The 112699-nt window shown below is 71.3% G+C and carries 110 protein-coding genes (2 of these 110 only partly in view); 73 read left to right on the top strand and 37 right to left on the bottom strand.

Annotation, left to right across the window (positions count from 1 at the left end; all coding sequences use genetic code 11):
* Both ACGH48_RS18220 and ACGH48_RS18215 read left to right on the top strand, forming a co-directional pair.
* Positions 1-1429: the 3' portion of a phytoene desaturase family protein gene (locus ACGH48_RS18220; RefSeq protein WP_396289629.1), read on the top strand. 17 nt of this gene lie to the left of the window's left edge; 1429 of the gene's 1446 nt are visible here — the last part of the coding sequence; its start codon lies off the left edge, out of view; the stop codon is at positions 1427-1429.
* 5 nt (positions 1430-1434) lie between these two features.
* A complete protein-coding gene (locus tag ACGH48_RS18215; RefSeq protein ID WP_123311539.1) occupies positions 1435-1878 on the top strand; it encodes an SRPBCC family protein in 444 nt (147 codons plus the stop codon).
* 136 nt (positions 1879-2014) lie between these two features.
* On the opposite strand, the gene ACGH48_RS18210 is transcribed toward ACGH48_RS18215, so the two are convergent.
* A complete protein-coding gene (locus ACGH48_RS18210) occupies positions 2015-2833 on the bottom strand; it encodes a shikimate 5-dehydrogenase (protein WP_396289628.1) in 819 nt (272 codons plus the stop codon).
* Positions 2834-2912: 79 nt separating this feature from the next.
* Here ACGH48_RS18210 and ACGH48_RS18205 point away from each other — a divergent pair, with 79 nt between their 5' ends.
* From ACGH48_RS18205 to ACGH48_RS18195, 3 genes are all read left to right on the top strand, one after another.
* Positions 2913-3851, top strand: coding sequence for an NADP-dependent oxidoreductase (locus ACGH48_RS18205; protein WP_396289627.1), 939 nt, complete (start codon positions 2913-2915; stop codon positions 3849-3851).
* Positions 3852-3962: 111 nt separating this feature from the next.
* On the top strand, positions 3963-4157 hold the full coding sequence (locus ACGH48_RS18200; RefSeq protein WP_123311541.1) for a PspC domain-containing protein: 195 nt from the start codon (positions 3963-3965) through the stop codon (positions 4155-4157).
* A 55-nt stretch (positions 4158-4212) separates the two neighbouring features.
* Positions 4213-5601 carry an L-serine ammonia-lyase gene (locus ACGH48_RS18195; RefSeq protein WP_396289626.1) on the top strand — a complete coding sequence of 463 codons (1389 nt, stop codon included), beginning with the start codon at positions 4213-4215 and terminating at the stop codon, positions 5599-5601.
* 61 nt (positions 5602-5662) lie between these two features.
* Here ACGH48_RS18195 and ACGH48_RS18190 read toward each other — a convergent pair whose 3' ends face one another.
* The 5 genes from ACGH48_RS18190 to ACGH48_RS18170 are packed head-to-tail and all read right to left on the bottom strand — an operon-like array spanning position 5663 to position 10353.
* A complete protein-coding gene (locus ACGH48_RS18190; protein ID WP_396289625.1) occupies positions 5663-6499 on the bottom strand; it encodes a class II fructose-bisphosphate aldolase in 837 nt (278 codons plus the stop codon).
* Positions 6496-7455 (bottom strand): 1-phosphofructokinase family hexose kinase, encoded by a 960-nt coding sequence (locus tag ACGH48_RS18185; RefSeq protein ID WP_396289624.1) that lies wholly within the window; start codon positions 7453-7455, stop codon positions 6496-6498. Before ACGH48_RS18185 ends, ACGH48_RS18190 begins: the two co-directional genes overlap by 4 nt.
* Positions 7452-8573, bottom strand: a complete 1122-nt coding sequence (gene nagA, locus ACGH48_RS18180) for an N-acetylglucosamine-6-phosphate deacetylase (RefSeq protein WP_396289623.1) — start codon at positions 8571-8573, stop codon at positions 7452-7454. The genes ACGH48_RS18185 and nagA overlap by 4 nt, the downstream gene beginning before the upstream one ends.
* Complete coding sequence (locus tag ACGH48_RS18175; protein ID WP_396289622.1) at positions 8570-9475, bottom strand: ROK family protein; 906 nt, start codon at positions 9473-9475, stop codon at positions 8570-8572. Before ACGH48_RS18175 ends, nagA begins: the two co-directional genes overlap by 4 nt.
* The gene (locus tag ACGH48_RS18170; protein ID WP_222658878.1) at positions 9475-10353 is read right to left on the bottom strand and encodes an SIS domain-containing protein; all 879 of its coding nucleotides are present in this window, start codon (positions 10351-10353) and stop codon (positions 9475-9477) included. The genes ACGH48_RS18175 and ACGH48_RS18170 overlap by 1 nt, the downstream gene beginning before the upstream one ends.
* Positions 10354-10485: 132 nt before the next feature.
* Here ACGH48_RS18170 and ACGH48_RS18165 point away from each other — a divergent pair, with 132 nt between their 5' ends.
* The 8 genes from ACGH48_RS18165 to ACGH48_RS18130 all read left to right on the top strand — a co-directional run bounded on the left by ACGH48_RS18165 (position 10486) and on the right by ACGH48_RS18130 (position 18610).
* Positions 10486-11274, top strand: coding sequence for a DeoR/GlpR family DNA-binding transcription regulator (locus tag ACGH48_RS18165; protein ID WP_165901013.1), 789 nt, complete (start codon positions 10486-10488; stop codon positions 11272-11274).
* Between the two features lie 148 nt (positions 11275-11422).
* The gene (locus ACGH48_RS18160) at positions 11423-12673 is read left to right on the top strand and encodes a Gfo/Idh/MocA family protein (protein WP_396289620.1); all 1251 of its coding nucleotides are present in this window, start codon (positions 11423-11425) and stop codon (positions 12671-12673) included.
* Between the two features lie 23 nt (positions 12674-12696).
* Complete coding sequence (locus tag ACGH48_RS18155) at positions 12697-14022, top strand: ABC transporter substrate-binding protein (protein ID WP_396289618.1); 1326 nt, start codon at positions 12697-12699, stop codon at positions 14020-14022.
* Positions 14023-14033: 11 nt separating this feature from the next.
* A complete protein-coding gene (locus tag ACGH48_RS18150; protein ID WP_396289616.1) occupies positions 14034-15011 on the top strand; it encodes a carbohydrate ABC transporter permease in 978 nt (325 codons plus the stop codon).
* Complete coding sequence (locus ACGH48_RS18145; RefSeq protein WP_396289615.1) at positions 15008-15868, top strand: carbohydrate ABC transporter permease; 861 nt, start codon at positions 15008-15010, stop codon at positions 15866-15868. The genes ACGH48_RS18150 and ACGH48_RS18145 overlap by 4 nt, the downstream gene beginning before the upstream one ends.
* Entirely contained in the window at positions 15865-16635 is a 771-nt protein-coding gene (locus ACGH48_RS18140; RefSeq protein WP_396289614.1) for a hypothetical protein, read from the top strand. The genes ACGH48_RS18145 and ACGH48_RS18140 overlap by 4 nt, the downstream gene beginning before the upstream one ends.
* A 34-nt stretch (positions 16636-16669) precedes the next feature.
* Positions 16670-16876, top strand: a complete 207-nt coding sequence (locus ACGH48_RS18135; protein WP_111083557.1) for a hypothetical protein — start codon at positions 16670-16672, stop codon at positions 16874-16876.
* Positions 16877-16924: 48 nt separating this feature from the next.
* The gene (locus ACGH48_RS18130; protein ID WP_396289613.1) at positions 16925-18610 is read left to right on the top strand and encodes a bifunctional 3'-5' exonuclease/DNA polymerase; all 1686 of its coding nucleotides are present in this window, start codon (positions 16925-16927) and stop codon (positions 18608-18610) included.
* A gap of 73 nt (positions 18611-18683) precedes the next feature.
* On the opposite strand, the gene ACGH48_RS18125 is transcribed toward ACGH48_RS18130, so the two are convergent.
* Positions 18684-19229 carry a hypothetical protein gene (locus ACGH48_RS18125; protein WP_396289612.1) on the bottom strand — a complete coding sequence of 182 codons (546 nt, stop codon included), beginning with the start codon at positions 19227-19229 and terminating at the stop codon, positions 18684-18686.
* A 103-nt stretch (positions 19230-19332) separates the two neighbouring features.
* Here ACGH48_RS18125 and ACGH48_RS18120 point away from each other — a divergent pair, with 103 nt between their 5' ends.
* The 5 genes from ACGH48_RS18120 (at position 19333) to ACGH48_RS18100 (ending at position 25666) form a co-directional block, all read left to right on the top strand.
* Entirely contained in the window at positions 19333-20151 is an 819-nt protein-coding gene (locus ACGH48_RS18120; RefSeq protein ID WP_396289611.1) for a phosphatase PAP2 family protein, read from the top strand.
* Positions 20152-20271: 120 nt separating this feature from the next.
* Complete coding sequence (locus ACGH48_RS18115; protein ID WP_396289610.1) at positions 20272-21921, top strand: serine/threonine-protein kinase; 1650 nt, start codon at positions 20272-20274, stop codon at positions 21919-21921.
* Between the two features lie 47 nt (positions 21922-21968).
* Positions 21969-25124, top strand: a complete 3156-nt coding sequence (locus ACGH48_RS18110) for a GH92 family glycosyl hydrolase (RefSeq protein ID WP_396289609.1) — start codon at positions 21969-21971, stop codon at positions 25122-25124.
* A gap of 34 nt (positions 25125-25158) precedes the next feature.
* Positions 25159-25389, top strand: coding sequence for a hypothetical protein (locus ACGH48_RS18105; protein WP_123311573.1), 231 nt, complete (start codon positions 25159-25161; stop codon positions 25387-25389).
* A gap of 64 nt (positions 25390-25453) precedes the next feature.
* Positions 25454-25666 (top strand): hypothetical protein, encoded by a 213-nt coding sequence (locus tag ACGH48_RS18100; RefSeq protein WP_148061724.1) that lies wholly within the window; start codon positions 25454-25456, stop codon positions 25664-25666.
* Positions 25667-25759: 93 nt separating this feature from the next.
* On the opposite strand, the gene ACGH48_RS18095 is transcribed toward ACGH48_RS18100, so the two are convergent.
* The 3 genes from ACGH48_RS18095 to ACGH48_RS18085 form a co-directional block, all read right to left on the bottom strand.
* On the bottom strand, positions 25760-26287 hold the full coding sequence (locus tag ACGH48_RS18095) for a GNAT family N-acetyltransferase (RefSeq protein WP_396289608.1): 528 nt from the start codon (positions 26285-26287) through the stop codon (positions 25760-25762).
* Between the two features lie 22 nt (positions 26288-26309).
* On the bottom strand, positions 26310-27248 hold the full coding sequence (locus ACGH48_RS18090) for an aldo/keto reductase family oxidoreductase (RefSeq protein ID WP_396289607.1): 939 nt from the start codon (positions 27246-27248) through the stop codon (positions 26310-26312).
* A gap of 67 nt (positions 27249-27315) precedes the next feature.
* Positions 27316-28071, bottom strand: a complete 756-nt coding sequence (locus ACGH48_RS18085) for an SDR family NAD(P)-dependent oxidoreductase (protein ID WP_396289606.1) — start codon at positions 28069-28071, stop codon at positions 27316-27318.
* A gap of 35 nt (positions 28072-28106) precedes the next feature.
* Between ACGH48_RS18085 and ACGH48_RS18080 the strand changes: the two genes are divergently transcribed.
* Positions 28107-28919: a putative RNA methyltransferase gene (locus ACGH48_RS18080; protein ID WP_396289605.1), complete on the top strand. Its 813-nt coding sequence runs from the start codon at positions 28107-28109 to the stop codon at positions 28917-28919.
* Between the two features lie 13 nt (positions 28920-28932).
* Here ACGH48_RS18080 and ACGH48_RS18075 read toward each other — a convergent pair whose 3' ends face one another.
* Positions 28933-29466: a hypothetical protein gene (locus ACGH48_RS18075; protein WP_396289604.1), complete on the bottom strand. Its 534-nt coding sequence runs from the start codon at positions 29464-29466 to the stop codon at positions 28933-28935.
* A 97-nt stretch (positions 29467-29563) separates the two neighbouring features.
* Positions 29564-29983, bottom strand: coding sequence for a VOC family protein (locus tag ACGH48_RS18070; protein ID WP_123311587.1), 420 nt, complete (start codon positions 29981-29983; stop codon positions 29564-29566).
* A 62-nt stretch (positions 29984-30045) separates the two neighbouring features.
* On the opposite strand from ACGH48_RS18070, the gene ACGH48_RS18065 reads away from it, so the two are divergent.
* From ACGH48_RS18065 to kdpC, 6 genes are all read left to right on the top strand, one after another.
* Positions 30046-31002 carry a helix-turn-helix transcriptional regulator gene (locus ACGH48_RS18065; protein WP_396289603.1) on the top strand — a complete coding sequence of 319 codons (957 nt, stop codon included), beginning with the start codon at positions 30046-30048 and terminating at the stop codon, positions 31000-31002.
* A 61-nt stretch (positions 31003-31063) separates the two neighbouring features.
* Positions 31064-31234 carry a hypothetical protein gene (locus ACGH48_RS18060; protein ID WP_181437361.1) on the top strand — a complete coding sequence of 57 codons (171 nt, stop codon included), beginning with the start codon at positions 31064-31066 and terminating at the stop codon, positions 31232-31234.
* Positions 31231-31320: a potassium-transporting ATPase subunit F gene (locus ACGH48_RS18055; RefSeq protein WP_017887940.1), complete on the top strand. Its 90-nt coding sequence runs from the start codon at positions 31231-31233 to the stop codon at positions 31318-31320. Before ACGH48_RS18060 ends, ACGH48_RS18055 begins: the two co-directional genes overlap by 4 nt.
* A 14-nt stretch (positions 31321-31334) precedes the next feature.
* The gene (gene kdpA, locus ACGH48_RS18050; RefSeq protein ID WP_396289602.1) at positions 31335-33017 is read left to right on the top strand and encodes a potassium-transporting ATPase subunit KdpA; all 1683 of its coding nucleotides are present in this window, start codon (positions 31335-31337) and stop codon (positions 33015-33017) included.
* Entirely contained in the window at positions 33014-35107 is a 2094-nt protein-coding gene (gene kdpB / locus ACGH48_RS18045; RefSeq protein ID WP_396289601.1) for a potassium-transporting ATPase subunit KdpB, read from the top strand. Before kdpA ends, kdpB begins: the two co-directional genes overlap by 4 nt.
* Positions 35108-35109: 2 nt before the next feature.
* Positions 35110-35712, top strand: coding sequence for a K(+)-transporting ATPase subunit C (gene kdpC / locus ACGH48_RS18040; RefSeq protein WP_396289600.1), 603 nt, complete (start codon positions 35110-35112; stop codon positions 35710-35712).
* Positions 35713-35720: 8 nt separating this feature from the next.
* Here the strand turns inward: kdpC and ACGH48_RS18035 are convergent, their stop codons facing one another.
* Positions 35721-36485 (bottom strand): Abi family protein, encoded by a 765-nt coding sequence (locus ACGH48_RS18035; protein ID WP_396289599.1) that lies wholly within the window; start codon positions 36483-36485, stop codon positions 35721-35723.
* Between the two features lie 233 nt (positions 36486-36718).
* Between ACGH48_RS18035 and ACGH48_RS18030 the strand changes: the two genes are divergently transcribed.
* From ACGH48_RS18030 to ACGH48_RS18020, 3 genes are all read left to right on the top strand, one after another.
* The gene (locus tag ACGH48_RS18030) at positions 36719-39211 is read left to right on the top strand and encodes an ATP-binding protein (protein WP_396289598.1); all 2493 of its coding nucleotides are present in this window, start codon (positions 36719-36721) and stop codon (positions 39209-39211) included.
* Positions 39208-39897, top strand: a complete 690-nt coding sequence (locus ACGH48_RS18025) for a response regulator transcription factor (protein WP_340197836.1) — start codon at positions 39208-39210, stop codon at positions 39895-39897. Before ACGH48_RS18030 ends, ACGH48_RS18025 begins: the two co-directional genes overlap by 4 nt.
* Positions 39898-40000: 103 nt before the next feature.
* A complete protein-coding gene (locus ACGH48_RS18020; RefSeq protein ID WP_396289597.1) occupies positions 40001-40495 on the top strand; it encodes a helix-turn-helix domain-containing protein in 495 nt (164 codons plus the stop codon).
* Here the strand turns inward: ACGH48_RS18020 and ACGH48_RS18015 are convergent.
* Positions 40479-41324, bottom strand: a complete 846-nt coding sequence (locus ACGH48_RS18015) for a LuxR C-terminal-related transcriptional regulator (protein WP_123311607.1) — start codon at positions 41322-41324, stop codon at positions 40479-40481. The genes ACGH48_RS18020 and ACGH48_RS18015 overlap by 17 nt on opposite strands.
* A gap of 111 nt (positions 41325-41435) precedes the next feature.
* Here ACGH48_RS18015 and hxlB point away from each other — a divergent pair, with 111 nt between their 5' ends.
* From hxlB to ACGH48_RS18000, 3 genes are all read left to right on the top strand, one after another.
* Positions 41436-41999, top strand: a complete 564-nt coding sequence (gene hxlB, locus ACGH48_RS18010) for a 6-phospho-3-hexuloisomerase (RefSeq protein ID WP_340197833.1) — start codon at positions 41436-41438, stop codon at positions 41997-41999.
* An 11-nt stretch (positions 42000-42010) separates the two neighbouring features.
* Complete coding sequence (gene hxlA / locus ACGH48_RS18005; RefSeq protein ID WP_111083537.1) at positions 42011-42637, top strand: 3-hexulose-6-phosphate synthase; 627 nt, start codon at positions 42011-42013, stop codon at positions 42635-42637.
* A 118-nt stretch (positions 42638-42755) separates the two neighbouring features.
* Positions 42756-43496 (top strand): alpha/beta hydrolase, encoded by a 741-nt coding sequence (locus tag ACGH48_RS18000; RefSeq protein WP_123311609.1) that lies wholly within the window; start codon positions 42756-42758, stop codon positions 43494-43496.
* A gap of 24 nt (positions 43497-43520) precedes the next feature.
* Here ACGH48_RS18000 and ACGH48_RS17995 read toward each other — a convergent pair whose 3' ends face one another.
* Entirely contained in the window at positions 43521-44876 is a 1356-nt protein-coding gene (locus ACGH48_RS17995; RefSeq protein WP_396289596.1) for an APC family permease, read from the bottom strand.
* Between the two features lie 147 nt (positions 44877-45023).
* Here ACGH48_RS17995 and ACGH48_RS17990 point away from each other — a divergent pair, with 147 nt between their 5' ends.
* Positions 45024-45791, top strand: coding sequence for an HAD family hydrolase (locus ACGH48_RS17990; protein ID WP_396289595.1), 768 nt, complete (start codon positions 45024-45026; stop codon positions 45789-45791).
* Positions 45792-45868: 77 nt separating this feature from the next.
* Positions 45869-48379, top strand: coding sequence for a glycoside hydrolase family 65 protein (locus tag ACGH48_RS17985; protein WP_123311615.1), 2511 nt, complete (start codon positions 45869-45871; stop codon positions 48377-48379).
* Positions 48380-48403: 24 nt separating this feature from the next.
* Here the strand turns inward: ACGH48_RS17985 and ACGH48_RS17980 are convergent, their stop codons facing one another.
* Positions 48404-48919: a DUF1697 domain-containing protein gene (locus tag ACGH48_RS17980; protein ID WP_396289593.1), complete on the bottom strand. Its 516-nt coding sequence runs from the start codon at positions 48917-48919 to the stop codon at positions 48404-48406.
* 90 nt (positions 48920-49009) lie between these two features.
* On the opposite strand from ACGH48_RS17980, the gene ACGH48_RS17975 reads away from it, so the two are divergent.
* The gene (locus tag ACGH48_RS17975) at positions 49010-49582 is read left to right on the top strand and encodes an ArsR/SmtB family transcription factor (RefSeq protein ID WP_396289592.1); all 573 of its coding nucleotides are present in this window, start codon (positions 49010-49012) and stop codon (positions 49580-49582) included.
* The gene (locus ACGH48_RS17970; protein ID WP_396289591.1) at positions 49579-50838 is read left to right on the top strand and encodes an MFS transporter; all 1260 of its coding nucleotides are present in this window, start codon (positions 49579-49581) and stop codon (positions 50836-50838) included. The genes ACGH48_RS17975 and ACGH48_RS17970 overlap by 4 nt, the downstream gene beginning before the upstream one ends.
* Positions 50839-50857: 19 nt before the next feature.
* Here the strand turns inward: ACGH48_RS17970 and ACGH48_RS17965 are convergent, their stop codons facing one another.
* Positions 50858-51121, bottom strand: a complete 264-nt coding sequence (locus ACGH48_RS17965; protein WP_396289590.1) for a hypothetical protein — start codon at positions 51119-51121, stop codon at positions 50858-50860.
* Positions 51122-51253: 132 nt separating this feature from the next.
* On the opposite strand from ACGH48_RS17965, the gene ACGH48_RS17960 reads away from it, so the two are divergent.
* On the top strand, positions 51254-51706 hold the full coding sequence (locus ACGH48_RS17960; protein WP_396289589.1) for a hypothetical protein: 453 nt from the start codon (positions 51254-51256) through the stop codon (positions 51704-51706).
* Positions 51707-51758: 52 nt separating this feature from the next.
* On the opposite strand, the gene ACGH48_RS17955 is transcribed toward ACGH48_RS17960, so the two are convergent.
* Positions 51759-53234, bottom strand: coding sequence for an NCS2 family permease (locus ACGH48_RS17955; protein WP_123311628.1), 1476 nt, complete (start codon positions 53232-53234; stop codon positions 51759-51761).
* 157 nt (positions 53235-53391) lie between these two features.
* Between ACGH48_RS17955 and folE the strand changes: the two genes are divergently transcribed.
* From folE to ACGH48_RS17930, 5 genes are all read left to right on the top strand, one after another.
* Positions 53392-54003, top strand: a complete 612-nt coding sequence (folE, locus tag ACGH48_RS17950; RefSeq protein WP_222661508.1) for a GTP cyclohydrolase I — start codon at positions 53392-53394, stop codon at positions 54001-54003.
* Complete coding sequence (gene folP / locus ACGH48_RS17945; RefSeq protein WP_396289587.1) at positions 54000-54935, top strand: dihydropteroate synthase; 936 nt, start codon at positions 54000-54002, stop codon at positions 54933-54935. Before folE ends, folP begins: the two co-directional genes overlap by 4 nt.
* Complete coding sequence (locus tag ACGH48_RS17940) at positions 54932-55690, top strand: pyrimidine reductase family protein (protein WP_396289585.1); 759 nt, start codon at positions 54932-54934, stop codon at positions 55688-55690. The genes folP and ACGH48_RS17940 overlap by 4 nt, the downstream gene beginning before the upstream one ends.
* Positions 55691-55730: 40 nt before the next feature.
* Positions 55731-56384, top strand: a complete 654-nt coding sequence (locus tag ACGH48_RS17935) for an HAD-IA family hydrolase (RefSeq protein WP_396289583.1) — start codon at positions 55731-55733, stop codon at positions 56382-56384.
* Positions 56385-56499: 115 nt separating this feature from the next.
* Positions 56500-57042: a type 1 glutamine amidotransferase domain-containing protein gene (locus tag ACGH48_RS17930; RefSeq protein WP_396289582.1), complete on the top strand. Its 543-nt coding sequence runs from the start codon at positions 56500-56502 to the stop codon at positions 57040-57042.
* Between the two features lie 91 nt (positions 57043-57133).
* Here the strand turns inward: ACGH48_RS17930 and ACGH48_RS17925 are convergent, their stop codons facing one another.
* Positions 57134-57670, bottom strand: a complete 537-nt coding sequence (locus ACGH48_RS17925; protein WP_396291141.1) for a molybdenum cofactor biosysynthesis protein — start codon at positions 57668-57670, stop codon at positions 57134-57136.
* Between the two features lie 377 nt (positions 57671-58047).
* Between ACGH48_RS17925 and ACGH48_RS17920 the strand changes: the two genes are divergently transcribed.
* The 7 genes from ACGH48_RS17920 (at position 58048) to ACGH48_RS17890 (ending at position 64216) form a co-directional block, all read left to right on the top strand.
* A complete protein-coding gene (locus ACGH48_RS17920) occupies positions 58048-59640 on the top strand; it encodes a DNA-3-methyladenine glycosylase 2 family protein (RefSeq protein WP_396291140.1) in 1593 nt (530 codons plus the stop codon).
* Positions 59637-60149 (top strand): methylated-DNA--[protein]-cysteine S-methyltransferase, encoded by a 513-nt coding sequence (locus ACGH48_RS17915; protein ID WP_111083519.1) that lies wholly within the window; start codon positions 59637-59639, stop codon positions 60147-60149. Before ACGH48_RS17920 ends, ACGH48_RS17915 begins: the two co-directional genes overlap by 4 nt.
* 28 nt (positions 60150-60177) lie before the next feature.
* Positions 60178-60438 (top strand): type II toxin-antitoxin system Phd/YefM family antitoxin, encoded by a 261-nt coding sequence (locus ACGH48_RS17910; protein WP_261783983.1) that lies wholly within the window; start codon positions 60178-60180, stop codon positions 60436-60438.
* Positions 60435-60695 (top strand): type II toxin-antitoxin system RelE/ParE family toxin, encoded by a 261-nt coding sequence (locus tag ACGH48_RS17905; RefSeq protein ID WP_396289581.1) that lies wholly within the window; start codon positions 60435-60437, stop codon positions 60693-60695. Before ACGH48_RS17910 ends, ACGH48_RS17905 begins: the two co-directional genes overlap by 4 nt.
* A 150-nt stretch (positions 60696-60845) precedes the next feature.
* On the top strand, positions 60846-61664 hold the full coding sequence (locus tag ACGH48_RS17900) for an alpha/beta fold hydrolase (RefSeq protein ID WP_340197823.1): 819 nt from the start codon (positions 60846-60848) through the stop codon (positions 61662-61664).
* Between the two features lie 12 nt (positions 61665-61676).
* The gene (locus ACGH48_RS17895) at positions 61677-62549 is read left to right on the top strand and encodes a hypothetical protein (RefSeq protein WP_340197822.1); all 873 of its coding nucleotides are present in this window, start codon (positions 61677-61679) and stop codon (positions 62547-62549) included.
* Positions 62550-62740: 191 nt separating this feature from the next.
* A complete protein-coding gene (locus tag ACGH48_RS17890) occupies positions 62741-64216 on the top strand; it encodes an APC family permease (RefSeq protein ID WP_396289580.1) in 1476 nt (491 codons plus the stop codon).
* A gap of 99 nt (positions 64217-64315) precedes the next feature.
* Here the strand turns inward: ACGH48_RS17890 and ACGH48_RS17885 are convergent, their stop codons facing one another.
* On the bottom strand, positions 64316-65035 hold the full coding sequence (locus tag ACGH48_RS17885) for a LysE/ArgO family amino acid transporter (protein ID WP_396289579.1): 720 nt from the start codon (positions 65033-65035) through the stop codon (positions 64316-64318).
* A 70-nt stretch (positions 65036-65105) separates the two neighbouring features.
* Here ACGH48_RS17885 and ACGH48_RS17880 point away from each other — a divergent pair, with 70 nt between their 5' ends.
* The gene (locus ACGH48_RS17880; protein WP_340197819.1) at positions 65106-66032 is read left to right on the top strand and encodes a LysR family transcriptional regulator ArgP; all 927 of its coding nucleotides are present in this window, start codon (positions 65106-65108) and stop codon (positions 66030-66032) included.
* A 45-nt stretch (positions 66033-66077) separates the two neighbouring features.
* Here ACGH48_RS17880 and ACGH48_RS17875 read toward each other — a convergent pair whose 3' ends face one another.
* Positions 66078-66857, bottom strand: coding sequence for an Fpg/Nei family DNA glycosylase (locus ACGH48_RS17875; RefSeq protein ID WP_123311656.1), 780 nt, complete (start codon positions 66855-66857; stop codon positions 66078-66080).
* The gene (locus ACGH48_RS17870; RefSeq protein ID WP_396289577.1) at positions 66850-71628 is read right to left on the bottom strand and encodes a DEAD/DEAH box helicase; all 4779 of its coding nucleotides are present in this window, start codon (positions 71626-71628) and stop codon (positions 66850-66852) included. The genes ACGH48_RS17875 and ACGH48_RS17870 overlap by 8 nt, the downstream gene beginning before the upstream one ends.
* A gap of 161 nt (positions 71629-71789) precedes the next feature.
* On the opposite strand from ACGH48_RS17870, the gene ACGH48_RS17865 reads away from it, so the two are divergent.
* Entirely contained in the window at positions 71790-72446 is a 657-nt protein-coding gene (locus ACGH48_RS17865) for a PadR family transcriptional regulator (protein WP_396289576.1), read from the top strand.
* A 148-nt stretch (positions 72447-72594) separates the two neighbouring features.
* Here ACGH48_RS17865 and ACGH48_RS17860 read toward each other — a convergent pair whose 3' ends face one another.
* Entirely contained in the window at positions 72595-73212 is a 618-nt protein-coding gene (locus tag ACGH48_RS17860) for an alpha/beta hydrolase (RefSeq protein WP_396289574.1), read from the bottom strand.
* 73 nt (positions 73213-73285) lie between these two features.
* Here ACGH48_RS17860 and ACGH48_RS17855 point away from each other — a divergent pair, with 73 nt between their 5' ends.
* Positions 73286-73828: an NUDIX hydrolase family protein gene (locus tag ACGH48_RS17855; RefSeq protein WP_111083509.1), complete on the top strand. Its 543-nt coding sequence runs from the start codon at positions 73286-73288 to the stop codon at positions 73826-73828.
* A 99-nt stretch (positions 73829-73927) separates the two neighbouring features.
* Here the strand turns inward: ACGH48_RS17855 and ACGH48_RS17850 are convergent, their stop codons facing one another.
* Both ACGH48_RS17850 and ACGH48_RS17845 read right to left on the bottom strand, forming a co-directional pair.
* Complete coding sequence (locus ACGH48_RS17850) at positions 73928-74137, bottom strand: CsbD family protein (RefSeq protein WP_123311664.1); 210 nt, start codon at positions 74135-74137, stop codon at positions 73928-73930.
* Positions 74138-74281: 144 nt separating this feature from the next.
* Complete coding sequence (locus ACGH48_RS17845; RefSeq protein ID WP_396289573.1) at positions 74282-75886, bottom strand: DEAD/DEAH box helicase; 1605 nt, start codon at positions 75884-75886, stop codon at positions 74282-74284.
* Positions 75887-76174: 288 nt separating this feature from the next.
* Here ACGH48_RS17845 and ACGH48_RS17840 point away from each other — a divergent pair, with 288 nt between their 5' ends.
* A complete protein-coding gene (locus ACGH48_RS17840; RefSeq protein ID WP_396289572.1) occupies positions 76175-77008 on the top strand; it encodes an endo alpha-1,4 polygalactosaminidase in 834 nt (277 codons plus the stop codon).
* Positions 77009-77046: 38 nt separating this feature from the next.
* Here ACGH48_RS17840 and ACGH48_RS17835 read toward each other — a convergent pair whose 3' ends face one another.
* The 3 genes from ACGH48_RS17835 to ACGH48_RS17825 form a co-directional block, all read right to left on the bottom strand.
* A complete protein-coding gene (locus ACGH48_RS17835; protein WP_340197810.1) occupies positions 77047-77406 on the bottom strand; it encodes a GntR family transcriptional regulator in 360 nt (119 codons plus the stop codon).
* Between the two features lie 10 nt (positions 77407-77416).
* On the bottom strand, positions 77417-77989 hold the full coding sequence (locus ACGH48_RS17830; protein WP_396291139.1) for a DUF1684 domain-containing protein: 573 nt from the start codon (positions 77987-77989) through the stop codon (positions 77417-77419).
* Positions 77990-78121: 132 nt separating this feature from the next.
* A complete protein-coding gene (locus tag ACGH48_RS17825; protein WP_340197808.1) occupies positions 78122-78604 on the bottom strand; it encodes a hypothetical protein in 483 nt (160 codons plus the stop codon).
* Between the two features lie 74 nt (positions 78605-78678).
* On the opposite strand from ACGH48_RS17825, the gene ACGH48_RS17820 reads away from it, so the two are divergent.
* Positions 78679-79446, top strand: a complete 768-nt coding sequence (locus ACGH48_RS17820) for a carbonic anhydrase (protein WP_396289571.1) — start codon at positions 78679-78681, stop codon at positions 79444-79446.
* 3 nt (positions 79447-79449) lie between these two features.
* Here the strand turns inward: ACGH48_RS17820 and ACGH48_RS17815 are convergent, their stop codons facing one another.
* Positions 79450-80082, bottom strand: a complete 633-nt coding sequence (locus ACGH48_RS17815; RefSeq protein WP_123311676.1) for a GNAT family N-acetyltransferase — start codon at positions 80080-80082, stop codon at positions 79450-79452.
* A gap of 97 nt (positions 80083-80179) precedes the next feature.
* On the opposite strand from ACGH48_RS17815, the gene ACGH48_RS17810 reads away from it, so the two are divergent.
* Together ACGH48_RS17810 and ACGH48_RS17805 are read left to right on the top strand one after the other, a co-directional pair.
* Positions 80180-80785: a hypothetical protein gene (locus ACGH48_RS17810; RefSeq protein ID WP_396289570.1), complete on the top strand. Its 606-nt coding sequence runs from the start codon at positions 80180-80182 to the stop codon at positions 80783-80785.
* A gap of 66 nt (positions 80786-80851) precedes the next feature.
* Positions 80852-81154: a DUF427 domain-containing protein gene (locus ACGH48_RS17805; protein ID WP_111083501.1), complete on the top strand. Its 303-nt coding sequence runs from the start codon at positions 80852-80854 to the stop codon at positions 81152-81154.
* A gap of 46 nt (positions 81155-81200) precedes the next feature.
* Here ACGH48_RS17805 and ACGH48_RS17800 read toward each other — a convergent pair whose 3' ends face one another.
* From ACGH48_RS17800 to ACGH48_RS17775, 6 genes are all read right to left on the bottom strand, one after another.
* A complete protein-coding gene (locus ACGH48_RS17800) occupies positions 81201-82460 on the bottom strand; it encodes an Nramp family divalent metal transporter (protein ID WP_396289569.1) in 1260 nt (419 codons plus the stop codon).
* A 75-nt stretch (positions 82461-82535) separates the two neighbouring features.
* Positions 82536-83231: a CGNR zinc finger domain-containing protein gene (locus ACGH48_RS17795; protein ID WP_123311680.1), complete on the bottom strand. Its 696-nt coding sequence runs from the start codon at positions 83229-83231 to the stop codon at positions 82536-82538.
* A gap of 47 nt (positions 83232-83278) precedes the next feature.
* On the bottom strand, positions 83279-83770 hold the full coding sequence (locus ACGH48_RS17790) for a SprT-like domain-containing protein (protein ID WP_123311682.1): 492 nt from the start codon (positions 83768-83770) through the stop codon (positions 83279-83281).
* The gene (locus tag ACGH48_RS17785) at positions 83767-84597 is read right to left on the bottom strand and encodes a hypothetical protein (protein WP_111083497.1); all 831 of its coding nucleotides are present in this window, start codon (positions 84595-84597) and stop codon (positions 83767-83769) included. The genes ACGH48_RS17790 and ACGH48_RS17785 overlap by 4 nt, the downstream gene beginning before the upstream one ends.
* 125 nt (positions 84598-84722) lie before the next feature.
* The gene (locus tag ACGH48_RS17780) at positions 84723-85415 is read right to left on the bottom strand and encodes a hypothetical protein (RefSeq protein WP_396289568.1); all 693 of its coding nucleotides are present in this window, start codon (positions 85413-85415) and stop codon (positions 84723-84725) included.
* Positions 85416-85531: 116 nt separating this feature from the next.
* Positions 85532-86374 carry a spermidine synthase gene (locus ACGH48_RS17775; RefSeq protein ID WP_123311686.1) on the bottom strand — a complete coding sequence of 281 codons (843 nt, stop codon included), beginning with the start codon at positions 86372-86374 and terminating at the stop codon, positions 85532-85534.
* Between the two features lie 143 nt (positions 86375-86517).
* Between ACGH48_RS17775 and ACGH48_RS17770 the strand changes: the two genes are divergently transcribed.
* The 6 genes from ACGH48_RS17770 to rpoC all read left to right on the top strand — a co-directional run bounded on the left by ACGH48_RS17770 (position 86518) and on the right by rpoC (position 97712).
* On the top strand, positions 86518-87078 hold the full coding sequence (locus ACGH48_RS17770; RefSeq protein ID WP_396289566.1) for a hypothetical protein: 561 nt from the start codon (positions 86518-86520) through the stop codon (positions 87076-87078).
* On the top strand, positions 87075-88316 hold the full coding sequence (locus ACGH48_RS17765; RefSeq protein ID WP_396289565.1) for a sensor histidine kinase: 1242 nt from the start codon (positions 87075-87077) through the stop codon (positions 88314-88316). Before ACGH48_RS17770 ends, ACGH48_RS17765 begins: the two co-directional genes overlap by 4 nt.
* Positions 88313-88963, top strand: a complete 651-nt coding sequence (locus tag ACGH48_RS17760) for a response regulator transcription factor (protein WP_123311693.1) — start codon at positions 88313-88315, stop codon at positions 88961-88963. The genes ACGH48_RS17765 and ACGH48_RS17760 overlap by 4 nt, the downstream gene beginning before the upstream one ends.
* A 315-nt stretch (positions 88964-89278) precedes the next feature.
* Positions 89279-89890, top strand: a complete 612-nt coding sequence (locus tag ACGH48_RS17755; protein WP_396289564.1) for a hypothetical protein — start codon at positions 89279-89281, stop codon at positions 89888-89890.
* A gap of 407 nt (positions 89891-90297) precedes the next feature.
* Entirely contained in the window at positions 90298-93786 is a 3489-nt protein-coding gene (gene rpoB, locus ACGH48_RS17750; protein ID WP_111083490.1) for a DNA-directed RNA polymerase subunit beta, read from the top strand.
* Positions 93787-93830: 44 nt separating this feature from the next.
* On the top strand, positions 93831-97712 hold the full coding sequence (gene rpoC, locus ACGH48_RS17745; RefSeq protein WP_123311697.1) for a DNA-directed RNA polymerase subunit beta': 3882 nt from the start codon (positions 93831-93833) through the stop codon (positions 97710-97712).
* 98 nt (positions 97713-97810) lie between these two features.
* Here rpoC and ACGH48_RS17740 read toward each other — a convergent pair whose 3' ends face one another.
* Together ACGH48_RS17740 and ACGH48_RS17735 are read right to left on the bottom strand one after the other, a co-directional pair.
* Entirely contained in the window at positions 97811-98968 is a 1158-nt protein-coding gene (locus ACGH48_RS17740; protein WP_396289563.1) for a hypothetical protein, read from the bottom strand.
* Between the two features lie 177 nt (positions 98969-99145).
* Positions 99146-99541, bottom strand: coding sequence for a VOC family protein (locus ACGH48_RS17735; RefSeq protein WP_111083488.1), 396 nt, complete (start codon positions 99539-99541; stop codon positions 99146-99148).
* 85 nt (positions 99542-99626) lie between these two features.
* On the opposite strand from ACGH48_RS17735, the gene ACGH48_RS17730 reads away from it, so the two are divergent.
* From ACGH48_RS17730 to ACGH48_RS17675, 12 genes are all read left to right on the top strand, one after another.
* On the top strand, positions 99627-100655 hold the full coding sequence (locus ACGH48_RS17730) for a GNAT family N-acetyltransferase (protein WP_396289561.1): 1029 nt from the start codon (positions 99627-99629) through the stop codon (positions 100653-100655).
* Between the two features lie 178 nt (positions 100656-100833).
* Positions 100834-102501 carry a GspE/PulE family protein gene (locus ACGH48_RS17725; RefSeq protein ID WP_123311706.1) on the top strand — a complete coding sequence of 556 codons (1668 nt, stop codon included), beginning with the start codon at positions 100834-100836 and terminating at the stop codon, positions 102499-102501.
* Between the two features lie 19 nt (positions 102502-102520).
* Positions 102521-104047, top strand: a complete 1527-nt coding sequence (locus ACGH48_RS17720; protein ID WP_396289558.1) for a type IV pilus twitching motility protein PilT — start codon at positions 102521-102523, stop codon at positions 104045-104047.
* On the top strand, positions 104047-105270 hold the full coding sequence (locus ACGH48_RS17715) for a type II secretion system F family protein (protein WP_396289556.1): 1224 nt from the start codon (positions 104047-104049) through the stop codon (positions 105268-105270). Before ACGH48_RS17720 ends, ACGH48_RS17715 begins: the two co-directional genes overlap by 1 nt.
* Before the next feature lie 193 nt (positions 105271-105463).
* Positions 105464-105892 carry a prepilin-type N-terminal cleavage/methylation domain-containing protein gene (locus tag ACGH48_RS17710; RefSeq protein ID WP_308222005.1) on the top strand — a complete coding sequence of 143 codons (429 nt, stop codon included), beginning with the start codon at positions 105464-105466 and terminating at the stop codon, positions 105890-105892.
* Positions 105893-105973: 81 nt separating this feature from the next.
* Positions 105974-107356 carry a prepilin-type N-terminal cleavage/methylation domain-containing protein gene (locus tag ACGH48_RS17705; RefSeq protein WP_340197793.1) on the top strand — a complete coding sequence of 461 codons (1383 nt, stop codon included), beginning with the start codon at positions 105974-105976 and terminating at the stop codon, positions 107354-107356.
* Positions 107356-108060, top strand: a complete 705-nt coding sequence (locus ACGH48_RS17700; protein ID WP_123311716.1) for a hypothetical protein — start codon at positions 107356-107358, stop codon at positions 108058-108060. Before ACGH48_RS17705 ends, ACGH48_RS17700 begins: the two co-directional genes overlap by 1 nt.
* Before the next feature lie 11 nt (positions 108061-108071).
* The gene (locus tag ACGH48_RS17695; RefSeq protein ID WP_396289552.1) at positions 108072-109874 is read left to right on the top strand and encodes a hypothetical protein; all 1803 of its coding nucleotides are present in this window, start codon (positions 108072-108074) and stop codon (positions 109872-109874) included.
* On the top strand, positions 109871-110704 hold the full coding sequence (locus tag ACGH48_RS17690) for a prepilin peptidase (protein WP_396289551.1): 834 nt from the start codon (positions 109871-109873) through the stop codon (positions 110702-110704). The genes ACGH48_RS17695 and ACGH48_RS17690 overlap by 4 nt, the downstream gene beginning before the upstream one ends.
* A 13-nt stretch (positions 110705-110717) precedes the next feature.
* The gene (gene pilM / locus ACGH48_RS17685) at positions 110718-111770 is read left to right on the top strand and encodes a type IV pilus assembly protein PilM (RefSeq protein ID WP_123311720.1); all 1053 of its coding nucleotides are present in this window, start codon (positions 110718-110720) and stop codon (positions 111768-111770) included.
* Entirely contained in the window at positions 111767-112531 is a 765-nt protein-coding gene (locus tag ACGH48_RS17680) for a hypothetical protein (RefSeq protein ID WP_123311722.1), read from the top strand. The genes pilM and ACGH48_RS17680 overlap by 4 nt, the downstream gene beginning before the upstream one ends.
* Positions 112528-112699, top strand: the beginning of a protein-coding gene (locus ACGH48_RS17675; RefSeq protein WP_148061730.1) for a hypothetical protein. Its footprint extends 560 nt past the window's final position; the window shows 172 of its 732 coding nt (coding positions 1-172); the start codon lies at positions 112528-112530; its stop codon lies off the right edge, out of view. Before ACGH48_RS17680 ends, ACGH48_RS17675 begins: the two co-directional genes overlap by 4 nt.

The following is a 112699-nucleotide window of genomic DNA, read 5'->3' as shown; positions in this document are numbered from 1 at the left end:
CGTCGGGGCCGGACCGAACGGACTCGCGGCGGCGGTGACGCTCGCCCGTGCGGGCCTGTCCGTCGAGGTCGTCGAGCGGAACGACACGATCGGCGGTGGTGCCCGCACCGCGGAGCTCACGCTGCCGGGGTTCCTGCACGACGTCTGCTCGGCCGTGCACCCGATGGCGCTGCAGTCCGAGTTCTTCCGGCTGTTCCGGATGGAGGAGCGCATCGAGCTCCGCCTGCCCGAGGTGCAGTACGGGCACCCGCTCGACGGCGGTCGCGCGGGCATCGCGTACCAGGACCTCGAGCGGACGGCCGCCGAGCTCGGTGTGGACGGCCCCGCCTTCCGGAACCTGATGGGTCCGCTCGCCCGTTCCGCCGACCAGGTCGCCGACTTCGCGACCGACGCCCTGCTGCACGTGCCACGGCACCCGCTCACGGTGCTGCGGTTCGGCCTGCGCGCCCTCGAGCAGGGCAGCAGCGCCTGGAACGCCCGCTTCCGGCAGGACGCCGCGCCGGCGATGGTGTCCGGTGTCGCCGCACACTCCATCCAGCACATGCCATCGCTGTCGACGGCCGCCGCGGCACTGTCCCTCGGCGCCTACGCACACGCCCGCGGCTGGCCCGTGCCGATCGGCGGCAGCCAGTCGATCGTCGACGCGCTGGCCGACGACCTCGTCGCGCACGGCGGTCGCATCGTCACCGGGCACGAGGTCCGGTCCCTCGGTGACCTCACTCCGGCGAAGGCGGTGCTGTTCGACACGAGCGTGCCCGGCATGCTGCGGATCGCCGGTTCGCAGATCCCGACGCCGAAGCGCGGTGCGCTCCGCCGGTTCCGGTTCGGCAACGCGGCTGCGAAGGTCGACTTCGCACTGTCCGACCCGGTGCCGTGGACGAACGAGGCGCTGCGCATGGCCGGCACCGTGCACATCGGTGGGACGCGAGCCGAGATCGCCGCAGCGGAGGGCTCGGTCGCGCACGGCCGGCACGCCGAACGGCCGTACGTGCTCGGTTCGGAGCCGACCGTCGTCGATCCGACTCGTGCGCCGAAGGGCAAGCACGTGTTCTGGGCCTACGCGCACGTGCCGGCGGGGTCCGACGTCGACCAGACCGAGGCGATCACGCGGCAGGTCGAGCGGTTCGCACCGGGGTTCCGCGACACGATCCTGCAGTCGTCGAGCCGCACGGCGGCGCACATGTCGGACCACAACCCGAACTACGTCGGCGGCGACATCGCCGCCGGTGCTGCGAGCTTCTGGCAGCTCGTGAAGCGCCCGGTGCTGTCCAGCGACCCGTGGCGGATGGGCGGCGGCATGTACCTGTGCTCGGAGTCGTCCGCGCCCGGCCCCGGTGTGCACGGCATGGCTGGATGGCGTGCCGCGAAGAGCGCGCTCCGGCACACCTTCGGGCTGCCCGACGACGTCGACCTCACCCCGGAAGGCTGAACACCATGGCCAAGAACGTCCGCATCCTGCACTGCTCGCCCGAGGACGTCTTCGACGTGCTCGCCGACGGCTGGCTCTACACGACCTGGGTGGTCGGCGCCTCACGCATGCGCGCGCAGGAGCCCGGGTGGCCGCAGGTCGGCACGCACCTGCACCACTCGTTCGGCGCGTGGCCGGTCGTCATCGACGACGTCACGACCTCGTTGGTGTGGGACCCGCCGCACCGCATGGTGATCCAGCCGAAGGGGTGGCCGATCGGCGAGGCACGCGTGGAACTGACCGTGGAGCCGCACCGCAAGGGCTGCAAGGTGACGATCGTCGAGAACGCGGTCGCCGGTCCGGGCTCGTACGTCCCCGACTTCCTCATGCAGCCGCTCATCTGGGTCCGCAACCACGAGACGTTGCGCCGGCTCGGGTGGGTGGCCGTCGGACGCGCGGCGAACGCCTGAGACGTCCCCACGGACGGACGGGAGGCACGGTGCCAGCTGGCACCGTCCCTCCCGTCACGGCCGTCGTGCCGCTGGCGCGTCACGCCGGAACCGGCGTGTGGGGCCCACCTCCCGTCCGTCCTCGTGGTCGCGTCGACTACTCGGCGCGCGAGAACTCGCTGGCGCGCGCCACCTGGTCGTCGGTCAGGGCGACGCCCGTGTAGCGCTCGAACTGGCGTGCTGCCTGCAGCGCGATGACCTCGGCTCCGGTGACGACGTGCTTGCCGGCCTGGTGGCCGGCGCGGACCAGCGGGGTCTCCGACGGGAACGCGACCACGTCGAAGACCGTGTGGGCCGCCTCGATCCGGTCCTGGGCGAAGGCGAGCGCGTCCTGCTGGTCACCGCGCATGCCGAGGGGCGTGACGTTGACGACCAGGTCGGTCTCCCCCGCCTCGCGCTCCTCGGCGACCCACTCGTAGCCGTACTGCGACGCGAGTGCCGGGCCGGTCTGCTCGTTGCGGGCGACGACCGTCAGGTGGTCGAAGCCGGCGCCACGGAACGCCGCGGTGACGGCCTTCGCCATGCCGCCGGAACCGCGGAGCAGCACGCGTGACGTGGTGTCGACGTCGTGCGAGGCGAGCAGTGCGGCGATCGCCTCGTAGTCGGTGTTCGACGCGGTGAGCACGCCGTCGTCGTTCACGACCGTGTTCACCGACTGGATGGCGGCGGCGGACTCCTCGATGTGGTCGACGAGCGGGATGATCGCCTCCTTGAAGGGCATCGACACCGAGCAGCCACGGATGCCGAGGGCACGGATGCCGGCCACGGCGCCGGGCAGGTCGGTCGTGGTGAACGCCTTGTACAGGAAGTTGAGCCCGAGCTCGTCGTACAGGAAGTTGTGGAACCGAGTGCCGATGTTGCTCGGCCGGGCCGCGAGCGACATGCAGACCTGCATGTCCTTGTTGAGGATGGGCATGTCGCCCAGTCTCCCACCGTCGCGCCGATGGAGCGGTCCACGCGGACCGTTCGTCGTGCTCGGGGTACCGTCGGACGCGATGACTGTGATCCCGGAGACCATGCGCGCTGTCCGCTTCGACGAGTGGGGAGACCGGTCCGTGCTGCACGTCGCCGAGGTCCCCGTCCCCGAGGCCTCCGCCGGCCGGGTGCTCGTGCGCGTCCGCGCCGCCGGCATCAACCCCGGCGAGTCGGCGATCCGCCAGGGGCTGTTCGACGGCGGGTCCGCAGACGCGCTGCCGTCCGGACAGGGCACCGACTTCGCCGGGATCGTCGTGGCGGTCGGCGAGGGCGTCGACGGCGTCGACGAGGGTGAAGAGGTCCTCGGGTGGTCGTGGGACCGCGCGAGCCAGGCGGAGTACGTGTCGGTGCCGGCCGAACAGGTCGTGCAGAAGCCGCGACTGCTCGACTGGACCGTCGCCGGCGGGCTCGACATCGTCGCGACGACCGCGGCCGCCGCCGTCCGTGCCGTCGATCCCCGACCCGGCGAGACCGTCGTCGTGTCCGGGGCTGCCGGTGGTGTCGGCGGGTTCGTCACCCAACTGCTGACGAACGAGGGCATCGACGTCATCGCGATCGCGTCCGAGGCGAACCACGAGTGGCTCCGGTCGAAGCGAGCACGACCCGTCGCGTACGGCGAGGGCCTGCAGGAGCGGATCACCGAACTCGCGACCAACGGCATCGACGCCGTCATCGACACCTACGGACCCGAGTACGTGCACCTGGGGATCGCCCTGGGCGTGCCGGTCGACCGCATCGAGACGATCATCGCGTTCGAGGCCGCCGCCGAGGTCGGTGCGAAGGCATCCGGCAGTGCGGACACGGCCGACCCCGAGATCCTCGGCGCCCTCGCGATGCAGGTGGCGAACGGCGAGGTCGAGGTGCCGATCGCGGCGACCTACCCGCTCGACCGGGTGCAGGACGCCTACGAGCAGCTCGAGCAGCGGCACACGCGCGGGAAGATCGTGCTGATCCCCTGACGGGTGCCGCGGGTCGTTCGGCGGCTCGGGGTGCGGCCGGGGGTTTCCCCCACTGCGCTCCGGGTGTGGCCCGGATGTTCGGGCGCCCCGAGACTGCGTAACGTCGTCCCCATGAGCACACTCTCCCGTCCCCGCAACGGCCGCATCCTCGCCGGTGTCTGCGCCGGCCTCGCCGACCGCTTCGGCCTGTCCCGGACCCTCGTCCGCATCGGCTGGGTGATCCTGAGCCTCTTCCCCGGCCCCTTGTGGATCGCCTACGTCGTCCTGTGGTTCGTGGTGCCGGCCGAGGGCAACGCCCGCCGCTGAGACTCGGCGCGGCCAGTCCGAGAGCTGGTCCGTCCGGACGGGTTAGTGTGACGGCGTGCCGGTCTCCGTCTTCGATCTGTTCAGCGTGGGTGTCGGTCCCTCGAGCTCGCACACCGTCGGGCCGATGCGGGCCGGTGCCGAGTTCGCCACCCTGGTGGCCGGGCTCCCGGTCGCGTCCGTCGCCGTCGACCTGTACGGCTCGCTCGCGTCGACCGGGCAGGGCCACGGCACCCTCGGCGCCGTGGTCGCCGGCCTGATGGGGTCCCACCCCGAGACCGTCGACCCGGACGCGATGTCAGCGGCGCTCGATGCCCTCGAACGGGACGGCGTGCTCCGACTCGACGGCGGAGCGACCGTACCGTTCCGGCTCGCCGACATCGTGCTGCACCCCCTGACCATGCTGCCCCGGCACCCGAACGCCATGCGGCTGCGCGCCCGTGACGCATCCGGTGCCGACCTGGCCGACGAGACCTACTACTCGATCGGCGGCGGCTTCATCGCGCGCGACAGCGAGGGCGAGGGCGACGGGGCCGTCGTCGCGGGCGCGGCGATCCCCGTCGACGACCGTGTCCCCTTCCCGTTCTCGAGCGGCGCCGAACTGCTGGCCGCCTGTGCCGCGTCCGGTCTGCCGATCAGCGGGGTGGCGCTCGCCAACGAGTCGGTCACCCGGACCGACGCCGACGTCCGCACCGGACTGCTCGGCATCCACGCCGTCATGGACTCGTGCGTCGAGCGCTCCGTCCGACGGGACGGCTGCCTGCCCGGCGGCCTCGACGTCCGCCGCCGCGCCAGCACCTGGCACGAGCAGCTCACCCGCGAGGACCCCGACCACGACCCGCTGTTCGCCATGGAGTGGGTGAACCTCGTCGCCATGGCGGTGAACGAGGAGAACGCCACCGGTGGCCGGGTCGTCACCGCACCCACAAACGGCGCCGCCGGCATCATCCCCGCGGTCCTGTACTACGCGCTGACGTACGTCCCCGCGATCACCGCCGCGCACCGCGACGACGCCGTGGTGCGGTTCCTGCTCACCGCGGGCGCCATCGGCTCGATCTACAAGGAGCGTGCGTCGATCTCCGGGGCCGAGGTCGGGTGCCAGGGCGAGGTCGGATCCGCCGCCTCGATGGCGGCCGCCGGGCTCGCCGAGGTCCTCGGGGGCACACCGGAACAGGTCGAGAACGCTGCCGAGATCGCCATGGAGCACAACCTCGGCCTGACGTGCGACCCCATCGGCGGCCTGGTGCAGATCCCGTGCATCGAGCGGAACGCGATCGCGGCGAACAAGGCGATCAACGCCGCACGGATGGCCCTGCGCGGGGACGGCGTGCACCACGTGTCACTCGACCAGGTCGTCGAGACGATGCGGCAGACCGGGGCGGACATGTCGTCGAAGTACAAGGAGACCGCCATGGGCGGGCTCGCGGTGAACGTCCCGCTCTGCTGAACGGGCTCCCTGTCGCTGCAGGCGCAGGCGCAGGCGCTGCTCGCGCTGTCGCTGCTTCCGCTCAGCCGTGCAGGAGCGTCAGCAGTCGTGCGGTCTCGGTGGAGATCGCCTCGCGCCCCGCCGACACGTACTTCCGCGGGTCGACCAGGTCGGGGCGCTCGTCGAGCACGGTGCGCAGGGCACGGGTGAACAGGCCGTTCAAGTGCGTCGAGATGTTGATCTTCGTCATGCCGGCCTGCACCGCGCCGCGCAGTTCGTCGTCGGACAGCCCCGATGAGCCGTGCAGGACCAACGGGACCGGCACCGCGGCATGCAGGCGTTCCACCAGGTCGCGGTCGACCGAGGCCTCGCGGGTCTGCATCGCGTGCGACGTCCCGACGGCGACGGCCAGGGCGTCCACCCCGGTGTCGGCCACGAACGCGGCGGCGTCGGTCGGGTCGGTGCGGACGCCGGGAGCGTGCACACCGTCCTTGCCGCCCACCTCGCCGAGCTCGGCCTCGATGGCGACGCCGGCGGCGTGACACCGCACCGCGAGGTCGTGGGTGGCGGCGACGTTCGCCGCGAAGTCCAGGTGGGAGCCGTCGTACATGACGGAGTCCACGCCGAGGTCGATCCCGGCGGCGACGAGGTCCGGGTCCTCGATGTGGTCGAGGTGGACCAGGACGTCGACGTCGGCGGCCCGGGCGATCGCCTGGGTCGCGGTCGTGATCGGCGCGAGCCCGCCGTGGTACCGGACGCAGTTCTCGCTGATCTGCAGGATGACGGGCAGCCCGGCCCGCTCGGCCCCGGTGACGATGGCCTCGGCGTGCTCGAGCAGGACGACGTTGAACGCGCCGACCCCACGGTGTGCCGTGCGGGCGGTGTCGAGCAGGCCGGTCAGGGCCAGGTCGGTGATCATGCTGGGGTCCTCGTTCGGTCGGGGTGGGTCAGGAAACGGTGGACGTCGGCGGGGTCGACCTCGCCGGCCACCGGGCGCAGGACGGCGGCGGCCCCGTGGGCGGCGGCGGACCGGAGGGCCCGGAGCAGGGTGTCGTCGGCGAACGGTGCACCGGGGCCCTGCCGGGTACCCGCGCCGACCAGAGCGCCGACCAGACCGGCGGTCGCCGCGTCGCCCGCGCCTGTCGGGTTGCCGGACACACCGGGTACCGCCGGGACCTCGAGCACGTGGTCCGCGGTGTGGGCGGCGATGCCGTGCGCCCCGCGGGAGACCACCACGACACCGGCACCGAGTTCCAGCAGCCGGAGCGCGCCGGCGCGCTCGTCCGTGGCACCGGTGGCCTCGAGCAGTTCCTCGCGGTTCGGCTTGCAGACCGTGGCGCCGGCGCTCGCCGCCGCCAGCAGTGCGGCACCGGAGCAGTCCACGACGCTCAGGACGCCGTGCCCGTGAGCCGTGGCGACCCAGCTCGCGACGACGTCGGGCGCGGTTCCGCTGGGCAGCGAACCGGACACGACCAGGGCGGTGGTGTCGGCGTCGGCGAGCAGTCCACCGACCGCCGTGGCGACGGCGTCCCACTCGACGGCCGTGAGCACCGGGCCGGGCTCGCCGAACATCGTCGGGTGGGCGATGTCGTCGACCACGGTGACCGTCGTGCGGGTCGTACCGGACACCACGACGTCGGTGTGGTCGAGGCCCAGGCGGTCCAGCGCGTCCGAGATCCAGCGGCCGGGCGTCTCCCCGAGGGGCAGGACCGCGTGCGTCGCGACACCGGTCGCCGCCAGGACCCGGCCGACGTTCAGGCCCTTGCCGCCCGGGTGCCGTGCGACGTCGAGCACCCGCTGGGTCTCGCCGATGCGCTGTTCGGCGACCCGGTACGTGACGTCGACGGCGGGGTTCGGTGTGACGACGACGATCACGCGACCACCGCCGGTGTCAGGAGCGGCTGTACCGAACCGGTGTCGGGATCGAGGACCAGGAGGTCGGCGGGTGCGCCGACCGTGAGCGGCGCCGGTCGACCGAGCAGCCCAGCCGCGCGGGTGGCAGAGGCGGCGACGACCTCGGGCACCGCGACCCCGCTCGTCGACAGTCGGCGGACCGCGTCGGCGACGGTGATCGTGCTGCCCGCCAACGAGGACCCGTCGGCGAGCATCGCGACACCGCCGCGGACGGAGACCGCGGACCCGGCGATGGTGTGGTCGCCGTCGGGGCAGCCCGTCGCCGACATCGCGTCGGACACGAGGACCAGGCGGTCCGGTGCGCTCCGCTGGACGAGCCCGATCGTGGTCGGGTCGAGGTGGTGCCCGTCGACGATGCACTCGAGCAGGACCCGGTCGTCGGTCAGGGCGACCCCGACCGGCCCCGGCAAGCGATGGTGCAGCGGCGGCATGCCGTTGAACAGGTGCGTGACGAGCGTGGCGCCGGCGTCGATCGCACGGCGGGTCTGCTCGGCGGAGGCGTCGGTGTGTCCGATCGCCACGACGATCCCGGCGGCGACGAACCGCGCCACGGTCTCCAGGGCGCCGGGGAGCTCGGGGGCGAGCGTGACGATCCGCAGCGCGCCGTCGGCGGCCGCCAGGTACGCGTCGACCTCGAGGGGGTCCGGGGCGTGGAGCAGGTCCATCCGGTGGGCTCCGCGGCGGGCCGGGGACAGCCACGGCCCTTCGAGGTGCAAGCCCGCCAGCGTTCCGTCCGAGGTGAGTGGTCGAAGGCGCGTGAGCGCTGCGACGGTGTCGTCGGGGCGTCCGGTGGCGATCGAGGCGACGAGGGTCGTGGTCCCCCGCGACCGGTGGTGCGCCGCCGCTGCCCGGCCGTCCTCCGTGGAACAGGTCGCGAAGTCGTGGCCGAGGGCGCCGTGGGCGTGCAGGTCGACGAAGCCCGGTACGACGGTGCCCTCGACGGTGACCGCAGTGCCTGCGGGCGGCGGTGTGCCGGTACCGACCGCGAGCACGGTGGCGTCGTCGCCGAGGAGGATCCAGCCGTGGTGCAGGTCGTGGGCAGCGGTCACGATGCGCGGCGCGCGGACGAGCGTGGTCACAGCAGGACCCCGCTCTCGAGCAGCCGCCGAGCGAGCATGCCCGCGCCGATGGCTCCGGCGGCGTCGCCGTGGGCGGCCGGCAGGACCTCCGGAGCGCGGACCCCGACGAGCCGTTCGGCCACCGCCGTGCGCAGCGGCCCGAACAGCAGCGGGCCGGACTCGGCGAGTCCCCCGCCGACGATGACGGTGTGGCACCCGGCGACCGCGGTCGTCCACGCGAGCGCGTCAGCGAGGACGGCGACGCAGTCGTCCCAGACGGCGGTCGCCACGCGGTCGCCGTCGCGCACCCGGAGCATGGCTGCGTGCGCCGATGCGGAGCCGGAGCGGCGTGCGACTCCCCCGGCCGACGCGATCTCCTCGACCCGGAGCCCCGCGTGCGGTCCGGACGGGATCAGCACCTGGCCGATCTCCCCCGCCCATCCGCCCCCGGACACCACCTGCCCGTCGACGACCAGCGCGCTGGCCAGCCCGGTGCCGACGGGCACGAAGGCGACCGATCCGCGGGACAGCGCCGTGTCGCCGGTGTGGGTCTCGGCGAGGGCGCCGGCGCGGACGTCGTGGCCGAAGGCGATCGGGACGTCGATGCCGCGGCGGACGAGCTCGGCCTGCACGAGGCCACGGACCGGCACGTCCTGCCATCCGAGGTTCACCGCGAGGACGACGGTGCCGGCGGCCTCGTCGACGACACCCGGCGTGACGAGCCCGACGGCGTCGAGACGACCGCGGTCGAGCGCCCGGGCTGCCAGGTCGGCGACGGCGACGGCGAGTCGGTCCCCCGACGGGTCGTCGCGCGGCGTCGGGACCCGGGTCTCGTCCAGGACGAGTCCGTCGGTGTCGGTCAGCCGAGCCTTGGTGCCCGTGCCGCCGACGTCGACCCCGAGCACCGCGCCTGCGCCCGCCATCAGGTGAGGATGACCGACCGCGTCAGCGAACGGGGGTTGTCCGGGTCCAGCCCGCGACCCTCGGCCAGGGCGACGGCGAACCGGTGCACGACGACGAGCCCGGCGATCGGGTCGAGGTCGTGCTGCACGAAGCGCGCACCGGTGGCGGCGACCTCGTCGGAGAGCCCCTGCGGCGCGGCACCGAGCGACCAGACGAGCCGGCCGGGCTGCGCGATGGCGATCGGCCCGTGCCGGTAGTCCATCGCCGGGTAGGACTCGGCCCAGAACTGTGCGGCCTCCCGCGTCTTGAGCGCGGCCTCGAACGTCAGACCGACCGCGGCACCACGGCCCACGAAGGAGACCTGCTCGGCGTCGAGCAGGTCGTCGATCGGCACCGTCAGGGCGGTCTCGGCCTGGGTGGCGAGGGCGTCGACGTCGTCGCCGATCGACGCGCGCAGCAGGGCGAGCGCCGTGGTGGCGAACCGGGTCTGCACGACGGAGCGCTCGTCGGCGAAGGGCAGTGCGACCACGTCGTCGGCGACGGCTGCGGCGGGGCTGTCCGCGACGGCCGTGATCAGGACGGTGCGCTGCGACGGCAGGGCCTGCAGCAGGTCGACGATCTCGGTCGTGGTGCCCGAGCGGCTGATGGTGAGCACGCGGTCGTACTCGCGCGATGCGGGGTACTCGGAGCCGGCGAAGGCGTCGGTGACCCCGAGGCCGGCCTGTTCACGGGCGACGGCGTAGCTCATCGCGATGAACCAGCTCGTGCCGCAGCCGATCACGGCGACGCGTTCGCCGGGCTGGGGGAGCGCGTCCGAGAAGGTCGGCAGGAGTGCTGCGGCGGCGCGCCAGGTCTCCGGCTGGGAGGCCAGTTCGGCGCTCACGAAGGTGTCGGTCATGGGAGCCTTCCGGTCCGGTTCGATCCGGGTGATCGATGATCAGGAAGCGTAGCGAGCGATCGTGCGCGATGGAAGACCAAAGCGTCAATTCCGATCACCGAGCGGTCGCGATGGCACCGTAGGATGGCCGTCATGACCCCCCAACAGCGGCTGAACGCCCTGCTCGAACTGGTGAGCGAACGCGGCAACGTGTCGATCGCCGAGATCGGGGAGCTGCTGGGGATCTCGGCGGCGACGGCCCGACGGGACCTCACGACGCTCGCCGACCAGCGGCTCGTGACGCGCACGCACGGGGGAGCAGCGGCGCTCGGGGCCGGCTACGAACTGCCCCTGCAGTACAAGATCGCGCGCCAGGCCGAGGCGAAGACCGCCATCGCCCGCGCCGCCGCACGACTGGTGCAGCCCGGCGAGACCGTCGGGCTCAACGGTGGCACCACCACGACCGAGGTCGCTCGTGAACTCGGCAAGAGCGAGCGGTTCATCCGGGCCGACGGCGAGTTCGGGATCACCATCGTGACGAACGCGCTCAACGTCGGCTACGAGCTGTCCGTCCGCGCCAACGTCAAGATCGTGGTCACGGGCGGGGTGGCGCGGCGGCAGTCGTACGAGCTCGTCGGACCGCTCGTCCGGGACACCCTCGACGAGTTCGCACTCGACCTCGTGGTCCTCGGGGTGGACGGCCTGACCGGGCAGTACGGCGCCACGACCATGCACGAGGGCGAGGCCGAGGTCAGCCGGCACTTCGCGTCGGTCGGGCGACGGGTCATCGTGGTCGCCGACTCGACCAAGATCGAGCGGTCGACCTTCGCCAGGATCTGCCCGCTGGACCGCATCGACGTCCTGGTCACCGACCAGCCCGTACCGCCGGCCTTCGCAGCCGACCTCGCCAGCGCCGGCGTGGAGCTCGTCGTCGCCGACTGAGCAGGCGGACGAGCGCCCGGATCCCGGGCGCGACGTTTCGATCGTGTAAAACCCTCCCGCCGTGGACCCATGAGCGATCCGTGAGCGCCTATTGTGCATTCATGATCGATTCGGCATCATGGGCGTCACAATCACGCAAGGGAGCGAGATGAGCATGGGCGTTGACAACGGGATCCTCCGCGTCGCGGTGATCGGCATGGGCCAGCGGTCCGCCATCGCACGGCACGTCGCCGAGGCGGTCGCCGCGGAACCGGCACTGCGGGCGCAGGTCGTCGCCGTGGCGGACGTCACCGCAGCGGGCCGCGAGCGCGGGCGGGCCGAGTACCCCGACGCGCTGGTGGTCGAGCACCACCGGGACCTCACCGGCCAGGTCGACGCCGCGATCGTGACCACCCCGGACCGGACGCACGCCGAGATCGCGATCGACCTGCTCCGCGCGGGCATCGCCGTCTACCTCGAGAAGCCCCTCGCCATCACGGTCGAGGATGCCGATGCGGTCCTCAACACCGCCGCCGAGACGGGCACCCCGCTCTACGTCGGCCACAACTTCCGTCACGCGGCCGTCGTCCGCCTGATGCGCGAGATCGTCGACCGCGGCGAGATCGGCGAGGTCAAGGCCGTCTGGTGCCGGCACTTCGTCGGCAACGGCGGGGACTACTACTTCAAGGACTGGCACGCCGACCGCGCCAACGTCAACTCCCTGCTCCTGCAGAAGGCCAGCCACGACCTGGACGTCATCCACGCGCTGGGCGGCGGCGACACCAGCCGCGTCGTCGGCATGGGCTCGCTGTCCGTCTACGGTGACGTCACCGACCGGAGGGACCGCAGCGGCGAGCTGATGGGGGACTGGTTCTCCCACGACAACTGGCCGCCGCTCGCCCAGACCGGGCTGAACCCCGTCGTCGACGTCGAGGACGTCTCGATGGTCATGATGACGCTCGACAACGGTGTGCAGGCCAGCTACGAGCAGTGCCACTTCACCCCGGACTACTGGCGGAACTACACGGTCATCGGCACCGAGGGCCGCCTCGAGAACATCGGCGACACCGGCGGTGGCGTCGTGAAGGTCTGGACGCACCGTCGTGGCTGGGACACCGCGGGGGACCGCGAGTACCCGATCGACGGCGTCGAGGACGGCCACGCCGACGCCGACCTGATCACCATGACCGAGTTCCTGCGGTCCGTCGCCCTCGGCGAACCGACGGAGCTGTCCCCGATCGCTGCGCGCGCCGCGGTCGCCGCCGGTGCCCTGGCGACCCGCTCGCTGCGCACCGGCTCCGTCCCGATCGACGTCCCGCCGCTGCCGGCCGAGACGATCGCGCACTTCAGCCGGCCCGCCGCACCCTCCACACGACCCGCTCCGCACCCCACCCACCCCGCCCAGACCGTCGGTTCCTGACGGCCGTGCGAAAGGACCTCCCGATGACCGCACACTTCCCCGCCCGAGGGACCGGCGTCCGCCGGATCCTCGTCGGCGCCGTCGCCGCGCTCGGCGCGGCCGCACTCCTCGCCGGGTGCTCCACGTCCTCCGGGGCGTCGAGCTCCGGCGGTGACTACACCGCTGCCGCGAAGGACACCAAGGCGAACCTGACGTACGCCGTCTGGGACGAGAACCAGGTCAAGGCGATCAAGGCCAACCTCGAGGGCTTCAACGAGGAGTACCCGGACATCAAGGTCAGCGTCGACGTCACGCCGTTCGCCAACTACTGGACGAAGCTGCAGACCCAGGGCTCGAGCAACACGCTGCCCGATCTGTTCTGGATGAACGGCCCGAACTTCCAGCTGTACGCGGCCAACGGCAAGCTCGCGCCGATCACCGGTGCGGTCAAGGCCGGTGACATCGACCCCGCGAAGTACTCGAGCGCGCTGAACGACCTGTACACGTACGACGACACCCAGTACGGCGTGCCGAAGGACTTCGACACCATCGGCGTCTGGGTGAACAAGGCCCTGTTCGAGAAGGCCGGCATGGACCTGCCGTCGAAGGACTGGACCTGGGACGACTTCCAGGAGACCGGCGCCGAGCTCAGCAAGAAGCTCGAGGCCGTCGGCGCGTACGGCGCGGCCGGCGGCATGGACGGCCAGACGACCTACTACGACACGATCTTCCAGGCCGGGGGATCGGTCGTGAACGCCGACGGCACGAAGTCCGAGTACGCCTCGAAGGCCTCGGAAGCGGGCCTGCAGTTCTGGACGGACCTGATCGACTCGGGCGCTTCGCCGTCGATCAAGCAGCTCACCGACACCACCGCCGATCAGTGGTTCACGTCGGGCAAGCTCGCGATGTACCAGGGCGGCAGCTGGTTCCGCTCGGCCCTGACCGGCACCGCGATGGAGAAGGACGTCGTCGTGTACCCCCTGCCGAAGGGCAAGGAGCAGGCGACCGTCATCCACGGTGTCTCGAACGTCGTGTCCGAGGCGAGCAAGAACAAGGCCGCGGCGCAGGCGCTCCAGGCCTACCTCGCCGGCGAGACCGCCCAGCAGCAGCAGGGCGACATGGGCGCCGTCATCCCCGCCTACGAGGGCACGCAGTCCGCCTTCACGAAGACGATGCCGGACGCCGACCTCCAGGTGTTCCTCGACGCCGTCGACTACGCCAAGCCGCTGCCGGTGTCGAAGAACACCGCCGCCTGGAACACCCTCGAGACCAACCTCCTGCCGAACGCCTTCGACGGTTCGACCCCGGTCGACGACGTCGCGAAGCAGCTCGCGCAGAAGATGGACGCCGCCCTCGCCAAGGAACAGTGAGTCCCGAGCCGATGACGATCAACACCGAGCGGCCACAGGCCGCCTCCGCTCCCGCCCGGACGACGCGGTCGTCCGGGCGGGGCGCCCCCGGCCCGGCGGCCGGCGGCACGCGCGCACCTCGACGGACCGACGGCTGGTGGCCGTGGCTGTTCGTCCTCCCGCTGCTCGTCGGCGTCGGCACGTTCTACATCTGGCCGATCATCCAGACGTTCTGGTACTCGTTCACGAGCTGGGGCGTGTTCGGCGGTGCGACGTTCAGCGGCGTCGCCAACTACGTCCGCCTCGCCGGTGACCCGCAGCTGTACCAGTCGCTGCTCAACACGATCGTCTACACGGTCATCGTCCTGGCCGGCATCCCGATCGCGGTCTGGCTCGCCAGTCTGCTGAACACCCCGGGCCTGCGGTTCGCGCAGTTCTACCGGGTCCTCTTCTTCCTGCCCTACGTCGCCATGCCGGCCGCGATCGCGCTCGTCTGGCGCATCATGTTCAACGGCGACTACGGCATCGTGAACTGGTTCATCGGACTGTTCGGCATCGACGGTCCGTACTGGATCTCGACGCCCGGGTTCGCGCTCGTCGCGGTGAGCTTCGTCGGCCTGTGGTCGTCCCTCGGGTTCTCGATGATCATCCTCGGCGCAGGCCTCAAGGACATCCCACCAGAGCTGTACGAGGCCGCCGAACTCGACGGCGCGAGCCGCTGGCGGCAGTTCCGTTCCGTCACGGTCCCGCTGCTCAGCCCGAGCATCTTCTTCGTGGTCATCGTGACGACCATCTCGAGCTTCCAGCTCTTCGACCTGCTCTACGCCATCCTCGGCAGCACCAACCCGGTGATCCCGAAGACGATGTCGCTCGTCTTCTACTTCTACAGCGCCGGGTTCATCGACAACGACAAGGGCTTCGCGGCCGCGATCGCCATGGTGATCTTCCTGCTCATCGGCATCGTCACGCTCGTGCAGTTCCGCGTCCAACGGAAGTGGGTGCAGGCATGACCGCAACCGTCACACCGCCACGGGCCGCACGTCGGCCCAGCCGCCGCGGCGGCAGCCACTGGTGGATCCACGTCGTCCTCGGCGTCGGCGGCTTCGCGATGGCGTTCCCGTTCGTGTGGCAGATCATCATGTCGCTGTCCACGAACGCCCAGGTGCAGTCCGTCACCCCGACGTTCTGGCCGGGAGAGCTGCAGTGGCAGAACTACGCGCAGGTGTTCGAGCGCCTGCCGTTCCTCAGCCAGCTCGGCACGTCCGTGTACGTCACGATCATCCGCACGCTGGCGCAGATCGTGCTCTGCACGCTCGCCGGCTACGCCTTCGCCCGCATGCGGTTCCGGGGCCGGGCGGTCCTGCTCGCGATCGTGCTGTCGATCCTGCTGGTGCCGTCGCAGGTGTACCTGATCTCGCAGTACCAGATCGTGCAGGGGCTCGGGTGGCTCGACACCCTGATGGGGATCGTCGCGCCGGGGCTGTTCAGCGCGTTCGGCACCTTCCTGATGCGGACGGCGTTCCTGAACATGCCGCCCGAGCTGGAAGAGGCTGCGCGCATGGACGGCGCCAACCCGTTCCAGACGTTCTGGCGGATCATGCTGCCACTCGCCCGTCCCTCGATCAGCGTGCTCGCGATCACGACCGTGCTGTGGTCGTGGAACGAGCTCCTCTGGCCGCTCGTGGTCTCGACGCGTGCCGAGGACATGCCCCTCGCGGCCGGCCTCGCGACGCTGTCGAGCGACCGGACCATCGACTACCCGGTGCTCATGGCCGCGAGCCTGATGGCCATGGCCCCGGTGCTCATCATGTTCGTCGTCCTGCAGCGGCGGGTGATGGACGGGCTCGCCTCGTCCGGTCTGAAGTGACTGTCGACACCCCCGGCCAGGAGGCCCGTCCCGCGTCCGTCGCGGTCCTCGCCGCCGCCGTGGGGTCACCGGACGACTCCGCCACGGTGGCGGCCGCACTGGCCGCCACCGTCGCCGACGCGGATCCCGCGCAGCGGGACGCCCTGCTGGTCGCCGCGTTCCGCGCGGCCGTACCCGGCAACGCCGTGGCGCTCGAGGCGCGGGGGCTCCCGCGCAGCCTGGCCGAGGCGGCCGTCGCCGACGTCGACCGGAAACTCGACCGGTACGGCCTGCGTGGCACGGGGGTGGACTGGCTCGTCTCGGTGGCGACCGGTCGGGTGGTGGCCGTGGGGCGCCTCCAGTACGAACTCGGCGACCGCCTGCCGGACGGCCAGCCGGCCTGGGGCGTCCACGTTCCGGAGACCGGGCCGCTCGACCCGGACGCCTGCGACCGGTCGTTCGCCCGCGCGCCGGAGGTCCTGCGAGCCCTCGCGCCGGCGCTCGCCGCCGAGCGGTGGCAGTGCCGCTCGTGGATCCTCGACCCCGGCCTGGCCGCGGTGCTCGGTCCCGAGGCGAACCTGGTGCGCTTCGCCCGACGGTTCCGGCTCGCACCACCCGGCCCGCACGACGCCGCCGAGGGCGACGAGAGCGTGGCGAAGTTCGTGTTCGGCGTGCCGCTGGCCACAGCCCGGGCCTCGAACGCGTCCGGTCGCCTGCCCCGGGCGGTCCTCGACCGGTGGGCGGCCGGAGCGCACTGGACCGAACGGACCGGGACCGCATCCGTCTGATCGCGCGGAGCCGTCAGCGCGTACCGTGCAGCGCATGACGAAGCCCGACCACGACCACCTCGACGACGGCGTGGACATGACGTTCGAGGAACGACGCCAGGACACCTTCCGACGCATGTCCGGGTCCGACGCGCACGACGCCGACCCCCGGGTCGAGGTGTCCCGCGCCGAGGACGGCGACGTCCGCATCGACGTCGCCGACACCGCAGCCGTGCGCCCCGGCGGTCCGAAGCGCGCCTGAACCGCCAGCCCGTCAGCCAGTGACGGTGGGGCACGGCATGATCGTCCCGTGCACCTCGTCCTCCGCCGCGTCGACGGCGGCGTCCTCGCGACGCCCCTGACCGACGCGGGGACCGCTGACGGCGAGCCGATCCGCCTGGACGAGCCGGGCCTCCCGGCCTTCGTCGCGGCGCACGACGCACCGGGCGTGCGCTGGGTCTGGGACGACACCGCACGCTGGTACCCGGCCGTCCTCGCCGCCGGTGGGCGCGTGGGCCGCTGCGTCGACCTGCGGTTGTGCCGACGGATCCTGCGCGCCGCGCTGGCTGCGCGTGGTTCCGTACTCGCGGCGGCACCGGCGGACGCGCTCGACGCTCCGGTGGCCGAGGTCCGGGTCGTCCGGCCGACGCAGGCCCAGCTCTTCGACGATGCCCTGTTCACCGCGTCGGTGCCGGACGACGACGTCGACCCGGTCGCCGAGTTCCGGGCGCAGCTCGCGGCGGTCGCGGGGTCGACGGCACCCGGCGCGCTCCGGCTGCTGACGACCGCCGAGTCCGCCGGAGCCCTCGTCGCGGCGGAGATGCTGCACGCCGGCCTGCCGTGGCGCGCCGACGTCCACGAGCGACTGCTCGAGGAGACCCTCGGGCCGCGTGTGCCCTACGGCGTGCGACCGCGGCGGCTCGAGGAGATCGCCGCCGTCGTGCGCGAGCGCCTCGACGACCCGACGCTCAACCCGGACTCGCCGGCCGACGTCCTGCGGTCGCTGCGCCGTGCCGGGCTCATGGTGACGAGCACCCGCAAGTGGGAACTGCAGGAGATCGAGCACCCCGTCATCGAGCCGCTGCTCGAGTACAAGCGACTCGCACGGCTCCTGACGGCGAACGGGTGGACGTGGCTCGACGACTGGGTGCGCGACGGCCGGTTCCACCCGAAGTACGTGGTCGGCGGCGTCGTCACCGGGCGCTGGGCGGCCGACGGCGGGGGAGCGATGCAGTTGCCGAAGGGCATCCGCGGGGCCGTCGTCGCGGACCCCGGCTGGAAGCTCGTCGTGGCCGACGCTGCACAGCTGGAGCCGCGCGTGCTCGCGGCGATGGCCGGTGACCGGGCCATGGCCGCCGCCGGCGACGGGCGCGACCTGTACGACGGCGTCGTGGCCTCGGGCGCGGTCGAGACCCGGCAGCAGGCGAAGGTGGCCATGCTCGGCGCGATGTACGGCGCCACCCAGGGCGAGGGCGGACGGCTCGTCCCGCGCCTGGTGCGGGCGTTCCCGCGCGCGTTGGACCTGGTCGAACGCGCCGCTCGGGCGGGGGAGCGCGGCGAACCCGTGACGACGTTGCTCGGTCGGACGTCGCCCGTGCCGGAGGCGTCCTGGTTCGAGGCGCGGAACCAGGCCTACACGGTCGAGGGGACCCCGGCGATGCAGCGTGCCGTTGAGTCGCGGGCCCGGAGCTGGGGGCGGTTCACCCGGAACTTCGTGGTGCAGGGGACCGCGGCCGAGTGGGCACTCGCGTGGATGGGGTCACTGCGTTCCCGGCTCACCGCGCGGTTCCCCGGCGCGGTGACGGACGGTCCGCACCTGGTCTTCTTCGTGCACGACGAGATCGTGGTGCACGCGCCGGAGGAGCACGCCGAGTGGGTGGCGACGCAGATCCGCGAGGCCGCGGTCGATGCCGGACGCCTGCTGTTCCAGGAGTTCCCGGTGACGTTCCCGCTGTCGGTCGCGGTGGTGGGCGCGTACTCCGAGGCGAAGGACTAGTCGGGCTGTCGCCGCAGCGCCTGGTCGGGTGCCGCGTGCTGGAGGACGGCACGGGGCACCCGAGCGGGCACGGTCAGTAGAGCTGGCCGCGGTTGATCTGTGTCACGGTGTCGAGCGTCGCGACCGATCCGGGCCCCTGCTTCGGAGTGTGGTTCTGCTTGCCGCCGTACTTCCAGCCCCCGCGCGCCGTGTGACTCCCCATGTAGAACTTCCTCGAGAACGTGCCTCCGCTCGGGAACGTGTAGGTCCCGGCGGAGCCGTAGAAGCAGTTGTTCGTGTACGGCGTCGCAGCGGCTGCCCAGTACGCATCTCCGGACTTGCAGGTGTTCCGTACGGACACCTTCGCCTGTCGCTCAGCAGGAGGAACAGGTGCGACCGAGATGATCCTGCCGGTCTCCGCGTCGAGCCGAGTACTGACCGAGTTCGTCGCGACGTAGTCGAGGAGCGCTGCATGGTTCGTGAACTTCGGGAGCCCTTGCACGGTGATGCCGTCGAGCTCGTAGGTCTCGACGGCACTCGCGGTCGCCGCGTTCGCTGGTGCCGTGATGCCAACACTGGCGACGGTTGCAAGGAGTGCCCCGCACGCGATGGTGATCCCTCGCCATTTCGTTGCTCGCATGTTCAACCTCTCTCTCGTGACGTCTGCAACGTAGCATGTCAAATACTTACCGGCGAAGCGTTCGGCCGGGACGGCTCCCGGCGCCTTCGGGCAGGGTGGATGGATGCACACCGAACGCGGGGACGCCGCCGACCGTACCGTCGGCGAAGTCGACCTGACCCGTTGGCGCTCCCGTGCCGGCCGCAGCGTCGCCGGTGCGTGGACCGCGCTCGGCAAGCGCTTCGGCGCCATGCCCGTCCTGCTGCTGACCCTCGCCGTGGGTCTCGGTGTCGCCGTCCTCGCCACGTGGATCGCCTCCGAGGTCTACGACGCCGTGCGGGAAGCCGACGACGTCGCGGTGCTCGACCGACCCGTCCTCGACTGGGCGCTCACACTCCGATCACCCACGGCGGACACGCTCGTCACCTGGTGGACCGACATCGCCGGCACGATCGGGATGCCGATCGTCGCGCTCGGGTTCCTGGTCGGCTTCACGATCCAGCGCCGTGCGTGGACGCCACTGGTGCTCCTGGTCGCCGCGAGTGGCGGTTCGCTGCTCATGACGATCGCGGGCAAGGACCTCATCGGCCGTGCACGTCCGCCGCTGTCCGACGCGGTGCCGCCGTACGAGACGTCGCCGTCGTTCCCGTCGGGGCACACGCTCAACTCCACGGTGATCGTGGGCACCATCGTGTACCTCCTGCTCCTGCGGCAGTCGCGCGTCGTCACCCGGGTGTGGACGATCGTCGTGGGCACCCTGTTCGTGCTGTCGGTCGGGGCGTCGCGGGTGTTCCTCGGGCACCACTGGCTGACCGACGTGCTGGCGGCGTGGGCGCTCGGACTCGCCTGGCTCGCCCTCGTGATCACGGCGCACCGGTTGTACCTGACGGCGCTCCACTACGGTGCCGAGCCCGCGCCGGACGTCGACCGAATCACTTCGTGAGCAGAAGACGTCGGGTTGCTCGCCCGCACCCGACATCTTCTGCTCACGAAGTCGCCAGGCCCCGCCCCGCCGCGCCCGAACGGCAGAGCGCCGTCAGCCGCTACCGGTAGGTTGCCCGTCATGGAAGAACGGGTCTTCGGCGGCAGGTACCGCGTCACGGGCACGCTCGGACACGGTGGCATGGCGTCCGTGTACCGGGCGGTCGACGAGCAGCTCGGACGTGAGGTCGCCGTCAAGGTGTTCCGCATCGGACCGGTCGACCACGGTGAACGCGCCCGTGCCGAGTCGGAGATCCAGACCCTCGCGACGCTGCGCAGCCCGGCCCTCGTCACCCTGTACGACGCAGCCCTCGACGACGCCGACGGCGACTCGTACCTCGTCATGGAACTCGTGCCCGGCAGTGACCTGGCCACCCGGCTGCGCGAGGGACCGCTCGACCCCACGACCGCCGCCCGCGTCGGCGCACAGGTGGCCGACGGGCTGAGCGCCGTGCACGCGCAGGGCATCGTCCACCGCGACGTGAAGCCCGCCAACGTGCTCCTCGAGCGCGACGGCAGCCACGTCAAGCTCGCGGACTTCGGCATCGCCCTGCTGCGTGACGCCTCGCGTGTGACGGGGACGGGCACGGTGATGGGGACCGCCGCGTACCTCGCGCCGGAGCAGGTCCTGGCGCAGGAGATCACCGGCAAGGCCGACGTCTACGCGCTCGGACTGGTGCTGCTCGAGTGCCTGACGGGCAAGACACCGTTCCCGGGCAGCGCCATCGAGTCCGCGACCGCACGACTCACCCGCAGTCCGGAGATCGACCAGCACCTGCCGACGGCCTGGCGCACGCTCCTGCACGTGATGACGGCGCAGGACCCGTCCGAGCGGCCGAGTGCGGGCGAGGCGGCCGAACGACTCCGCGCTCTGGGCCGCGACGATCCCGGAGCCGCCACGCAACTCCTGCCCGGCGGCCCCGGGACGCTGACGGCAGCGGGCGCCGGCGCGGCAGCGGGAGCAGCCGCAGCCGGCGCCGCGGCCGCAGCCACGGCTCCGATGGCCGCGCACGCGGACGACGCGACCCGCGTGATGCCGGCGAGTGGTGCCTCCCGTCAGGGTGGACAACCGGGCGCGGACGACGCGACCCGCGTGATGGACGCCCAGCAGCCGAACGCGGCGGACGACGTGTCGACCACCGTCCTCGGTGCCCAGCGCGGCGCCGTCGGCCCGACCGGCGGAGGTGGCGGGGTGCCCCCAGCGGCCCCGCCCGTCCGACCGGGCTCAGGTGACGACCCGGCGAAGCGCGAGAAGCGACGCAAGGGACCGATCATCACGGCGATCGTCGTGGTCGTCCTGGTGCTGGTCGGCATCGGGGTCGCGGTGTTCGCGCTGAACGGCGACGACGACGGCACACCGGCCCCGACGGACACGACCTCGACCGCACCGACCGAGCAGCAGCCCAGCGAGGAAGAACAGCAGCCGAGCGAGGAGCAGCAGCCGAGCCAGGAGCAGCAGCAGCCGAGTCAGCCGGCCGAGCAGCAGCCCTCCGAGCCGGCGGAGCAGCCGTCCGAGCCGGCCGAGCAGCCGAGTGAGCCCGCCGAGCCCAGCCAGGAGCCGTCCGTCGGTCCGGAGCCGAGCGCGCCGGTCTCGAACCCGGTGCAGGAGCCGCAGGACGGCGCCGACCCAGCCGACGGCGCGGCCGACACGACGACCGACACCACGACCGACACGTCGGCGGACGCAGGTCCCGGCAACTCGGAGAACGCCCCCGGGCAGAACAAGGGCTGACACGCCGAGCGTTTTCGTCCAGACGCTGGACCAAATACGCTGGACCCGTGCGAGAACTGCAACGGAGCGGTGGGCCGACGACGGCCGTCGCGGCGCGGAACGGTGTCGGCTTCGGATCGTCGGAGGGGTGGCTGGTCGAACGACCCGCGGGTGACGGTGCCGTGGTGGCGCTCGTCCCCGGCTCCGGCGGCCGGGTGGTCGCACCCGGCGACGAACTGTCGTGGGTCTGGTTCCCGGAGCGCACGCTGCCGCAGGGCGCAGTCGAGCCCACCGAGGCGGACCTGCCGCACTTCTGGGACGCCACGGCCTTCGCCGTCGACGTCGTCTTCACCGACGGCACGCGACTGAGCGAGCAGGAGACCGCGCGCGGCGGACACGCACGCGACCAGTACGGCGACGCGCTCACGCCCGACGCGCAGGACACGGCCCGCAAGCAGTGGGTCGACCAGTGGAACCGTCGCGCGGTGGACCTCACGCCGTTCGCGGGGCGGGTCGTCGACCGACTGGAGGCCCGGCTCGGCTCCGACACACAGCCGCCGGACGCCGACGGCGAGCGTCCAGCCCTCCGCGGCTGGCTCGACGACGTCCGCATCGGCCCGGCTCGGCCGACGCCGACCACGCCGCTCGACCACGTCCGCACCACTCGCGGCACGCAGGCTTCGTCACGGTTCTCCCGCGGCAACAACGCCCCGCTCGTCGGCGTCCCGCACGGCGGTGTGTTCGGCCTGCCGATGACCGACGCGTCGAGCAACCGCTGGCCGTACGCGTACCAGGAGCACGCCCGCACCGAGGCCGACGGGCGGGTCCGGCCGGCGATCCAGGCCTTCGCGACGAGCCACATCCCGTCGCCGTGGATGGGGGACCGCGGCGTGTTCCAGGTGATGCCGTCACCCCTCGACACCCCCGACATCGACCGGGCCGCACGTGCCCTCGGGCTCGACCACGACGACGAACGCGACGGTCCGCACCGGTACCGCGTCGCCCTCGACCAGGGTGTCACGGCCGAGATGACCGCGGGGGAGTTCGCCCTCGGGTTCCGCTTCACCGGGACCCGCAGCGTCGTGCTCGACCACCACGGCCGGGTGTCCGACGTCTCGGTGACGATCACCGACGGCACCGCCGTGGTCGATGCCGTCCTCGACGACCGCCCCGGCACCCCGCCGCACCACGTGCACGTCCGGATCCCGCACGTGACCGCGGACCACACCAGCATCAGCGAGCACGCGCTGCGCGGCTGGCTGACCGTGGACGGCGACCGTCCCGTCGACGTCCTGCTCGGCATCTCGACGGTCTCGATCGAGGACGCCCGCGCGAACCTCGACGAAGCCGGCACCTTCGACACCATGTGCACCCGCGCCGAGGCGCTCTGGACGGCGAAGCTCGCGACGCTCTCCTTCGACGGAGCCACCCCGGACCAGCTGACGAGCCTGTACTCCGGCCTGTACCGGCTGTTCCTCTACCCGAACCGTGCCGGCGAGACCGCCCTGACCGGATCGCCGCACCACCGCTCGCCGTACGGAGCCGTCCTCGCCGACCCGATCCGTGACGAGCCCGGACCCGAGGTCGTCGATGGGCCGTTCACCACGACGAACGGGTTCTGGGACACCTACCGCACCGCCTGGCCGCTCCTCGGGCTCCTCACCCCGGAGACCGCCGGTGAGCTCGCGCAGGGCTTCGTCGAGCACCACCACGACGGCGGGTGGACCCCGCGCTGGAGCGCCCCCGGCGCCGAGGACTGCATGACGGGCACCACGAGCGACACCGTCTTCGCCGACCTCGCGGCGAAGGGCATCACCGGGTTCGACCTCGCCGAGGCGTACCGGAGCGCGGTCCGGAACGCGACCGTCCCGCCGCGTGACGAGCGGGTCGGACGGAAGGGGAGCCTCCCGGGCGCCTTCCGCGGCCACGTCGACACGGCGACGTCCGAGGGGATGTCCTGGACCCTGGACGCCGCGATCAACGACTGGGGACTCGCCGTCATGGCGGGCCTGCTCGCGTCACGGGCGAACACGCCCGCCGACCTGTCCCGGTACGAGGCCGAAGCCGAGTGGTTCGCCCGGCGGTCCCTGCAGTACCGACACGTGTTCGACTCCGAGCGGGGCTTCTTCATCGGCCGCGACCCCGACGGCTCGTGGCGGGTCGGCACCGAGTTCGACCCGCGCGACTGGGGCGACGACTACACCGAGACGAACGCCTGGGGCACGGCCTTCACCGCACCCCACGACGGCGCCGGCATCGTGGACCTGCACGGCGGGCCGGCGCGGTTCGACGCCGCGATCGACGCGTTCTTCGCGACACCCGAGACCGGCGCGACCGTCCGTTCCGGCGCGTACGGCTTCCCGATCCACGAGATGACCGAGGCCCGCGACGTCCGGATGGGCATGCTCGGCCTGTCCAACCAGCCGGCGCACCACATCCCGTTCTTCCCGATGTTCACCGGGCGGCACGACGACGCGCACCGCATCGTGCGGGAATCGCTGGAGCGGCTGTTCGTCGGCTCCGACCTCGGCCAGGGCTACCCCGGCGACGAGGACAACGGCGAGATGAGCGCCTGGTACGTCTTCGCGACGATCGGCCTGTACCCGCTGGCGCCGTCCACGGGCACCTACGTGCTCGTGCCGCCGTCGGTCCGCAGGACGGTGCTGCAGCAGCCGGGAGGAACGCCCACCGTCATCGAGATCGCCGACGGTTCCGCAGGTGCGTACGTCGCGTCGGTGACGGTCGACGGGTCGCCCTGGACGTCGGTCAGCATCCCGCACCACGTGGTGGTGTCGGCGTCGCACATCGTCTTCACGCTGTCACCCGAACCGCAGGGCTGGGCGTCGGACACCCGCCCGGTGTCGGCGTCCGAGGTGCACGGCTACCGGGACGCCCCCGTCGACCTGCTGCCCGTCGGGGCGTCGCCGCTGGTCGACGACACCGGGCGCACGGTGTCGGCGCTCGCCGCGGGGGAGTCGGTCTCGTTCGACGTGGACTGCCCCGCCGCCTCGCTGTACACGGTGACGGTGGCGACTCCGGGGTCGTACTCGTGGCAGGTGTCCCTCGGCGAGACGGTCACGGCGGTCGACGGCGCCGAGTTCACCTGGGCCGGGCAGACCCGCGTCTTCCGGATCATCGGCGGCGGCTCGTCGTTCGTCTTCACCGCGGGCACCGACGTGGCGCTGACCCAGCTCGAGCTGATCGCGGCGGACGGACAGCGTTGACGCGTTGTTCACCGGGCCGGAGCATGCTCGGCCCATGTCGATGAGCACACCGTTCGATCCGGAACAGCAGGGCGCCGCCATCCCCGTGGACGGCTCCGACGAGGCGGAACTCGAGATCGAGGAGGACCGTGGCGCCGACGTCGGCGACGACTCCGCCGACCCGAGCGTCTCGCCCGTCAGCCACCACGACGAGGACGAGGCCGGCGGTGGCCCGGTGTTCCGGCGCCCGCAGGCCGGCGAGCGGCTGCACCCGGACGACCTCTGACCGTTCCGGGGGTCCACCGGGGTTTCTTGGGCGATTGCCAAGCGGCTCGGGCATGCTCGTGCGCATGTCGATCGCGAACTCGTGGGACCCGTCTGGTGGCCGTGCAATCCCGGAGGACCAGGCGAAGGAGGACGGGCTCGAACTCGACGAGGACCCGGCGATGCTCGGGATCTCGTTCGACGTCGTGGGTGGCGCCTCCGCGGACCCCGCCGGGGTGTCACCGGTCGACGTGCACGTGCCGTCGCCGCGGTCTGCCGGCTCCGCCTCCGACGACTAGCGCGCGCCTGGTCGAATCGGGCGTACCTGGTCCGAAGTTTCGACCAGGTACGCCCGAAAGCGCCTTGCATCGCGCGCATTCTGGGAAGGAACGTCAGCGCGCGCCGACGCCGGGGACGCGGTACTTGAAGCCAACATGGGACGCGGTGAAGCCGAGGCGCTCGTAGAACCGGTGTGCATCGGTCCGTGCAGCGTCCGAGGTGAGCTGCACGAGCGGCGTCCCGAGCTCCGGGGCCGCGACGTCGGTGACCCAGCGCATCAGGGCACTCCCGATGCCGCCCGAGCGGAGTGCACTGCTGACCCGTACGGCCTCGACCAGCAACCGCGTCGAACCCCGGCGAGCCATGCCCGGGATCCGGGTGAGCTGCAGCGTGCCGACGAGCCGTCCGGTCTCGACCTCGGCGACGAGCAGTGCGTTCGACGGGTCGTCCGTGATCGATCGAAGGGCCGCGGCGTACTGCGGGCGGTCCTCCGGCGCGGCGACGTCACCACGCGCAGCGCTGATGGGGTCGTCGGAGAGCAACGCCATCAGGGCGTCGAGGTCGCTGTCGACCGCGTTCCGCACCACCACTGAACCGGAGCGGGCGGAGAGGCGGACGGGCAGGGTGAGGTCGTGGAGCACGACCCCACCCTGCCCGATCGACTCACGGAACGGTGTGCCCCGCGGCGGTGAAGATGCGGTACCACTCCTCGCGCGACAGCTCGACGTCCGAGCCGGCTGCCGAGTCCCGCACGCGCTGCGGGTTCGTCGTGCCGAGGACGACCTGGAAGTGCGCGGGGTGGCGGGTGATCCACGCGACCGCGATGCCGGTCGGGGTGACACCGTGTGCGGCGGCGACCTCCTCGAGCACGTCGTTCAGCTCGGCGTACTGCTCGCGGTCGCCGAGGAAGACGCCGTCGAAGAAGCCCTTCTGGAACGGCGACCAGGCCTGCAACGTGATGTCGTTGATCCGCGAGTAGTTGAGGATGTCGTTGTCGCGGGAGATCGACTGGTCGAGACCGCCCATGTTCGCCGTGAGGCCCTGCGAGATGACGTTGGCGTGGGTGATGCTCAGCTGCACCTGGTTGAACGCGAGCGGCTGGCGGACGTGCTGCTTGAGCAGGTCGACCTGGCCGGGGGTGTGGTTCGAGACGCCGAAGTGGTGCACCTTGCCGGCGGCGTGCAGCTCGTCGAAGGCCTTCGCGACCTCTTCCGGCTCGACCAGGGCGTCGGGGCGGTGCAGCAGCAGGACGTCGACGTAGTCGGTCTGCAGTGCCTCGAGCGACTCGTGCACGGACTCGAGGATGTGCTCGTACGAGAAGTCGAAGTACGCACCGTTCGGCGTCGGCCGGATGCCGACCTTGGTCTGCAGCACGATCTCGGCGCGCTCCGCGGGCGACAGCGTCACGGCGGCACCGAACCGCTCCTCGCAGCCGTGCCACTCGCCGTACACCGCGGCGTGGTCGAACATGTTCACGCCCGCGTCACGCGAGGCGCTGTAGAGCGCGCGGATGTCCTCGTCGCTCATGTCGTTGATCCGCATCAGTCCGACGACGACGTCGGATGCGGTGAGGTCCGTCTGTGGCAACTCCAGTGTCTTCACGCCGTCGATCCTGCCAGCCGGTCCCCGGTGCAGGCAGGCCCTGCCAGTACCTCAGGCGCCGAAGGACCTAGTGGACCGAGAACCCGCCGTCGACCGCGATCGACTGCCCCGTGACGTAGGCCGACCCGGGGCCGGCGAGGAACACCGCCGCCGCCGCGAAGTCCGACGCCAGGCCGTTCCGCCCGACCAGCGTCCGTGCCGCGAGTGCCGACACCGCCGCGGGGTCGGCGCTGAGCCGCTCGTTGAGCGGGGTGCGCACGAAACCGGGGACGAGGACGTTGGAGGTGACCCCCTGCGCGGACCAGGCTTCTGCCTGGGACCGGGCCAGTGCCTCCAGACCGGCCTTGGAGACCCCGTACGCGCCGCTGGCGGCGAAGGGGCGGTGGGCCTGCTGCGAACTGATCGACACGATGCGGCCGTACCCGCGTGCCGCCATGCCGGGCGCGAGCCGCTGCCCGAGCACGAACGGCGCGTCGAGGTTGACGGCCATCGTGGCGTCCCAGGTGGCCTCGTCGAGATCGGCCATCGGAGGCCGCAGGTTGATCCCGGCCGAGTTCACGAGGACGTCGACGTCGCCAGCCGCATCGGCGAGTGCGTGTGCTCCGGCGCGTGTGGACAGGTCCGCGACGATGCTGTCGGCCGAGCCGCCAGCGGCACGGATGGCATCGACCGTCGCATCGATGGTGGACCGTGTCCGAGCTGCGACGAGCACGTGCGCGCCCGCGTCCGCCAGGGCGACCGCGATGGCCTGTCCGATGCCGGAACTGCCTCCCGTCACCAGGGCGGTGCGTCCGTCGAGACCGAAGAGCTGCTGCAGCGACATCCGGCCAGGCTAGCGAGGCCCCGTACGCTGGGCCGGTGCGTGACGACCTGCTGCCGATGCTCGCCTGCCCCGTGTGCGCCGAGCCGCTCGGCCGGGTCGACGGTGGCCAGGTCGGCTGCGCGACCGGGCACCGGTTCGACGAGGCGAAGCAGGGCCACCTGACGCTCCTGCCGGCGAAGCGTCGGGCGCTCACCGCGGACACCCCGGAGATGGTCGACGCCCGGCTGCGGTTCCTGGGGCGGGGCCACTACGCGCCCGTCGAGCGGGCGCTCGCCGCGGTCGTCGCCGAGGCGACGGCGCCCGGCATCGTGCTCGACGTCGGCTCCGGTCCGGGGACGTACCTGGCGCATGCGCTGCGCGCGGCGGACGGGAGGCTCGGGGTCGCGTTGGACTTGTCGGCGATCGCGATCCGACGGGCGGCCCGCGTCCACGATCGTGCCGGAGCCGTCGTCGGGGACGTGACCGAGCGCCTCCCGGTCGTCGACGGTGCCGCCGCGGTCGTGCTGGACGTCTTCGCGCCGCGCAACCAGACGGAGTACGCGCGGGTGCTGCACCCCGAGGGTCTCCTCGTGGTGGTGACCCCGCGCACCGGACACCTGGCGGAGCTGGCCGAGGCGACCATCACGGTGGATCCCGAGAAGGAGCGGCGGCTGCACGACTCGCTCACGCCGTCGTTCGTGCTGCGGTCCTCCGAGGACCTGACGTGGACGATGGACCTGTCCGCCGAGGACGTCCACGACGTGGTGCACATGGGGCCGAGCCACCACCACGTCGACCCGGAGCAGGTGTTCGCACCGACGAGCGTGACCGCGGCCGTGACGGTGAGTACGTGGAGCCGCGCGGGCTGATCCCCCGACCGGGTCAGCGCTCGGCCACGTCCCGCGGACTGCCCTGTTCGGCCCGCCGGAGCGCGGTGTGGGCCCGCCCGCGCGCACGGTCGACCGCGATCCCGATCCGGGCGAGCAGCAGCACGGCGCCGACGCCCCCGGCTCCGATCGGCGTCACGAACAGGCCGAGGTCGATCCCGGGCATCCGCCACCAGTCGATCGACCAGGCGGCGACGAGAGCGAACGCCAGCAGCAGTCCGGCTCGCCACCACCAGCGCCCCGGCAGCCGTCCGACGCCGAGCGCAGCCAGTGCCAGGAGCGCCCAGCACCCCTCCGGCGCGAAGGACCGCGGGTCGTTCGTCCCGCAGGTGGACACGGCGCACTCCCACTCGACCTGGTCGGCCACGCCGGCGTACCAGTGGAACAGCAGCGCGGCAGCGACGACGGCGACGAGTGCGACCGGTGGCCCGATCCAGCGCCACACGCGGCCGAGCCGGGAGCGGCGTCGGCGTGCGGCCACCCATCCGTCCCCGAGCTCGTAGCCGGGCATCGGACGGAACTCGGGCATGCCAGCACGCTACCGGCGGCCGGTTTCCGTGTGGAAGCGGTTCACAAACGTCCGAGCGTCGGTGCGGCCCGGGACCGTCCCGGCCCGCACCGCCGCGTCACTCGGTCGGCGCCGCGACGTCGAGCTGCCAGACCACGCCGAACCGGTCGCGGAGCTGCCCCGCGAGTGGCGCCCAGGCCGAAGGGGCGAGCGGCTGCCGGATCTCGGCGCCCTCGGACAGCACGGCCCAGTACCGCTCGATCTCGGCGGCGTCGTCCCCGTGCACGAAAACGTAGAAGGCGTTCGATCCCTGGTCGTAGGGCTGACCGGGCCAGACGTCGAAGGCCATGACCCGGAACCCGGCGTCGGTGGCGACCTGGCCGAAGACGACCCGGTCGGCCCAGGCGGGATCGTCGAGGGCGCCCATCTGCCCGTAGGTGGCGGCGGTGACCTCGCCGCCGAAGACCGATGCGTAGAAGTCGAGGGCCTCGCGGGCGTTGCCGTCGAAGTTGAGGTGGGTTGTCGTTTCGATGCTCATGGAACGAGGATGACCGGCAATGCGGTCAGATCATGTCCGCTTCTCGGACGAAGATGATCGACATGGCCGGACCCTCCTCGCGCATGCTCGCGCTGCTGTCGTTGTTGCAGGTGCACCGCGACTGGCCGGGCGACGAGCTCGCCGGACGCCTCGAGGTCAGCCCCCGCACGGTCCGCCGCGACGTCGACCGCCTCCGCGAGCTCGGGTACCGGGTCGAAGCGCTGCGCGGTCCCGCCGGCGGGTACCGGCTCGCAGCGGGCTCCGACCTGCCGCCGCTGCTCTTCGACGACGACCAGGCCGTGGCGATCGCCCTGGCGCTCGCCGTCGCACCCGCCTCCGGAGCGGACATCGCGGAGTCAGCCGCCCGCGCGCTCGCGACGGTCCGGCAGGTCATGCCCGCGCGGCTCCGGTCGCGGGTCGACGCGGTGCAGGCCGTGACGACGTCCGGCCGGACCCGCACCGACCCGGACGTGCTCGTCGCCGTGAGCGAGGCGGTGCACCTGCACGAGGTCCTCCGCTTCACGTACGCGGGCGACGACGACCTGCACCCTCCCCGCCGCGTCGAACCGCACGCCGTCGTCGCGCGGAACGGCCGCTGGTACCTGCTCGGCTGGGACCTCGACCGCGGCGACTGGCGCACGCACCGCATCGACCGGATCACCCCGCGGATGCGCACCCGGGTCCCGTTCACGCCGCGACCCGTCCCCGGCGGCGACCCCGTGGCCTTCGTGTCGGCGCGGTTCAAGGGATCGGCGCAGGCAGACGTGTGGCCGTGCACCGGCTCGGTGACGATGACGGCCGCCGACGCCCGGACCGTCACGCCGTACCTGCCCGAGGACGCCGTCGTCGAGTCCCTGCCCGACGAGCGGAGTCGGGTCACGCTCGGTTCGTGGTCCTGGCCGGGGCTCGCCGGAGCGTTCGCGGGGTTCGCGGTCGACTTCGTCGTCGAGGGTCCGGACGACCTCCGTGACGCCACCGTCGCGTCGGCAGCTCGACTCCGGGCGGCGAGCGCGCGTTAGCGGGGCGCATGCGTCCGCCAGGGCGGCGTGAGGAAACCGTTAGGAGCGACCGGGAGGCCCGGTGCAGGACCCAGCATCGGTCTCGGCACCACACGTGGTGCCGTCCGCGTCGCCCGGCGCGGACACCGCAGACCTTCTGGAGTCCCTCGTGTTCGACGTGTTCGTCGTCGCCGGTGTCCTCGCCGTGTTCGGCGTGGTGGCACTGATCGCCAAGGGGGTGGAACGGCTGTGATCGGCATCACCATCGCGGCCGCCGTCCTCGGCATCGCCGCAGTCGTGTACCTCGTCTGGGCGCTCGTGCGTCCGGAGCGGTTCTAGTGGGCGCCGTGGGCGTGGGCGCCGCTGACGTCTGGGCGGGGATCGTCCAGGTCGCCACGCTCGTCCTGCTGCTCGTCGTCGCCTACCGCCCGCTCGGCGACTGGATGGCGAAGGTCTTCACACCCGTCCGGCACAACCGCGTCGAGCGCGGGGTCTACCGGCTGATCGGGGTCGACCCGGACGCCGAACAGTCGTGGCCCGTGTACCTGCGCGGCGTCCTGCTCTTCAGCGTCGTCGGGCTCCTGCTCGTCTACCTGCTGCAGCGCGTCCAGGTGGTGCTGCCCGGCGACCTCGGCCTGCCGGCCGTGGGCCCGTCGCTCGCGTTCAACACCGCGGCGTCGTTCGTCGCGAACACGAACTGGCAGTCGTACTCACCCGAGGTGACCGTCGGGTACAGCGTGCAGATGGCCGGCCTCGCGGTGCAGAACTTCCTGTCCGCCGCCGTCGGCCTCGCCGTCGCCGTCGCCCTGGTGCGCGGGTTCGCCCGCCGCAAGTCCGGCACCCTCGGCAACGTGTGGGTGGACGTCGTCCGCGGTGTCGGTCGCCTGCTGCTGCCCGGTGCGTTCGTGTTCGCGATCGTGCTCGTCGCCGGCGGTGTCATCCAGTCGTGGGGGAGCGGCACCGACGTCACCACGCTCATCGGTGGCACGCAGCACATCCCCGACGGGTTCGTCGCCTCGCAGGAGGCGATCAAGGAACTCGGCACGAACGGCGGTGGCTACTTCAACGCCAACTCGGCGCACCCGTTCGAGAACCCGCAGGCGTGGACGAACCTGGTCGAGGTCTTCCTGATGCTCGTCATCCCGTTCTCGCTGCCCCGAACGTTCGGACGGCTCGTCGGTGACGACCGCCAGGGCTACGCGATCCTCGCTGTGATGGGCGCGATCTTCCTCGTGTCCCTGTCGGTGATGTCGATCGCCGAGCTCGGCGGCGGCGGACTCGCGACGCACGCGGCCGGAGCGGCGATGGAGGGCAAGGAGACCCGGTTCGGGATCCTCGGCACCACCCTGTTCGGCACGACGTCGACCGCGACCTCGACCGGTGCGGTGAACGGCATGTTCGACAGCTTCACCCCGATCGGCGGGATGATGGCGATGCTGAACATGATGCTCGGCGAGGTCACCCCGGGCGGTGTCGGCTCCGGCCTGTACGGCATGCTCGTGCTCGCCGTCATCACGGTGTTCATCGGCGGCCTGCTCGTCGGCCGGACGCCGGAGTACCTCGGCAAGAAGATCCGGGCCAAGGAGATGACCTTCGCGGCGCTGTACATCCTGGTGACGCCGACCCTGGTGCTCCTCGCCACCGGGCTGTCCCTGGTCATCCCCGGCGTCCGCGAGCAGGTGCTCGGCACGTCGATCTTCAACCCCGGCAACCACGGGCTGTCCGAGCTGCTCTACGCATTCACCTCGGGCGCGAACAACAACGGTTCGGCCTTCGGCGGACTCACCGCGAACACCACGTGGATGAACTCCTCGCTCGGCGTCGTGATGCTGCTCGGCCGCTTCGTGCCGATGGTGTTCGTCCTGGCGCTCGCCGGGTCCCTCGCCGCCCAGGACCGAGTGCCGGAGACCGCCGGCACGCTGCCCACCCACCGCCCGCTGTTCATCGGGCTGCTCGGCGGCGTCGCCGTCATCGTCACCGCTCTCACCTACTTCCCGGTGCTCGCACTGGGCCCGCTCGCAGAAGGACTGTCATGACCGTGACCACCGAGCCGGAACCGCGCACCGCAGTGGAGCCGGCCACCCGCTCGTCCGCATTCGGACCCCGCCAACTGGTGGCGGGCCTCCCGGGCGCCCTGCGGAAACTCGATCCGCGACTCATGTGGCGGAACCCCGTCATGTTCATCGTCGAGGTCGGCGCAGCGCTGACGACGGCCGCCGCCGTCGTCGAGCCGTCCGCGTTCACCATCGCTATCGCCGTCTGGCTCTGGCTCACCGTCGTCTTCGCGAACCTGGCGGAGTCGGTCGCCGAGGGGCGGGGCAAGGCGCAGGCCGACACCCTGCGGAAGACCCGCTCGACCACGAGCGCCCGCCGGGTGCTCGGCTACGACCAGGCCGACGCTGCAGCGGTCGGCAACGAGACCGAGGAGGTGGCATCGGTCGACCTGGCCAAGGGCGACGTGGTGGTCGTGGTCGCCGGCGAGGTGATCCCGGGCGACGGCGACGTCATCGACGGCATCGCGTCCGTCGACGAGTCGGCCGTCACGGGTGAATCCGCACCGGTCATCCGCGAGTCCGGTGGCGACCGCAGTGCCGTCACCGGTGGCACCCGCGTGCTGTCGGACCGGATCATCGTGCGCATCACCTCGACCCCGGGCGAGACCTTCATCGACCGGATGATCCGCCTGGTCGAGGGCGCGGCACGGCAGAAGACGCCGAACGAGATCGCGCTGAACATCCTGCTCGCCTCGTTGTCGATCGTGTTCGTGATCGTCTGCCTGACGATGCAGCCCATCGCGGGACTCGTCGGTGCGACGGTCAGCGTGCCGGTGCTCATCGCCCTGCTCGTCTGCCTCATCCCGACCACCATCGGGGCCCTGCTCTCCGCGATCGGCATCGCCGGCATGGACCGGCTCGTGCAGCACAACGTGCTCGCGATGTCCGGCCGCGCGGTCGAGGCCGCCGGGGACATCACCACCCTGCTGCTCGACAAGACCGGGACGATCACGTACGGCAACCGTCGGGCGTCACGCGTCGTGCCGGTGCCGGGCGTGAGCGAGACCTCGCTGATGGAGGCAGCCGCGCTGTCGAGCGCCGCCGACGGGACGCCAGAAGGTCGCTCGATCGTGTCGCTCGCTGCCGACGCCGGGGTGACACCGGCACTGCCCGACGGCGCCGTCGAGGTGCCGTTCACGGCGCAGACGCGCATGTCCGGTCTGGACCTGCCGGACGGATCGCAGATCCGGAAGGGGGCCGCTGCTGCCGTACTGGCCTGGGCGGACACCCCCGACGCGGGTCTGGTGGCCGCGATCGACTCGACCGTGGCGGAGATCTCCGACCAGGGCGGGACGCCGCTCGTCGTCGGCCGCCGCTCCTCGGACGGCGCGGTCGCCCTGCTCGGCGTCGTGCACCTGAAGGACGTCGTCAAGGACGGCATGGCCGCACGGTTCGCCGAGCTCCGGTCGATGGGCATCCGCACGGTGATGATCACCGGTGACAACCCCCGCACCGCGGCCGCGATCGCGCACGAGGCCGGCGTCGACGACTTCCTCGCTGAGGCCACCCCGGAGGACAAGCTCGCGTACATCAAGCGCGAGCAGGAGGGCGGCAACCTCGTCGCCATGACCGGTGACGGCACCAACGACGCCCCGGCCCTGGCGCAGGCGGACGTCGGCGTCGCGATGAACACCGGCACGACGGCGGCGAAGGAGGCGGGCAACATGGTCGACCTCGACTCCGACCCGACCAAGCTCATCGACGTCGTCCGCATCGGCAAGCAGCTGCTCATCACCCGCGGGGCCCTGACCACCTTCTCCATCGCCAACGACGTCGCGAAGTACTTCGCGATCATCCCGGCGATGTTCCAGGCGGCGTTCCCGGGGCTCGCGGCGCTCAACATCATGGGGCTGCACAGCCCGTCGTCCGCGATCCTGTCGGCGGTCGTCTTCAACGCGCTGGTCATCGTGGCGCTCATCCCGCTGTCCCTGCGTGGCGTCAAGTACCGCGCGGCAGCAGCGTCGTCGATCCTCGGCCGCAACCTGCTCGTCTACGGGCTCGGCGGCGTGGTCGTCCCCTTCATCGGCATCAAACTGATCGACCTCGTGGTCGGTCTCATCCCGGGGTTCTAGTCATGGCATCTGCACGTTCCACCGTCCGTTCCGCCGGTGTGGCGATCCGCCTCACCCTGCTCGCCACCGTCGTGCTCGGCGTCGGCTACCCGCTCGCCGTCTGGGGGGTCGGCCAGGCGGCGTTCCACGACCAGGCCAACGGCTCGATGGTCAAGGACTCGTCCGGCACGGCCGTCGGTTCCTCGTTGATCGGGCAGTCGTTCACCGGCAAGCAGGCCGATCGCTGGTTCCAGTCGCGGCCGTCCGCCGCCGGCGAGGACGGGTACGACGCCGGGGCCTCGTCCGGCTCGAACCTCGGGCCGAACAACGCCGACCTGCTCAAGGCCGTCGAGGAGCGTCGTGCGGCGCTGGCGAAGGCCGACGGGGTCCCCGCCGCGCAGGTGCCGGCGGACGCGGTCACGGCGTCGGGCTCGGGGCTCGACCCGGACATCAGCCCGGCGTACGCGTCGCAGCAGGTCGCGCGGGTGGCCTCGGCGCGCGGCCTGTCGGTTGCTGACGTGCGGGCGCTCGTGGCCGAGCACACCGAGTCGCGGCAGCTCGGGTTCCTCGGCGAGCCCGTCGTGAACGTGTTGTCGCTGAACCTGGCGCTGGCGAAGCTGTCCTGACCGTGCGGTCACCTCGCCGCCCAGCTCGGCCGTCCGCCGATGCCGTCGATCAGATCGTCGTGCTCGTCGATCAACCGTCGAACGGCATCGGCGTGACGGTCGCACGGGCCGACGGTCTCGGCGAGGTGTGCGAGCAGTTCGAGGGAGTGCACCGGCGTGCGCTTCGGCAGCCCCTCGAGCCGAGCGACCAGGTGCGCGGGGGAGCGGAAGGTCGGCGGCGGGATCCGGAAGCTGCGGCCCCAGAGTCGCGTGTGGTGGGCGCAGCAGTTCCGGACGTGCGTGATGTGGTGCAGGCACGGGCGGAGCGTCGCAGGGGGCAAGCGGAATGCTTCCGCCATCTCGTCCCGAGCGGCGGGTTCCAACCCGCAGGTGAGGCGGGACAGTTCACCGAGGCTGAGCTCCTCGGCGAGCATCCCGAACGGCACCCGTTCGAAGCGCCGCTCCTGCCACGCCGAACGGATGGCGGGATCTGCCGTTCGGTCGAGCGCCGCCCGAGCATGTCGGAGGAGCGCACGGTGATCGAACGTGTCACGGAACGCCCGACGGTCGAGGTACCAGTGCGATCCGAATCGAGCTGCGCCCAGTGCGTCCAGATGGCCACGCAGGGCGAGCTCGATGCGCTCGGACAGACCGAGGGTGACGGAGCGGAGCGCACTGTCGAAATCGTGCACTCTCCGGACCGAGGCGTCGGAAGGGTCGAGACCTCGTTCGCGCAGTGCTTGGCGGAACTGCGCTGCGCGGTAGCGCGAGATTGCGGCCGAGGCGTCCTGCATCGAGAGGCTCCGAGATCGAGGGAACTGATGATCTCGGGCAAGCCGGCAGCAACTACAGCGTGGGGAACGAACGTGAGCGGTGAAGAACTCCGTCCCGCGTCCGAGACGGACGCGGGACGGGACAGTCCCACCCGATTTGAGGAAGCCGAGGCTCGAGCCTTGGTGGGAACGGTTACGAGGAGAATATCAGTCGACCGGCTGCCCCGCAACAGCGGACGCGAGAGGATGAGCACGTGAAGCGCGGCAAGCTGCGGGTCCTGCTCGGTGCCGCACCGGGCGTCGGCAAGACGTTCACCATGCTCGAAGAGGGCCGCCGGCTGCTCGACGAGGGCCGTGACGTCGTCGTCGCCGTCGTCGAGACGCACGAACGCGCCGCCACCGCCGCCCTCGTCACCGGACTCGAAGTGGTGCCCCGCCGCTCGGTCGCGCACCGTGGTGTGGAGCTCGACGACCTCGACCTCGACGCCGTCATCGCCCGGGCGCCGGAGGTCGCCCTCGTCGACGAACTCGCCCACACGAACGCCCCCGGCAGTGCGAACGAGAAGCGCTGGCAGGACGTCGAGGCCCTGCGTGACGCCGGCATCGACGTCATCTCGACGGTGAACGTGCAGCACATGCAGTCCCTCGGCGACGTGGTGCGGGAGATCACCGGCACCGTGCAGCGCGAGACCGTCCCCGACGCCGTGGTGCGCGCGGCCGACCAGATCGAGGTCGTCGACCTGGCCCCGGCTGCCCTGCGCGAGCGGCTGTCCGACGGACTCGTGTACCCGGCTGCCCGGATCGATGCGGCGCTGTCGAACTACTTCCGGCTCGGCAACCTGACGGCACTGCGCGAGATCGCGCTGCTCTGGCTGGCGGACGAGGTCGACGACGCGCTCAAGGCCTACCGCGCCGAACACGGCATCGAGCACCGCTGGGAGACCCGGGAACGGGTGCTGGTCGCCCTGACCGGCGGGCCCGAGGGCGAGACCCTGCTCCGTCGCGGTGCCCGTATCGCCGCCCGCAGTGCCGGGGGTGAACTCGCGGCCGTACACGTGACGACGAACGACGGTCTGCGCGTGCGGCACCCGGGGGCGCTCGGCAAGCAGCGGACCCTGCTCGAGCAGCTCGGCGGCACGTACCACCAGGTCGTCGGCGACGACGTGCCGTCGACCCTCGTGCGGTTCGCGCGGTCGATCGACGCGACCCAGATCGTCATCGGCGTCAGCCGACGCAGTCGGCTCGCCGCGGCACTGACCGGTCCGGGGATCGGCAACACGGTGATCCGGGAGTCCGGCGACATCGACGTGCACGTCGTCACCCACGAGCGTGCCGGCGGCGGGATCACCCTGCCGAAGCTCGGTGGCAGCCTGTCGCGCGGGCGGGTCATCGCCGCCTTCGTGCTGTCGGTCCTGGTCGGCCCCCTGCTCACCTGGGCGCTGTCGATCGGCAGCGACCCCGACGCCATCACCGTCGACGTGCTGGCGTACCAGTTGCTCGTGCTCGTCGTGGCGCTCGTCGGTGGGATGTGGCCGGCGGTGTTCGCGGCGGTGCTGTCCGGGCTGAGCCTCGACTACTTCTTCGTGCAACCCCTCTACATGGTCACCGTCCAGCAGCCGTGGCACCTGTTCGCCCTGGTCATGTACGTGATCAGTGCGGTGCTGGTCAGCTTCGTGGTCGACCGGTCCGCGCGTCGATCGCGTGCCGCCCGCCGCGCCTCGGCCGAGTCCGGGCTCCTGATGGGCATCGCCGGCAGCGTGCTCCGTGGTGACGACGCCCTGCAGGCACTGCTCGACCGCACCCGTGAGGCCTTCGGCTTCGCCGGCGTCCGGATCCGCCAGGGTGACGAGGTGCCGGCCACCTCCGGCGAGTTCGGCGCGACGCCGGACGCGTCCACGACGCTGGCGTCCGGCGCCGTGCTCGAGTTCGCGGGGGCGCCCGACGACCCGACCCAGCGCCGGCTGCTGCGGGTCGTCGAGCAACAGCTCGACGCCGCCGTCGAGCACCGCGAGCTGACCCGCACGGCCGTCGGCGCCGAACGCATCGCCGCCGCCGACCGGGTCCGCAGCGCCCTGCTCGCGGCCGTCGGCCACGACGTGCGTCGGCCGATCGCGGCCGCCTCAGCCGCCGTCCAGTCGTTGCGTGCGTTGGACGTCGACCTGTCACGGGCCGACCGGGAGGCGCTGCTCGCGACCGCCGACGAGAGCCTCGGTCAACTGGCGGTGCTGTTGGCGGACCTGTTGGACGTCAGCCGCGTGCAGGCGGGTGTGCTCGCGGTCACCCCCGCATCGATCGCGCTCGAGACGGTGGTCGCGCCGGCGCTCGACGAGCTGGAACTCGGTCCGGACGACGTCGACCTCAACCTGCCGGCGGAGCTGCCCCCGGTCCTCGCGGACCCGGTCCTGCTGCAGCGGGTCGTCGTGAACGTGCTCGCGAACGCCGTCCGGTACGCCCCGAACGGCACCCGCGTCCGCGTTGCGGCGAGCGCCTTCGGGGGCGGGGTCGAGCTCCGGATCGCCGACCACGGTCCGGGCATCCCGTCCGACCGGGTCGACGAGGTCTTCCAGCCGTTCCAACGCCTGGGCGACACCGACAACGAGACGGGCCTCGGCCTGGGGCTGGCGCTGGCTCGCGGGTTCACCGAGGGCATGGGCGGCACGATCGAGGTCGACGACACCCCGGGCGGTGGACTCACCGTGGTGGTGCGGCTGCCGATCGCCGGGCACGTGGGAGTGGAGCTCCGATGAAGGTGTTGATCGCCGACGACGACGCACAGCTCGTCCGAGCGCTCTCCGTGACGCTCGCCGCCCGCGGGTACGACGTCGTGACGGCGAAGGACGGCCGCGCTGCGATCGACGCCGTCATCACCGAACGTCCCGACCTGGTGCTGCTCGACCTCGGGATGCCCCGGCTCGACGGCATCGGTGTCCTCGAGGGCATCCGGGGCTGGTCGCAGGTGCCGGTGCTGGTGCTGTCCGGACGGACGGACTCGTCCGACAAGGTCGACGCACTCGACGCCGGCGCCGACGACTACGTGACGAAGCCGTTCCAGATGGACGAACTGCTGGCGCGGTTGCGAGCCCTCGGGCGGCGACGGGCACCGGCCGGCGTCGACACCGCGCCGACGATCCGCATCGGGGACCTCGTCGTGGACCTCGTCGCGAAGCAGGTGACGCCGGGGAGCGGCCCCGCGATCCGCCTGACCCCCACCGAGTGGCGCCTGCTCGAGGTCCTGGTCACGAACCCCGACCGCCTGATGACCCGCGAGATGCTCCTGACCGAGGTCTGGGGGCCGACGCACGGCAACGACTCCGGGTACCTGCGGCTGTACATGGCGCAGCTGCGGCGGAAGCTCGAGCCCGACCCGGCGCACCCGCGCTACCTGGTCACGGAGTCCGGCATGGGTTACCGCTTCGCGCCGGGAGGGCAGTGACGAAGGCAGGGAGACCGCTGTCGGGTGGCTGGCGGGTCGCTGTCGTGCAGGTGTCGGGTCCGTGTCGTGGTGCGTCGTTCCGCGGAACCCTAGTGTTCGGGACATGAACGAGATGCGGATCGGGGAGCTCCGGCGACTGCGCGGGTGGACCCAGGAACGACTGGCCGAGGCGAGCGGCCTCGCGGTGCGGACGGTGCAGCGGATGGAGAGCGGCAACGACGCGAGCCTGGAGTCGCTGTCGTCGGTGGCCGCGGCACTCGAAGTGCCCGTGCGCGACCTGTTCGTCACTGAGGAGCGAGAGTCCCTCGAGCCCGGGGTGCGCGGCCTCGACGAGCGTGCGGAGCTGCAGCAGGTGCAGCGTGACTCGGCGACTCGGGGGTGGCAGTACCTGTACTCGGGCGTGGGCATCGTCGTGACGCTCGGCACCATCGCCCTCATCGGCGCGGGGATCTGGAGCGGCATCGCGATCCTCGTGATCCCCGTCTACTGGGCTGCCGGCAGACTGCTCTCGCAGTTCCTGATGGCGACCGTCGTCGAACCCTCGCTCGACCGCCGGTACCCGCTGTCACGGTCGCGGCGGATCACGCCCGGGAACTGAAGGCGGCGAGCTCGGCACGGGTGCGGGCGCCGTGCTTCCGGAGCAGGTTCGCCACGTGGTACTTCACGGTGTTCACGCTGATGCCCAGGCCCTCGGCGATCTCACGGTTGCCGACGCCCGTCGCGAGCAGCCGCAGCACGTCGCGCTCCCGCGGGGTGAGGTCGTCGTCCGCGACCGAGTCCACCTCGGTCGGTGACGGGTCGAGGGGCAGCGAGATGTCGAGCACGGAGCCCCAGTCGGGTGTGCTCGACACCTGGACGCGGCCGTCGAGGGTGACGACGCGCTCCGCGATCGGCCGCATGGCGTCGTCGTGCACGTCGAGCGTGCCGGACCCGTCGTCACGGAGCTGCATGAGCAGGTTCCGGCCGTCGCAGTCCCACTGGATGCGGACGCGCTTGGCCGCACCGCCGTCGACCAGGGCGAGCACGGCGGTCCGGACGATTGCCCGGGCCGCGTGGGCGACGTCGCCGGGCAGCGCACGGCCGGTCGTGGGCGGTTCGACGAACTGCACGTCGAGGTCACCGAACCGGACGAGCGGGCGCAGGTCGGCGCGCAGCCGTGAGAACGCTCCGGTGACCGGCTCGAGCAGGGTGCTGCGCTGGTGGTCGGTCTCGGTGCGCAGGTCGACGAGCGCGGCTGACGCGATCTCGACGGCCTCGGCCCGCGCGGCGGCGTCGGACACCCGCGGTGACCGGAGCACGGCGAGCACGGACTCGAGGGTGAGCGCCTGACGGTCCGCCTGCTCGGCGACCGTCCTGGCGTGTTCCGAGGCGGCGAGCCGACTGGCGGAGCCGCCACGGGCCTCCCGGTCCGTTCCCGATGCGTCCATGGGAGCCGAACCTACCTGTCCCACCCGTGCGAACGGGGCCACCCGATCGGGTGGGGAGCCTGCCGACGCGGGTAGCGGTACACCAGGCCGCGTGACGGCATGCTCGTGGACATGGCAGAACCCACCGTCCCTGCAGCGTTCGACGTGATCGTGCGTGAGGTCACCGACCTCGCCGCGAACGTCGACGATGCGTCGGCTGAGCGCGCCCTCGACCTGATCGACCGGAGCCACCGGGTCTTCGTGCACGGCGCCGGCCGGTCCGGCCTGGCACTGCGCATGACGGCGATGCGTCTCATGCACCTCGGTCGTGACGTCCACGTCGTCGGCGAGACCACGACGCCCGCGATCCGCCCCGGGGACGTGCTCCTCGTCGCGAGCGGATCCGGCACGACCAGCGGCATCGTGCAGGCGGCCCGCACCGCGCACGACGTCGGAGCGTCCGTCGTCGCACTGTCGACCACCGACGACTCCCCGTTGTCCGAGGTCGCTGACGTCACCCTCGTGCTGCCGGCAGCGACGAAGACCGACCGCTCCGGCACGGCCTCGGCCCAGTACGCCGGCAGCCTCTTCGAACAGGCCGTCGCGCTGGTCGGCGACGCCCTGTTCCACACGCTCTGGTCCCGCGGCGGGCAGTCCGCCGACGACCTCTGGCCCCGACACGCCAACCTCGAATGAAAGGCATCCACATGCAGCTCCAGTTCGCCATGGACACCCTGACCACCGAAGCCGCCCTCGAACTCGCCGCCGCGGCCGCGCCGCACGTCGACGTCCTCGAGCTCGGCACCCCCCTGATCAAGAGCGCCGGCCTGTCCGCGGTCACCGCGATCAAGGAAGCGCACCCGGACAAGATCGTCTTCGCCGACCTCAAGACCATGGACGCCGGCGAGCTCGAGGCCGACATCGCGTTCTCGGCCGGTGCCGACCTGGTCACCGTCCTCGGTGTCGCCGGTGACTCGACCATCGTCGGGGCCGTCAAGGCCGCGAAGAAGCACGGCAAGGGCATCGTCGTCGACCTGATCGGCGTCTCCGACAAGGCCGCCCGTGCCCGTGAGGTCGTCGCGCTCGGTGCCGAGTTCGTCGAGGTCCACGCCGGGCTCGACGAGCAGGCGGAAGAGGGCTTCACGTTCTCGACGCTGCTCGACGCCGGCAAGGAGTCGGGTGTCCCCTTCTCGATCGCGGGTGGCGTGAACGCGTCCTCCGTCGCCTCGGTGCAGGAGGCCGGTGCCCGCATCGCCGTCGCCGGCAGCGCGATCTACAGCGCGTCGGACGTAGGCGCCGCAGCTGCCGAGATCCGCGCAGCCATCACGGCGTAGCGCCCGCGGCGTCCGCGTCGCGATGGTGAGCAGAAATGGTCGAGTGCGTACCCCGCACCCGACCATTTCTGCTCACGAAGCGACCGCCGCCGGTCTTGGTGCGCCGTACGGTGGTCGCATGAACCGAGTGCTGCGGTGGACCGCGTGGATCGTCGCCGTGCTGCTGGTGGTCGTGGTGGTGTTCCTCGTCTGGGCGCACATCGTCATGCAGGGCACCCGGAGCGCTGCGCTGCAGGTCTGGCGCGACGACCGCGTGTCGGTCCAGGACGCCGGCGACTCCGTCGTGATGACCCCGACGGGGCAGGCCGACGGCAAGGGCATCGTGTTCATCCCGGGCGCCAAGGTCGACCCGTACGCGTACATGGCGACCTTCCGGCAGGTGGTCGCGAACGGCACGACCGTCGTCATCACGAAGCCGACCCTGAACCTCGCGTTCTTCGACACCCGGCCGCTCTCCACCTTCGAGGCGCATGCACCGGACGTCGCGACGTGGGCAGTCGGCGGGCACTCGCTGGGCGGGGTGCGCGCCTGCCAGCTCGCGCAGGACGCGGACGGCCTGCTGCTGCTCGGCAGCTACTGCGCGAACGACATCAGCACGTCGTACATCGACGTGCTGAGCGTCTCGGGCTCACGTGACGGGCTCTCGACGCCCGACAAGGTCGACGCTGCCCGACACCTGCTGCCGTCGACCGCGACGATGACCGAGGTCCAGGGTTCGAACCACGCCGACTTCGGCGCGTACGGCGACCAGCCGGGCGACCGCACGGCGACCATCAGCCGCGAGGACGCCCGCCAGCAGATCTCGTCGGCGATCGAGGCGTGGGCGCGCGACCTGCCGCCGGCCCCCGGCCTGCGCTGACCGGGAGGCCCGTGGTGCGTCGCGTCAGCGGATCACGCCCGCCTCGTGGTCGCGTCCAGAGCGCCGCCCGGTCACCCGGGCGACGAAGTACAGCACCACGCCGACGGCGAGCAGGATCGCCGCGTACAGCCAGACCTGCCCGCTCTGCTGCGTCAACAGCAGCACGCACGAGGCGACACCGAGCACGGGGACGAACGTCCACACCCGGAAGTGCTCGTGGTCGACGCGGTCACGGCGCAGCACGAGGACGGCGACGTTCGTGCTGATGAACACGAAGAGCAGCAGCAGCACTACGGTCTCGGCCAGGATGCCCACGTCGCCGACCAGCGTGAGGAGCATCGCGACGACGGTGGTCGCCACGATCGCGGTCCACGGCGTCTTCCGGTTCGGCAGCACCTCGGCCAGCAGCGCGGGCAACAGCCGCTGTTCCGCCATGCCGTAGGTGACGCGGCTCGACATGATCATCGTGAGCAGGGCGCCGTTCGCGACGGCCACCAGGGCGATGAGGCTGAAGACCCAGTCCGGGATCGGCGCCCCGCTGGCCGACACCACGGCCAGGAGCGGGCCGGTCGAGTCCGACAGCTCGGACGCCGGCAACGCGATCGAACTGGCGAGGCCGACCAGGACGTAGACGACGCCCGCGGTGGCGAGGGCGCCGAACAGGGCCTTGGGGTAGACCCGGCTCGGCTCGCGGACCTCCTCCGCGACGTTCGCCGAGGTCTCGAAGCCGACGAACGAGTAGTAGGCGACGATCGCCGCGCTCAGCGTCGCGAGGGCGGGGTTCGCCTCGGCCGGGAACGCACCGATGCGGGAGACGTCACCGCCACCGCCGCCCAGCATCACGGCGACCACCACGATGACGATGACGAGCCCCGACACCTCGATGACGGTCATCACGACGTTGCTCCGCAGCGAGTCCGAGATGCCGCGGGCGTTCAGGCAGGCGATCAGCGCGAGGAACACGATCGCGGTCGGCACCGGCGGCAGGTCGACGAACGTGCCGAGGTAGTCGCCGGCGAAGGCGAGCGACAGACCGGCGGCGCTCGTGACCCCCGCGGCGAGCATGCTGAACCCGACCAGGAACGACACGATGGGCGTCCTGTAGGCACGCTCCGCGAACACCGCGGCGCCGCCGGCCTTCGGGTACTTCGTCACGAGCTCCGCGTACGAGCCCGCCGTGAGCAGGGCCAGCAGCAGCGCGAGCAGGAGCGGTGCCCAGAGTGCCCCGCCCACGTCCTGCGACAGGGTGCCCATGAGCGCGTAGATCCCGGCGCCGAGGACGTCGCCGAGGATGAACAGGTACAGGAGCGGCCCGGTGATGGCCTGCCGGAGCTTGGAGCCGGTGCCGTCGTGCGGGGGTGCCGCGGTCTCGCTGGTCATGGTGGAGCCTTCCGTCCGGACCAGCGTGTCGACCCGCGCCTCAGGGAGTTCACAGGCCGTCGGGCGCGTTTGAACACCCGTCCTGGAGCGGTCCTAGACTCGACGAGAGCAACGTCCACGACCCCCGTTCTCCCTGAAGGGCTGCAGATGACGACGCCGACCCGGCGCACACCCGCGCGACTCGCGGACACGCGAGCGCTCCTGTTCGACCTGGACGGTGTCCTCACCCCCACCGCCGACGTGCACATGCGCGCCTGGAGCCGGCTCTTCATGCCGTACCTCGAGGCACACGGGGTCGCGCCGTACACGCAGGCCGACTACTTCGCGTACATCGACGGCAAGCCGCGGTACGACGGCGTGCGCTCGCTGCTCGAATCGCGGGGCATCGACCTGCCGCAGGGCACCCCGGACGACGACCCGGACGCCGACACCGTGTGCGGTCTCGGCAACCGGAAGAACGCCGAGTTCACCGCGGAGCTGGACGAGCACGGTGTCGAGCCGTACCCGGGCTCGCTCCGGTTCCTCACCGCCGCGATCGACGCCGGCTTCCACGTCGCGGTCGTCTCGAGTTCCGCGAACGCCGTCTCGGTGCTGCGGACCGCCGGCATCCTCGACCGGTTCCCCGTCGTCGTCGACGGCCTCGTCGCACGTCAGGACGGCCTCGCCGGCAAGCCCGCCCCCGACACCTACCTCGACGCCGCCGGACGGTTCGGTCTGACCGCCGCCGAGTGCGTCGTGGTCGAGGACGCCACGAGCGGTGTCGAAGCCGGCCGGAACGGGGCCTTCGGCCTCGTCGTCGGGGTCGACCGCGGAGCGGGCGCCGACGCGTTGCGCGCGCACGGTGCCGACGTCGTCGTGACGGACCTCGCCGACCTGGTCGCGGACCTTCCCCGGGCGACCACCAGCACCACGTAGGCCAGCGGACCGGAGGCGAGCCGCGCCTCCCGGTCGAACCGACGTCCCCACGCCACTCTCCCTTCCCACGGAGCACCATGAACCCCATCACCTCGGACCCGCTCGACCGCGTCCGGTACCCGATCGACGAGTGGGCACTCGTCGAGACCGAGTACACCCCCGACCAGCAGGGCGTCGCCGAGACGAACTTCGCCGTCGGCAACGGGTACCTCGGCCTGCGTGGCAACCTCGACGAGGGCCGTGGCGGCGTGCAGTACGGCACGTACATCAACGGGTTCCACGAGACCTGGCCGATCCGGCACGCCGAAGACGCCTTCGGGTTCGCCAAGACCGGGCAGACGATCATCAACGCGCCCGACGCCAAGGTGATCCGGCTGTACGTCGACGACGAGCCCCTGGTGCTGGCCGAGGCGGACATCCTCCGCCACACGCGGCGGCTCGAGTTCCGCGGCGGCTACCTGTTCCGCGAGACCGAGTGGTCGACGCCGTCCGGCAAGCGCGTGCTGATCCGGTCCCGCCGTCTGGTGTCGTTCACCGATCGGCACCTCGCCGTCATCGACTACGAGGTCACCGTGCTCGACGCGGACGCTTCGATCCTGCTGTCCAGCCAGATCCTGAACCGCCAGGACGTGCAGGACGAGTACCACGCGGGGATGCGGGCAGCGGCGAACGCCTTCGACCCGCGCAAGGCCGAGGCCTTCACCGACCGGGTGCTCGAACCGAAGCTCAAGCGCAGCACCGGCGCCCGCTCGCTGCTCGGCTACCAGGCGTCGAGCTCCGGCATGACGATCTGCGTCGGCGTGGAGCACCACCTCGAGACCGAGAACAGCTGGGACGAGTCGTCGTCGATCGACGACGACCTGGCGAAGCACGTCTACCGCGTCCAGGCGCGCGCCGGCCAGCCGATCCGACTCGTGAAGCACGTGGTGTACCACACCTCCCGCGGTGTCCCGGTGCGCGAACTCGCCGACCGCTGCGACCGCACGCTCGACCGGGCGCACGCCGAGAACATCGACGAGACGTTCGAGAAGCAGCGCGTCTGGCTCGACGACTACTGGGCGCGGAGCGACGTCGAGATCGCCGGGCAGCCGGCCATCCAGCAGGCCGTCCGGTGGAACCTGTTCATGCTCGCGCAGGCCACCGCCCGCACCGACGGACACGGCATCGCCGCCAAGGGCGTCACCGGCTCCGGGTACGGCGGACACTACTTCTGGGACATGGAGATCTACGTCCTGCCGTTCCTGTCCTACACGGCGCCGATCGTCGCCCGGAACGCCCTGCGCTTCCGCTACAACATGCTCGACGCGGCACGCTCACGGGCACGTGAGCTGAACCAGCGGGGTGCGCTGTTCCCCTGGCGCACGATCAACGGCGAGGAGTCCAGCGCGTACTACGCCGCCGGCACCGCGCAGTACCACATCGACGCCGACATCGCTCATGCCCTGATGCAGTACGTGCGGGCGTCCGGAGACACCGAGTTCCTGAAGCGCGGAGCGATCGACGTGCTCGTCGAGACCGCTCGGCTCTGGGCCGACCTCGGCTTCTGGCGCTCCAACGGCGACAAGAAGTTCCACATCGACGGCGTCACCGGGCCCGACGAGTACACGACCGTGGTCGACGACAACCTGTACACGAACGTCATGGCGCGGGCGAACCTGTGGTTCGCGGTCAACGCGTGCCGCGAGCTTGCGGCCGACGACGTCGAAGAGTACGACCGGATGATCCGACGCACCGGCCTGCGCCCCGACGAGCTCGTCGAGTGGGAGCACGCTGCCGAGTCGATGGAGATCCCCTTCGACCCGCACCGTGGCATCCACCCGCAGGACGCCCAGTTCCTCGACAAGGAACTCTGGGACCTCGAGAACACCCCCGAGTCCAAGCGCCCGCTGCTGCTGCACTACCACCCGCTGGTGATCTACCGGTTCCAGGTGCTCAAGCAGGCCGACGTCGTGCTCGCGCTGTTCCTGCAGGGGCACGAGTTCACCGCGGCCGAGAAGCGCCGCGACTTCGACTACTACGACGCGCTCACCACGGGCGACTCGACGCTGTCGGCGGTCGTGCAGTCGATCATGGCAGCCGAGGTCGGGTACCACGACCTCGCCGACCAGTACTTCCAGACGGCGCTCTACGTCGACCTGGCCGACCTGCACGGCAACACCTCGGACGGCGTCCACATCGCGTCGACCGGCGGCATCTGGGGTGCACTCGTCAACGGGTTCGGCGGCATGCGCGACCACGGCGGCCGGATGACGTTCAACCCGCGGCTGCCGCGGCACTGGGACGCCCTGACCTACCGCCTGACCGTGCGTGGATCGCGCGTCCGGGTGGACCTCGGGCAGGACGCCATGACCTTCACGGTCGAGACGGGCTCGGGCTTCACCGCGTGGGTGCACAACCAGCAGTGGGACATCGAGGCCGGCGAGCCGACCGTGGTGCCGCTGCCGCACCAGGGGCCGCGGATGTCCGGGCACGCCCCGACGACGAGCGACATCCAGGGCACGCTCCGTGCGGACGGCTCCGTGATCACGGCGTCGATCCCGACGATCTCGCTCGAGCGCGACTTCGACGTCGACGAGACGACCGCGTAGGGCGGCGGTCCGAGCTCGCTCGGGTCACAGGAGCTTCCGGAGGGTGTTCGTGTTGCGCGTCGTGGTCGAGCGCTTGAAGCGTGCTGCCCCGGCCCGCTTCGCGAACACGGTGTCCGTGCTCGAGCCCTTCGGGCAGGACCAGTACACGACTCCGTCGCCCCGGGCGACCTGCTCGACCGTGGCGTCGACTGCGAGGTCGGTGAGCAGTGCGTCGAGGGCGTCGTCGTCGGAGCCGAACACCACGTAGTCGTGCCGGTCGTCCGCCCGGTCGAACGGGAACCGCTCGATCACTGCCGCCAGGTCCTCGTGACGGACGAGCACGATCCACGCGTCGTAGCCGAAGCGGTCGCGGAGCGCCTGCTCGATCGTCGTCTTGAGGGTGGAGGCGTCGGCATCCGTGTCGAACACCACGTTGCCGGACGCGAGCACCGTGCGGACGTCGGCGAAGCCGAGCCCTCGGAACAGGTCCGCGAGGTCGGCGCTCCTGATCGTGATGCCGTTGACGTTCACTCCGCGCAGCAGCGCGATCCACTTCGCCATGCCCGAACCGTAGCGCGGCCCTGGTCGGCTTACCCGATCAACTGCACAAGAATCGTTGCGCAAGAACTGTTGTGCATCTATGGTCGGACCATGACCGTCCGCAGACTCGACGACGCCGCCCACATGCGTGCCCTCGCCCACCCGACCCGACTGCGGATCGTCGGGCTCCTGCGCTCCGGTGGGCCGCAGACCGCGGCGATGCTCGGCGAGGAGATCGACGAAGCGCCCGGCACGATCAGCTACCACTGCAAGCGGCTGGCGGGCGCGGACTTCATCGAGCCGGCTCCGGAGCTCGGTTCGGACCGGCGGGAACGGTGGTGGCGGGCGACGGCGGACCACACGTCGTGGGACCTCGCCGACGCGTTCGACGATCCGGAACGCATGCTCGCGACGACCGCGCTCGACCACACCGTCGCCGATGCGTACGCGGCCGAGTACGGGCGGTTCATCGACCAGGCGCCCGTCCTGGGGCGTGCGTGGGTCGCGGCGTCGACCAGTTCCGACGAGGTGCTGCGACTGACCGTCGAGGAACTCAGCGAGCTCGGCGCCGAACTGCGTGCCGTGGTCGAGCGGTGGACGGCCGTGAGCGACGCGCACACGCCAGGCGACGGCTCGGAGCGCGTCATCGCCGTCACGCAGAGCTACCGGATGGGGCGAGCGTGAACGCCCGGGCCCGACTGCGTGCACTGCTCGCGGTCCAGGCCGTCTCGAGGACCGGGAACGTCGTCACGACCGTGGCCGTGCCCTTCGCCGTCCTCGCGCGGGGTGGCTCGGCGACGGACGTCGGGATCGCCGCCTTCGCCGCGACGGTGCCGATCGTCCTCGGCGGCCCCTTCGGCGGGGCGCTCGTCGAGCGGGTCGGGTTCGTCCGGTCGAGCGTGGCGTCGGACCTCGTCAGCGGTGCGACCCTGCTGGCGATGCCGGTGCTCGCCTGGACCGTGGGTCTGCCGTTCTGGGCGCTCCTGTCGCTCGTCTTCGTGAGCGGCCTGTTCGACCTGCCGGGGGAGTCCGCACGTCGGGTCCTGCTGCCCGGACTCGCGCGATCGGCCGGCGTTCCACTGGAGCGGGCGGTCGGGCACTTCGAGGCGTCGCAGCGACTGTCGGTGCTCATCGGCGCGCCGCTCGGCGGCGTGCTCGTGGCGGCTGCCGGCCCGATGGCGGCACTCGTCTGCACCGCGGTGGCGTTCGGCACCGCAGCCCTGCTCGCCGCGGTGCTGGTCCGTCCGGCGGAGGACGACGGAGCGGCCGCGGGCGCTGATGCGGCTCCGACCAACGGGTACTGGCGGGACATCGCCGAGGGCTTCCGGTTCTGCGTCCGCGACCCGTTCTTCCGGCTCGTGATCGCCCTCGTGCTGGTCACGAACCTGCTCGACGCGGCCCGGTCGACGACGTTGCTCCCCCTCTACGCCGCCGACACCCTCGGTGGGGCGCAGGCGCTGGGCTTCGTGACGGGGACCTTCGGCGGTGCGGCGTTCCTCGGGTCGGTGGCCTTCGGGTACGTCGCACACCGCGTTCCCCGTCGGATCACGTTCGTCCTGTGCTTCGTGCTCGCCGGCGGGCCCTCGCTCCTGGTGCCGGCACTCGGACTCGGGCTGCCGTGGATGCTCGCCGCGTCGGCGCTGTCGGGGCTCGCCGCCGGGTCGCTCAACCCGATCCTCGGGGCCGTCGAGCTCGAGCGCATCCCGGAGCACATGCGCGCCCGGGTGTTCGGGCTGCTCGGGGCCGGGTCCTGGGCGGGGATCCCCCTCGGTGGGTTGCTCGCCGGCTTCGCGGCCGACGGCGTCGGCGTCCAGGCGACGTTCGGGGTGGTCGTCGTGCTCTACACGGTGGTGACGCTCGCGCCGCTGACGGGCGGCGCCTGGCGCCTCATGGAACGACCGGATCCCGAGCGGGCGCCGGTCGAGCGCGTGACGACCTAGTCCACACTCGACGCGGTGCTCACGTCCAGGTCCGCGCGACGCCCCAGCCGGTGCCCTCGGGCACGATGTCGACCACCAGCGTGTCCCCGTCGTCGGCGGTCGCCTGGAACCGCCAGCCGACCGTGCGCTCGGGTGCGTGGGTGATGGCGGTCGGCAGCTCGGCCCGTGTGACGGTCAGACGGGTCGGGGTGTCGCTCACCCGCCAGCGGCGTCCGGCCCAGACCAGCCGGCTCGGCGCGCCCTCGGCCCACCACACCGTGGCGGCCGTCTCCGTGATCATCATCGGGTCTCCTCGTTCGAACGTGTGTTCGAATGCTAGGTCGCCCGAAGCGACCCCGCAAGCGCTCGGCGAGGCGACGGCGGGTCGTGGACGATGCCGTCCGCGGGCGCAGACGCCGTCGTGTAGACGGGGAGCATGACGAACGACGATCAGGGTCCCGACGCACAGCACCAGGTCCCCGAGGGGGTGTCCGACGCCACGGTCGAGGCACTCGGCACGCTGTCCGCCGCGGTCGAGGTCATCGAGCACGCCCGCGGCCTGCTCTACGGCTTCCACCGCATGACCGGCACTGCCGACCTGAACCTCGGCGAGGCCGTCGAGCAGCTCCGGAAGGCGGGGCACACCGAACTGGCCGACCGCATCGACACGGAGCTCGTCGGCCGCAACGTCATCGCCGGCCGCTGGACGTTCCAGGTCGTCGAGGACTACGACGACGGGTACTACGCCCTCGCGAAGGAGCTCGAGCGCACCGCGCGGGACGAGCTCGTGCAGGGACGCCGCCACCTGTTCGAGGCGGGCATGAAGGAGGACCGGCGGACGGGCGGTCGACGCCACCACGAGGCGACGCCGAGCGACCTGCCGGACTGAGCACGGGCCTCCCGGCCTGCTCTCGCAGACTGACCGTCCCGGCGACCCGGCCTCAGCCGACGCCGAGCAGCGCCTCGAGCGGCCCCCGCGCGAAGTACAGCAGGAAGCCCGCAGCGACGACGTAGAGCAGCCACGAGACCTCACGGCCACGGCCGGACAGCAGCTTGATGAGCACCCAGCTGATGAACCCGGCGCCGATGCCGTTCGCGATCGAGTAGGTCAGCGGCATGACGACGATCGTCAGGAACGCGGGCAGGGCCGAGCCGAAGTCCGACCACGAGATGTCCGCGACCTGCGCCACCATGAGCGCGCCGACGACGACGAGTCCGGCCGCGGCGACCTCGAGCGGGACGACCTGCGTGAGCGGAGTGAGGAACATCGACGCCAGGAACAGCAGGCCGGTGACGACGGAGGCCATGCCGGTGCGGGCGCCCTCGCCGATGCCGGCGGCGGAGTCGATGAAGACGGTGTTCGACGACACCGAGGCGCCCCCACCGGCGATGGCGCCGACGCCCTCGACGACGAGCGCCGACTTCAGGCGGGGGAACGTGCCGTCGGGCTTCGCGACGCCGGCGGCCTTCGCCAGACCGGTCATGGTGCCCATCGCGTCGAAGAAGTTCGTGAACACGAGGGTGAAGACGAGCATCGACGCGGCCAACGGCCCGATGCGGCTGAACGCGCCGAACAGGTCGGCGTGGCCGACGAGCGACAGGTCGGGGAACGCGAACAGGGCGCTCGGCAGGCCGGGCGCGTTGAGGTTCCACCCGGTCTTCGAGTCGACCGAGGTCGGCACCTGGAAGATCGCCTGCAGGATGATCGCGATGATCGTGGTCGCGACGATGCCGATGAGCAGCGCACCCTTGACCTTGCGGGCCATGAGCGTCCCGATGATCACCAGGCCGATCAGGAACACGATGGTCGGCAGGGCGCCGACGGAGCCGTCCTCGCCGAGCTGCAGGGGCGGGGACGCGAGCCCGGACGAGCGCACGAAGCCGGAGTCGACGAGTCCGATGAAGGCGATGAACAGGCCGATCCCGACGGTGATCGCGGCCTTCAGCTGTGCCGGGACGGCGGTGAAGATCATCGTCCGGATCCCGGTCAACGCGAGGATCACGATGATCACGCCGTTGATGACGACGAGACCCATCGCCTCGGCCCACGTGACCTGCTGCACGACGCTGACGGCCAGGAACGAGTTGATCCCGAGGCCGGCGGCGATGCCGAACGGCAGGTTCGCGATGACGCCCATCGCGATGGTCATCAGCCCGGCGACGAGTCCGGTCGCGGCGGCGACCTGTGCGTTCTCGAGCCAACCGCCGGAGACGTCCTTGGCGGCCTGGTCGGCGCTGAACCCGCCGAGGATCAGCGGGTTCAGGATCACGATGTACGCCATCGTCACGAACGAGACGAGTCCGCCTCGGATCTCACGCGGGATCGTGGATCCGCGCTTCGTGATGGAGAAGTATCGGTCGAGGCCGGTCGCGAAGCGGTTCCGGGGTGTGGTGTCGGTCTGCGGGGCGCTCACCACGAGAGTTTAAAGGACGCTGGGTTTCGGGCGTGTCACACGGGTCTCACAGGTTGCGGCAGCCGGGAGGCCCGTCCCACGCCGGTCGCGCACCTCGCGCTGGGCGCCGGCTCGCGTTCTCCGGCCATGGCTGGTGTTGGATGGGTGGGTGACGTCACGCATGGACCGTGCCCGCGTCGAGGCCGCGGTGCGCGAACTCCTGCTCGGCATCGGCGAGGACCCCGATCGCCCCGAGCTCGAACGCACTCCCGCTCGGGTCGCCGACTCGTACGCAGAGTTCTTCTCCGGCATCGGGACGGACGCCGTCGCCATCGCCCGCGACGGCACCGTGCACGCCGAGGACGGTGAGCGCGGGCGACTCGTCATCGTCCGCGACGTGAAGTTCCGGTCCGTCTGCGAGCACCACCTGTTGCCGTTCCTCGGGGTCGCGCACCTGGCCTACGCGCCGGGTGACCGCCTGATCGGACTCGGCACCCTCGCCCGGGTGCTCGACGCCGTGGCCTCGCGCCCGCAGCTGCAGGAACGGCTGGGCGAACAGGTCGCCGCGACGATCGCCGAGGGGCTCGGCGCCGAGGGTGTGCTCGTGGTCCTCGACGCGCAGCACCAGTGCGTGACGACCCGCGGGGAGCGCCAGACCGGATCGACGACCGTGACGGTGGCGGCGACCGGTTCGCTGGCTGACGCCGCGGGCCGGGCCGAGGCGATCGCGCTCATCGGCGCGGGGCGTGTGACGGACACCACGCACGTGGCGAGCGACGGGGCGGACGCGTGACGGGCCTCCCGGGCCTCCCGGGCGTCGGAGGCGCAGCCGGACCCGGCTGGGTGGTGCCCGACCTGCGTGACCCGGTGCGCACGATCGGCCGCCGCACCATCGACTTCGACCACCGCATCGCCGTGATGGCGATCGTGAACCGGACCCCGGACTCGTTCCACGACCGCGGCGCCACGTTCGAGCTCGACCGGGCCGTCGAGGCCGCTGTCCGAGCGGCCGAGCAGGGTGCCGACTGGGTCGACATCGGCGGCGTGAAGTTCGCCCCCGGGCCGGAACTGCCCGCCGCCGACGAGGTCGACCGCGTCGTCCCCGTGGTCGAACAGCTCGCCCAGCAGTCCGACGTCACCATCAGCGTCGACACCTTCCGCCCCGAGGTCGCCGCGGCGGCGATCGCGGCCGGCGCGAGCGTCGTCAACGACACCACCGGCCTGTCCGACCCACGGATGGCGGCCGTCGTCGCGGACTCCGAGGCCACGATCGTCATCACGCACTCGCTCGCCGAACCCCGTCGTCCGCTCGAGGCACCGCCGCAGTACGACGACGTCACCGCGTCCGTCGTCGGGTTCCTGCGGGAGCGCGTCGACCGGGCGCTCGCCGCGGGCGTCCCCGAGTCGCGGATCGTCGTCGACCCGGGCCACGACCTCAACAAGAACACCGTGCACACCCTCGAACTCACCCGGCGGCTGCCCGAGGTCGTGGCGCTCGGCTACCCGGTGCTCGCGGCGGTGTCGAACAAGGACTTCGTGGGGGAGTCCCTCGGGCGCCCGCGCGGCGAACGCCTGGCGGGCTCGCTCGCCGTCGCGACGGTGAGCGCGATGCTCGGTGCGCGGATCGTCCGGATGCACGACGTCGCCGAGAGCGTCGACGCGATGCGCATGGTCGAGGCGACGCTCGGCTGGCGGGCACCGGTGGAATCGAGGCACAACACGTGAACCTCCTGCCGCCGTCGATCGCGGACCTGTCCGACGACGACCTGCTCGGCCTGTACACCGCGGGTGCCTCGGCGCCGTGGCTGCGGGTGAACTTCGTGGCGACGCTCGACGGGTCAGCCTCGGCCGCCGGTGTCTCGGGTTCGCTCGGCGGCCCGGACGACCTGCGCGTGTTCGACCTGCTGCGCCGGGTGGCCGACGTGGTGCTCGTCGCCGCGGGCACCGTGCGCGACGAGGGCTACGGGCCGATGGTCCTGCACGACGCCGACGTGACCTGGCGTCGGGCGCACGGCATGCCCGACCACCCGGTGTTCGCGATCGTCTCGCGGTCGCTCTCGCTCGATCCTGCTTCGCGGGTGTTCACCGAGGCACCGGTCCGGGCCGTCGTGCTGACCTCCGCTGCCGCGGCTGCGTCGGAGACCGGGGTCGCGCTGTCGTCCGTCGCCGACGTCGTGCCGTGCAGCCCCGGGGCCGATCCCGGATCGGTCGACGTGTCGCTCGTCCGCGACGCACTGGTGGCGCGGGGGCTCGGCACGATCCACTGCGAGGGCGGTCCGTCGTTCCTGGGCTCGCTCATCGCCGCGGACGCCGTCGACGAGCTGACCCTGACGATCGACCCGTCGCTCGAGGGCGGTGCCGGCCCGAGGATCGCCCGCGGCGGTTCCCCGGAGCTGCGGCGGATGCGCCCGGCGCACGTGCTCCGCGGTGCGGGTGACGTGCTGCTCACCCGGTACGTCCGGGCGGAGCCGCCCGCCTGAGCCCCGGTGCCGGTCGACCGCGTCGGCTAGGGTCGGGCGCGTGATCGACATCGTGGCGTCCGGGGTCCTCTTCGACATGGACGGGACGCTCGTCGACTCGACCGCGGTGGTCGAGTCGACCTGGACCCGGTTCGGGCAGTCGCGCGGCATCGACCCGGCCGAGATCCTGGCGTTCTCGCACGGCCGCCAGGCGATCAGCACGATCCAGCACTTCCTGCCCGACCTGGACCGCGACGAGCAGCTGCGCATCGCCGCCGAACTGGTCGCCGAGGAGAGCGCGAGCAGCGAGGGCATCTCCGAGATCCCCGGCGCCGCGGCCTTCGTCGACCGGCTCCTCGCCGCGGGGGTCCCGGTGGCGCTCGTGACGAGTGCGCCGCGCGACCTGGCCACCGGGCGGATGGCCGCCGCGGGACTGACGATGCCGACAGCGTTCGTGCCGTCCGAGGACGTGGAGCACGGCAAGCCACACCCCGACGGGTACCTGCGCGGTGCCGCGCTGCTCGGGGTCGACGCCTCCGACTGCGTGGCGTTCGAGGACGCCCCCGCCGGCCTCGAGTCGGCCATCGCCTCGGGAGCGACCACGGTCGTCGTCGGCCCGCACGAGTCCGACGTCACGGTCGGGCTGCACCGGGTGTCGGGGTACGACGGCATCGCCGTCGAGGCAGAAGGGTCCGCTTTCCGCATCCGCGGCTGAGGGCTCGCTGCGTCCTGCGGGCACGTTCAGCGCTCCCCGACGACCCTCGGGTGTGCGGCCGGAACCACCGGGCCGCACGTGCGGCCGGAACCACCGGGCCGCGGAAGGAGCGACCATGGCAACCCTGGACGGCAAGAAGGTCCTCGTCATCGCGACGAACTACGGCGTGGAGCAGGACGAGATCGTCGTGCCCGTCGACCAGCTCCGCGAGCGCGGTGCGACGGTGACGGTGGCGGCGCAGGAGTCCGGTCCGATCGCGACCCTCGTCGGCGACAAGGACCCCGGGAAGTCCCTCGACCCGGACACCACCATCGCCGGTGTCAACGTGACCGGGTACGACGCACTCGTCGTCCCCGGCGGCACCATCAACGCCGACACCCTGCGGCAGGACAACTCGGCGGTCTCCCTCGTCACGGCCTTCGTCGAGGCGAACAAGCCCGTCGCGGCGATCTGCCACGGCCCGTGGACGCTCATCGAGGCGGGTGTGCTGCGCGGGAGGACGATCACCTCGTTCCCGTCGTTGCAGACCGACGTCCGGAACGCGGGTGCCGAGTGGGTCGACCAGGAGGTCCAGGTCGACGGCGGCATCATCACGTCGCGCAACCCCGACGACCTGCCGGCGTTCGTCGACGCGATCGAGAGCGCCCTCACCGCGTGAGCACGGTGCGCCGCCGCTGATGGCGACGCCGCTGATGGCGACGCCGCTGACGGCGCCGCCGCTGATGGCGCCGCCGCTCACGGCGCCGTCATCAGTCCAGCGCGACGGGGCGGGTCGTCCGGAGCACCGCGGGTCCGAGGGTGAGCACACCGTCGGACTCGGGATCGCACCGGACCCCGCCCCGTCCGCGCATCGCCCGGAACGCCCCCGGCGCGACCTCGTGGTCCATCCACGCGCACGGGTTCGCCGGCCGGTACCCGCGGAACAGCACGGCACCGCTGCCGGGGCTCTGCAGCGAGAACGGCTCGCCCCGGAGCGCTTCGACGTCGGCACCGCGCAGGAACACGTTCCGCCGGGTCGCCACGGGGTCGACCGGTGCGCCGAGTGACCGTGCGACGTCCTCGAGTCCCTCGAGCCCGATGACCGTCACTGAGGCGTGCACGTGCGCCCGCGCGGCGAAGTAGCGGTCGCCGACGATGCCGAGCCCGGCGCGGAGTTCGATGCGGTCCCGCAGCTCGTCCGGGTCGTCCGGTCGGACCGGTACCGCGCCGTCGGCTGGCCGGCCCTCGTAGCGGTGGCGGCGTGCGACGAGCAACAGCGCGATCTCGACGTCGGCCCGGAACGGCAGGCCGACCTGATCGACACTGTCGGCGAGGTCGACGGAGCCGACCCGGTGGTCAGACGCGGCCACGTCGTTTCCGGAGGTCACCCGCCCAACGCTAGCCGGGCCTCCCGGTCGACGGCGGTCCTGTCGGCGGCATGCCGGCGTCGCTGCGGCGGCGCCCGGGTTCCACAACACGCCGTGCGCACGCCACCGAGGTTCCACGGCTGCGCGCGCGGAGCGCCGACATGCCGAGATTTCGGAACCTCGAGCCGCCACGCGCCACCCGCCACGCGCAACGCGCCCGCGCCCACGCCACGGACGCGCGCTTGTGCCCGCCCCGCCGCGCCGTCCGATTTCCGCCAGTCGCGGTCGGTGGTGCGTGTCAGGCTGGGCCCGTGACCATCCCCGGAACCGACCAGCTGCACGCCGAGCGCTACCGTGTCGTCGCGTCGCGCGACGCACGCTTCGACGGCCAGTTCGTCACGGCCGTGCACTCCACCGGCATCTACTGCCGCCCGAGTTGCCCGGCACGCACGCCCCGCGAGACCGGCGTCACCTTCTACCGCACGAGCGCCGCGGCGCACCTGGCCGGCTTCCGCGCCTGCAAGCGCTGCCTGCCCGAGGCGACCCCCGGCAGCCCCGAGTGGGACCTGCGTGAGGACGTCGCCGGACGCGCCATGCGCCTCGTCCTCGACGGCGTGGTCGAGCGCGACGGCGTCCCCGGGCTCGCTGCACGGGTCGGCTACTCGGAACGCCAGCTCAACCGCATCATGACGGCCGAGCTCGGCGCCGGACCGAAAGCACTCAGCCGCGCGCACCGCGCCCAGACGGCACGCACGCTCCTGACGTCGTCGGACCTGCCGATCGCGGACGTCGCGTTCGCCGCCGGGTTCGCGAGCATCCGCCAGTTCAACGACACCGTCCGCGAGGTCTTCGCCGTCACCCCGTCCGAACTGCGTGCGCGCCGGACGCCACGGCCCACCCCGGACGGCGTACTGCACGTGCACCTGCCCGCGCGGCCGCCGTTCGACGCGCAGGGGCTGCTCGACTGGCACGCGCTGCACGCCCTGCCGGGCCTCGAACACGTGGACACCGACGACTCGGGGCGGGTCACCTCCTACGGGCGGCTGCTCGACCTGCCAGGAGGCCCGGGCTGGTTCAGCGCGTCGGCCGCGGTCGCGGGGACACCCGGCTCCACGGCCGCCGGTCGCGGCACCGGGATCGACCTGCGGGTGCGCGTCAGCGACCTGTCCGACCTGCCCACGCTCGTCGCCCGCGTCCGCTCGTACTTCGACCTCGACGCCGACCCGGTCGCCGTCGACGCCGTGCTCGGCTCCGTGCCCGAGCTGGCCGCGGCCGTGCAGCGGGTCCCCGGGCTGCGGCTGCCGGGGGCGGTCGACGCGCACGAGATCGTGTTCCGCACCCTGATCGGGCAGCAGGTCTCCGTCGCCGCGGCCCGGACGGCACAGACGCGGCTCGTCGCGGCGCTCGGCGCTGCCGTGCCGGCGTCGATCATGCCGGACGGCCTGCTCTTCCCGTCCGCCGCCGTCATCGCCGTCCGCGGGCACGAGGTGCTGCGCGGACCGGCTGCCCGCGTCGACACGATCCTGCGGGTCGCCGCGGCGCTCGCCGACGGGTCGCTCGTGGTCGACGGCGGGCAGTCCCTCGACGAGCTGCGGGCCCGGCTGTTGGCGGTGAAGGGCATCGGGCCGTGGACCGCCGACTACGTGGCCCTCCGGGTCCGGCACCACCCCGACGTGTTCCTCCACAGCGACCTCGCGGTGCGCAACGGTGCACAGGAACTCGGACTGCCCGGAACGGCGCGTGAGCTCTCCCTATGGTCGGAGCAGGTGGCGCCCTGGCGGAGCTACCTGACGATGCACTGCTGGCGACCGATCATCGACCGCGCGATCGCGACGGCCGCCAGTGCACCAGCGCACGGCACCGGCCGTGCGCGCCGCGCAGACGACGACCCTCGGAAGGACGAACGATGACCGACGCAACCATCCAGACCCTGGACACCCCGGACGGGGCCTTCACCGTGCTCGAGGACGCGGAGGGCCGGGTCCTCGCCTCGGGCTGGACCGACTCCGTCGACCGGATCCTCGGGCGACTCGCCGACCGGTACCGGCCCAGTCGGATCGTCGACGGCACGGTCGCCGCCGCCGACGCCGTGGACGCCTTCTACTCGGGCGAGGTCGAGCACGCCATGCAGGTGCCGGTGCGGCAGTTCGGTACCGACCTGTTCACCGAGGGGTGGCGGCAGCTCCGGCGCATCCCGGCCGGCGGCACCCTGACCTACACCGAGTTCGCGGGGGCGATGGGTCGTCCGGACGCCGTGCGGGCCGCAGCGAGTGTGTGTGCGAGGAACGCGCCCGCGCTCTTCGTGCCGTGCCACCGGGTGCTGCGCTCCGACGGCACACTCGGGGGCTTCGCATGGGGACTCGACGTCAAGCGGTCGTTGCTCGAGCGGGAGTCGGTCGGCACCACGGCGCTCGTCTGAGTTGTACAAAACGCTCTAAAATGTACAGGTGAGCGAAGTGTCGATCTCCGAAGCACGTGGCCGCCTGGCGTCGATCATCGACGACGCCCGGCACGAACCCGTCTACCTGACCCGGCGCAACAAGCGCGTCGCGGCAGTGGTGGACGCGGATGTCCTGGACCGCCTGCTCGAGGCGGCCGAGGACCTCGACGACCTGATCGCGTACGACGCTGCCATCGCGGAGAACAAGCGCATCGGCGGTGAGAACGTGCAGTGGGACGATCTCAAGCGCGAGCTCGGGCTCGGATGACCTGGTCGGTCGAGGTCATCCCGTCCGCGCAACGTGTCATCCGCAAGCTCCCGCCCGACGGTCGTCGGCGGATCGAGGGACTCCTCGCGATCCTCGCCGACCACCCGCGGCCCCCGGCGGCTCGGAAGCTCGTGAACCGACCCGGTTGGCGGGTCCGATCGGGCGACTACCGCCTGATCTACGAGATCGACGACGGCCGACTCATCGTCGTCGTCGTCGATGCCGGCCACCGCCGAGCGATCTACCGCGAGCGCTGAGCGGAGTCCGAGCAGGAACCGGACCGGTCGTCTCCCCCTGGTTGCGGGTGGTGACGTGGGAGCGCTCCGCTGTCATGCTCGGAGGACCGACCCGCCCGGTCCCTCCCGAGGACCCGACGCAGCGCCGTCGTACCCTCTCGGAAGGCCCCAATGGACCAGCACGTCGACCGCACGGTCGTCTCCGCCGACGGCACGGTCCTCGCCGTGTCCGACGCCGGGGCCGGTCCGGCGCTCGTCGTGGTCGGCGGCGCCTTCGACCACCACGACACCCCCACGGTCGAGCGCCTGACCGGTGGACTGCGGGACCGGTACCGGGTCATCACGTACGACCGGCGTGGGCGCGGCGCGAGCGGCGACACGACCCCGTGGGCGATCGAGCGCGAGGTCGAGGACCTCGCGGCCGTCGTGGCGAGCACCGACGGGCCCGTTGCCGCGCTCGGGCTCTGCGTCGGCGCGGGAGTGGTCCTGCGTGGCCTCGCCGCCGGTGTCCCGCTCGGGGGTGCCGTGCTGTGGGAGCCGCCGTACCGCGCGACGGTCGACCCGCACGCCGACGACGTCGTCTTCGCCGACCTGCTCGACGAGCACGTCGCCGCCGGCCGGCGATCCCAGGCGGTCCGGGCCTTCCTCGCGCACGTCCTGGGTGTGCCGATGGGGCAGATCTCGGCGCTGCGGCTCCGGGGAGCGCTCTGGCGGTCCCTGGTCGTCGACGCCCACGTGCTCAGCCGCGACGTGCGGGTGCTCAACGGCCTGGCGATCCCGGAGCGGGTCGCGGCAGCGGTCGGCGTGCCCGTGCTCGTCGCCGCGGGCAGCGACGGCCACGAGTGGATGCGGCACGCGGCCCGTGCGGTCGTCGAGGCCGTGCCGGGCTCGGACTACGTCGAGGTCCCCGGGCAGGGCCACGTGCCCGACCCGGTGGCGATCGGTGCCGTGCTCGACGAGTTCACCGCGAGGACGGTCACGCGGGGCTGAGAGGATGGTGCCGTGAACGCACCTCGTCTCGGACTCCTGCTCGACGTCGACGGGCCCATTGCCAGCCCCGTCTCCCGCACCATCGCGATCCCGAGCATCATCGAGGACCTCGTCGCCCTCGCCGCCGAGGGCATCCCCGTCGTCTTCAACACCGGCCGGAGCGACGCCTTCATCCGGAGCGAGGTGGTCGGACCCCTGCTGGCCGGTGGTCTCGCCGAGGGCGGTCGCGTGCACGCCGTCTGCGAGAAGGGCGCCGTCTGGTGCTCGATCGGCCCGCAGTACGAGGGCGGCATGGGCGAGCTCACCGTCGCCGAGGACCTGGCGCTCCCGCGCGACTACGCCGACGAGATGCGCGAGCTCGTCCGCACCGACTACGCCGACCTGGTGTTCTTCGACGAGACGAAGCGCGCCATGGTGTCGATCGAGCAGCGGGTGGAAGTGCCGAACGCCACGTACCTGGCCCGTCAGCCGGAGTTCGACGCGAAGGCGATGGCGGCCCTCGAACGTCGTGGCCTCGGAGTGCGGCGTCTCGACGACGTCCGACCGGACGCCGACGGCGCCGTGCAGTGGCGGATCGACCCGACGATCATCTCGACCGACGTCGAGTCCGACCGGAGCGGCAAGGACATGGGGGCCGCGCGGTCGCTCGAGCTCCTCGCGCAGGACGGCGACCTGCCGACGGCCTGGCGCACGATGGGCGACTCCCGCAGCGACTACGCGATGGCCGACTGGCTGCACGCGAACGGCCACGACGTCGCCCACGTCGACGTCCGTCCCTCGGACGGTGTGCCGACGACGCCGTACCCGGTGCTCACCGCACCCGACGGGGTGATCCACGACGAGGCCGGAGCGCGGTTCCTGCGCGACTGGCGCCGATCCGCCTGAGCCGAGCCGGGCCTCCCGGTCGACCCGCCCTGCCCACGGAACCTGGTTCCGGACACCGCACCGCGCCGTTCCCCGGTTCCACGTCCGGAACCTGGTTCCCACGCGCCCAGCGGCTCCGCTGTTTGCGTGCCGGGGTGGTACACCAGTAATCTCGCGGGGTCCGCCGCCCAGCCGATGACGGGATCCACCCCATGGCAACGAAGCTCCGCATCAAGTCGATCGAGGCCTCACTGGCCGACTCCGAGGAGCAGGGCCGGTCCCTGAAACGCTCCCTGAAGACGTTCGACATCGCCGCGATGGGCATCGCCGTCGCGGTCGGTGCCGGCATCTTCTCGGTCGGAGCGAACGCCGCCGCGAACTTCGCCGGACCGGGCGTCATCATCTCGTTCCTGCTCGCCGCCGTCACGTGCGGCCTGGCGATCATGTGCTACGCCGAGTTCGCCTCGACGATCCCCGTCGCCGGCTCCGCGTACACGTTCACCTACGCCACGATGGGCGAGCTGCTCGCCTGGATCGTCGGCTGGGACCTCATCCTCGAGACCCTCACCGCCAGCGCCGTCATCGCGAAGTACTGGGGCATCTACCTCAGCACCGCGTTCGGGGTGTTCGGCGTGGACCTGCCCGACACGATCCAGCTCGGCCCGATCCCGTTCACCTGGGGTCCCGTCCTGATCGTCGGCATCTTCACCGTGCTGCTCGCCTTCGGCACCCGCCTGTCGTCGCGGGTCTCGGCGGTCATCACGATCATCAAGGTCGCCATCGTCGTGTTCGTCATCGTCGCCGGTGCGTTCTTCGTCAAGGCCGCGAACTTCACCCCCTTCATCCCGCCGGCCGAGCCGGCCAAGGGTGCCGAGGGCAGCGTCTGGACCCAGTCGCTCGTGTCCTGGTTCACCGGTGCCGAGCCTGCCCAGTACGGCGTCTTCGGGCTGCTCGCTGCGGCATCGCTCGTGTTCTTCGCGTTCATCGGCTTCGACGTCGTCGCGACCAGCGCCGAGGAGACCGAGAACCCGCAGAAGACGCTGCCGCGCGGCATCTTCATCGGCCTGGGCATCGTGACGCTGCTGTACGTCGGCGTGAGCATCGTCATCACCGGCATGGTCTCGTACCAGCGTCTGGCCCAGGAGGACGCGCCCTCCCTGGCGTCCGCGTTCGACATCGTCGGACTGCCGTGGGCCGCCGGCATCATCGCCATCGGCTCCCTGATCGGTCTGACGACCGTCGTGATGGTGCTGCTGCTCGGCCTGTCCCGCATCGTCTTCGCGATGAGCCGCGACGGTCTGCTGCCGCGCTGGTTCTCGAAGACGAACCCGAAGACGCAGACGCCGGTCCGCGTGCAGGTCGTCGCGGGGATCGTCGTCGCGCTGCTCGCCGGTTTCACCGCGGTCGACAAGCTCGAGGGCATGATCAACATCGGCACCCTGTCGGCCTTCGTGCTGGTGTCGATCGGCATCATCGTGCTCCGCAAGTCGCGCCCGGACGCCCCCCGTGCCTTCCGGGTGCCGTGGTCCCCGGTGATCCCGATCCTGTCGGCCGTGCTGTGCTTCTGGCTGATGCTGAACCTCGAGGTCGAGACCTGGCTGCGCTTCGTCGTCTGGCTCGTCATCGGCTTCGCGATCTACTTCGGCTACAGCCGCCGCAACAGCCGCGTCGGCAAGGGCATGCAGTAGGGGTCGCGCCGGTTCCCGCCCCGCCGGAACCAGGTTCCGGACACAGCACCGCGCGATCGCGCGGTGCTGTGTCCGTTTCGCGGTGCGGTCGCCTGCCTCCTACGCGCCGACGACCAGCAGGACGCCGAACGTCAGCATCACGACGGCGACCAGGCCGTCGAACACCCGCCACGTCAGCGGCTTCGCGAACAGCGGCCGGAGCAGTCGCCCGCCGAACCCGAGCGCACCGAACCACAGGCAGCTCGCCGCGACGGCCCCGACGGTCCAGAGCCAGCGGTCGTCCGGGCCCTGCTGGTTCGCGACGGACCCGAGGAACACCAGCGTGTCCAGGTACACGTGCGGGTTCGCCCACGTGAAGACGAGCATGGTCGCCACCGCCGTGCGCATGGTCACCGCCTGGCCGGGAGGCGCGGAGCGTGTCCGCCCCGCCGCCACCGACCCGGGCCGGGCGGGTCCACTGCCCGCGGCCGGCTCCGGCACGCCGTCGTCCGCCGCCTCGTCGGCCACGCGCATGGCGTCGCTCGACGGCCGCAGTGCCCGTCGCGCGGCGAGCACGCCGTAGGTCACCAGGAACGCGGCCCCGACGAACCGGACCACCAGGAGCGCCACGGGGAACCGGTCGACGACGGCCCCGACGCCGAGCACCCCCGCGACGATGAGCACGGCGTCCGACACTGCGCACACGACGACCGCCGCCGCGACCACGCGCAGGCCCGAGCTGACCGCCAACCGGAGCAGGTAGGTGTTCTGCACGCCGATCGCGACGATCAGGGCGAGTCCGGTGCCGAGGCCGGCGAGCAGGGGGAGGAGTGCGGTCACGTCGACGACGCTAGGCCCGGCCATGCCTGTAGACCAGCTCACGTTCCTTCAGCGCCGTAAGCTGCACTGCATGGTCCGGTTCCAGCGTGAGCACCTCGAGACCCTGTTGGCAGCGGTCGACCATGGCACACTCGACGCGGCTGCCCGAGCGCTGGCGATCACCCCGTCGGCGGTCTCCCAGCGGATCAAGTCGATGGAGCAGCAGGTCGGCCGAGTCCTGCTGCAGCGGACGACCCCGGTGGCGCCGACCGCCGACGGTGCGGTCGTGCTCCGACACGCACGCCAGGTGCGGTTGCTCGACGACGAGACCGCTCGGGCACTCGGCGAGACCGACGCCCACGGCTCGGGATCCGCCATGCCGTCGATCCCGCTCGCCGTCAACGCCGATTCGCTCAGCACGTGGTTCCTCGACGCCCTCGCACGCGTCCGCGCCGACACCGAGGTGGTCTTCGACCTGCACCGCGAGGACCAGGACCGCACCGCCGAACTGCTGCGCGCCGGCACGGTGATGGGCGCCGTGACCGCCGAGGCGGATCCCGTGCAGGGCTGCTCGTCGGTGCCGCTCGGCATCGATCGGTACCGGGCCGTTGCGTCGCCGGCCTTCGTCGACCGCTACCTGGCTGACGCCGACACCGAACGACGCATGCTGAGTCGCCTCGACCGGGTGCCGCTCGTCGACTACGACCGCGACGACGACCTGCAGCAGGGCTACCTCCGCCGCGTGCTCGGCCACGCGCCCGCCGGTCCACGCCACTTCGTCCCGACCTCGGCCGACTTCGCGCGGGCGGTCTCGCTCGGCTTCGGGTGGGGGATGCTGCCCGAGGCGCAGTGCCTCGATGCCCTGGCACGGGGCGAGCTGCTCGAGCTCACGCCGACGCGCCGGGCGGACGTCGCACTGTGGTGGCAGCGGTGGAACCTGGCGTCGCCGTTGCTCGAGCGGGTGAGCGACGCCGTGCGGTCGACCGCGGCCGAGCGGCTGCATCCCGTCTCCCGGTGATGCGAGCCGTGCCTGTGCCGGTGTGCCCGAGCCCGCGCCTGCGGCTCAGCTCTGGCAGCGTGGGCACCAGTAGGTGTCCCGCAGGGTGAGCTCCGAGTCGCCGAGGTCCCCGCGCCGGATCCGGGTGCCGCACCGCAGGCACGGCTTGCCCGCGCGTCCGTAGACCCAGAACCGACGCCCTGGGCGGTCGACGCCGGTCGTCACCCGGTGGCTGCGGTCCCGGTTCGCCAGGATGAGCCGGCTGGCCAGGGCGATCGTCCGAGCGGGGTCGTGCACCTCGGCCACCGGTCGGGTCGGCAGCACCCCGCGCAGGAAGCAGAGCTCGTTGCGGTAGACGTTGCCGAGGCCGGCGAGCACCCGCTGGTCGAGCAGGGCCAGGCCCACCGGACGCGCAGGGTCCCGCGTCAGGTTCTCGAGCGCCATGTCGGCGTCCCAGTCGGGGCCGAGCAGGTCCGGGCCGAGGTGTCCGACGACCTCGGACTCCTGGTCGCGGGGGACCACCTCGAGCACCCCGAGCGTGAACCCGACGGTCGAGACGTCCTCGGCGTCGAGGATCGCGCGTGCCTGGTGCGCCGGGCGTCGCCAGCGCTCACCGGGGGCGTAGACGTCCCACCGCCCCTCCATCTTCAGGTGCGAGTGCACGGTCAGGTCCCCGATCCGGTGCAGCAGGTGCTTGCCGCGGGGCACGACCTCGTCGACGGTGCGACCGACCAGGTCGACGGTCGCGAACGCGGGCACCCGGAAGTCGCTGCGGGTCAGGACCTTGCCCGCGAGCGCCGTGTGCAGCCGGTGTGCCGCCCGGTAGACGGTGTCGCCCTCAGGCACGGAGCCGGAGTCCCTGCGGGGTGGCGGTGAAGCCGGCTTCGCCCAGCGCGGTGCCGAGCGGGGTTCCGAGGACGAACTCGCCGTCGACGCGTTCGACCGCGAGCTTCCGCAGGCCCGTCCGCACGATGCCCGCGATCGACGCTGCCGCGACGGCGAGGTCGGCGGGGTCGTCCGTGAAGGTCAGCACGGACTTGCCGCCGCGCTCGACGTACACCGCGAGCCGCCCGTCGACGGTGGTGACGAGCGCTCCGGCCTTGCGCCCGGGCCGGTGGCCGCGGGTGCCGGTGGTGGCCGGTGTCGAGGCCGCCGGTGATGCCGATCCCGCGGAGTCGGTGGTCGTGTCGTCCGCGTCACCGGCGGCCCGGTCCTCGGACGGCCAGGGCAGCGACGCACCGTACGGGTTCGCGGGGTCGGTCGCCGCCAGGGTCAGCGCCTCGCGCTTCCGGTCCGGGTCGACGCGCTCGTCGTCGTCGAGGTCGCGTGCGTAGGTACGGAGCCGGTCGATCGTCGGCCCGGTGGCGAACTGTGCGGCGCCGAGGCCCTCGATGAAGTACCCGCGGCGCGCACGCCCGGACTCCTCGAACCGCGACAGGACCCGGTACACGCCGGCGAAGCCACCCCGGACGCCCTCGACCTGCACGGCGCCGCGCGTGACGACCCCGTACCGCTCGAGCAGCTGTTCGGCGGTCGCGGCGGCCCGCAAGGTCGAGTCGGACTCGGCCAGCGGGAGCAGGGACCAGCGGCCGCCGACGGACGGCGGACCGGACTGCGTCGGCATCGTCGGACGTCGGCGCCCGCGGTACGCACGGGCCCGCGGGGCACTACTGCTCTTCGCCTTGCCACCGAGCATCGAGCGGAGCGGCGCGAACGTGTCGTTCGTGATCTGTCCGGCCCAGACGAGGTCCCACAACGCCGTCGTCAGGGCCTGGTCGTCCGTGCTGCCGACCGCCTGCCCGAGCTGGCGGAAGAAGTACGCACCACCGCCGGCCAGGGCACCGAGCACGTCGCGTTGCAGCTCGGTGGTCTCGTCGCCGGAGGGCTCGGCGAGCGTCGTCGACGCCGTCTCGGCCAGGTGCAGGCGCACCCACCCGTCGTTGCCGGGCAGGGTCCCGCCACCCGACCACAGGACCTCTCCGGTGGCGGTGAGCTCGTCGAGCATGTTCGTGGAGTAGTCGGTCACCCGCGCGGGCAGCACGAGGGCCTCCCAGGCGCTCGCGGGCAGCGCGACCCCGGCGAGCTGGTCGATCACCTGCAGGACGCCGTCGACCCCGCGCAGGCCGCCGCGGGTGCCCGGGGTCTGCACGTGCTGCCAGGCCGGCAGGAACCGTGCCAGGGTGTCGGGGGACACCGGCTCGACCTCGTGCCGGAGCGCGGCGAGGGACTTCGTGCGGATCCGCCGCAGGACCTCGGCGTCGCACCACTCGGCGCCCTGACGATCCGGCCGGAACTCGCCCTCGACCACCCGACGGTCGGCCACCAGGCGGCGCAGGGTGTCCTGCACCACGGCGATCCCGAGGCCGAGACGGCCGGCGGCTTCCTGTGCGGAGAACGGCCCGTGCGACCGGGCGTACCGGCCGACCAGGTCGCCGAGTGGGTCGGCGACGGGTTCGACGAACGCGGTCGGGACACCGATCGGCAGCGGGACCCCGAGCGCGTCACGCAGGCGCGAGGCGTCCTCGATGACGGCCCAGCGGGTGGCTCCGGCGTGCGAGAACGACAGGACGCGGCGGTCCCGTTCGAGCGCGGTGAGGATCGCCTGGACCTCGGCGTCGGCCGCCCCGCGGTCCGGAGCCCCGGCGAGCCAGCTGCGGTCGACGGCCTCGGACAGGTCGAGCGCCCCGACCAGCCGCAGCACGTCGACGAGCCCCTCGGCGTCGCGGGCGCGACGGTCCGGTGACAGCCGCTGCAGGTCCTGCTCCACCGAGGCGATGACCGCCGGGTCGAGCAGCTCCCGCAGTTCGGCCCGACCGAGCAGTTCGCCGAGCAGCGTCGAGTCGAGCGACAGCGCCGCTGCCCGACGCTCGGCGAGCGGGGAGTCGCCCTCGTACATGAACGCGGCCACGTACCCGAACAGGATCGAGCGGGCGAAGGGCGACGGGGTCTCGGTCTCGGTCTCGACCAGGCGGATGCGACGACCGGCGATCTCGTCGGCGATCCCGAGCAGTGCGGGCACGTCGTACACGTCCTGCAGCACCTCGCGCACGGTCTCGAGCACGATCGGGAACGACGGGTACTTCCGAGCCACCTCGAGCAGCTGCGACGCCCGCTGCCGCTGCTGCCACAGGGGGGACCGCTGCCCGGGGTTCCGTCGGGGCAGCAGCAGGGCGCGTGCCGCACACTCGCGGAACCGCGCGGCGAACAGCGCTGACCCGCCGACCTCGTCGGTGACGAGCGCTTCGAGGTCGTCGCGCTCGAACACGAACAGGTCAGCACCCGGCGGTTCGGCGTCGGTCTCGGGGATGCGCACCACGATGCCGTCGTCGGCGGCCATCGCGTCGCCGTCGATGCCGTGCCGTTCGCGCAGCCGCGCCGCGACCGCCAGGGCCCACGGTGCGTGCACCTGCATGCCGTACGGCGAGTGCAGGATGAGCCGCCAGTCGCCGAGTTCGTCGCGGAAGCGCTCGACCACGAGCGTGGTGTCGTTCGGCACGTGGCCGGTGGCCGCGCGCTGGTCGCGCAGGAAGGTCAGCAGGTTCGTGACGGCGCGCTCGTCGAGGCCACCGGCGGCGACCCGGGCCCGGGCGTCGTCGTCCGAGGAGCCCTCGACCTCGCGCACGAACGCCCCGGTCGCACGACCGAGTTCGGCGGGGCGGCCGATGCCGTCGCCCTTCCAGAACGGCACCCGGCCGGGCTGTCCGAAGGCCGGGCTCACGATGACCCGGTCGTGGGTGATCTCCTCGATGCGCCAGCTCGTCGCGCCGAGGGCGAAGACGTCGCCGACGCGCGACTCGTAGACCATCTCCTCGTCCAGCTCGCCGACGCGCGACGCCTTCTCGCCGACCATGAACACGCCGAACATGCCGCGGTCCGGGATCGTGCCGCCGCTCGTCACCGCGAGGCGCTGGGCGCCGGGGCGTCCGGTCAGGGTGCCGTGCACGCGGTCCCACACCAGCCGCGGGCGGAGTTCGGCGAACTCGTCGCTCGGGTACCGTCCGGTCACCAGGTCGAGCGTGGCGTCGAACGCCGAGCGGGGCAGGCCGCTGAACGGGGCGCTGCGTCGGACCAGGTCGAACCAGTGCTCGACGTCGACGGTGTCGATCGCCCCGGCCGCGACCGTGTGCTGCGCCAGGACGTCGAGGGGGTTCGCCGGAACCGAGATCGACTCGATCTGGCCCGTGACCATCCGCTCCACCGTGACCGCGCTGTTGACGAGGTCGGCGCGGTGCTTCGGGAAGAGCACCCCGCGGGAGATCTCGCCCACCTGGTGCCCGGCGCGGCCGACGCGCTGCAGGCCGCTCGCGACCGAGGGCGGCGCCTCGACCTGGACGACGAGGTCGACCTCGCCCATGTCGATCCCGAGTTCGAGCGAACTCGTCGCGACCACGCACCGCAGCCGACCGGACTTCAGGTCGTCCTCGATGATCGCGCGCTGGTCCTTCGACACCGAGCCGTGGTGGGCTCGGGCGAGCACGGGCACTGCAGTGTCCGAGCCGCCGCCACCGGTCTGCCCGGACGCGCCGATCATCTGCGCCGGCGGTCGCTTCGTGCCCTGGGGTGCGACCGCGTGTGCCGAGGTCCGCGCGGGTGACTGCGGGCGACCCCGCGCCACCGGCAGCCCGTCGTCGGCCGGCGAGACCCCCGCCGGGACCAACGCGTCTGCGACCTCGGCCGGAGCCGCCGCGGCGAGGACGCGCTCTTCGTGGATCTCGTTGAGCCGCGCGGTGAGTCGCTCGGCCAGTCGCCGCGAGTTCGCGAACACGATCGTCGACCGGTGCTCCTCGACGAGGTCGACCACGCGCTCTTCGACGTGCGGCCAGATCGAGCCGTTCGAGGGCGCGTCGGACGCGTCCGCACCGACCGGCGGAGCACCGAGCTCGGCCATGTCGTCGACCGGCACGACGACCCGCAGGTCGAAGGTCTTCTGCGCCGGCGGGGCGATGATCGTCACCGGCGCCCGACCCCCGAGGAACCGCGCGACCTCTTCCGGCGGTCGGACCGTTGCGGACAGCCCGATGCGTTGCACGGGCTTGTCGAGCAGGTCGTCGAGGCGCTCGAGCGAGACGGCCAGGTGTGCCCCGCGCTTGGTCGAGGCGACGGCGTGCACCTCGTCCACGATGACGGTGTCGACGTTGACCAGGGTCTCGCGTGCCTGCGAGGTGAGCATGAGGTACAGCGACTCGGGCGTCGTGATGAGGATGTCCGGCGGCTGGCGGAGCAGCTTCTGCCGGTCCGAGGACGGGGTGTCACCGCTGCGCACCCCGACGGTGACCTCTGGCGGTTCGGTGCCGAGCCGCCGGGCCGTCTGCGTGATCCCGACGAGCGGGCTGCGCAGGTTCCGCTCGACGTCGACGCCGAGGGCCTTGAGGGGCGAGACGTACAGGACGCGCGTGCGCTGCTTTGCCGGTGGGCGATCCGTCGCGCTGATGAGCCGGTCGATCGACCACAGGAACGAGGCCAGGGTCTTGCCGGAACCGGTCGGTGCGATGACGAGTGCGTGCTGTCCCGTCGAGATGGCGTCCCAGGCGCCCGCCTGTGCCGGGGTCGGGGCGTCGAACGCGCCCCGGAACCACTCCGCGGTCGCGGGGGAGAAGCGCTCGAAGACGTCCGTCATGGTCCGCCCATCCTGCCCGGCACCACCGACAGCAGGCCCAGTGCGGAGTACCCCTTGACAGAACGACAGTTAGCGATCTATCGTAAACACATCGCGATACGACGAAGACGAAACCAGTCAGACCGATCGCGAGCCGACTCAGCACCAAGGAAGGACGCACCATGCGCCCCATGCACGACGACAACGACAGCAACCACCACCCGCGCGGCCCCCGGTTCGGCGGCGCGCGGCAGCACCACGGCGCCGGGTTCCCCGGCCGCGACCGCGGTGACCACGAGCACGGCGGTCGAGGCGGCCGTGGCTTCGGCCCGGGCTTCGGGCCGGGCATGGGCTTCGGGCCCGGCTTCGGCGGCTTCGGCGGACCCGGCTTCGGTCGCGAACGCCGTCGCCGCGGTGACGTCCGCCTCGCGATCCTCGGTTTGCTGGCCGAGGGACCGCAGAACGGCTACGCCGTGATCAAGACCATCGCCGAGCGCACCGGCGGCGCGTGGAAGCCGAGCCCGGGTTCGGTCTACCCGACACTCCAGCAGCTCGTCGACGAAGACCTCGTGGTCTCGTCGGGCGACGGCCGCAAGACGCTCTTCGAGCTCACCGACGCCGGCAAGGCCGAGGCCGAGGCGAAGGCCGACGAGATCGCGGCGGCACTCGACGCGGCGCCCGGGATCCCGGACGCCCAGCGCGAGTTCTTCGAGGCGCTCCGGAAGACCATGGGCGTCCTGCAGATGTACCGCACGACCGCGACGGAGGACCAGGCCAAGGCCGCCACCGCCAAGGTCGACCAGCTCCGCAAGGACCTGCTGCAGATCCTCGCCGACTGACGGACGAACCGGACGGGAGGCACGGTGCCTGCCCGCACCGTGCCTCCCGTCCGTCGTCGCCGGGGCTGACCCCCGCGCATCGTGAGCAGAAAAGGTCGAGTCCGCACGTCGGACCCGACCATTTCTGCTCACCAAGCGCGTCCCGCGCCTACGCCCCGATGAACGCCGCCACGTCCGCCAGTTCCGCTGCGGACACCGCGTGCGGCAGCCCTTCGTACGTCCGGTCCGTCACGGTGGTGTTCGCCGCCGCCCACGCCTGCGTGCGCGCGGTGGCCTCGGCCGGGATCACCGGGTCGAGGTCGCCGTGCCCGAGGAACACCCGCGGTCGGACGCCGGCGACGGCCCCGTCACGCGAGTCCGTCACCCCCGGCACGACGAACCCGGAGAGCGACACCGCGAACGCGAACGCAGCCGGCCGTGCCCGCAGCAGCTGGAGCGCCATCGACCCGCCCTGCGAGAACCCGAGCAGGCCGATCCGCGGGTGGTCGGCGGCGACGGAGTCGATCCACGCGAGCACCCCGGCGGCCGCGGCGTCGACGGGCCCGAGTGCAGGGGAACCGGGTGTGCCGAGCGGGTACCAGCTGAACCCCTGCCCCCACGGCATCGGTGCCCGCAGCGACGCCATCGTCCAGGCTGCCGGCAGCGCGGGGGCGAGTCCGAGCAGGTCGTGCTCGTTCGACCCCACGCCGTGCATGGTCACGAGCAGCGGGGTCCCCGCGCGTTCTTCCGCGGGACGCGTCCACTGCACCAGGTCTGCATCGATCATGTGGACAACGCTAACCATCCCCAAGTCCCGCGCCTTCCGCCGAACTCGACGCCGTCCCTGGTAGACACGGTGCATGGCCTCGTTGCAAACCCCCGACCCCGACTCCGGCTGGCTGTCCGACGAGGAACTCGCCAACGCGCGTCGTCGACTCCCCATCTGCTACGTCGAGGCGATCCCCGTCCGCACCGACGGGCTCGGCGTCGTGACCGAGGTCGGGGTGCTCCTGCGCGTGGCCCCGAGCGGTTCGATCGTGCGCACCCTGGTGTCCGGTCGTGTGATGTTCGGTGAGTCCATCCGCACGGCGCTCTTCCGCCACCTCGAGAAGGACCTCGGGCCGATGGCGTTCCCGCAGCTGCCGTCGAGCCCGACGCCGTTCACCGTGGCCGAGTACTTCCCGCTCCCCGGCGCGTCCGTCTACACCGACGAGCGGCAGCACGCGATCTCGCTGGCCTACGTCGTCCCGGTGACCGGCACGTGCGAGCCCCGGCAGGACGCCCTCGAGCTCACCTGGATGACCCCGATGGAAGCCGCGTCCGACGGCGTCGCCGACGACATGGAGGGTGGCCGCGGTGCCCTGCTGCGCGCGGGCCTCGCCTCGGTCGGCGCGCTCATGTGACGACCGGCCCGGTCCTCGAACAGGCAGCACCCGGACACGACGAAGCCCCCGGATCCGATCGGATCCGGGGGCTTCGCAGCGCGGTGCTGGACCGGCTTGTTACTTGGTGTCGCGGTCGTTCTTGAGGCTGTCGGCGACGCCGGAAGCGGCGTCCTTGACGTTCGTACCCGCCTGCTTGGTGTCGGCCTTGACCTGATCGGTCTTGCCCTCAGCCTTGAGGTGGTCGTTGTCCGTCGCGTTCCCGACGGCCTCCTTGACCTTGCCTGCCGCCTTCTCAGCGGCGTTCTTGATGTCTTCGATCCCAGCCATAGGCACTCCTTCCAACAGCGGACGTTTCCCCGTCAGCCGCTCGCGCGGCATCCGGTGCAGGAGAAACTACGCCTGTCGCGGTGGTGGGCTCGCAGCCGACCTCAAGGTTGTCCCCCGCGGGTCAGCGCGGCCGGGTCGGGCAGGTCAGTGGCGGTCTGCAGCGCCGGCCGGACGGGAGGCGCGTCGCGAGGAGCCACGACGGCCCCCGCCCGACTCCTGGCCGGCTCCACGGCCCGCGGCGTAGCCACCGTCCGAGGACCAGACCGCCGACGACCCACCGCGCACGGTGTCGCTGCCGGCGCGACGGCTGCCGCCGCTGCGGCGACCGCCCGTCGAGCCCGCACCCGCCGCAGCGGAGCGACCGGCGCCCTCGGACCGTGCGCCACGAGCCGGACGGCCCTGACGGCCCCCGGCCGAACCGGCGGACTCGGAAGCCGAGCCGGAGCGTGCGGGCTGACCCGAGCCTCCCGGACGACCGCCGCGACCACGGCGACCGCGGTCACCGGCGGAATCGGCGGAACGCTGCTTGGGCTGACGCTGCTGCTGTGCGGGCTCCTCGGCGACGTGGCGGATCGGGGCGACCTCGCCGACGAGCGTGGTGACCGCCGGCGACGTCGCGGTGACCTGCTGCGGGGTGACCTTGATCGCGGCGGCGCGCATCATCTGCGCGACGTCGCGACGCTCGGCGGGCATCGTCACCGTGACGACGTCACCCGACGAACCGGCGCGGGCGGTACGGCCCGAGCGGTGCAGGTACGCCTTGTGCTCGGTGGGCGGGTCGACGTGCACGACGAGCTGGACGTTGTCGACGTGCACACCGCGGGCGGCGACGTCGGTGGCGACGAGGACGAGGGCCTCGCCGGACGAGAACTTCGCGAGGTTCCGCTCACGGGCGCCCTGCGACAGGTTGCCCTGCAGGTCGACGGCCGGGATCCCCTGGCTGCTGAGCTGCTTGGCGAGGCGCTTGGCGTGGTGCTTCGTGCGCATGAACAGGATGCGGCGACCGTTGCCCGAGGCGAGGGTGCTCACGAGGTGCTTCTTCGCGTCGGCGTCGGCGACCTCGAACAGGTGGTGGGTCATCGCCTCGACGGGGCTGTTCGCCTCGTCGACGGAGTGCATCACCGGGTTGTGCAGGAACTTCTTGACGAGCTTGTCCACGCCGTTGTCGAGCGTGGCCGAGAACAGCAGTCGCTGTCCGTTCTCGGGGGTCGCCTGCATGATCTTGGTGACACCGGGCAGGAAGCCCATGTCGGCCATGTGGTCGGCCTCGTCGAGGACGGTCACCTCGATGTCGCCGAGGTTCACGTGGCCCTGCTGCATGAGGTCGGCGAGCCGGCCCGGGCAGGCGACGACGACGTCCACGCCGCCGCGCAGGGCGTCGACCTGACGGCCCTGACCGACGCCACCGAAGATGGTGGTCGTGTTCAGGCCCATGGCCTTGGCGAGCGGGGCGAGGGCGACGTCGATCTGGGTCGCGAGCTCACGCGTCGGGGCGAGCACCAGGGCGCGGGGGCGGCCGGCGCGGCGCTTGCGGCCGCTGGCTGCGAGACGGGCGACGAGCGGGATCGCGAACGCGATCGTCTTGCCGGAGCCGGTGCGGCCGCGGCCGAGGACGTCCTTGCCCTGCAGGGAGTCGGGGAGCGTGTCCTCCTGGATCGGGAACGCGGTCTCCTTGCCCTGGTCGGCGAGGACGGCGACCATCGGCGCGGGGACGCCGAGGTCGGAGAAACGGAGGTCATTGGTGGTCATGGTGACCTTTCGAGCCGGATGAGACCGGCTGTGGGCGCGCTCTGAGGCAGCGCGCGGGCGGGATGCGCGCCAACAGAGGTGGCTGGCGCAGTCGCCGCAGCAGAGAAGCCTGGGCACCTTCGGGAGGTGCTCGATCATCGACCAGAGGATCAGTGGAACGTGGTCGGGAGTTCGGGGCGTCCGTACGACGCACGAGACGATCGGCGTCTCGAGTACCACCAGCATAGCGCGTGCACCCCGCAGAACCCAGGACCGGGCAGTTCGACGTGCGCATGCGAGGATTCCGGGGTGCGTACGCGAACCGTCCTGATCACCACCGCGATGGCCCTGGTGGCCGTCCTCGGCACGGCCGGCTGCGCCGAGGCTGCTCCGACCAGCGCTGCGGCGAGCTACCGCAACCTGCCGACCTCGGGGCGCCCCGACTACCAGCTCGGCGGCTCCTACACACCGCCGTCCGGCGTGACGATCGTCGAACGGGACAGCACCGCGAAGCCCGCGAAGGGCACGTATGACATCTGCTACGTCAACGGGTTCCAGACACAGCCCGAGGCGGCTCGCACGTGGACGAAGTCGTACCCGTCGGCGATCCTGCGTGACCGGGCCGGCAAGCCGGTGTCCGACCCGGGGTGGCCGGACGAGATGCTGCTCGACACCCGGACGGCGGCGAAGCGCGCGCTCATCACGAAGGTGATCGCGAAGACCGTCGCCCGCTGCGGCGACCGCGGGTTCGACGCGGTCGAGTTCGACAACCTCGACTCGTGGACCCGCAGCGGGAAGCGGCTGACCCGTGCCGGCAACCTGGCGCTCGCGAAGTCGCTGGTGGCCGCCGGACACCGGCACGGCCTGGCCGTCGGGCAGAAGAACACGCCGCAGCTCGGGGCGTCGGGGCGGAAGCAGACCGGGTTCGACTTCGTCGTCGCCGAGGAGTGCGTGCAGTACCGGGAGTGCGCGGCGTACACGAAGGTCTACGGCGGGCGGGTCATCGACGTGGAGTACTCGGACACCCTCGAGCGCTCGTGGGGCTCGGTCTGCAAGCTGAAGAGCCGCCCCGCCATGACGATCCTGCGGGACCGCGACCTGGTCACCCCGAAGGACGACGCGTACGTCTACGAGCGCTGCTGAGCGCCCGGAAGCACCAGGTACGCCCGGAGCCTCCGGGGCTACGCGGGCCAGGCGTCCTTGAGCGCGGTGGCCGCCTGGTCGGCGGAGAGCCCGGCACCGCGGGCAGCGGCCGCCAGGGCACGTGCGGCGTCCGCGACCGCGTCCGGCACCTCGGCCGGCCGCACCACCCGTGTCCCGGCGCCGCGCGCGGTGTGCACGAGCCCGGCCTCCTCGAGCAGCTGGTAGGCCTTCGCGACCGTCCCTGCGGCGAGTCCGAGCTCGTCGGCCAGGCCGCGCACGCTCGGCAGTCGTTCGCCGTCGACGAGGTACCCCGCACCGATCTGCGCCGCGATCTGCGAGCGGACCTGCTCGAAGGGCGGCACGCGTCCGCCGGCGTCGAGTGCGACCAGACCTGTCATGCGTTCCACCCTAGAAGTCGTACTGCTCGCCGACCGGGATCGGCACCGGCACGGTGTTGCCGGGAGGCGCGAGCGGGCACGCCCACGCCGGGTCGTACGCGCACGACGGGTTGTACGCGAAGTTGAAGTCCAGCACGAGCGAGTCCGCGTCGTCGCCGCCGAGGTCCGAGCCCTTGATCGTGTCGAGCAGGTAGCGTCCGCCGCCGTACGTGCCGCGGGCCTTGCCGGCGCTGGAGTCCTTCACGGGGACGAACAGGCCACCCGCGTACCCGCCGTGCTCCCACACGTCGAGGGTGCCGACTCCGGGGATCCGCACGAGGCCGAGGCGGTCGAAGTGGACGACGCCGTCGGTGCCGGTCTCGAAGTCGAACTCGGCTGGCTCCGTCGCCTCGATGCGGACCTGGAACCGCCAGGCGGGGTCGTAGTCCGGCACGGGCAGCGACTCGAAGTCGTGGGCGTCCTCGTCGAGGAGCGGCGACGCCGGGTGCTCCGCGAACATCGCGTCGCGGGTCTCCCGCCACAGCGCGTGCGCCGTCTGCGGATCCGGCGTCGCACGGACACGGCGGTACAGGTCGAACGTCATGCGCCGCCAGTCCACGGTCGCGAGCGTGCTCCGCACGCGGTCGTCGGTCGTCGGCTCCTGGGGGCGCGTCTGGCTCACGTGGTCGAGGCTACGCCCGCTCCGCGGCGGACGGGAGGCCCGACTCGCCCTGCGTCAGTCGGCATCCGTCCGCCAGGTGGGTGCGAGCGCACGCATCCGGTACGCCCGCCACTGCCAGATGACCCACATCCCCGGCCACAGCAGTGCGCCGAGCGGCCACGGCCGCATCCGGTAGGTGAGGCGGTCGATCAGCAGCGTCCGGTCGCCGGGAGCCGGGACGACGGCCATCCGGTGGCGCATCGTCATCCGGCCGAACAGCCCGCTCGTCCCGCCCCCGTTGTCGCGCTGCACGGGGACTCCGTCGATCTCGTACAGGTCGAGGTCGACGTGCGTGTCGCCGCTCGGCACGAGCCCGAACGCACTCGCGGTGATCGGGTGCGGGTGTCCCGGTTCCCACCGCTCGGGGAACCCCTCGGGGCTGCGCGAGCGGTACACCAGGAACGGTTTCGTCACCGCGACCATCACGGACGGGGACAGCAGGGCGTCGCGCACGGCGGCCACCGGCGCGTCGAGGACGATCCGGATACCGACGTGCATGCCGAGGACCCTACGCTCGCGGCCCACACCCGCTCTCGGCAAATGTGAAATACGAGTATGTGAGTGTGTACAGCATGCGAACCACTCACCACCGCCTCCCCCTGCTCGCCGCCCCCGCCGTCCTCCTCGTCCTCGCCGGCTGCGCGGCCGGAACGCCTCCCGAGGCCGACGCGCACGACGCCGGCACGTCGTGGTCGTACGAGGGTGCCGGGTCACCGGAGCGCTGGGGCGCCCTCGCCGACGAGTACGGCACCTGCGGCACCGGCGAGCGGCAGTCCCCGATCGACCTGCCGGCAGCTCGCGGTGGCGCCGACCTCGACCTCGTCGGCTCCGGCGCCGTCCGGGGTCTGACGGCGGACAACGGGCACACCGTGCAGTTCACGGCCGGTGACGGCGCCTCGACGACCATCGCGGGCGAGGACCTCGACCTCGTCCAGATGCACTTCCACGCGGGTTCGGAGCACACCGTCGACGGCGAGCCGGCCGATGCGGAGTTCCACTTCGTGCACGCCGACGGCCGCGGCGACCTGACCGTCGTCGGGGTCCTCGCCGAGCGGGGCACGCACAACCCCGCCTACGAGAGCTACCTCGCCGGGGCGACGGCAGGTGCCGGCCGCGAGAGCACGGTGGACATCGAGGCGATGCTGCCGGAGGTCAGGTCGTTCGCGACGTACGAGGGCTCGCTCACCACGCCGCCGTGCACCGAAGGCGTGCGGTGGATCGTGCTCGAGGAACCGATCGAACTCGGCGCCGACCAGCTCGCCGACCTCGAGGCGGCGCACGTCGAGAACGCGCGTCCGGTCCAGCCGCTCGGCGACCGGATCGTCCGTCACACGCTCTGACGGTCAGGCGTGCCGGGCGGACCGGCGGCGGGACCCCTCGGCGCGGTCGTGCTGCCGGAGCCGCTCGGCCAGGGACAGCCGGACAGCCGGCCACTCCGACGCGATGATCGAGAACACCACGGTGTCGCGGAGCGTGCCGTCGCGGCCGATGGAGTGGTTCCGCAGGACGCCGTCCTGCTTCGCGCCCAGGCCGGCGATCGCGGCGCGGGACTGGTGGTTGTGCCAGTGCGTGCGGAACTCGACCGCGATGCACTGCCACGCCTCGAACGCGTGGGACAGCATCAGCAGCTTCGACTCGGTGTTGATGCCCGACCGCTGCGCCGACTTCGCCAGGAAGGTGCTGCCGATCTCGACGTGCCGGTTGCCCGGGTCGATGTTCATGAAGGTCGTCGAACCGACCACGCGGCCGGTCGGACGGTCCCGCACCGCGAAGGGCACCATGCGGCCGGCCTCGTGCTCGGCGAGACGCCGGTCGATCTCGTCCTCGACCTGGGCCGGCGCGGGGACCGAGGTGTACCAGGTCCGCCACAGATCGCCGTCGGTCACCGCTGCCCGCAGGTCGTCCGCGTGCTCCTGTGAGAGGGGCTCGAGCGTCACACGGTCGCCGGTCAGGGTGGGCGCGGGGGCGATCTCCATGGAAGTGCATCCTACGGTCGTCGACCCTGGCGGAGCCTGTCGGGACGGTGACCCTGTGGAGAGGGACAGCATCGTCCGGACGGCTATCGTGACGGACGTGGCAGAACGCACCCAGGAGCAGTACCAGGTCCGGTTCGCGTGGGGCGCCGGCGGGGCCGCACGCATCGCGCACGGCGCACACCTCGTCGTCTGGGTGGACGTCCTGCCGGGCTCGCCGGACGCGGCGGCGCAGCGCCGCGTGCTCCGGAACGCGACCGCCCGGGTACCGGACGGGCCGGAGGTCGTGCTCGGCCACCTCGGCAACGCGACCGCGATCGCGGAACGGGTGACGGGCCTCCAGGCCGAACGCGGCGACCGCTGCGTCGTCGCCGTCGTCGCCGCCGGGCTGCACCACGCCGGTGCCCTGGACGACGCGGCCGAGGCCGCGGGCGAAGCCGTCGACGTGCCCGACGCCCCCGACTTCGCGGTCGAGGACCTGCTCGCGGCCGGTGCCGTCGTCGACGCGCTCGCCGCAGTCGGGATCGACCACACCGCGCCGGAGGCCGCCGCCGCCTGCGCGGCGTACACGGGGCTCCGACGCGCGGTGAAGCACCTGGTCACGGCGTCCGAGAGCGCGTCCGCCCTCGGACGCGAACACGTGCACGCGGCACTCGCCGTCGGGCCGGACCTGGTCGTCCTGCGGGAATCACGGGGCCGGGCGTAGCGTTCGGGCGGACAGGGCCGGTGCGCCGTCCAGGCCGTCCGGCACCAGCGAGCGAAGGAGCAACGCATGAAGGCAGTCGTCGGCGACACGGTGATCGCGGAGGCCCCGGAAGAGGACCTCATCAAGATCGAGGGCAACTGGTACTTCCCGCCGTCGAGCGTGAAGTCCGAGCTCTTCACCGAGAGCCCCACCCAGTACCACTGCCCGTGGAAGGGCGACACGCAGTACTTCACGGTGAACGTCGACGGGCAGGCGCTGCAGGACCGTGCGTGGTCCTACCCGACGCCGATCCCGTCGTCGTTCGACCGGGTCGGCAAGGACTACTCGGGCTACGTCGCGTTCTGGAAGGACGTCACGGTCGTCGAGTGACGACCGACGTCGTGTCGCGCACCGCGTCGGCGAGCACCGTCGGTGCTCATCCCGTCAGGGTGAGCACGATCAGCGCGACGTTGAGCGCCACGATGACAGCCGCGATCACCCACGCCACCGCGCGGGTGGTCGCGGCGTTCACGTCGGAGCCCATGACGCTCCGGCGGGACGTGTAGACCACCAGCGGGACGATCGCGAAGGCGATCCCGAAGCTCAGCACGACCTGGCTCACCACGAGCAGCATCGTCGCATCGGCACCGACCGCGAGCAGCACGATCGCCGGCACCAGGGTGATCACGCGCCGTGCCACCAGCGGGATCCGCACGTGCAGCAGCCCCTTCATGATCTCGGCGCCGGCCATGCAGCCGACCGAGGTCGACGCCAGCCCTGACGCCAGCAGACCCACCGCGAACAGCACGCCGACGACGGGTCCGACGTGCTCGGCGATCGCCCGCTGTGCGCCGGGGATCGAGTCGGTGTCCGCGACGCCGGGCAGCGTCGCCGCGGCGAGGACGAGCATGCAGATGTTCACACCACCGGCGACGACCAGTGCGAGGCCCACGTCCCACCGGGTGGCGACGAGCACCCGGCGGCGCTCGGGACCGGCGGGGACGTCGCCGTGGCGGTCGCGGGCCAGCGCGGAGTGCAGGTACACCGCGTGGGGCATCACCGTCGCGCCGAGCATCGACGCCGCCAGCATCACCGACTCGGAGCCCTCGAACCGCGGAACCAGGCCGCTGACGAGCTCGGCGGGGGAGACCTGGGCGAACAGCAGTCCGGCGCAGAACCCGACGGTCAGGACCGCGAGCATCGCGGTGACGACGGCTTCGAACGTGCGGGTCCCGCGGCGACTGTGCAGGGTCAGCAGGAGCATGGAGACGACGCCGGTGATGAGCCCGCCCGCGACGAGCGGCAGGCCGAACAGCAGGTGCAGGGCGAGTGCGCCGCCGATCACCTCGGCGACGTCGGTCGCGGCCGCGACGATCTCGGCCTGTCCCCAGAACAGCAGGCGCGGGGTGCGGCGCATCCGCAGCCCGAGGTGCTCCGGCAGCGACTTGCCCGTGACGACGCCGAGCTTGGCGGACAGGTACTGCACGACCACGGCGCTGGCGTTCGCGGCGACCAGGACCCAGAGCAGCAGGTAGCCGTACTTCGCACCGGCGGTGAGGTTGGCGGCGACGTTGCCGGGGTCGACGTAGGCGATGGCCGCGACGAACGCCGGGCCGAGCAGGGTGAGCCCGGCAGCCCGTCGCCGCGGTGCGCCCGAGGGGTGCTCGGTGGTCCTGGCGGCGGCGGTGTCGGTCACGACCCCAGCATGCCAGAGAATTCGGTGCGCCGAATCTTTTTGTTGGAAGGCGAGATCCCGGCGGAGGGCGAGTGGTCAGGCGGCTGCGCGCCGAGCGCGGTGCGCCCGGACCTTGGCGCGGTTCCCGCACCGCTGCATGGAGCACCAGCGGCGGGTCCCGCCCCGCGAGGAGTCGTAGAACACCAGCGCGCAGTCGTCCGCCGAGCAGCGGCTCAGGCGCGTCGGGCGGCCGTCGGCCTCGACGTCGTCGAATCCGACCTCGGTGAACAGCGCGACCGCGTCGCGCGCGACGCTGGACAGGGCCTGGGCCAGGCGGACGCGGTTGGCTCCGGCGCGGCGTCGGCCACCCGGGAGGCTCGGGGGCACGTCCGGCAGGGCGGCGAACAGGTTGACGGTGTCGATGTCGTCGGGCGCGGGGCGCGTGCGGCCGGTCCCGGCACGCAGGCCCGCCGCGACCGCGGTCCGCTCCGCGGCGGTGGTCGCCGGACCGGGAGCCGCGGCGACGGCCAGTCGCGCGATGGCCGCGCGGAGCGCGCGGGCGTCCTGCAGCTCACGGGCGCTCGCCCCGACGTCGATGGGCTCGGTGTGGTCGCTGAGCCACTCGTCCAGGTCAGCCGGGCTCGCGAGCAGTTCGCCGAGCTGCGACCGGGGGCGCCGGCCGTCCGGGTCGTCGGCGAACCCGCCGGTGTGCGCGAAGTCCAGGGCGATCCGACCGGCGTCGAAGAACCAGGTGGAACCGGCGTCAGTGCGGATGTGCTGCCCCGTGTGCATCCGTCCAGGCTAACGGGTTACCGGCGCGCCTCCGCGCGCCGACGGACTCATGCGGTAGTCGAGGCCACCGTCGAGGGGTCGTCCGCCGCGCTCCGACGTCGCCAGACGATGGCGTTGCGGGCATCGAACCGGCGGGAGCACCGGGCGCAGGCGAGCGGACGGGTGGGCGTCCGGTAGCGGAAGTGCTCGTGTCCGGCGGGGCAGGTCCCGATCCACGGTGCGAGCTCGCTGGCGATCGGGCCGTCGTGCAGCCGCGAACCCGTGTACCCGATGGCGGCCGCGGTCCGCTTCCACTTCGGACCGTGGCCGGCGCGGGCCCCGGCGAGGGCGTGGGCGACCTCGTGCAGCAGGACCTGTTCGACGTCGTCGTCCGAGAACCGTGCGGCGAGGTGCCGGCTGACCGTGATGCGCTTGCGGGCGAAGTCGCACTGCCCGGCGCGGGTCTTCGCGTGGTCGAAGCCGAAGGCCCACGAACCGGCGCCGAGGTGCTCGGTGATGAGGGCCTCGGCGCGGGAGCGGACCGTCTCGAGTGCGGTCACTGGTCGGCGCGGGGGTCGGCCTGGCCCTTCTTGGCTGCCCGGGCGGCGATCCGGCCCCAGATGTCGTCGGCCTCGGTGCGGGCGGCGTCCGGCGCACCGAGCACCCGGCGGCGGATCGGCGGCACCTGCTTGACCGGTTCGGCGACGCGCATGGTCGGTTCGTCGTCCTCGGCGCGGCGGGCGGCGACCTCACGGGCCGTCCGCGGCTTGTCGGCCGGTTCCGCGGGGTGTGTGATCGACGCGCGCATCGCGGCCTCGACCGCGGTGCGCAGGGCGTCGGTGCGCTCGGACGGCGCACCCGCCTGTCGGAACGCCTGGTAGGCGCGGGACAGCGCGGCGCGGGCCTCCTCGAAGCGGTCGTTCTCGAACAGCGACCAGCCCTCGATCTCGGCGGCGGCGCCCTCGAGCTCCGGCCACTCCTCGGTCGCGGCGGTGTCACGGGCCAGGGCGGCCTCGGTCGCCGCACGCTCGTGCCGACCGAGGTCGTGCAGGATGTGCGCGCGACGGATCCGGGCGGCGACCTTGTCCTGGCGCTCCCCGGTGAACATCGCCAGGCGGAAGACCTCTTCCGCGACGACGAGCGACTCGTCGAGACGGCCGAGCAGACGGAGGAGCTCGGCGCGTTCCGCGAGGGCTTCGGTACTGCGGCTCTGACCGAGGTCGCGCAGACGCTGGTGCACGGCGTCGACGTCGACCGCCGGTCGCAGGCTGATGGGCGCGAAGGTGCTGCCCGGGCTGACCCCGGCCGTCACGGGAGCCGCGTGGCGCGGTTCACGGGACGGGTCGGACGGGTCGGGCTGCTGACGGTCGTCGGGCGGGAGGGACATCGGTTCGAGGGTAGCCGCGCTCTGCCGGGAGCGGCCGGTGCGACGCGCTCAGGCTTCGCGCTGTGGACGCAGAACGGCCCGCCGTGCCGGAGCACGACGGGCCGTCGGAGCGGCTGGTCAGCGGATCAGGACATCCCGCTCGCGGCGACCGCCGCGAAGCCGATGGCGATGCCGAAGGCGATCACCGCGACGACGGCGAGGATGATCGCGACGACGCCCCAGGCACGCCCGCGCTTGGTGACGGCCGCGATGATGCCCTGCACGATCGCCCACAGGCCGAGGGCGGTGCCGAGGTAGAACATGAGCGACCCGGTGACGGCGTTGGACGACGTCATCAGTTCGGTGATCTGCGAGTCGCTCGGCGTCGCCCCGCTGTTCTCCATCGAGTCGCGGAAGGCCTCGGAGCCGCCGAAGGCCTGCCCGAACAGGTACCCGCCGATGACGCCGACGACGAGCGCCGCGAGACCGACGACGAACGCCACGACGCCCAGGGTCTTCTTCTTGGCCTTCGGCTCCTCGTAGCTCTGCCACGCCGGTGAACCGGAGCTCGCGGGCGCCGCGGCGTACGGCTGCTGGCCGTACTGCTGCTGGCCGTGCTGCTGCTCGCCACCCCAGTTCGGCGTGCCCGACGGCTGCTGCCCGTACTGGTCCTGCTGCTCGCCGTACCGGGGAGCGGGCTGTCCGTACTGCGGCGTCGAGTCGCTCCGCTCGCCGTACCGCGGTGCCTCGGCGGCGGGCTGCTGCTGCGGGGCTCCGCCCCAGCTCGGCGCCTGGCCGTCGCCCGTCCGGTCCTGGTTGCTCCGGTCGTCGTTCGTCATCAGGGGATCCCATCGCTCGGTCGCGCACCTGCGCGGTCGTTCAGACCATCCTGACAGCCGCACCCGCCGAGTGCCCGGGAACGGCCTCGCGCGCCGCCCCCGTCGTCGGCGTGGGATCAGCCGCCGAACACGCTCCGGTTCGGCTCCGGCGACGCCACGGCCGTCGCGTCGGTGACGATCGGGGCCCCGGCGATGAACGCCCGCAACTCCGCACCGTGGACGACCTTCGCCGGCATCGGGTCCGAGGAGTACCGCCGCGGCATCTCGGCGATCGGCAGGTCGGTCGGCGAGCCGAGCAGCACGATGTTCCCGAACCGACGGCCCTTGAGCATCCCGGTGTCCGCCACCGCCGCGACCGACGGCAGCACGGCCTGCAGCGTCGACGCCTGCCCACGCGCGAACGCGAGCCCCGCGCCGTCGGCCACGTTCACGGCGACGATGCCGGTCGGCGACAGGAACGCGGCGACCTCGCGGTAGAACTCGATGCTCGTCACGTGCGCCGGGATCTGCGACCCGCCGAAGACGTCGACCACCGCGAGGTCCACGGTGCCGCGCAGCCCGGTGGGGAGCTTGCCGAGGACCTCGCGCGCGTCGCCGTACCGCACCCGGATCGACGCGCCGCGTGGGAACGGCAGGACCTCACGGACGTGGTCCACCAGGTCGCGCTCGAGTTCGATGACCTGCTGGCGCGAGCCCGGCCGGGTCACGGCGACGTACCGGGGGAGCGTCAGGGCACCGGCGCCGAGGTGCAGCGCGGTGACCGGGCCGGAGGGCAGCAGGTCGATCGCGTGCCCGATCCGCCGGATGTACTCGAACGCCAGGTGGGTCGGGTCCTCGAGGTCGACGTGCGACTGCGGTGTGCCGTCGACGACGAGCGTGAAGGACCCGGGACGGTGCCGGTCCGGCTCGACCACCGAGTACCCCGCACCGATCCGGAACCCGTCGAACGCATCAGCCATGCCGTCAATCGAACACCACCGGACCGGCTCCACGATCACCACCCGTGCCCCCACCCCTGGTTGGTGTGCCCGTGGACGCCCCGGAACGAGGCTGGGGTCACCGGTCGGGAACGCCCGCCGGACCACCACGAAAGGCACCCACCATGTCGGTCCAGCTCCTCGCGAACGTCCTGCTCGGCGTCGCACTCGTCGGCTTCCTCGGGTACCGCCAGGCGACCTGGCAGTACCTCGACCCGGCGCGCATCTGGCGCACGCCGATGATCATGGCGATCGTCGGCGTGGTCGTCCTGGCGCAGACGTCGGCGACGGTCACCACGACCGACGTGGTGTTCCTCGGGATCGAGGCCCTGATCACCATCGGGGTCGGCCTGACGATGGGCACCATCACCCGGTTCCGTACCGTCGCCACCCCGGACCGCAAGGGTCGGACGATCCAGTCCCGCACGGGCTGGCTCGGGGCGTCGCTCTGGATCGTGCTCATCGTCGTCCGCATCGGCCTCGACGTCCTCGGGGGCCACCTCGGTGCGCACCTGCTGACCTCGACCGGCACGATCCTCCTCGTCCTCGCGCTGAACCGTGCTGCCCGCGCCCTGGTGATCGACCAGCGCATCCCGCGCGGAGACCGCGGAGACCGCGGAGACCGCGGCGACCGCGGCGACCGGACCCACGGCGGCCGCACCACCCGCGGCATGATGGTCCGGTGACCCTGCTGAGCGGACAGGACCCGACCGACCTCCCCGGGGGTCGGTCCCGTTCCGTCACGGCCTGGGGGCTCAACGCCCTCGGTGTCGCCGTCGTCGCGTTCTGGTTCGTGAAGAACGGCCTCGAGCAGCAGCTCCCCGCGTGGGTGTGGGTGGTCGGTGCGGTGGCGCTCGCCGCGTGGGCCCTCCGCGAGTCCGGTCGGACGCAGCGGGTCCTCGTCGTCGCCGGCGTCGTGATGATCGTCGCCGGATCCCTGACGGTCGTGGCGACCGACTCGCTCATGATCGTCCCCGTGATCGTCGGGATCGTCCTGCTCGGCGCGAACCTCCGGGTGCCGGTCTGGGCGGCAGCGGTGGCAGCGGTGGGGGCGGTCGTGGTCATCGCGGTCTGCGCCACGGTCGAGCACGCCTCGGTCCAGTTCGTCCTCGGCACGAGCGGCGGGCTGTTGCTCGGCGTCCTCATCGGGTTCAGCCGCCGGCAGTTCCGGATCGCGGCCGACCGTGCGCAGCAGGCCGAGCGCGAGCAGCAGCGGGCGCAGCTCCTCGCCGACCGGTCCCGGGCCTCGCGGGACATCCACGACGTCCTCGCGCACTCGCTGGGCGGCCTCGTGCTGCAGCTCGACGCCGTCGAGGCCCTGCTCGAGGCCGGCCGGGTCGACGACGCGACGAAGCGTGCGGGCGAGGCCAGGACCCTGGCGGCGGACGGCCTGGCCGAGGCCCGTCGCGCCGTGCACGCACTGCGCGACGACGCGGGGGCCGACCCGGCCACGGCCCCGGACCCGGCCGTGCGGACGAGCCCGGCCGACGTGCCGGACGCGAACCGGGCCTCCCGGACGTCCGACGACCACGTGCCGGACCGCGCCGACCTGACCGCCCTCGTCGACGCCCACCGCTCCTTCGGTGGCGCGATCGAGGTGCAGGGCGACGCGACCCTGGCCGCACTCGACGAGGCGCACCGCGCCGCCGTGGTCCAGGTCGTCCGCGAAGCCCTCAGCAACGCGCGCCGGCACGCGTCCGGCCGCCCCGTGTCGCTGTCCGTCATCCGCGACGGCGACGCCGTGGACGTCGTCGTGGCCAACCCGCTCACCGGCGGCGGCCAGGGCCTGCTCGGGATGCACGAGCGCTTCGCGGAGCTCGGCAGCAGCGCCACGGTCGAGGCGGAGCGGTCCGACGACGAGTTCGTCGTCGCGATGCACCTGCCGATCGACGCCGTGGCCGCCACCGAGGGAGAAGCCTCGTGACCATCCGTGTCCTCGTCGTCGACGACCAGGCGATCGTCCGCGACGGCCTGGTGACGGTGCTGTCGCTGGTGCCGGACCTGCAGGTGACCGGTGCGGCCGCCGACGGGGCCGAGGCGATCGCGGCGGTGGACCGCGACGTCCCCGACGTCGTGTTGATGGACCTGCGCATGCCCGGCACGGACGGGCCGACGGCGACCGCGCGCATCGTCGCCGACCACCCGCAGGTGGCGGTGCTCGTGCTGACGACCTACGCGGACGACGAGTCCATCGTGACCGCGCTCCGCGCGGGTGCCCGCGGGTACCTGACGAAGGACGCCGGGCGGACCGAGATCGCGACGGCGATCCGGGCCGTCGCTTCGGGGCAGTCGACGTTCGACGCGACGGTGGGCGCGCGGCTGGTGGCGCAGCTCGCGGGTGGCGGGGCGACGGCGTCCGCGCGCGCTGTGCCGGCGCTGCGCGAGCGGTTCCCGGACCTCACCCCGCGCGAGGCCGACGTGCTCGAGCACATCGCGGCGGGCCGGACGAACCCGCAGATCGCGGCGGAGTTGTTCCTGACGGTGCCGACGGTGAAGTCGTACGTGAACCAGGTGTTCGCGAAGCTCGGGGTCGCCACCCGCGCCGAGGCGGTCGCGCGCGTCCTGCGCTGACGCTCGGTGTCCGGTACCGGCGGGTACATGAATGCGTACACATGGACGGCCAGCGGACGCCAAGACTCGTTCCGTACCGTTCATGCGGTCGTCACGCGGAACCGCGTCGATGCGTGCAGTGCCCCACACCGCGCGCGTCCGCCCTTCCGACGTGACCACGACGTGCCGTCGAGCGCCCCCACCGCTCGGCCGTGCGCGTCGCGGGCGTGCTCCGCGCGCCCCTTCCGGTCACCCGCGCGCGCTGGCCGTGATCACATCGCACCCGTCATGTAAAATACGGGATGCAACACTCCGCCGAGCCGCAGGAGACCCGACATGACCGCCGACACGATGAGCGTGCCCACCACGCGCCTGGGCGCACCGACGACCCGCGCCACCCCGCGCACGACCGCGAGCCGACCGACGCGGGTGATCCGCGCCTCCCGTCCGGCCCATGCCGACCACGAGACGGCACCCACCTGGATGCGCGTGGTCGGGGCGGTCCTGCTCCTCGGCGGGCTCGGCCTGACCGCGGCGGTGACCGCCTGGCCGGGCGACGCACCGGAGGCCGCGCTCATCGTGCCGGCGCTGGTCGCGGTCGTGGCGGGTGTGCTGCTGCTGCTCGCACGAGCCGGGTTCGCCGTCACCGACACGCACGTCACGCTGCACTTCCGGCCGCTGCCCCCGCGGCGCATCGCGCGGCGGCGCATCACCGACGTCCGACTCGTCGAGGCGGACGCCCGCACCTACGGCGGAGTCGGCCTGCGGATCGGCCGCGGCGTGCGCGCCCTGATCCTCACCCCCGGACTCGGGATCGAGCTCACCGACGACCGTGGTCGCGTCACCTTCGTGCGCACCCGCCGACCCGAGGACGCATTCCGTGCGCTGGCGGGACGGCAGGGCCGGTCGGGAGGCGCGGGGCACGTCGAGCGCGAACGCCTCGGCTGAGCGGGCGGTCGCGTCCACTGCACGGGCCGGGTGCGCGGGCGGGGAATTCCGCGGGCACCGGGCGGCTTATACACGCCACTGCCGAATCCGGTCAAGCCAGGACTGGACAGCACGTCTCGGCGCGAACTATGATGACAGTTCGCGCTCCCTGGCATCCGTGTCGTCATATTGCGGTCGACGCAGAGTTCTGAGCCTCCAGGCTCAACTCGCCCTGGTGCAGCCGGACCCGTATATGGCGGCGGGTCCCGCTCACGGAGATCATCCCACACGTGCACCGACGTTCCGCGTCAGGCACGCGTCGGCGTGGTCACAGGGCATGAACTCGCGGGGATCGCCGAGCGATCAATCTACTCACCTACATGCTGCTCGTCAGTATCGGCCCGACGGGGCCTACGGAGGTCACACCCTTGGCTGCTGCGCCCAACGCATCCACCAACCCCAAGAACGGTCGCAACCACTCGCGACTCTCGTTCGCCAAGATCACGGACACCCTCACGGTTCCTGATCTGCTCGCACTCCAGACGGAGAGCTTCGACTGGCTCGTCGGCAACGACGTCTGGAAGGCCCGTCTCGCAGAGGGACAGGAGCAGGGTCGCACCGACCTCGCCCTGCACTCCGGGTTGGAGGAGATCTTCGAGGAGATCTCCCCGATCGAGGACCTCGGCGAGACCATGCAGCTCTCGTTCACGGCTCCCGAGCTCGAGGACCCCAAGTACTCGATCGACGACTGCAAGGAGCGCGGCAAGACCTACGCCGCTCCGCTGTACGTCAACGCCGAGTTCATGAACCACATGACGGGTGAGATCAAGACGCAGACGGTCTTCATGGGCGACTTCCCGCTCATGACCGAACGCGGCACGTTCATCATCAACGGCACCGAGCGCGTCGTCGTGTCGCAGCTCGTCCGTTCGCCCGGCGTGTACTTCGAGCGCCAGCAGGAGAAGACGTCCGACAAGGACATCTACTCCGCTCGCGTCATCCCCTCGCGTGGTGCCTGGCTCGAGTTCGAGATCGACAAGCGCGACCAGGTGGGCGTGCGCATCGACCGCAAGCGCAAGCAGTCCGTCACGGTCTTCCTCAAGGCGCTGGGTCTGACCAGCGAGGAGATCATGGAGGAGTTCCAGGGCTTCGCCTCGATCGAGTCGACCCTCGAGAAGGACGCCATCCTCACGAAGGAAGAGGCGCTCAAGGACATCTACCGCAAGCTGCGCCCGGGCGAGCAGGTCGCCGCCGAGGCCGCGCGTGCGCTGCTCGACAACTTCTACTTCAACTCGAAGCGCTACGACCTGGCGAAGGTGGGCCGCTACAAGGTCAACCGCAAGCTCGGGATCGACGCCCCGCTGTCCGACTCGGTGCTGACCGTCAAGGACATCGTCGCGACGATCAAGTACCTCGTGTCCCTGCACGCCGAGAAGACCACGCTGAACGGCGTGCGCGACGGCGAGCCGGTGCAGCTGCGCCTCGACGTGGACGACATCGACCACTTCGGCAACCGTCGCATCCGCGCCGTCGGCGAGCTCATCCAGAACCAGGTCCGCACGGGTCTGTCCCGCATGGAGCGCGTCGTCCGCGAGCGCATGACCACGCAGGACATCGAGGCGATCACGCCCCAGACGCTCATCAACGTGCGTCCGGTCGTCGCCGCGATCAAGGAGTTCTTCGGAACGTCCCAGCTGTCGCAGTTCATGGACCAGAACAACCCGCTCGCGGGCCTGACGCACAAGCGTCGTCTCTCGGCCCTCGGCCCGGGTGGTCTGTCCCGTGAGCGTGCCGGCGTCGAGGTCCGCGACGTCCACCCGTCGCACTACGGCCGCATGTGCCCGATCGAGACCCCGGAAGGCCCGAACATCGGCCTGATCGGCTCGCTCGCGTCGTTCGGTCGGATCAACTCGTTCGGCTTCATCGAGACCCCGTACCGTCGCGTCGTCAACGGCGAGGTCACGAAGACCATCGACTACCTCACCGCCTCGGAAGAGGACGAGTTCGTCGTCGCGCAGGCCAACGCCCCGCTGACCGACTCGTTCCACTTCGCCGACGACAAGGTCCTCGTCCGCAAGAAGGGTGGCGAGGTCGAACTCGTCGCCAAGGGCGAGGTCGACTACATGGACGTCTCGCCGCGCCAGATGGTGTCGGTCGCGACGTCGCTCATCCCGTTCCTCGAGCACGACGACGCGAACCGCGCCCTCATGGGTGCGAACATGCAGCGTCAGGCGGTCCCGCTGCTCCGTTCCGAGTCGCCGCTCGTCGGCACCGGCATGGAGGGCTACACCGCGATCGACGCCGGTGACGTCGTCACCGCCGACAAGGCCGGTGTCGTCTCCGAGGTCTCGGCCGACGCCGTGACCCTGCAGCTCGACGAGGGTGGCACGCAGACCTTCTACCTGCGCAAGTTCGACCGCTCCAACCAGGGCACGAGCTACAACCACCGCGTGGTCGTCTCGGCCGGCGAGCGTGTCGAGCAGGGTGAGGTCATCGCCGACGGTCCCGCGACGGAGAACGGCGAGCTCGCGCTCGGCAAGAACCTCCTCGTCGCGTTCATGCCGTGGGAGGGCTACAACTACGAGGACGCGATGATCCTGTCGCAGAACCTCATCAAGGACGACACGCTCTCCTCGATCCACATCGAGGAGTACGAGGTCGACGCCCGCGACACCAAGCTCGGCAAGGAGGAGATCACCCGTGACCTCCCCAACGTCAGCCCGGACCTGCTGGCCGACCTCGACGAGCGCGGCATCATCCGCATCGGTGCCGAGGTCCGCCCCGGCGACATCCTCGTCGGCAAGGTCACGCCGAAGGGCGAGACCGAGCTCTCCGCTGAAGAGCGCCTCCTCCGCGCCATCTTCAACGAGAAGTCGCGCGAAGTCCGCGACACCTCGCTGAAGGTGCCCCACGGTGAAGAGGGCACGATCATCGGCGTCAAGGTGTTCGACTCGCAGGACGGCGACGACGAACTGGGCTCTGGTGTCAACCAGCGCGTGGTCGTCTACATCGCCCAGAAGCGCAAGATCACCGCCGGTGACAAGCTCGCCGGTCGTCACGGCAACAAGGGCGTCATCTCGACCATCCTCCCGGTCGAGGACATGCCGTTCCTCGCCGACGGCACCCCGGTCGACATCGTCCTGAACCCGCTCGGCGTCCCCGGCCGCATGAACTTCGGCCAGGTCCTCGAGATCCACCTCGGTTGGCTCGCCAAGCAGGGCTGGAACGTCGAGGGCATCCAGGAGTGGGCGTCGGCGCTCCCCGAGGCAGCGCACAGCGCCGCTCCGGGCACGAAGGTCGCCACCCCGGTGTTCGACGGTGCGTACGAGCGTGAGATCGAGGGCCTCCTCGACTCGACCCTCCCGAACCGCGACGGCGAGCGCCTGATCGGCTCGTCCGGCAAGGCGCAGCTCTTCGACGGTCGCTCCGGCGAGCCGTTCCCGGAGCCCGTCTCGGTCGGCTACATGTACATCCTCAAGCTGCACCACCTGGTCGACGACAAGATCCACGCCCGTTCGACCGGGCCGTACTCGATGATCACGCAGCAGCCGCTGGGTGGTAAGGCGCAGTTCGGTGGACAGCGATTCGGCGAGATGGAGGTGTGGGCGCTCGAGGCGTACGGTGCCGCCTACGCCCTCCAGGAGCTCCTGACGATCAAGTCCGACGACATCCTCGGCCGCGTGAAGGTCTACGAGGCGATCGTCAAGGGTGAGAACATCCAGGAGCCCGGCATCCCCGAGTCCTTCAAGGTCCTCATGAAGGAGATGCAGTCGCTCTGCCTGAACGTCGAGGTCCTCTCGGCCGACGGCCAGGCGGTCAGCCTGCGCGACAACGATGACGAGGTCTTCCGCGCTGCGGAGGAGCTGGGCATCAACATCTCCTCGCGGTTCGAGTCGTCGTCCGTCGACGACATCTGATCCCGCCCGTACACGAAGCCTGAATCAAGCAAGAGAGAAGAACATTGCTCGAAGCAACTTCCTTTGACGCCATTCGGATCGGCCTCGCGACCGCCGAGGACATCCGTCAGTGGTCGTACGGCGAGGTCAAGAAGCCGGAGACCATCAACTACCGCACCCTGAAGCCCGAGAAGGACGGTCTGTTCGGCGAGCAGATCTTCGGTCCTTCCCGCGACTGGGAGTGCGCCTGCGGCAAGTACAAGCGTGTCCGGTTCAAGGGCATCGTCTGCGAGCGCTGCGGCGTCGAGGTCACCAAGTCCTCGGTCCGTCGTGAGCGCATGGGCCACATCGAGCTCGCTGCCCCCGTCACGCACATCTGGTACTTCAAGGGCGTCCCGTCGCGCCTCGGGTACCTCCTCGACATGGCGCCGAAGGACCTCGAGAAGGTCATCTACTTCGCGGCGTACATGATCATCGACATCGATGAAGAGGGCCGTCACGCGGACATGCCGGGTCTCGAGAACGAGATGCGTCTCGAGATCAAGACCCTCGAGGGCCAGCGCGACTCGATCATCGCCGACCGCCTCAAGAAGCTCGAGGACGACCTCGCAGCCCTTGAGGAAGAGGGTGCGAAGGCCGACGTCAAGCGCCGCACCAAGGACACCGCCGAGAAGGAGATGTCCCAGGTCCGCAAGTCGTTCGACGAGGACATCACCCGTCTCGAGCGTGTGTGGGAGGACTTCCGCAACCTCAAGGTGGGCGACCTCAAGCCCGAGGACGCCGTCTTCCACGAGCTCCAGGACCGGTTCGGGATCTACTTCGACGCCTACATGGGCGCCGAGGCGATCAAGCTCCGGCTCGAGGCGTTCGACCTGGCCGCCGAAGCCGAGGCGCTGCGCCTGCAGATCGCCGAGGGCAAGGGCCAGAAGAAGATCCGCGCGATCAAGCGTCTGCGCGTCGTCAGCTCCTTCCTCGCCACCGGCAACTCGCCGGCAGCGATGGTGCTCGGCGTCGTGCCGGTCATCCCGCCGGAGCTGCGCCCGATGGTGCAGCTCGACGGTGGCCGTTTCGCCACGTCGGACCTCAACGACCTCTACCGTCGTGTGATCAACCGCAACAACCGTCTCCGCCGCCTGCTCGACCTCGGTGCCCCCGAGATCATCGTGAACAACGAGAAGCGCATGCTGCAGGAAGCGGTCGACGCGCTGTTCGACAACGGTCGTCGTGGACGTCCGGTCACGGGTACCGGCAACCGCGCCCTGAAGTCCCTGAGTGACATGCTCAAGGGCAAGCAGGGTCGTTTCCGCCAGAACCTGCTCGGCAAGCGCGTCGACTACTCGGGCCGTTCGGTCATCATCGTCGGCCCGCAGCTGAAGCTGCACCAGTGCGGTCTGCCCAAGCAGATGGCGCTCGAGCTCTTCAAGCCGTTCGTGATCAAGCGCCTGATCGACCTGTCGCACGCGCAGAACATCAAGTCGGCCAAGCGCATGGTCGAGCGTTCGCGTCCGCAGGTGTGGGACGTGCTCGAGGAGATCATCCGCGAGCGCCCCGTGCTGCTGAACCGTGCACCGACGCTGCACCGTCTGGGTATCCAGGCGTTCGAGCCGCAGCTCGTCGAGGGCAAGGCCATCCAGCTCCACCCGCTCGTGTGTGCCGCGTTCAACGCGGACTTCGACGGTGACCAGATGGCCGTGCACCTGCCGCTGTCGGTCGAGGCCCAGGCCGAGGCCCGCATCCTGATGCTCGCCTCGAACAACATCCTGAAGCCGTCCGACGGCCGTCCGGTGACCCTGCCCGCACAGGACATGATCATCGGTCTGCACCACCTGACGACCGTCCGCGAGGGCGCCGTCGGCGAGGGCCGTGCGTTCTCCTCGGTCGCCGAGGCGATCCTGGCCAACGACCAGCACACGCTGCACCTCAACGCGATGGCGAAGATCCGCATGTCGGGTGTCCACTTCGCCGAGGGTGAAGCACCCGAGGGCTACGAGCAGGGCGACACCGTGCTGCTCGAGACGACCCTGGGCCGTGCGCTCTTCAACGAGACCCTCCCGGCGAACTACCCGTTCGTCCAGAAGGTCACCGACAAGGGTGTGCTCTCCGCGATCGTCAACGACCTCGCCGAGCGCTACTCCAAGACCGAGACGGCCGCTGCGCTGGACCGGATCAAGGACGCCGGCTTCTACTGGGGCACCCGCTCCGGTGTGACCGTCGCCCTGTCGGACGTCGTGACGCCTCCTCGCAAGAAGGAGATCATCGCGGGCTACGAGGTCCAGGCCGCCAAGGTGCAGGGCGAGTTCGACAAGGGTCTGATCACCGACTCCGAGCGTCGCGCCGACCTGATCAAGATCTGGACCGAGGCCACCAACGAGATCGCTCAGGAGATGCGGGACAACTTCCCCGTCGACAACACGATCAACCGCATGGTGTCGTCGGGTGCTCGTGGTAACTGGCTGCAGGTCCGCAACATCGCGGGTATGCGTGGTCTGGTGAACAACCCGAAGGGCGAGATCATCGCCCGCCCGATCATCAACTCGTACCGCGAGGGCCTGACCGTGGCGGAGTACTTCATCGCCACGCACGGTGCTCGTAAGGGTCTTGCCGACACCGCGCTCCGTACCGCGGACTCCGGGTACCTCACCCGTCGTCTCGTGGACGTCTCGCAGGACGTCATCATCCGCGAGGACGACTGCGGCACGACCCGTGGCCTCGAGCTGCCGATCGCGACCGTGGACGCCGACGGCAAGCTGGTCCGCGACCCGCGCGTCGAGAACACCGTCTACTCGCGCACCCTGGCCACCGAGGCCGTGGACGCGAAGGGCACGGTCGTCGCCGAGGCCGGCGAGGACGTCGGTGACGTCCTCATCGACAAGCTGCTCGCTGCCGGTGTCGAGAGCATCAAGGTGCGCTCGGTCCTGACCTGCGAGTCGGCCGTCGGTGTCTGCGCGAAGTGCTACGGCCGTTCGCTCGCCACGGGCAACCTGGTCGACATCGGTGAGGCGGTCGGCATCATCGCCGCCCAGTCCATCGGTGAGCCCGGTACCCAGCTGACGATGCGTACGTTCCACACGGGTGGTTCGGCCTCGGCCGACGACATCACCCAGGGTCTGCCGCGTGTCACGGAGCTCTTCGAGGCCCGTACCCCGAAGGGCGCGTCCCCGATCGCCGAGGCCCCCGGCCGCGTCGTCGTCGAGGACACGGACAAGGGTCGTCGGATCATCCTCACGCCGGACAACGGCGACGAGCCGTTCATCTACCCGGTGCTCAAGCGTGCGACGCTCCTCATCGAGGACAACCAGCACGTCGAGCTCGGCGAGCAGTTCATCGCCGGCACCGTCGACCCGAAGGAAGTCCTCCGGGTCAAGGGTGTCCGAGAGGTCCAGAAGCACCTGGTCAACGGTGTGCAGGACGTCTACGGCTCGCAGGGTGTGCCGATCCACGACAAGCACATCGAGGTCATCGTCCGTCAGATGCTCCGCAAGGTCACCGTCGTCGACCACGGCGACACCGACCTGCTGCCGGGTGAGCTCGTCGACCGGTCGCGCTACAACGCGCTGAACCGTGCGGCGCTGCAGGAGGGTCGCAAGACCGCCTCGGCTCGCCAGGAGGTCATGGGCATCACGAAGGCGTCCCTCGCGACCGAGTCGTGGCTGTCCGCCGCTTCCTTCCAGGAGACCACCCGCGTGCTCACGCAGGCGGCCATGGAGGGCAAGCAGGACCACCTCGTCGGCCTCAAGGAGAACGTCATCATCGGTAAGCTCATCCCCGCCGGGACGGGCCTCAGCCGGTACCGCGACGTGGACGTGAACGCGACCGAAGAGGCGAAGGCGGAGCGGTACCCCAACCGCATCTTCGCTGACGACTCGTCGTTCTCGGACGCCGACCTGAGCTTCGTCGACTTCGACAGCTTCTCGTCGGATGACTTCACGCCGGGTACGTACAACTGAACCCAGTGACGTCGAAGGGCCCCGCATCCTCCTGGATGCGGGGCCCTTCCGCGTACGGACGACCTGCGGTGCGTCGGCGATCAGCGGTGCGTCGGCGATCAGCGGTACGTGACCGTCGCTGAACCGAGCGGCCCGTCGTCGCCCGTGGCGTGCACCGTGACGGTCCCGCCAGCCAAGGTGCGCGGGTCGAGTGTGACCGTCCACGCGCCGCTCCCCGGCACGCGGGGCTCGACCTCGTTGCCGTCGGCATCCCGCGCGGGGGCATCGTCGGCGTCGGTGAAGGACAACCGGGCGTTCGGCTCCGCCGTCCCGGACAGCACGAGCTTGCCCGGGGTGAAGCGCTGGACCGAGGCGGTCACGGGGAACGGGATCATCGCTCCGGTCGTCGCGGAACCGATGAGCACACCGCCTTCGTGGACCTCCGCGGTGATGCCCATGAACCGCGTGCCGGGGGCGGGGTACGCGAGGTCGGCACTCCATGTCCCGTCGGAGTTCACGATCCAGTCCGTCCCGTCGACGAGCGACCAGGGAGCCCCGGATTCGTCGACGAACCGCATGTCGGTTGCCGACGGACCCCGGCCCTCGACGTGGACGGTCCGTGCGACCGGGTCGACCCGGACGTCGTCCACGATCGGGTCTCCAGCCTGGTCGGCGGTGTTGTTCATCCGGAGCTGTTCGGCGCCGTCGAAGCGTTCGACCGTGGTGAGCGTGTGCCGGCCGAACCCGATGCCGGTGATGCGGTGGGCAACGGCGCCGTCGCGATCGACCTTCGTCGACCCGGACGGGACGCCGTCCACGCTGAACTCGAGCCGCGCGCCGGGCTCGAAGCCGGAAGCAGCGATGACCTTCAGCGAACGGTTCCAGCCCTCGCGCACGATCACCATCCCGGCCCAGGTCACCGGCTTCGTGGTCGCGTGGAGGGTGCGGGCCGGTGACCCGAGGGAGTCCGAGACCGTGAAGGTGTGGTCGCCGAAGTCTTCGACGTGCGTCGCTGCGCGCCAGGAGCCATCGGTCCGCACACGTGCGTCGACGGGGGCGCCGTCCGAAGGGCGCACGGTGACGAGGTCCCCTGGATCGCCGGTCCCGGTGACCGTCACCGTCCCGGCGTTGTGGGCGATCGACGCCACCCGCGCGGTGAAGGCAACGGCTGCACGGGCTGGCGTGGCCGCGCCGACGACGGCGAGCATGACGACGAGCGCTCCCGAGAAGGCGAGCCAGCGAGCGCGGGGAGTATCTGAAATGTGGAACAGTTGCATGCCGCACATGCTGCACCAGCTGGATGCGCCCTGTCCAGACCCCGGAACGAACTGTTCACACGCGTGCTGCATGGCAGAACGCTCCGGACAGGGGCACGGCGGTGGTCGTGACGACGAGGCGGACGGGAGGCCCGGTGCCAGGCCGCCACGGGCCTCGCGGCCGGCACGCGGTGTCGCCTAGAGCGCGCGGTCCGCGCCGTTGTCGCGCCCGGATCCGCGACCGGTCTCGTCGACCAGTGAGAACAAGCTGAGGACGTTGCCGTCGGGGTCGCGGACGTCGAACCAGTTCACGGCGCCGTCGACGCACTCGACGGGGCCGATGTCGATGCCGAGGGCACCGATGCGGGCGTGCTGTGCGCCGACGTCGTCGACGCCGAACCGGACGCTCACGGGGTTCTCCTCAGCGGAGTCGTCCTCGTAGAGCTGGATCCAGATCCCGCCGACCTCGTACTCGGCGACACCGTCCTCCGGTTCGAGGTCCGGTTCGGTGCGCTCGAAGACGGCGCCGTACCAGAGGCAGGACGCCTCGATGTCGGTGACGGGCAGCCCGACGGTCACACTCGTGATGTCCATGTCTCATGATGGTCCCGGTCGGGCCTGCTCGTCGAGGGTCTTCCGGCGGTCTCTCGCTGCGCGGCCGAACTGGCAGGGTGGAGGGATGGCGACCCTGCGCGAACGGATCACGGCCCCGGCACACCTCTCGTTCCCCACTGCGGTCGGCGGGCTGACGTTCCGTGCCGGAGCGCTCGACGACGTCGGGGCGATGCACGCCGTCGCGGTCGCGTCGGCCGAGGTCGACGACCCGCACGCTCGGCCCTCCACAGCCGACCTCGAACGCTCGTTGTCCACCGAGGGGTTGGACGTCGCCCGGGACACCGTGGTGGGCGTCGATGCTGGAGGGCATGTGCAGGCCTACGGCATCGTCATCGACGTCCCCTCCCGGGTCACCGCCGCGCGCGCGGTGCTCGACGGGGCGGTCCACCCCGACCTGCGCGGGCAGGGGATCGGACGACGGGTGCTCGCGTGGCAGGTCGGCCGTGCCCGGCAGCGCCTGGCGACGCTCGACGTCGACCTGCCGGCCACGCTCGACGTCGGTGGGCGGCAGGGGTCCTCGGCGCTCCGGCTGGCGGCACACCTCGGCTTCGCGCCGGTGCGCACCTGGCTCGACATGCAGGTCGTGTTCGACGACCGGGGGCGGGACGCCGAGGCGGTCCCCGCGCTGCCGGACGGACTCGTCCTGCGGCCCGTCACGGTGGAGGACATCGAACCGCTCCGGACGGCCAAGAACGACGCCTTCCGCGACCACTGGGGTTCCCAGCCGATGGTCGCTTCGGACTGGCGGGGGTTCCTCACCTCGGACAAGAGCCGGCTGGACCTGTCGCGGGTCGTCGTGGGCGCTGACCGCACCGTCCTGGCGTTCACGATCGTCGAGGTCGAGCCCGACGGGTTCGCCGCGCGGGGCCGCTCGTACGGGTACGTGCACTGGGTCGGCGTCGTCCGTGCCGCACGGGGGACGGGGCTCGCGCCGATCGTCCTCGACGCGACCCTGCAGGCGATCCGCGCCGACGGCCTGTCTGCGGCGGTGCTGCACGTCGACGCCGAGAACCCGAGCGGAGCCGGTCGCATCTACGAACGACTCGGCTTCGTGGCCGGGGAGGTCCACGTCACCGCGTCGACGTCGCTCTGACCGTCGTGGCGGAGCTCCTGGACCCCAGTTCTGGGTGCATCCAGACCCCCTCCGCCCCCTCCTTCTGGGACTGCGGCCGACGACTGTCGCAGAAGTAGCGTGGTCGAGCGCCACATCCCTGGTGGTGCGCAACCCGACCACGTCTCGCCGCGCGCGAGTCCAAGGAGGCACAGGACTCATGGCGACCCTGTCCGAGATCCTCATCCTGAACGGCGCCCTGCCGATCGAGCACCTCGACTCGATGACGGGCGACGAGGACCTGGACGAGCGAGCCATCCGCGGCCTGGTCGACCAGGGCGTCGTCAGCGAGGCGCAGTTCATCACCGCCCGCGCGGCGTCGAACAACTCCCGCACCGTTCCGTTGACCGACTACCCGGTCGACGGCACCGCGGTCTCGATCCTGCCTGCGGCGCTCTGCCGCCGGCACGGCGTCCTCGGCGTCGGCTTCGAGGGCGAGCTGCTCATCCTCGCGATGGTCAACCCGACCAACGTGCTGGCGATCGACGACGCACGCGCAGCGTCCGGCCGACCGATCAAGCCGCTCCAGGTCGACGAGCGCGACCTGCTCACGGCGCTCGACCGCTACCTGCGTGCCGATGACGAACTCAACGACCTGACCTCGTCGCTCGAGGAAGAAGCCGCCGTCAGCTCGTCGGCCCAGGTCGACCTGGCCGACGGCGCCCTCGACGACGTCCCGATCGTCCGCTTCGTCAACCTGCTCGTGTCGCAGGCCATCCAGGACCACGCCTCGGACATCCACATCGAGCCCGGCGAGCACGAGGTCCGGATCCGCTACCGCATCGACGGCGTGCTGCACGAGATGGCCCCGGCACCGAAGAACATCCAGAACGGCGTCATCAGCCGTCTGAAGATCATGAGCGACATCGACATCGCCGAGCGTCGCAAGCCACAGGACGGCCGCATGTCGGTCCGTCACGGCGGCCGCCAGATCGACCTCCGTGTGGCGACGCTGCCCACGGTGTGGGGCGAGAAGGTCGTCATGCGGATCCTCGACAACACGAACACGTCGTTGACCCTCAAGGACCTCAACCTCCTCGAGCAGAACTTCCAGGCGTACCAGCGGTCGTACTCGAAGCCGTACGGCATGATCCTGGTCACGGGGCCCACCGGTTCCGGCAAGTCCACGACGCTCTACACGACGCTGAACGCCGTCGCCAAGCCGGAGATCAACGTCATCACGGTCGAGGACCCGGTCGAGTACCGGATGGCCGGCATCAACCAGGTCCAGGTCAACCCGAAGGCCGGACTGACGTTCGCGTCCGCACTGCGCTCGATCCTGCGGTCCGACCCCGACGTCGTCCTGCTCGGCGAGATCCGTGACCACGAGACCGCCCAGATCGCCATCGAGGCGTCCCTCACCGGTCACCTCGTGCTGTCCACGCTGCACACGAACGACGCTCCATCGGCGGTGACCCGTCTCACCGAGATGGACATCGAGCCCTTCCTGGTCGGTTCCGCCCTCGACTCCGTCGTCGCCCAGCGTCTGGCGCGACGGCTGTGCGACCGGTGCAAGGCGCCCGCCGTGTACGAGGCCGAACAGCTCCGGACCCTCGGGTTCCTGCGCCCCGGCGACGAGGTCCCGGCGTTCTTCGCCCCCATCGGCTGCGCGGTCTGCTCGAACACCGGGTACCGCGGCCGCATCGCCCTGCACGAGGTCATGACCGTCACCGAGGAGATCGAGCGCCTCGCCGTCTCGCGTGCCTCGAGCGCCGAGATCAGCCGTGTCGCCCAGGCGCAGGGGATGCTCACGCTCCGCCAGGACGGCTTCGAGAAGGTCAAGCTCGGCCTCACGAGCGTCGACGAGATCCTGCGCGTGGTCGCGTAGGCACGAGAGAGCGCAGCAGATGACCGACTCCGTGTACGACATCACGATCCCCGGCGACGAGCCCGTCGCCGGCTGGCACCCGGGCAACCCCGGCACCGAGGTGGGCTCCCGGCGCGCAGCACGCCTGGCCGCTGCCGCGGCGGCGGCGCCGCCGGAGCAGGTCTACGACCTCGGCGACGACACCGCCGCGTGGCCGGCGCCGTCGGGATCGCCCGTCGCCGTGCCCGTCGCCCAGCCGCTCGCCACCCCGGCGACGCCGCCCGCCGCGGTGCCGTCGTCGACCGCGACGTACGGCTACGCCGAGACCCCGACGCAGCAGCTGCCCGTCGCTCCGGCCGCGCCCGCACCGACGGCCACGCTCGGCGGCGACATCGACTTCGCCCGCCACGCCCGCGAGGTCGCCGACCCCGACCTCATCACCGCGCTCGCCCAGGTCGTGTACCAGGGCGCGTCCGACCTGCACGTCACCGCGGACGCCCCGCCCACCGTCCGCGTCGACGGCTCGCTCCGTCCCGCGGTGCCCGGCGGCTCGTGGTCGCGCGGCAAGGTCATCGCGGCCCTCAAGACGCTGCTGTCGGTCGAGCAGGCCGGCCAGTTCGACCAGGAGCAGGAACTCGACTTCGCGTACTCGCTGTCGCCGGAGTACCGCTTCCGCGTGAACTTCTACCAGCAGCGCGGCAACTGGGGCGCGGCCTTCCGCATCATCCCCACGAAGATCAAGACGCTCAAGCAGCTCGGCATCCCCGAGCACGTCGGCGACTTCGCCGGCCTGCCCCGCGGACTCGTCCTGGTCACCGGCCCCACCGGCTCCGGTAAGTCCACGACCCTCGCCGCCCTGATCGACCTGGTGAACGAAAGCCGTGCCGACCACATCGTGACGGTCGAGGACCCGATCGAGTTCATGCACGAGCACAAGCGGGCGATCATCAACCAGCGCGAGGTCGGCGCCGACACGCACTCCTTCGCCGCCGCCCTCAAGCACGTGCTCCGCCAGGACCCCGACGTCATCCTGATCGGCGAGCTCCGCGACCTCGAGACCATCTCCGTCGCGCTCACCGCCGCCGAGACCGGTCACCTGGTGTTCGCCACCCTGCACACCCAGAGCGCCCCCGGCACCATCGACCGTGTCATCGACGTCTTCCCGCCGCACCAGCAGGGCCAGATCCGCGCGCAGCTCGCGGCGACCCTGCAGGGCGTCGTCTGCCAGACGCTGGTGCCGAAGGCGAACGGCGTCGGTCGCGTCGTCGCCACCGAGATCATGACGATCACCCCCGCCATCGGCAACCTGATCCGCGAGGGCAAGACCTACCAGATCACCTCGGCCATGCAGGCCGGGCGCGACCTGGGCATGCACACCATGGACCAGGACCTCGCCGAACTGGTCAACGTCGGCACGATCTCACGCAAGGCCGCGATGGAGAAGGTGCACGACGAAGAGGGCTTCGACCGGCTGGTGCAGCGCGTCGAGTCCCCGTCCGACTCCTCGGCAGCCGCGATCGCCGCCAGCGGGATCGACTTCGGCGACAAGTTCTCCGGAGGCCACTGATGTCACTCGCATTCGACTACCGCGGGCGCGACGGTGCCGGCAAGCTCGTCAAGGGGCGCCTCGACGCCTCGTCCGAGGGCGCTGTCGTCCAGCGCCTGCGCGGCATGGGCGTCTCGCCGATCGCGATCACCGAGTCCAAGGCCGGCACGGGGCTGCAGACCGAGATCAAGATCCCCGGGTTCGAGAAGGGTGTCGGCCTCAAGGACCTGGCGATCATGTCGCGGCAGGCCTCGACGATGCTCACCTCGGGCCTCTCCCTGCTCCGGGCGCTGTCGATCCTGGCCGACCAGACCGAGAACAAGAAGCTCAAGGACATCCTCGGCAAGGTCCGCGACGACGTCGAGCGGGGCGTCTCGTTCTCCGACGCCGTGGCGAAGTACCCGGTGGACTTCCCGCCGATCATGATCAACATGATCCGCGCGGGCGAGACCGGGGGGTTCCTCGACCAGGCCATGGACTCCATCGCCACGAACTTCGAGAAGGAGCACAAGCTCCGCTCGACCATCAAGTCGGCGATGACCTACCCGGTCGTGGTGCTCGTGATGTCGCTGGTGGCAGTCGTCATCATGCTCATCTTCATCGTGCCCATCTTCCAGAAGATGTTCTCGTCCTTGGGTGGGCAGCTCCCGCTGCCGACGATGGTGCTCGTGTACGCGTCGAACGCGATGGTCTACGTCGGACCCGTCCTGCTCGTCGCCGCCATCGCGTTCTGGGTGTGGTGGCGGGCGAACAAGAACACGGAACGGGTCCGCGCGTTCGTGGACCCGTTGAAACTCCGACTCCCGGTGTTCGGGCAGCTCAACCGCAAGATCGTGATCGCGCGGTTCTCCCGCAACCTCTCGGACATGATCGGGGCCGGTGTCCCGATTCTGCAGGGATTGCAGATCGCCGGAGAAGTGTCGAACAACTATATGGTCGAGAAAGCACTTCGGCGTGTTTCCGAAGCCGTGCGGAAAGGTGAGTCCATCGCCGCGCCGCTGGCAAAAGAATCGATCTTCCCAGCAATGGTCTCGCAAATGGTCGCGGTCGGTGAAGACGCCGGATCGCTGGAGATCATGCTCGAGAAGATCGCTGCGTTCTACGACAGCGAGGTCGAGTCCACCACCGAGGCGCTCACATCTCTGATCGAGCCACTGCTGATCGCATTCCTCGGCGTGGTGGTGGGTGGCATGATCGTCGCGCTCTACCTGCCGATCTTCCAGATCACCTCGCTCGTCAAGTAATCACAGCACGTCGGCGTCCCTCGTCCGGGGGCACGTGCCCATGAAATGCCCCCGTTACTGGGGGCATTTCAGTACCTCGAGACCCCCCGTTCTCGGGATTACGCCCGGAAACGCGCCTGAATACTCTTGTGTCCGGCGGCGGAGCAGTCCCCGGCACAATCCCCATCGCATTCCCAGAAGAATGGAAACCACCATGTACTTCGCTCTCATGGGCAAGCTCGACGCTCGCCGCAAGGGCCTGCTGGCCGAGGAGGAGAAGGGCTTCACGCTCATCGAGCTCCTGGTCGTCGTCATCATCATCGGCATCCTCGCCGCGATCGCCATCCCGGTGTACCTGAACGTCCAGAACAACGCGAAGGACGCCTCGGCGAAGTCGGACCTGCAGAACGCGAAGACGGCGGTCATCGCTGCGTACACGCAGAACAACACGTTCCCGACGAAGCTCGCCGGCCTCGCGGGCTACTCGGCCAGCGGGACGTACGACACCGGCAAGGGTGTCGCCCCCGAGATCAAGAAGTCCGACGCGACCGCCGGGTCCTTCTGCATCCAGGTCACGAGCAACTCGACGAAGAACTTCTACGTCGACCAGGATGGCGGCGCGAAGGACGGCACCTGCCCCTGACCCCTTCGGGTTCCCAGACGGACTCCGGCTCGTGACGAGTCGGAGTCCGTCTTCCACGAACGCGGCGCATCGGAGGTGACCATGCTGCGACTGACCGAGCTCCTTCGCGATGCCCGCGAACGAGACGACGGCTTCTCGATCATCGAGGTGCTCGTCGCGATGACCGTGTTCGCCATGATCGCAGCCGGTGTCGCCATGGGGATCGCAAGCTCCCTCTACCTCGCGCACGGCTCACGGTCGCGCGAAGTCGCGATCGGTCTTGCCCAGGACGCCATCGACAAGGCGCGGACGAGCAGCAACCTGTTCGGTGTCACGGACGCGACCGACTCACTGACCCGCAACGGGGTCGATTACTCCGTCAAGCAGACGGCCCGCTGGGTCCCGACCTCCGGCACTGCGAACGCGTGTGGGTCCGGCGGTGGACCGCTGGCGTACAAGCGGGTGTCGATGACCATCAGCTGGACGGCCGGTGGGCGTGGTGCGACCCAGTCGATCTCGATGAACAGCATGGTCGCGCCGACCACCTCGGTGACGGCCGCGAACCTCGGCACCATCGTCGTCTCGGTGTCCAAGGTCGACGGCTCGGGCAACCAGGGAGTCGGCGTCACGATCGCGCCGAACGCCAGCAACCCGAACGGCGCCGCAGCGATCACCTCGACGATCGGACAGACGGACGTGACGGGGTGCACGTACGCGCTGAACGTCAAGCCCGGGCGGTACGACGTCACGCTCACGAAGCCGGGGAACATCGACGACGGTACGTCGTCCGGCTCGCTCGGCGCGCAGACCGCCAGGCCGTCGACGACCGTCACCGTGCAGACGAACCAGACCTCCGCGGCCAACTTCAACTACGACACCGCGCTCACGGTGGTGCCGCAGTGGTCGGATCCGGACCAGAGCACCACCGCCTTCACCCCGCCGACCAGCAGTCCGGTGTCGCTCCGTCGGAAGACCGCCGACTACGGTCCGTACGCGGCCGGGACGACGGCGCAGGTGTTCCCCTACGCGGACGGCTACAAAGCGGTGCCGGGGACCCCTGCGACCTGTCTCAGCGTCGACCCGGAGAACTGGACGACGGCGAAGGGCACTGCGGTGGCACCGCGCGCGCTCGCGCAGCCCCAGGCCGGCACGAACGCGGTCAAGGCGCCGGTCCAGATCGTCACGGTGAAGCTCGCGTCGAAGACGGACAACGCCCTGACGGCCACGACCGTCGCCCCGGCCGCGAACTCGGGAGATCCCGGATGTGCGACGCCGGTCACCTACACGTTCACCGGCCTGTCGAACCAGACCGCGACGATCGCCCTGCCGTACGGCACCTACTCCTTCCAGTCCGGCACCGTGCTGAAGATCATCGGGGGCATCGTCTCGCTGACCCTCAGCAGCGGTACTCCCTCGGCGACCCCCGCGGCGGGTGTCTCGACGTCGTCCGGCAAGGTCCTGCTCGACCCCCGGCGGGCACCGTGATGCGCGCGCTCGCCCGGCTGCGTCGTGAAGACCAGGGCCTCTCGCTCGCGGAGCTCATCGTCGCGATGAGCGTGACCGTCCTGCTCCTCGCGATGGCAGGCGCCTTCTTCGCCTCCGTGACCCGCGCGTCCACGACGACGACCGGAGTGGACAGCAACACCCGAGTGGCATCGACCGCGATGCGCGAGATGCAACGGATGTTCCGGGTCGCGTCGAACAACCCGGTGGCGAGCGGCGTCGACACGCAGTACGCGTTCCAGTACGCCTCGGCGACCTCGGTGCGCTTCTTCGCCTACATCAACCTGAACTCCGCGGTCGATGTCCAGCCCGTCGAGGTGCAGTTCACCCTCAACGCCTCGAAGGGCACGATCACGGAGACGAAGTGGAACGGCACGGCGACCGACGCGTCGAAGAGCTACTTCGAGTTCCCTCGCGCGACGACGGCGACGCTCGGCAACACCCCGACCTCGACGCTGACGCTCGCGTCGTCGGTCGTGCCGACGGCACTGTTCACGTACCGGGATGCCGGTGGGAACGCGCTGATGCCCGGCGCGACGGGTCTGAGCGCCGCCGACCTGCAGTCGGTCCGTTCTGTCACGGTCGCACTGACCGTGGGTGAACGGGAGGCGGCGAAGCCGTCTGCCGCCAACAACGTCTCGCTCACGAGCACCGTCGGCATGCCCAACCTGCAGTTCGGAGGCTGACCGTGCGCCGCATGCTCGACGCGATCCGCTCGCGGGACGACGACCGGGGTGTCGCCCTCACCGCCGTGCTCGGGATCGGGGTGATCGTGATGATCCTCGCCGCGACGATGGTCGGCCTCTCGACGTCCGGCGCGACCAAGTCGGCTTCCGATCGTGACTACGCCAACGCGATGGCGGCGGCGTACGCCGGGCTCGCCGACTACCAGTCGCGGGTCAACGCCGACAACACCTACGCGACGAAGTACGGCGACACCGCCCAGCCGTTCAGCAGTGGGAACACGTTCCCGAACCGCACCGGGGACAACGCTGCGTTCACCACCTGGGTTGCGGTGCCGGACTCGACGGGTGCCAGCGGCTCGACGTTCTACCGGTACGCGGTCGACAACAGCATCTACGGGCAGCAGGGCATCGTCCGGGTCCAGGTGACCGGCAAGGCAGGCAACACCACCAGGACCCTGGTCGCGAACGTCAAGCCCGACGGGTTCTCGAACTACCTGTACTGGACCGATTACGAGTCCGGCGATCCGGACATCACCGGCGAGGACTGCTCGAACGTCTACCAGAACGCGACGTTCTCGAACTCGCCCGGTGGCGGCAAGAGTGCCTGTTCGCGCATCCAGTTCCAGGACGGTGACACCCTGAACGGGCCGATCCGGTCGAACGACGTGATGCTCATCTGCGGCGGGACGTTCAAGAACACCGTGCAGTCCGCAGTCGGCACCACCGACTACGGGTGCTCGCCGAAGCGGACGCCGTCGTACCAGTACTACAGCGGCTACCAGCCGGAGACGGTCGGGTCCTACACGCCCCCATCGACGATCAGTGCCGGTCGCGACCGCATGTACTCCGACGACGCAGCGATCACCTCGACCACCCCTGGGGCCGGCTGCCTGTACACGGGCCCGACCCAGATCACCTTCCTCGGCAACGGGAAGATGACGGTCCGCTCGCCGCTCACGCTCGCGACGAACCTGCAGAAGTCGAGTCCCTACGGTTCGACCCCGCCGAAGTGCGGGGCGATCGCCGACCTGCAGGGGGCGGGGGCCACACTGAGCACGAGTCTGCTCGCCAACAACCTGGTCTACGTGCAGGACGAGCCGGCCTCCGCGGGCAGCGGCAGCACCACGAACCCGAACTACTACTGGTCGAAGTACACGACCCGCAACGCACCGTCCGCGTGCATGAAGAGCCCGTCGGTGACCGACAACGGACTGGGCTTCCCCTACACGGGGCAGATCTCCGGGTACTCCGGCACGTACTCGGAGTCGAACCCACGGAACGCACAGGGCACGCCGGTCCCGTTCAGCACCGCATACGGCTGCAGCAACGGTGACCTCTTCGTGTCCGGCAAGGTCGATGCGTCGATCACGCTGTCCGCCGAGAACTACGTCTACATCACGGGAGACCTGCAGTACGTGACGGGGCGGGCCGCCTCGACCGTGCTCGGCATCGTCGGTCAGGAGGCCGTGATGGTCTGGAACCCGATGTACTTCAGCGGCGCCAGTGCGTACGCGTTCCTCGCGGACAACCGGACGGTCGCCGGAGCGCTCCTGTCGAACCAGGGCACGTTCACGGTGCAGAACTACGCCTACGGCGGGGACCGGGGAACCCTGACGGTGAACGGCTCGATCGCCCAGCGCTACCGCGGAGCCGTGGGCAAGGGATCGAACGGGTACCTCAAGGCGTACGGCTACGACACGAGTCTCGCGAGCTACACCCCGCCGTTCTTCCCGCAGCCCGTGGTCACCACGTACAAGGTGACCTCCCAGATCGAGGTCAAGCCGGCCTACGACGCAGGCGGGAGCCCACGGTGACCGCCGCGGTGATGGTCGTCGGGTTCGCAGCGGCAACGGGGCTCGCGATCGGGTCGTTCCTCAACGTCGTGGTCCACCGGGTCCCGGCCGGTCTGTCCGTGGTCGCACCGGCGAGCGCGTGCCCGCGGTGCGGTCACGAGATCCGGGCACGGGACAACGTCCCGGTGCTCTCATGGGCTGTGCTGCGCGGGCGGTGCCGCGATTGCGCCGCGCCGATCTCGGTCCGCTACCCCCTCGTCGAACTCGCGACGGCGGCCCTGTTCGCCCTCGTCGTGCTGCGCTTCGGGCCTGCGCTGCTCGCTGCCACCGATGCCCGTGCTGCGGCGGTCGCGACGACCGTCCTCGTCGCGATGCTGTACCTGATGGCGGTTTCGGTCGCGCTCGCGTTGATCGACCTGGACGTCCACCGCCTGCCGAACGGGATCGTGCTGCCCGCCTACCCGGTGCTCGCCGCGCTGCTGACGGCCGCGAGCGCGTTGAGCGGTGACTGGGGTGCGCTCCTGCGCGCGGGCGTCGGTCTGGCTGTCCTCGGTGGCGGCTACCTGGCATTGGCGCTCGTCGTCCCGGGCGGGATGGGGCTCGGCGACGTGAAGCTCGCCGGAGTGCTCGGCCTCGTGCTCGCGTACCTCGGATGGGGACCCCTCGCAGTGGGAGCTTTCGGAGCCTTCCTGCTCGGCGGTAGCTTCGCCATCGGCCTCATGGTGGCCGGACGTGCGAAGCGCGGCTCCGGTATCCCGTTCGGCCCCTGGATGCTCGGCGGTGCCTGGCTCGGTGTGTTCATCGGTCAGTCTGTCCTCGACGGGTACCTGCGGATCATCGGACTGGCCTGAGGAAGGACCACACATGGCGAAGAACGTCGTCGGGATCGACATCGGCGGTGAGACGATCCGCGCTGTCGAGGTGACTAACCCGAACAAGCCGGACCCCGTGATCCAGCGCGTGGCAGAGGTCCCCCTGCCCGTCGGCGCGACCAAGCGCGGCGAGGTGCTCGAACCGAACACGATCGCGGCCAGTCTCCGGGAGCTCTGGCGCGTCGGACGGTTCCGGTCGAAGGACGTCGTCCTCGGCATGGGGAACCAACGGGTGCTCTCCCGCGACCTCACGGTCCCGAAGGCACCGCTCGCGCAGATCCGGGAGTCGCTGCCCTTCCAGGTCCAGGACATGCTCCCGGTGCCCGTGGGCGACGCGATCCTCGACTTCTACCCGGTGTCCGAGTCCGACGGTGCAGACGGCCCGGTCGTGCACGGGCTCCTGATCGCGGCCATCAAGGACGCGGTGCTCGCGAACGTCCGCGCGGTGCAGCTCGCTGGCCTGAACCCGATCGGTGTCGACCTGATCCCGTTCGCCCTCACCCGCGTCTACCTCCCCGCATCGCGGTTCCCCGGGACCCACGCACTCGCCGAGATCGGAGCGAACACCACGACGGTGGTCGTGGCGACCGACGGCGTCCCACAGTTCGTGCGCATCATCCCGAGTGGCGGCGACGACCTGACCGGGACCCTCGCGACGGCCCTCGACATCGCGGTCGACCAGGCCGAGGCCGTCAAGCGGTGGATCGGGCTCGGCGCCCGAGCGCAGACCCCCGACGACATCCGCGCCGCCGCCACCGTCCGCGATCTCAGCAACGAGTTGCTGACGAGTCTGCGCAACACCGTGAACTACTTCGTCAGCACGAGGCCCGGGTCCGGTGTGCAGAGCCTCGTCCTCGCCGGCGGTGGCGCCCAGCTGCCGGGCTTCGCCGAGGCGCTGCAGGCTGCGACGGGCATCGACGTCAGCGTCGGAGACCCGTTCGCCGACGCGCCCACGAGCCGATCGATCCGGCGAGAGGACGTCGCCGGCCGCGGTCTCGCCGTGGCGGTCGCCTGGGGCCTCGCGACCGGGAGCTGCGCAGCATGACCAAGATCCTCGAGCCCTCCAAGCGCGCGCGACGCGGCACCGGGGCCGCCCACGAGGTCCGGATCGCGGCGGACACCGCCCAACGGACGAAGCGTCAAGGGCGCGGCGCCGGCCAGTCAATCGTCGTGGGTGGCGTACCTCGAGTCGATCTGCTGCCGACCGAGGTCCTGATCGATCGTCGCCAGCGCGCGATCGTCCGACGGGCCTGGCTCGGTGTCGTGGTCGTCGCAGTGGCGGTCGGAGCCGGAGTCGTCCTGGCCTCCGCGTCGGCGATGCAGGCCGACGCCCAGCTCGTCGCCGCGCGTGAGCAGACCGACTCACTCCTGGTCGAGCAGCAGCAGTACCGCGAGGTGCGCAGCACGGAGACGCAGTCCGAGCTCCTGCGCGCCGCCCAGCAGGTCGGTGGCTCGACCGAGATCGACTGGCAGACCACGCTCCAACGCGTGCAGGACTCGCTCCCGGCCGGTGTGACGATCACGGGCGTCCAGATCGACTCGGCGACCCCGCTCGAGGCCTACGCGCAGGCGACAAGTCCGTTGCAGGGCCAACGCGTCGCGACCCTCACGATCGATGCCGCGAGCCCGACGCTGCCGTCGGTGCCGGCCTGGCTCGACTCCGTGAAGGGGCTGCGCGGGTTCGTCGACGCGAACGCCAACTCGGTGACGCTCGACACGTCGACGAACGTCTACACGGTGGACATGACGATCCACCTCGACGAGAAGGTCTACGACGGCAAGTACGCAGCGAAGGACGGATCATGAGCCGCAACCGATTGATGCTCCTGCTCGCGGTCGTCGCCGCGGTCGTGGTTGCTGCAGGCGGGTTCTTCCTCGGCGTGCAGCCGCAGCTCGACCGAGCTGCGACGGCGAAGAGCGACACCGAGAGCATCAGCGCCGGCAACGCGACCACGCGTGCCGAGATAGCCCGCC

Source organism: Curtobacterium pomorum, assembly GCF_044497295.1.
GTDB lineage: Bacteria > Actinomycetota > Actinomycetes > Actinomycetales > Microbacteriaceae > Curtobacterium.
The sequence above is the reverse complement of the archived record's forward strand: the minus strand, read 5'-3'. Positions and strand labels throughout refer to the sequence as shown.

Bases quoted from the DNA above. Each gene is read 5' to 3' on its own strand.
- ACGH48_RS18075 (WP_396289604.1), bottom strand. From the start codon at position 29,466: ATGCCCGAGTTCCGTCCGATGCCCGGCTACGAGCTCGGGGACGGATGG.
- ACGH48_RS18145 (WP_396289615.1), top strand. From the start codon at position 15,008: ATGACCGCAACCGTCACACCGCCACGGGCCGCACGTCGGCCCAGCCGC.
- ACGH48_RS17845 (WP_396289573.1), bottom strand. From the start codon at position 75,886: ATGACCACCAATGACCTCCGTTTCTCCGACCTCGGCGTCCCCGCGCCG.
- ACGH48_RS17770 (WP_396289566.1), top strand. From the start codon at position 86,518: ATGTCGGTCCAGCTCCTCGCGAACGTCCTGCTCGGCGTCGCACTCGTC.
- ACGH48_RS17700 (WP_123311716.1), top strand. From the start codon at position 107,356: ATGCGCGCGCTCGCCCGGCTGCGTCGTGAAGACCAGGGCCTCTCGCTC.
- ACGH48_RS17835 (WP_340197810.1), bottom strand. From the start codon at position 77,406: ATGACAGGTCTGGTCGCACTCGACGCCGGCGGACGCGTGCCGCCCTTC.
- ACGH48_RS17855 (WP_111083509.1), top strand. From the start codon at position 73,286: ATGGCCTCGTTGCAAACCCCCGACCCCGACTCCGGCTGGCTGTCCGAC.
- ACGH48_RS17755 (WP_396289564.1), top strand. From the start codon at position 89,279: ATGACCGCCGACACGATGAGCGTGCCCACCACGCGCCTGGGCGCACCG.
- ACGH48_RS18035 (WP_396289599.1), bottom strand. From the start codon at position 36,485: ATGCAGGACGCCTCGGCCGCAATCTCGCGCTACCGCGCAGCGCAGTTC.
- ACGH48_RS18020 (WP_396289597.1), top strand. From the start codon at position 40,001: ATGAACGAGATGCGGATCGGGGAGCTCCGGCGACTGCGCGGGTGGACC.
- ACGH48_RS17980 (WP_396289593.1), bottom strand. From the start codon at position 48,919: ATGGCGAAGTGGATCGCGCTGCTGCGCGGAGTGAACGTCAACGGCATC.
- ACGH48_RS17870 (WP_396289577.1), bottom strand. From the start codon at position 71,628: ATGACGGACGTCTTCGAGCGCTTCTCCCCCGCGACCGCGGAGTGGTTC.
- ACGH48_RS17930 (WP_396289582.1), top strand. From the start codon at position 56,500: ATGGCAACCCTGGACGGCAAGAAGGTCCTCGTCATCGCGACGAACTAC.
- ACGH48_RS18165 (WP_165901013.1), top strand. From the start codon at position 10,486: ATGACCCCCCAACAGCGGCTGAACGCCCTGCTCGAACTGGTGAGCGAA.
- ACGH48_RS18205 (WP_396289627.1), top strand. From the start codon at position 2,913: ATGACTGTGATCCCGGAGACCATGCGCGCTGTCCGCTTCGACGAGTGG.
- ACGH48_RS18120 (WP_396289611.1), top strand. From the start codon at position 19,333: ATGCACACCGAACGCGGGGACGCCGCCGACCGTACCGTCGGCGAAGTC.
- ACGH48_RS18215 (WP_123311539.1), top strand. From the start codon at position 1,435: ATGGCCAAGAACGTCCGCATCCTGCACTGCTCGCCCGAGGACGTCTTC.
- ACGH48_RS17905 (WP_396289581.1), top strand. From the start codon at position 60,435: ATGACCTGGTCGGTCGAGGTCATCCCGTCCGCGCAACGTGTCATCCGC.
- ACGH48_RS17710 (WP_308222005.1), top strand. From the start codon at position 105,464: ATGTACTTCGCTCTCATGGGCAAGCTCGACGCTCGCCGCAAGGGCCTG.
- ACGH48_RS17735 (WP_111083488.1), bottom strand. From the start codon at position 99,541: ATGGACATCACGAGTGTGACCGTCGGGCTGCCCGTCACCGACATCGAG.
- ACGH48_RS17785 (WP_111083497.1), bottom strand. From the start codon at position 84,597: ATGTCCCTCCCGCCCGACGACCGTCAGCAGCCCGACCCGTCCGACCCG.
- ACGH48_RS18170 (WP_222658878.1), bottom strand. From the start codon at position 10,353: ATGACCGACACCTTCGTGAGCGCCGAACTGGCCTCCCAGCCGGAGACC.
- hxlB (WP_340197833.1), top strand. From the start codon at position 41,436: ATGGCAGAACCCACCGTCCCTGCAGCGTTCGACGTGATCGTGCGTGAG.
- ACGH48_RS17850 (WP_123311664.1), bottom strand. From the start codon at position 74,137: ATGGCTGGGATCGAAGACATCAAGAACGCCGCTGAGAAGGCGGCAGGC.
- ACGH48_RS18155 (WP_396289618.1), top strand. From the start codon at position 12,697: ATGACCGCACACTTCCCCGCCCGAGGGACCGGCGTCCGCCGGATCCTC.
- ACGH48_RS17795 (WP_123311680.1), bottom strand. From the start codon at position 83,231: ATGCACACGGGGCAGCACATCCGCACTGACGCCGGTTCCACCTGGTTC.
- ACGH48_RS18150 (WP_396289616.1), top strand. From the start codon at position 14,034: ATGACGATCAACACCGAGCGGCCACAGGCCGCCTCCGCTCCCGCCCGG.
- ACGH48_RS17805 (WP_111083501.1), top strand. From the start codon at position 80,852: ATGAAGGCAGTCGTCGGCGACACGGTGATCGCGGAGGCCCCGGAAGAG.
- ACGH48_RS17815 (WP_123311676.1), bottom strand. From the start codon at position 80,082: ATGGAGATCGCCCCCGCGCCCACCCTGACCGGCGACCGTGTGACGCTC.
- ACGH48_RS18190 (WP_396289625.1), bottom strand. From the start codon at position 6,499: ATGATCACCGACCTGGCCCTGACCGGCCTGCTCGACACCGCCCGCACG.
- kdpC (WP_396289600.1), top strand. From the start codon at position 35,110: ATGGCATCTGCACGTTCCACCGTCCGTTCCGCCGGTGTGGCGATCCGC.
- ACGH48_RS18085 (WP_396289606.1), bottom strand. From the start codon at position 28,071: ATGTCGCTGCAGCAGCTCTTCGGTCTCGACGGACGCACCGCCCTGGTG.
- ACGH48_RS17975 (WP_396289592.1), top strand. From the start codon at position 49,010: ATGACCGTCCGCAGACTCGACGACGCCGCCCACATGCGTGCCCTCGCC.
- kdpB (WP_396289601.1), top strand. From the start codon at position 33,014: ATGACCGTGACCACCGAGCCGGAACCGCGCACCGCAGTGGAGCCGGCC.
- ACGH48_RS17900 (WP_340197823.1), top strand. From the start codon at position 60,846: ATGGACCAGCACGTCGACCGCACGGTCGTCTCCGCCGACGGCACGGTC.
- ACGH48_RS18000 (WP_123311609.1), top strand. From the start codon at position 42,756: ATGAACCGAGTGCTGCGGTGGACCGCGTGGATCGTCGCCGTGCTGCTG.
- ACGH48_RS17965 (WP_396289590.1), bottom strand. From the start codon at position 51,121: ATGATGATCACGGAGACGGCCGCCACGGTGTGGTGGGCCGAGGGCGCG.
- ACGH48_RS17960 (WP_396289589.1), top strand. From the start codon at position 51,254: ATGACGAACGACGATCAGGGTCCCGACGCACAGCACCAGGTCCCCGAG.
- ACGH48_RS17680 (WP_123311722.1), top strand. From the start codon at position 111,767: ATGACCAAGATCCTCGAGCCCTCCAAGCGCGCGCGACGCGGCACCGGG.
- ACGH48_RS17880 (WP_340197819.1), top strand. From the start codon at position 65,106: ATGGTCCGGTTCCAGCGTGAGCACCTCGAGACCCTGTTGGCAGCGGTC.
- ACGH48_RS17780 (WP_396289568.1), bottom strand. From the start codon at position 85,415: ATGACGAACGACGACCGGAGCAACCAGGACCGGACGGGCGACGGCCAG.
- ACGH48_RS18015 (WP_123311607.1), bottom strand. From the start codon at position 41,324: ATGGACGCATCGGGAACGGACCGGGAGGCCCGTGGCGGCTCCGCCAGT.
- ACGH48_RS18105 (WP_123311573.1), top strand. From the start codon at position 25,159: ATGTCGATGAGCACACCGTTCGATCCGGAACAGCAGGGCGCCGCCATC.
- ACGH48_RS17715 (WP_396289556.1), top strand. From the start codon at position 104,047: ATGTCACTCGCATTCGACTACCGCGGGCGCGACGGTGCCGGCAAGCTC.
- ACGH48_RS17775 (WP_123311686.1), bottom strand. From the start codon at position 86,374: ATGGCTGATGCGTTCGACGGGTTCCGGATCGGTGCGGGGTACTCGGTG.
- ACGH48_RS17860 (WP_396289574.1), bottom strand. From the start codon at position 73,212: ATGATCGATGCAGACCTGGTGCAGTGGACGCGTCCCGCGGAAGAACGC.
- ACGH48_RS17830 (WP_396291139.1), bottom strand. From the start codon at position 77,989: ATGACGTTCGACCTGTACCGCCGTGTCCGTGCGACGCCGGATCCGCAG.
- ACGH48_RS18175 (WP_396289622.1), bottom strand. From the start codon at position 9,475: ATGGCGGGCGCAGGCGCGGTGCTCGGGGTCGACGTCGGCGGCACGGGC.
- ACGH48_RS18100 (WP_148061724.1), top strand. From the start codon at position 25,454: ATGTCGATCGCGAACTCGTGGGACCCGTCTGGTGGCCGTGCAATCCCG.
- ACGH48_RS18025 (WP_340197836.1), top strand. From the start codon at position 39,208: ATGAAGGTGTTGATCGCCGACGACGACGCACAGCTCGTCCGAGCGCTC.
- ACGH48_RS17995 (WP_396289596.1), bottom strand. From the start codon at position 44,876: ATGACCAGCGAGACCGCGGCACCCCCGCACGACGGCACCGGCTCCAAG.
- ACGH48_RS18200 (WP_123311541.1), top strand. From the start codon at position 3,963: ATGAGCACACTCTCCCGTCCCCGCAACGGCCGCATCCTCGCCGGTGTC.
- ACGH48_RS18070 (WP_123311587.1), bottom strand. From the start codon at position 29,983: ATGAGCATCGAAACGACAACCCACCTCAACTTCGACGGCAACGCCCGC.
- ACGH48_RS17695 (WP_396289552.1), top strand. From the start codon at position 108,072: ATGCTCGACGCGATCCGCTCGCGGGACGACGACCGGGGTGTCGCCCTC.
- hxlA (WP_111083537.1), top strand. From the start codon at position 42,011: ATGCAGCTCCAGTTCGCCATGGACACCCTGACCACCGAAGCCGCCCTC.
- ACGH48_RS17720 (WP_396289558.1), top strand. From the start codon at position 102,521: ATGACCGACTCCGTGTACGACATCACGATCCCCGGCGACGAGCCCGTC.
- ACGH48_RS18065 (WP_396289603.1), top strand. From the start codon at position 30,046: ATGGCCGGACCCTCCTCGCGCATGCTCGCGCTGCTGTCGTTGTTGCAG.
- ACGH48_RS18125 (WP_396289612.1), bottom strand. From the start codon at position 19,229: ATGCGAGCAACGAAATGGCGAGGGATCACCATCGCGTGCGGGGCACTC.
- ACGH48_RS17915 (WP_111083519.1), top strand. From the start codon at position 59,637: ATGACCGACGCAACCATCCAGACCCTGGACACCCCGGACGGGGCCTTC.
- ACGH48_RS18210 (WP_396289628.1), bottom strand. From the start codon at position 2,833: ATGCCCATCCTCAACAAGGACATGCAGGTCTGCATGTCGCTCGCGGCC.
- ACGH48_RS18135 (WP_111083557.1), top strand. From the start codon at position 16,670: ATGACGAAGCCCGACCACGACCACCTCGACGACGGCGTGGACATGACG.
- ACGH48_RS17705 (WP_340197793.1), top strand. From the start codon at position 105,974: ATGCTGCGACTGACCGAGCTCCTTCGCGATGCCCGCGAACGAGACGAC.
- ACGH48_RS17825 (WP_340197808.1), bottom strand. From the start codon at position 78,604: ATGCACGTCGGTATCCGGATCGTCCTCGACGCGCCGGTGGCCGCCGTG.
- ACGH48_RS17725 (WP_123311706.1), top strand. From the start codon at position 100,834: ATGGCGACCCTGTCCGAGATCCTCATCCTGAACGGCGCCCTGCCGATC.
- ACGH48_RS18115 (WP_396289610.1), top strand. From the start codon at position 20,272: ATGGAAGAACGGGTCTTCGGCGGCAGGTACCGCGTCACGGGCACGCTC.
- ACGH48_RS17985 (WP_123311615.1), top strand. From the start codon at position 45,869: ATGAACCCCATCACCTCGGACCCGCTCGACCGCGTCCGGTACCCGATC.
- ACGH48_RS17740 (WP_396289563.1), bottom strand. From the start codon at position 98,968: ATGCAACTGTTCCACATTTCAGATACTCCCCGCGCTCGCTGGCTCGCC.
- ACGH48_RS17990 (WP_396289595.1), top strand. From the start codon at position 45,024: ATGACGACGCCGACCCGGCGCACACCCGCGCGACTCGCGGACACGCGA.
- ACGH48_RS18160 (WP_396289620.1), top strand. From the start codon at position 11,423: ATGAGCATGGGCGTTGACAACGGGATCCTCCGCGTCGCGGTGATCGGC.
- ACGH48_RS17820 (WP_396289571.1), top strand. From the start codon at position 78,679: ATGCGAACCACTCACCACCGCCTCCCCCTGCTCGCCGCCCCCGCCGTC.
- ACGH48_RS17890 (WP_396289580.1), top strand. From the start codon at position 62,741: ATGGCAACGAAGCTCCGCATCAAGTCGATCGAGGCCTCACTGGCCGAC.
- ACGH48_RS17730 (WP_396289561.1), top strand. From the start codon at position 99,627: ATGGCGACCCTGCGCGAACGGATCACGGCCCCGGCACACCTCTCGTTC.
- pilM (WP_123311720.1), top strand. From the start codon at position 110,718: ATGGCGAAGAACGTCGTCGGGATCGACATCGGCGGTGAGACGATCCGC.
- folE (WP_222661508.1), top strand. From the start codon at position 53,392: ATGGACCGTGCCCGCGTCGAGGCCGCGGTGCGCGAACTCCTGCTCGGC.
- ACGH48_RS17865 (WP_396289576.1), top strand. From the start codon at position 71,790: ATGCGCCCCATGCACGACGACAACGACAGCAACCACCACCCGCGCGGC.